The organism is Enterococcus italicus DSM 15952, from assembly GCF_000185365.1.
Taxonomy (GTDB): Bacteria; Bacillota; Bacilli; order Lactobacillales; family Enterococcaceae; genus Enterococcus_G; species Enterococcus_G italicus.
On the sequence record NZ_GL622241.1, the window covers coordinates 688,397 to 795,746 of the forward strand.

A 107,350-nucleotide genomic window follows, 5' to 3' on the forward strand; every position below is an offset into this window, starting at 1 on the left:
AGAAATTCAAGACAGCATCATTCAATCCCATGCAAAAAACCAGAAGATCCGCAAGCTGTTTCTCAAACTTTTGGTCTTTCTGGTTTCTTGCTTATAGCTAATGCTGTTATTCGGATGTAGTAGGGCGACTGCATGGTGCTCAAACCACCCACAGACACTCTTCTTAAATTAGGATGGCAACAGTTTGATATGGCATGAGCGTCATGTCTTTCATTACTTGCGTTTCTTGGTTGCTGATTAGGACCTGACCAGCTAAAAATTCATCAGGTAAAGCAATCGTTGCGTTTGTAGCTGATAAATTATTCATTACTACTAGTTTTTGATTGCCTAGTTCTCGGATAAATGAAAAAACTTGCGAATGATTTTTCTCATAGCCTTGATAGCTACCTTCTGCAATAATCGGATACATTTTGCGTAGCTGAATCAACCGCTGATAGAACCCAAAGATTTGCGGATTCTTTCGCTCCTGTTCGACAGAAATATTCGCATAATCGCCCGGCGCAAGCCACGGTGTTCCTGTTGTAAATCCACCGTTATTCGCTTGCCACTGCATAGGAATTCGTGCATTGTCCCGCGATTTACTTTGAACAATCGCCAGTGCTTCACTCGCTGATTTGCCCTTAGCTATGAGCATCTGATAGGCATTTTTTGATTCGATATCATCAAATGCATCAATCGTGTCATACGTCGGATTAAGCATGCCGATTTCTTCACCCATGTAGATAAATGGCGTGCCTCGATTCAGATGAATCATCGCCGCTAACACTTGGGCACCAGCCACGCGATATGTCTGCCAATCGACAAAGCGATTAAGCGCTCTAGGCTGATCGTGATTATTCCAAAACAACGCATTCCACCCGTCGTGCTCGCTCATCCCTTCGCCCCATTCATGGAGAATCTTGGTTAGTTGGTGGAAGTCAAACTTACTCGTCGTCCACTTTTCACCAGCTGCATAATCCACTTTCAAATGATGGAAGTTAAAAATCATCGATAGCTCGTGACGCGTTTCTTGTGTGTATAAAACACCATTTTCAATCGTCGTCGAGCTCATTTCACCCACTGTGATCGTACCTCGTGGGCCAAAGGTGGCTCGATTCATTTCATGAATGTAGTCGTGGGCAATGGGTCGGTCGGTATATTCGGCTTTGCCAATACCATCAGCCGTGTCTTTTATGTGCTCATCTTTGCCAATGACATTAATCACATCAAAGCGTAGGCCCTCCACACCTTTGTCCAACCAAAAATCCAATACCTTTTGTAGCTCTTTGCGTACATCAGGGTTACGCCAATTTAAGTCGGCTTGGGTCACATCGTATAGATGCAAGTACCACTTGCCCGTTTGGCCAAATGGCGCCCACGCACTACCGCCGAACTTGGATTGCCAATTCGTCGGCTCATCGCGTAACAAAAAGTAATCTTGGTACTTCTTCTCTCCGGCTAACGCTCGTTGGAACCATTCGTGCTCGGTCGAGACATGATTAAAGACCATATCCAACATAATACCAATACCATATGTTTTGGCTTGAGCGACCAACTGCTCAAAGATTGCCATCGTGCCAAATATAGGATCGATGGCTTGATAGTCGGCCACATCATAGCCATTGTCTTTTTGTGGGCTCGGGTAAATAGGACTTAGCCACAGCATCTCTACTCCTAAGTCAGCCAAGTAGGGTAATTTCTCAATGATACCTGCTAAATCTCCGAACCCATCACCATTGTGGTCATAAAAAGATTTCGGATAGATTTGATACACTACTTTCTGTTTAAAAGACATTTGAAAACTCCATTCTATGTTCTTAGTTGCGTGACTGCACATGCATGATTGCTTGTTCTTTCGCGACTGTGCCAGTTTCTAGTACTGGATCGACTTGATACTCTCCGGAATTGGTAATAATGACTGGTGTTTGAGTCTGATAGCCCGCTGCTTGAATTGCTTCTAAATCAAACGCCAATAATTTTTGGCCACGCGTCACATGGTCACCCTGCTTCACAAGTGCGGTAAAATGTGCACCATTTAAATTCACCGTGTCCATACCAACATGAATCAATATCTCTACTCCTTGGTCATCAATTAAACCAATGGCGTGCTTGCTTGGGAACAATAAGCTAATCACCCCTGTCACCGGTGCATACACACTGCCTTCAGTCGGCTCAATCACCATGCCTTGACCCATCGTTCCTTGTGAAAACACCGGATCAACTGCATGACTTAGGGGGAATAGTTGTCCATTTAAAGGTGCATAAATATCTTCATCTACTACTGTTACAGGCGCTACCGTTGGCTCTAAAGTTGCATCGATTGGGGAAATCGCTTCGCCTACGCGGTCAATTTTGTTAAATAAGCCTGTTCTTCTAAAAATCAACGTCAAGAGAAATGGTACGACAATGGCAATCATCATGCCAATGGCAAAAATCAGATAGTACTTCGGCATGATGGCTAAAATACCTGGTAGTCCACCGACACCGATTGAAAAAGCTCTTACTCCGAAAATCGTGACAAACATACCAGCTAGACCACTACCGATCATTGCCGCCACAAAAGGATACATGTATTTTAAGTTAATCCCAAACATTGCCGGTTCAGTTACACCTAACCAAGCAGAGATAACTGATGGCACTGAGACTTGTTCTTCTTTCTTGTTGCCACGGTGAGCAAAGACTACAGCTAAAACAGCCGCACCTTGTGCAATGTTCGATAGACAGATCATCGGCCATAAGTTTGTTGATTTAAAATCAGCAATTAATTGGGAATCAATGGCTAACGTTGTATGGTGTAACCCAGTAATAACGAGCGGCGCATACAGTGCACCAAAGACGGCACCAAACAACCAATTGACAGAAGAAGTTAAACCAGCATTTACAACGGTCGAAATTGCTGAGCCAATATGCCAGCCAATCGGTCCGAGAATCAAATGAGCTGCTAAAATCGTCGGAATCAATGAGAAGAACGGCACGAAAATCATCGAGACAGCTTCAGGAATATGCTTTCTGAAAAAACGTTCCAAGTAAACGAGCAAGAATCCAGCTAACATTGCCGGTATGACTTGTGCTTGGTAGCCAATTTTTTCCATTGTAAAGAACCCAAAGTCCCAGGTCCAATTCTGCGCAATCTCAGCCGCAGTCGTGCTATTTACCGCATATGCATTCAATAGCTGTGGTGAAACCAACGTAATCCCGAGGACAATCCCAAGAATTTCCGTTGTCTTCATCTTGCGAGTAATGCTCCACGTAATGCCGACTGGTAAGAAATGGAAAATGGCTTCACCTGGTAACCACAAAAAGCTATTGACTCCATTCCAAAAAACAGACGACTCCGTGATGGTTTTCCCATCAAGCCACCCCATCGGAACAGCCTCTAATACATTACGGAATCCTAAAATCAGCCCTCCAACAATAATGGCAGGTAATAATGGCGTGAATATTTCTGCTAAAACAGTAATCGCACGTTGGAAAAATTTTTGATTTTGCTTGGCAACTGCTTTTACATCTTCTTTACTACCACCTTCAATCCCAGCAAGACTTACAAATTCTTGATAAAAAGAAGGCACTTCATTTCCAATAATGACTTGAAATTGTCCAGCATTGGTAAAAATACCACGGACAGCATCTAACTCTTCAATAGCAGGCTGATTAGCTTTCTTCGGATCATTGAGTACAAACCGCATTCTCGTTGCACAATGTGTCACCGCTGCAATGTTGTCTTTTCCACCGACGAGGTCAATCAACGACTTTGCATCTTTTTCAAATTTACCCATAACCTTTCTCCTTTCACTTGTAGGTACAAGTTCTATATTTTTATCATACCTGTTAAACAGTTTGTTGTAAAACGTTTTCACCTTTTTGGACAAATAATTAATGAGAATAAAATGAGAGAAAAAACTATATTTGTATTCCTTAGCTACAAATAACTAAGGACTCTTGTCTGACTGATTCATACTTGTTTTATTAATAACAGTCAACTAACAAATAAACTGGTATTTAAATTAATTTTCTCTCATAAAACGTTTTCTTGAATTTTCACCGTATCTACCTTATACTTGTTTTAACAAATACGTACAAGTTGAGGTATCATAATGAAAGCTTATGAATCCATGTATCAATTACTCGAAAATCGCATTTTAAAAGAACAAGTCAAGCCCGGTGAGTACCTTCCGAGCGAGCATCATTTATGCCAACAATACAATGTGTCCCGCGATACCGTGCGCAAAGCACTTAGCCTTCTAATGGCCAATGGATACATTCAAAAAATCCAAGGGAAAGGCTCGCTGGTACTAAAGCGCGAGCAGTTACGCTTTCCCATCTCTGGTCTGACAAGCTACCAAGAATTGCAACACTCTTATGGTTATGATGGGCGCACCGTTGTTGAGAAGCTCGTCAAGCGTGTCGTAACTCCTGAGCTGGCGGAAAAGACTGGCTTTGTACTTGATAGCTCGGTATGGGAGCTAGTTCGTACGCGCGAGATCGACCATGCGAAAGTGATTTTAGATCGTGACTACTTACTATGCTCAGTCATTCCTTACCTTGATACGGAGATTGGTGAAGACTCCATCTATCGTTACTTCGAACAAGAGCTCCATCTACAAATTGCCTTTGCCGAAAAAGAAATTCGTATCGATCAATTACGAGATGAAGACCGTAGACTCTTAGATCTAAATCAAAATGATCATCACATTGCGGCTATTAATAGCCGCGTATTTCTAGCGAATGCGCAGCAATTTCAGTACACTGAAAGCCGTCACCGCATCGATAAATTCCGCTTTTATGACTTTGCTCGTCGCAATCCTTCGACCTACTAAAAAAGGGAGTGACAATCGTCATACTCCCTTTTTTTAGTAGCAAAAGCAGCTCTCTTGAAATAAGGCACAAATTCTCAAAAATTTGAAAAACAATTTTCGGAATTTCTGACTTATTTTTTAGAGCTAAACGCTTTTGTTTCAACCTTGCTAATCAGTTTACCAATGTTGCGATGATTTCTTTTAGCTGTGGTACGACCGTTTGTTCAAACCACGGATTTTTCTTTAACCAGCGACCATTTAACGGCGACGGATGAGGTAGTGGAAAGTACTGCGGTAAAAATGTTTGAAATTGCTGCACTGTCGTTGTCAAATTCGCCTTATTGTGCGGCAAATAATACGCCTGCGCATACCTTCCTACCAGAATTATCAGCTGAACATCGGGCATCAGCTTTAAGCAAAGCGGATGCCATTTCGCTGCGAATGCTTTGCGCGGAGGCAAATCCCCCGTTTTCCCTTTTCCAGGATAATAAAAATCCATCGGCAAAATGGCCAAGTCGTGCGACTGATAAAAGGTCTCATCAGATAGTCCTAGCCACGATCGCAATCGTTTCCCACTCTGATCGTGCCAGACTATCTGTGACGCTTGCGCTTTTTTCCCCGGGGCTTGTCCGATGATTACCACTTTGGCCTCAGGATGGATAGTGTACAGCGGATGAATGCCTTGCTTAGTGTATATCAGATTATCTTCATCTTGCTCAATTGCTACTCTTAACTGCTTGGCATCCATCCACAGCACCTCCTATAAAAACTCTTCAATTTTGTCTAAGACCGCTTGTTCGTTATTAGAACCAATTACTTGAGACGCCGCTTCTTTGACCGGCAACAACGCATTACCCATCGCATAAGAATGCGTCACTTCTCGAAACATTCCCACATCATTCATATTGTCGCCAAATACGGCAATTTCATCTTTATTAAGTTGAAATTTCTTTTGCAATTCGCGAATACCGACTTCTTTGCCGGCACTATTAGAAATAATATCCAGTGCTTGATGGCCACTTGTCACCACCGTTAATTCTTCACCGAAAACATCGTGTAGCTGTTGATTCGCATTGGCAAGCTGCTCAGCTGGAAAATTTAAAGCAAACTTAAAAATATCGTCAGGTATCGGCTGTTGCAAATCAATTTGGGTAATGTGGCGATAAAAAAACTTCACGTGCGCCACAAAATCTTGAGGCAATTGATGGTGAATATAGACCCCTTTTTTGCCCGATAAGACTAGGCGATGGTCAGGTAATTCGTCTTTCAAGTAGTTTAAAAGCGGGCGATGAAATTCTTTGGCGATGGTCTTGGCACGTACTTGCTCGCTATGGTAACGAATATCCGCACCATTGTCGGCAATATAAAACAATTGCTCACCTAAATCTGGAAAATAATCCACCAAGCGCCAGTACTGATTGCCTGAAGCAACCACAAAATGCATCTGCTGTTTTTCCATCTCTTGTTTGATTGCCAAAAATCGCTCGCGATCATATGTTTTCTCGTCATTTAGAAATGTGCCGTCCATGTCCACGACTACTGCTTTAATTGTCACACTCTTTCTTCCCTTCCTACTTACTCTTTCTAGTATAAACGATATCAAAAAAAAGAAAAAGAAAGGGTCTCCCCTTTCTATACGGACGCAATCGACAATTGTTCCCTTTCATATCGTTTCCTTAACGCCAATGCTTGCTCTGGATAATCTGTATGAAACCCATAGACATGACGCTCAAAACACATCCACATCTCCGGTTCACTATTGACCGTAAACGGGCACACGTCTTTATCTAAGTCTGCTAGTTCCAACTCAGATTGAATAAACCACGCAAAATTCGCATCGATTCGATTGATTACCGTAAAATAATTCGCGAATGCCACCGTCACGACCGAGCCAATGGTCACCCATGCTTTTGGTGTCACTGGATCTATTTCATGTAGTCGCTGCAAGGTCAATAAATTAAAGCTCGAATACGTCACGGTAAAGGGCCAATTTTTTGCATGTGTCAGTTGTACGACTTTTTCTTCAATCTGGGGGTAGTCTATCTGGTCGGTCTTTAATTCAATCGTCAAAATTTCTTGGTACTTTAACTCAGCCAATAAGTCCAAGACTTCAGCTAAAGTGGGTATTGGCTCATGCTCGTAATGAAGAGAAAACCAACCACCCGCATCTACAGCTTTTAATTCCCTCAGAGTCTGATCGATTACCCGCCCTTTTCCGTTCGTCGTTCGATTAATGGTTTCATCGTGAAGGACAACCACCTGACCATCTTTTGTGACCTGCACATCCAGCTCAATCCCATCAACATCAATACGGACACTTTCTGCAAAAGCAGCCAAAGTATTTTCGGGATGTGTCCCCTTGCTTCCTCGGTGAGCAAAAATTTTCGTCATTTTTTTCCTCCTACTAGCTACCTAGCATCCCATCACAAACTCGTTTCGAAAGCTACTTTCAGTTTAGCATGCGTATGTTAAGTTTCGTTTAGCTTTGTGTAAAATCTCTGCGCATCCTCTACTTGTGATCTACATTGTAATTTACAGTAAATTTCCAAGATATTTTCTTTGAACAATCACTAATCCTATGCTGTCTTTGGCCTTGGAAAATGAAAGGATGGATACACATGAGAAAGTATGCTGCTGAATTTATCGGAACATTTGCTTTAGTCTTATTTGGGACAGGAGCAGTTGTGATTGCTGGATCAGGAGATACTCCAAACAGCGCTTTAGGGATCGGCTTGGCTTTTGGTTTAACCGTGACTGTCATGGCATATGCTGTTGGTGGTATTTCAGGAGGACACTTTAACCCAGCCGTTACATTGGGAATGGTAATCATCAAACGAATCGAATCAAAAGATGCTATTTTTTATATTATTGCTCAATTTTTAGGTTCGTTAGTTGCTTCTGCGGTTTTAGGCGTCTTTATTAATGGATTAGGCCTAGCTAATGATAGCTATGGTCAAACAGACTTCGGTGGTAGCGTTGGCTTAGCCATCTTCACTGAAATCTTAACGACTTGCTTGTTTGTTTTTGTCATCTTGATGGTGACAAGCAAAAAATATGGTGTTGGCAATTTTGCACCATTTGCAATCGGGGTAACGTTGAGCTTGTTAATCGTCTTAGCACTAAACATCACTGGCGCTTCACTGAACCCTGCTCGTAGTTTTGGTCCTGCTATTTTTGCTGGCGGATCAGCTCTTACTCACTATTGGGTTTACCTTGTTTCACCATTAATTGGTGCGGCAATGGCTGCTTTTCTTTCAAAATACATGGGTAGCGAAGAAGCATAATTATAAAGCTGTGACAAAAAATTAGCTTCGTGCATGAGCACAGAAATTCCGAAAAGTGCGTAGAATGCATATATGAGCATGAAATATATCTAACATTTAGCTAATTGGCTGCAATTTAAAATCACGCTATACTTTACGAAATGAGATACATTTTACATGAATCACACGAAAGCCAACCCTATTGCGAGTAGGGTCGGCTTTTTGTTCGTTGCGACTGCGACTTAGTTATCGTCTTTCTCGTCTAACCAATGAGAAAGACGATAACTAGTGTTGGGATGTTATGGTTCAAAACGATGTATACTCCATTGTTTGACGGTAGGCCCATTTACTGTCACACCTTTGATTCCTTGATAGATTCACTTAAGGTCGCCCAGTGATTGGTCGGACCGTGGCCATGACCAACTGCGATGCCTTGCTCGATTGCCCCTTGAATGAATTGTTTACCAATCAAGATTGCTTCTTCTAATGGCGTGCCTTTCGCTAATTCTGCCGCAATACACGCTGAAAATGTATCGCCTGTCCCGTGCGTATTTTGCGTTTCAATTCTTGGGCCGCTTAACCACTTAGACTCACCTGAAGCAAACAATACATAATCGCGCGCCTGCTCTCCTACTTGGTGACCACCTTTAATAATGACGTGCTTGACTCCAAATTGTTGAATCATCTTGGCGGCCTTCATCATATCCGCCTCTGTATGTATCTCACAATCAGCTAGCACTTCTGCTTCTGGAATATTCGGCGTCACAATTGTCGCAAGCGGCAACAGCTCTGTCCGAATACTTGTAATCGCATCGGCTTCTAATAACGGATGCCCACCTTTGGCAATCATCACCGGGTCAACGACTAACGGTCCAAAATCGACCGCTTGTAAGTTCTTCACTACACACGCTACGTGTTCACGATCGGCTAGCATCCCAGTTTTAGCTGCACGGATCTGAAAATCAGCAGCCAGTGATGCGAACTGGGCATCAATAAAGGCTGGTGGGATGGGGTAACTCTCTTGTACCCCTAATGTATTTTGTGCGGTCAATGCTATGACGATATTCATCCCAAAGGCATGGCGTGCTTGAAATGTTTTCAAATCCGCCTGCATACCTGCACCACCACCTGAGTCTGAACCGGCAATCGTTACGACTTGTGGCGTCTCATTCATTTCCACTCCTCCAATATGCTACTTTCTTTTGAAGTGCCTGTACCTTTTCCTTCACGTCTATCGCTTTCATAATTTCACTGACAATCGCCACACCGGCAATCGGGATATCCTGAAATGATGCTAGGTTGTCTTCTTTTATCCCACCAATCGCTACGACCGGTATCTTAACTGCTTGAATCACAGCTTGCAGTGTCTCAAATGAAGTGACTGGTGTTTGTTTGGTCTGAGTTTCAAACATCGCACCAGTCCCTAAGTAATCGGCACCTTCTTGCTCTGCCTGCCGCGCCCGTGCTGTCGTTTTGGCCGACACACCTAAAATTTTAGTGGGACCAATCAAGCCTCGCACGACATGGACGGGTAATTCATCATCGCCAATATGGACACCCGTTGCATCGACAGCTAGACAAATATCCACTCGGTCATCAATAATTAGCGGAATGCCATAACGATCCGTGATTGCTTTGACCTTCAGTGCTTTTTGATAAATCGCCTGCGTCGTACCCGTCTTTTCTCTTAGTTGGACAATCGTCACGCCAGCTTGACAGGCTTCCTCTACAATTTGTAAAAAGGTCTGATCATCGTAATCGTAGCTACCTGTGACTAAATATAAACTGTAGTCTGCCATAAGCTACCTCCTCGAATATCTGCCGCCCAATCTACTTGATTCATCAATAAGGACAGCTGATTCAATGTCTCTTGACGGAAATTAGCCAAGCCAGTCGTGCGCTTCCGCGCTGCTTCTCCGCATAAATTAAAATAACTAACAGCGGTAATCGTCGCTACAAACACATCATTTCCGACACCAAGTAATGCGGCAATTAACGCACCCACAATGTCGCCCGTTCCTGTAAAGCGATCCAATTCCGCAACGCCATTTGCCAAAAAGGAGGCGTGGGTACTTGATACGACCAAATCTTTTTCACCCGTCGCTAAATAGACCGTCCCTGGATGTTGGTTCGCATCAGCTTGCATCGCCTTAGCTAATAACAACAACTGCTCCTCCTCTTGGTCTGCAGCACTAGCATCTACTCCCCGCGCACTGCTCTGTAAGCCACAATAGGCACGCATCTCTGAACTATTACCTTTAATGACAGTCGGTCGATAGGCAGCTAGCTGATGCGCCAACTCATACCGCAATTCGGTAGCAGCTACCCCAACAAGGTCAATCACAACAGGCGTCTGTGTTTGCTCAGCAAAACGAGCAGCCGCCAATAAATTCTGCTCTCGCTCCACTGATAAATGCCCGAGATTTAACAGTAAGCTATTGGTTTGATCAAATAATTCCGCAAATTCACGCGCATCGTCTGCCATAATCGGCTTAGCATCAATATAGAGCAACGCATTGGCCATTGACTCACAGGTGATTTCATTGGTAATGCATTGCACTAATGGTGACGTGGTGAGTGGAAAAACACCTTGTGTCAACCGACGAAACGAATCATTGCTATTAAACAGTACCATTGTTCATCCCTCCAAACAGTCGTTGTACTCGTCTAAATGGTTGTGTTTCTTTTAATTTCAACAATACGAAAAAGCCAATAATCGATCCCGAAATCGCTCCACCAAAGAAACGTGGCGTATATAAAAACCAATACATGCCTTGCTGGCTACCGGTGAACCAGACCATCACTGGATACGAAAGCAACGAACCAATCAAGCCAGTACCGATAATTTCACCAATCATCGCACCCCACACTTTGCCAGTATATTTATAGCCAACACCTGCTAAAAAGGCCCCAAATAATGCCCCCGTCAATGCTAATGGCGGAATACCTAATAATGTCATGCGAATAACGGCACAGACAAAAGCCATAATAGTCGCATAAAGCGGGCCAAGTAACGTCGCTGCAATGACATTCATCACACTCGACATCGGTGCCATCCCTTCAATTCGAAACAACGGTGACAACACAACATCTAGTGCAATCATCATGGCTAATAAACTAATTTTTTTGACATTTATCGTTTGCTTCATTTTCTTACCCCCTCATTCCTGCTGGCCATTTTTCCAATTGATAGGCCATCTCCCAAAATGCATATTCCATTTTTGCACTAATGACAAACGCAGTAACCATTTGTTCTTGTTGTTCTTGCGAACTTTCTTGATACAAGCGATTGAGCAAGGCGCATTCTTTGTCAATGGCACTCTCTTCGCCACCATACGTCTCAATCCACTGCTGGTAATAAGGATTTGGTGACTGAATGCCAGCTTGCATTAAGGTTTGACCAATCTCAGCATACAACCAAGAACACGGTAACAGACTCGCAGCGGTCACCCAATCATTGGCCTCTACTAATTGCCGATACATGTGTGACACATAATGATAGGCAGTTGGCGCAATCGCGGTCTCCTGCAGTTCTTTTTCATCAATCCCCAGTTGTTGAAAAAAATGCGCCCGTACTTGTAGTTCCCCTTCAGCTAAATGAGCCCCATTTTCCCGCATTTGCTCTGCTAACTCAGGAATCGCCGTCCGCTCAGCTACCAGTGCATACAGACGAGCAAAGTGCGTCAAATAATAGCAATCTTGAATCAAATAATAACGAAATTTCTCCATTGGCAATGTGCCAGCCTGTAACTCTGTCAGAAATGGATGCAGAAAGCTCCCTTCCCAATAAGGTTTTGTTTGCGCTCTAACAATCTCGGTAAATAACACGCTCATCTCACCACACTCTCTACTATTAATAAACCATTGCCCACAAGAATAAATACCATTGCCCAGATACTTGCAGACCGAGCTAGATGCCATTTTTCAAAATGAGTCCGCGTCCCATTCTCCATAAATCCCCGCGAATACATCGCCTCCGTATACCGATCACGCCAATTCATCGCTAAGAAAATCGTCTTCACATAATAATATGCTGACCATGGATAAAGCCGCTTTCCTCTTAAGAGACTCGCATCCCGCATATCGCTGACTTCGCGTCGTATCTCTGGTGCGGCATGCACGACGACTAAGATTCCGTAGACAAACGTCGGCGGTACTCGATATTGCTCCAACACCAATAAACATTCTTCAAAATCAACTCCTGCGACAAAAACAAGGCCCAATGCCGCAAATGCATACGTCCGAGTCAATAAGACCCACGCATCTGATAGACCATCTCCTTGAATCATCACCGACCAAAACGTCGTAATCGCTGGAATAAAAGGAAACAATAGTAAGACCCATATGAAGCCCCATTTTCTCGTCACAAAGAAATAACCCAACACGACAAGGAACAAATACACATTCAACCAAACCGAATACGTGAACGAGACTTCAATCGTAAAAAAGAACACCGCAAAGATAATTGCAGGTATCGCAGTGATTTTCTCTTCCATCAGTGCACCACCTCCTGTAATTTCTGCTCAGATAGATGCATATGATGCTCACTCACACCTACTAACGGTTCAAGACGATGAGAGACGATTAAAAAATTCGTCTGCTCTTTTTTTTGGGCAAGCCAGTCCACAAAGTACTGACACGCACGCGCATCCAAGCCAGTAAATGGTTCATCCAATAGTAAAAACTTGCGCTCTAAACTCAACATCGTAATCAGCTGGATCATCTTTTTTTGTCCTTCGCTTAGCTGATAGAGGCCCCGGTTCAGTAAATGCTGGATCCCCAGCTCTTCCATCGCTTGAAGTTGCCGCTGCTTAATCGCTTCACTCGGCTCTTTCGGAAATGCCAACTCTTGATCCACGTGTAACGTGACAAATTGCTGCTCCGCATGTTGCACCGCTAGTGTCATTTGCTCATACAACTTCTGTTTCCCAAAGCGACGGGATAGTTTCTTGTCTTCTAAAAACATCGCGCCGGTGTATGGATGCAGCTGCACCATCGCCCGCAATAAGGTCGATTTCCCGACGCCATTTTCACCGGTCAGCGTAGTAATTCCTTGCTTAAACGCCACAGTTTGAGGTGTTACTAATGGTTTCGTTCCTTGATGAAGTGCCACTTGTTGCAAGGTAAAAAGCGTCGTCTGTGACGCATTTGCTTGTGTGAGCTTGCCGAGCGGTTGCTGCGTTGCTAATTGCGACACAGATTGCTCTGTCAGCTGCCCACCTTCCATTCGGATAAAGCGATCGACGAAAGGAGCGTAGTCGGTCAACTCATGATCAGCAATCAAGATTAGTCTTCCTTGATTACGTAGATCGGCCAATTTTTTAATCAACCATTTTCTTGACAGCGGATCAACACTAGCGAATGGTTCATCTAGTAGTAAGATAGGGGCATTCATCGCTAACAACACCGTCAAGGCCGCTCGTTGCTTCTCCCCACCAGATAGTGTCACCAACTCTTGATACAGCAGGGACTCCATCTTCATTTCATGAATCGCCTTGTCCATCCGATCCTTTGCTTCTGCAATCGCAATGCCGCTATTCTCCATAGCAAACATCAGCTCTCTGCGGAGCGTCCGCATGGTGAATTGCTGACTAGGATTTTGAAACATCAACCCAATTTGTTGAGCTTTTTCTGTCATGGTTCGTTGCGCATTGTTTTGCCCGTTCACCAAGATTTCTCCCTGATAGGTCGATCCGTCAAACCCAGCCACCGTATGGAGCAATGTCGTCTTCCCGCAGCCGCTATCACCTGTCAACAGAACAAATGAGCCTGCCGAAAAGTCGGCTGATAATTGATTGATAATAGTAGTAGCTTCTTTTTGAACAACTAACTCGTTTATCTCGATGCCTTTCATTAATGCGACACACTCAATCCTTGTGCCTTGTGGAAAAGAGTCACAATTTGTTTCGTCAAAAAGATACCAAAGAAGCACACCGATGCAAAACGCACCACAAACAAGGCCACTACCATCCAAAAGCCATAAGTAGCATAACCGTATTTAAAGAATTCATAGATAAAGCTAAACACTGTCGTTCCAATCGCACCATAAAACAATGGCAGCGTATCATAGCGACGGTAACCAGTAGCCATAAATCCTACTTCTGTCCCCATTCCTTGAATAAACCCTGAGATTAATACACTCGCCCCAAAGTAAGAGCCATACAGCATTTCTGCTAACGCGGCGAAAACTTCACCTAATACTGCACTTCCCATTTTTGGGATTAACATACCTGCTACCGGTGCTGCCATGACCCACAGCCCAAATAAAATTTCATTTGCAAAAGGTGAGAAGCCAAATGGTGTCAATGCTGCTTCAAGTAACGCATAAAGTACGCCGGCCCCCATAAATACCGCCCCAAATAAAAATGCCAGTAAGGCTAAAAATACAACTTGTGGTAATGTCCACTTCGCTTTTTCCATCAAAAAAACCCCTTTTCTTTTTCCTAACTAACTAAAGGAACAAAAAGGGGCGAGAGCAAACCATCCAAAATACCCGTCAATGAACTAGTCACTAACGGGTACGATCTTATGATTTAAACGACATTTCCCTGCGACAGCATTAACTGCATCAGGTTCAATGGGTATAATCTCAGCTTTACGCACCCCAAATGTTTCTTTATTTAATTGTGAAGTTATTATACCATGTATTTTTCACAAAGACTAGAAAACCTTTCCAATTTTTTCTCAAAAAATATGCCAGCGTACTTTTAAGCTGGAATCCAGCAACGAAACAGTCTGACCGACAACAAAAAGCTCAGAAAATACCAAAGTTTGAGGAACAACTTTGGTATTTTCTGAGCTCTTAGCTTATAGTTAGTGCTATCTCAGCCTGTTAATCATTAAATTGCGGATTCTCCACGTTCCCCTGTACGAATGCGGACCGCTTCTTCTACTGGGTAGACAAAGATTTTGCCATCGCCAACGTTTCCAGTCTGGCATGTTTTGACGATTAAATCAATCATTTGTTCCACACATTTGTCTTCTAATACAAATCCCACTTTAATCTTCGGCACAAACGAAGTGATGACTTCTTGACCACGAACATAGTCTTTCAATCCTTTTTGATGCCCAAATCCTAATACTTGGGTCACCGTCATACCGATTGGATTTTCTTCAAATGTGTTTAGCATCGCGTCTTTTAAATCATCTAACGTTTCTTGTCGAATAATTGCCTCGATTTTTTTCATAGCGCTCCTCCTCGTTTATCTGATTTTAAGAATCTAGTCCCATAAATGTTGGGTAGGCACTTTCATCATGTTCACTGCGATCTAAGCCAAGCGCTTCATCTTTCGCTGATACACGAATCGGCATAATCAGTTTCACAATCGAAATGATAATAAAGCTAGCAACACCTACATAAACAATCGTGATGACTGTTGCTTCTAATTGAGCGACAAACAAATCAACACCACCATAGAGCAAGCCAGTGCTACCATTTACTGCTGGATCAGCGAAAATCCCTGTCACGATTGAACCAAAAATTCCACCCATACCATGACAACCAAATGCATCCAACGAATCATCGAAGCCTAATTTTTGTTTAATAATCGAAATGCTATAGTAACAAAACGGACTAACTAATAAGCCAATCACGATGGAAGACCAGATAGAGACAAAGCCAGCACCTGGTGTAATCGCAACTAATCCGACAACCCCACCGGTACATGCACCTACAAGTGTTGGTTTACCAGTAGAAAATCGTTCCACCGCCATCCAAGAAAGCATCGCTGCAGCTGCAGCAGTATTTGTTGTTAAGAAAGCTTGAATTGCAACGCCATCAGCTGCCAAAGCAGATCCGGCATTAAAAGCAAACCAACCAAACCATAAAAAGCCAGTTCCTAAAACGACGAAAGGAATATTATGTGGACGATATTCCGCTTGTTTAAACTCACGACGTTGACCTAATACTAAACACAAAATCAATCCAGATAAACCAGAGCTGATATGAACAACTGTCCCACCAGCGAAGTCAATGGCACCTAGCCCAGCGATAAAACCGCCGCCCCATACCATGTGGGCCATTGGTGCATAGACAACAACTAACCAAATTGCCAAGAATAAGAAAATTGCTGGGAATCTCATCCGACCAACAACCGAACCTGTAATAATAGCTGCCGTAATTAATGAAAACATCATTTGGAATATAGCGAATAAGCCATCCGGAATGCCGCTACCTTCTGTCATGGATACGCCTTGGAAAAAGATATTATGTAGATTCCCTACAAAAGTCCCATCTCCACTAAATGAAAGCGAATAGCCGACTGCTACCCAGATGATTGAAGCAAGCCCCATCGTTCCAATTGACATCATCATGGTGTTTAAAATATTTTTTCTTCGTTCTAATCCTCCGTAAAAAAATGCGAGTGCCGGTGTCATAATAAAGACCATTGCACTACAAATGAGAATAAATGCGATATTTCCTGTTTCCATAGACTTGACTCCCTTCAACGTTTCAATGATTGGTTTTTTTATCTTCCATGTTAGATATACTAACATCATTTATGAGGGAAAACTAGCTATTTTTTCATCAAACTTACAGAAAACAAGTTAAAATACAAATTGCGAACACTAAAACTAATAATATTCTGTATTTTGTCCATATAATTAAAAAAATTTAGGAGCAGCTAGTAGCTGTTCCTAAATATGATAGATTTCTTTACATTGAAATTCTTACAATCTAGTTACGACCTCGTCCACCACCGCCAAACGAATTAGTGGAAGCTGCTGAACCATCTTGTGAAACATTGGTGACAGTCGATGTTAAATCCAATGTCCCTAATTGCGTCCCACCTGAAACAATGCCATCTACTGAAAGACCGTTTGTCGCATCGCCACTAAGCGTTCCACCTTTCACCAAGACGTAGCTTTCATTCGTCGATAACTTCACTGTGGCAATAACCAAGTGTTGGAATTCTTTGGTCAGACTGACAGCAATAATCGTATTTCCTGTACTGTCTTTCAAGCTAATTAATGTATCGACACTTTGCGTACTATCAAAGTAAATACCAACTGACGTGACAGTCGACTTATCGCTGACATTTTCAGCCATATCTGTCGTACCTGACGCCACGAGCGTTCCACCCATTAACGTAAAGTCACCATTGTAGTCTAGCGCACCATTACCTCCTTGTGTCGGTCCATATACCGCCACCGTTCCACCAGACATTTTGATATTACCGTTACTATCTAAACCGTCACCTTCTGCATCGATCGTGATAGTACCGCCAGTGATTGTGATTTCTTTGCTGTCATCAGATGACTCACCTCCACCACCGAAGGAATCTTGACCAAATTGACCGCCACTTGATGAGTCACTGCCGCCAGCTGCATTAATCCCATCATCGCTTGCCGTAACTGAGACTGTGCCGCCACTAATGGCAACCACGCTACCTTCCAAGCCTTCATACGAATTTTGAATCGTCACAATACCGTCTGAAATCGTCGTTGTATCATCTGCATGGACACCGTCATCTCCTGATTGAGCCGTTACGATTGCACCAGATAGGGTCACATTGCCATTGGCGTGTACACTATCGCCAGCACTATTGATAGTAATTGTATCACTAACTAACTCGATATTGCCGCCAGCTTTTAATCCTTTGTAGCTTTCATCCACACTTACGGAAGAATCATCATAGCCATCTGCCGTCTGAATGGTGACTTTTACGGCTTCCGCAGTACTGGCTTTGTTATGAGAAACGGCACGCTGTATCGCGATACTGCTAATGGCGATACCGATGCACTCGTCATCGATAAAAACGGTGACTTCTCTATCGTCAATGAAGCAACGACCGACGCTTCAGAACTAACGGACGCCGAACAAATTCTATCATTTGGTCCTTCTTTGGTCGAAGATGGGGAGATCACTGTCAATGAGTCCTCCGAAGTGTCGCAATCGATGACGAGCAATCCGCGGACTGCAATTGGTCAAGTCGGTGAAAACCATTACGTCATCATCGTGTCAGAAGGTCGGACCGATTCCAGCGAAGGCCTTTCACTCTATGAATTAGCCGAAGAAATGAAAGAAGCCGGCGCCACGACCGCCTATAACCTTGATGGTGGCGGCTCATCGACACTATATTTTAATGGCAAAGTCGTCAACCAAACAGTCGGCGGTAGCCAAAATAGTAGCGAACGCGAAGTCAGCGACATCATATACTTTAAATAAAGGAGGGTAACAACAGTTAATCATAATGTATAAATATCTATAAAAATATCATTTAAAACATCAATATGTGGTATAATCATTTTGAGGTAAAGATTATGACTATGTATTCGATAGGTGAATTTGGAAAACAGATAGGTGTAACACCACAAACGTTGAGAAATTGGGATAAAAGAGGGGAATTAAAGCCCGCTCATGTTTCTCAAGGAGGTACTCGTTATTATTCTGAAGAACAACGAAATCAATTCTTAGGAATCGCTGGGAGAAAGAAACCAAAACGAATAACCATCGGTTATTGTAGAGTCAGTTCAAACAAGCAAAAAGACGATTTAGAACGTCAAATTGAGAACGTTAAGACTTACATGATTGCACGAGGATATCAATTTGACATTATTCAAGATATTGGTAGTGGAATTAATTACAATAAAAAAGGATTAAGTCAGTTAATAGACAAAATTACCAATGGCGAAATAGACAAGGTAGTTATTCTATACAAAGACCGTTTAATCCGTTTTGGTTATGAACTCATTGAAAAACTTTGTAATAAATATGGCACAGAAATAGAAATCATTGACAATACAGAAAAGACGGAAGAACAGGAATTAGTCGAGGACTTAATTCAGATTGTCACTGTTTTTAGTTGCCGATTACAAGGGAAACGAGCGAATAAAGCTAAGAAGATGATTAAGGAGTTGATGGAAGATGATACGAGCCAAGAAAGTAAGGTTGCGCCCGACTGAAGAACAAGAAAAGCAACTGTGGCAATCGGCTGGTACTGCACGTTGGATTTTCAACTGGACGTTACAAATGCAAGAAATGTACTATCGGTTCGGCAGAAAGTTCATCAGTAACAACGATTTAAGAAAGCACATCACAAAAATGAAGCAACGTCCTAAATACGCTTGGTTAAATCACGTATCAAACAATATAGCCAAGCAAGCTGTAAAAGATGCATGTGATGCCTACAAAAAGTGGTTTGATGGTATGACAGATAAAAGTCGTTTAAAGACTGAAAAGCCACATTTCAAGTCAAGAAAGAAATCAAAACCAGCTTTTTATAATGACAATATCAAATTGAAGGTAAAAACTAAATTGGTTTTGCTTGAAAAAGTTGGTTGGGTAAAAACAAGCGAACAGTTGCCAGTGAATACGAAGTATTCTAACCCACGAATCAGCTTTGATGGAAAGTATTGGTATGTTTCAGTTGGTATTGATGAAGAGCAACCAGTGCAGGACTTAACTGGTGAAACCCTTGGAATTGACCTTGGTATCAAAGATTTAGCGATTGTTTCTAATGGTAAAGTCTACAAGAACATTAATAAAACTGGAAAAGTAAGAAAGATTGAGAAGCGATTACGTCGGTTACAGCGTAAAGTCTCTCGAAAATACGATATGAATAAGGAGGGAAATCGATTTGTCAAAACATGTAACATCTATAAATTAGAAAAAGAAATTCGGCATACACATCGAAAACTAGCTAATATTCGTCAGAATCATTTGCATCAAACAACAACGGAGATAGTGAAAACCAAGCCATCAAGAATCGTTGTAGAAACCTTAAATGTAAAAGGCATGATGAAAAATAAGCACTTAGCAAAATCAGTCGCACAACAAAAGTTCTACGAGTTCAAAAGACAACTTCAATACAAATGTGAAGATTATAACATTGAATTAGTAGAAGCTGATAAGTTCTATCCAAGTTCTAAATTATGCCATGAGTGTGGACATAAAAAAGTAGACTTAAAACTGTCTGATCGCACCTATCACTGTGAAGAATGCGGGTATACAGCGGATAGAGATTATAATGCAAGTCTTAATTTAGCAAGTTACAGTGCTTAATCTACGAGCTTCTACTTAAACAGAAACGTAGATATGTAGGATTCGTTGTATCCGAATTAACGCCTGTGGAATGTTATAGCAAACGAGAGTAGCGAGCAAGTGGCAAAATCGGACACGTAGAAACAGGAAATAAACATAAATCTGACAACTTTTATAGTTGGTTAGGAATATTTATAGATTTTTGGCAACGGCTCCCGATGAAAAAAACAACCATCTTATTTTACCTTGGCAGTAGCGCGCTACTGTTTCTTTTCCAGTACATTTACCAGTACTTTGGTCACGGCGTATACTCTACTAGTCTCACCTACGTCTGGCTCATCCCATTGATAGGCAGTGGCTTGTTAGCAACACTTGCAAAGATTACCCCCGCCTATACGACGCGCCTCGTACGTAACTTGGGCAATAGCGCGCTGGCCATTTTTGTCTCGTGGGCTATCTTGAATGGCATCCTAGAAATCGCCGGCAGCGACTCTCCCTACCTCACTGCGTATCTCTATGCCGGTGTCGCCTGCACCATTCTCAGCTGTGCGGCTTACATCCGCCATCAATTAGCATAAAAAAGACCAGAGCATCTAGAAGTTCTCAAACTTCCAGATGCTCTGGTCTTCTTGTAGCTGAACAAGTCTGTCTCAGCCTCTTTTCATATGGATCGACGGTGTGCTGCTCTTACTAGTTATTCGCAGGTTTTCTTTTTAATCGTAAGGAAACAAGACCCGTCACAAACAAAATTACCCCCGCGATATAATAAGGTGATACTGGATTTACATCAAATAACGCACCCGCTACGATTGGCCCAAGAATATTTCCGACACTCGTAAACGTTGAATTCAACCCATTTACGACTCCTTGATTGTCACCCGCATTGTGTGACAAGTAAGACGTCACGGCCGGACGAAACAAATCGAACGCCAAAAAGACCACAAATGTCGACAAAATTACGAGCCAATGTTGCTTAGTCAGTGAAATAACGATGATAAAGATCGCGCTAATAAAGAATGTCCACTGAATCAAACGAATCTCGCCAATCGCTTCCACAATCCGATGAAAGAAAAAGAGCTGGGCGACTAAAGCAAAACTACCACTAAACATAATAATCAACGATATATCCGTCGTAGTGAACCCGAAATTCCAACTCGCCATAATGCTATAAATAGACTCAAACGCTTGTAACCCAAACGAAGAAATCAAAATGACGACGAAAAAGCCAAAGAACAACGGATGAAACAACACATTCAAAATTCCTTGCTCACCTTTTGCTTGTTCTTCCATCGTCCGTTCTACTTGTTCGTCTTTTGGTACTTCCTTCAAAAAGACCAACGTCACGACAAAACCTAAAAAAGCTACTACACCAGCAGCGAAAAACGGCACCCGAGTCCCAAACACCGCCAACAAGCCACCAATCCCAGGACCAATAATAAATCCACCACTAATCGCAGCCGACACATACCCCATCGCCTTCGAACGCTCTCTTAATGTAGTCAAGTCCGCCACATACGCTGTGACAGAAGGCATAATGCACGCCGCCGAAGCCCCGCCAATCAAACGCGAAACATAAAACCAAGACACCGATTGTGCCCATCCAAATAAAAACTCTGAGATAGAAAACAAACACAGGCCTAAGACAATCATCGGCTTTCTTCCCCATCTATCCGAAGCACGACCAGCAAACGGCGAAACGACCAACTGAGCAAACGCAAAAATTGCCACCATTAACCCCATTGTCGTCCCACTTAACTGCATCTCTGCTTTTAACAGTGGCAAGACCGGTATCACCAGCCCCACACCTAGAAAGACCAAAAATAAATTCGCATACGCTAATAAAAGCATTTTTTGTTTCAAGCAATCCCTCCTACTCTTACTTTATTTGATTAAAATCCATACTCATTCAGTTTACAAAAAAAAGACGAAAGTCAATCAAGCGCTGACCTCGTCGTTAGGTGCTTAACTATTCTTTTTGATAGAAATGAATGTTTTATCCTAATTAACCTATACCTTACTACGCTAATCCATTGTCTCCAATCGAAAACAAATCTCACGAATGCCAAAAAAATCATCCAGTATTTGGCTTGCTGCCAAGAAGACTTGTTCTGCTTTTTGTTGCTGATCTTTGACAAACAATGTACCTTGATTGCCTTTTATTTGATAACCGCCGAACTCTTCTTGCAAGGCTACCGTTGTCGTTCCTTTTGAAAATTGGATATACTCGTCATCAAAATCCATCACTAACTTTTGGCAAAACCCTTCCACCATCGCAACTTCTTTTACTAATGAGAGCGTATCTAGTTGATCTAATGAGCGCTCGAAGTCCTTATACTTTAGCGCATAAGTCGTACACTTCACCGTGGCGCACGCATTGCATCCCCCATCCACAAAATCATAACTGCTCTCAATCACCACTTCATTCATCCCTGTTCCTCCTCGTTTCTTCATGTGATAAAGATAACATGATTCCTATGAAATGACTAGCTTCTCCTGAAACTGTGTTGCATTGCGAAAAAATATGATAGAATACTTGTATCTTGCAATCTATACCCCAAAGGAGCGAGTTTCTTGTCTAAAAATAAACGCCCTATTCTTATTATTGCCAGTTTAGCGACCCTTTTTGTCCTATCGCCTTCAATCGTACAGGCTGATACATTCCTGGAAGTGGCTTCAATCACTGAGATTGGCAAAAATCTTATGTCTATATTTGCCATTAATTATGAGTTAATATTTGGTATTGGTAGCTTTTTAAACGGTATCTTGTTTTTACTCATCGCTTGGGCTCTTCCTGCATCGAAGGATTCGCAAGCAACTGAAAATGAAACAATTAGCTTAAAAAAACGCCAACAAATCCATCAATCCTCTAGATTTGTTTGGAAAAAGATTTTCGTATTAATCGGCCTAATCTTTTTATTAATCGGCATCTTATTGCTTTCCGTTTCAGCCTTAATGTAGCCTGACACTTGTTCCAAACAAAAGACCAGAAAATCCCAAAGTTTGAAAAATAACTTTGGATTTTCTGGTCTTTTTGCTTGTAGCTGAACAGATCTGTCGCGTTCGTTTATTTCACCACGTGGCGTTCAAATGGATCATCGCTAATCCCTTGTTCCAACACCAATTTGGCATATTCTTTTGCAGTGAATAGCGAGTGATCGCGGTAATTTCCGCAACTTTCAATGGATACTCCCTGGACATCTTCCCATTTCGTCTCGTTTGCAATGACTGTTAGGACATCTGTCAGTACCTTGGCTACTTCAGTCGCACTATGAGAACCCCAAGTAATCAAATGGAAGCCCGTACGGCAACCAAAAGGTGAAACATCAATAATACCGTCTAAGCGATCGCGCATTAAATCGGCAAATAAGTGTTCCAATGTATGCATACCGCTAGTTGGCATTTCCTTTTCATTTGGTTGGAGCAAGCGCAAATCAAAGTTTGCAATTACATCTCCTTTAGGTCCCTTTTCTTCCGCAATCAAGCGAACATATGGTGCTTTTACTTTTGTATGGTCCAGTGTAAAGCTTTCAACTTCTGCCATGTTACCTGCCTCCTCTTTCTACTATCGCCAGTGTAGTTCACCTTGGATTTGTTTGTCAATCAGAGTCCACCGATTGATTCGAAAAATCGTACGCAAAGCCATCAAATGTCTCACCATCGTAATACTTCAATAAATCCTCAACCGATAATAACGACGAGGTCATCTCCTCTGTCTTCTCTTCAGCAATGTGGTGGCTTTCCAAATATTCCTGATAGGCCTCCAGTAGTTGCCGATACATCTGTGCTTTTGATTGCCCTTCTCCGGTCAAAAAAGGCAGCTCTCGAATAAATCCTCGGTAGCAAATCACCCCATCAATCCATTCAATCGGTAACTCAACCACATTGAGGTTACGAGCAGCAAATTGCTCTTCCATAGCACACGCTCCTTACTTGCCAATATCAATAATACGTTCCACAAAGTCTTCGTAAAATTCTTGCTCATGGGAAACAACAATGACCGTTCCTGGATAGTTGGCGAGACTCTCTCGCAAGCTTTCTTTTGTTTCATGGTCAATGTGATTCGTTGGCTCATCCAAAATCAAAAAATTGCCTGGTATCATCGTCATCTCTGCTAGTTTTACTTTGGTCTGTTCACCCCCACTTAATAGTTGAAGTGGTTCTTGTGCCAATTGATTGACCAATCCTGCTTGTGACAAATGACGGCGCAATTCTTTGACTGATGCTTTTGGAAAGGCTCGGCCTAAATATTGTAACGGCGTCTCAAGCGGCGACTCCCAACTTAATTCTTGTGAGAAGTAATTCACTTTGGTATTCGCTGGAAATTGAAACGTACCCGCTAAGGCTGGTATTTCGCCAATCAGAGTTTTTAACAAGGTCGATTTTCCAATGCCATTAAAGCCTCGAATCGCAATCGTCTCGCCATAGCGAATGGTTAGTTGGATTGGCTCAAGCAACGGACGTTCATAGCCAATCACTAGTTGATCCGTCGCTAGCGCCAAGGTACTAACAATCGGCTGATACGGAAAATGAAACTGTGGCTTTGGTGCGTCAGACGGCGGCGTCAAGCGCTCGACTTTTGCCAGTTGCTTTTCCCGACTTTTCGCCATAGTCGAGCGAGAACCCGCTTTGTATTTGCGTATGTAGGCTTCTGTTTTAGCAATTTGTTTCTTTTGCGACTCGTATTGGCGCAAATATGTCTCACGATTGGCTTCCTTTTGTTTTAAAGCTTTGGTTAAATTGCCGGTATATTTCGTCAACTTGCCAAATTCAATGTCCGCAATGTGGGTCGTGATTGCATCCAAAAATGCACGATCATGGGAGATAACCAAAAATGTGCCGGTAAATTCTTGTAAAAAATTCGTCAGCCACTGCACATGAGTGTCATCTAAATGGTTCGTCGGTTCATCCAATACTAGCATATCTGGCTTCTCTAAAAGCAATTTTGCTAAAATGACTTTGGAGCGTTGGCCACCACTTAATTGACCAAGTGGGCTATCTAAGCCTAGCACTTGCAGCCCTAAACCACTCGCCATCTCTTGAATCAACGTATCCATTTGATAAAACGTGCCTTGATCCAATTGCGTTTGCAAACGACCAGCCTTTTCTAGCAGCCGATCATCCATTGATTCGGCATAATCGGTATAGCATTGTGTAATTTCCGCTTCAATGGCCAATTCTTTTTTGAAAGCCGTTTTCAAAAATTCAAAAATAGTCAGCTGTTCATCCACTTCTACGTATTGATCCAGATAGCCCAGATGACAATTTTTCGGCATACTGACTTGCCCTTCATCAGGTATCAATTCGCCTGTAATAATTTTAATTAACGTCGATTTACCGGCACCATTTTGACCAATCAACCCCACCTTTTCACCTTTATTAATTTGTAAATCCAATGATTCGTAAAGGATTTTATCACCGAATTGTTGTGTAATAGTTGTTAAGCTTAGCATAACTGCCCCTTTCATTGGTATTAACAAAATCGCTGCAGACAAACGTCTACAGCGATTGTTTCACCTTATCTACATCTAGTAAGATCCTCACGTTCAGTCTATCATGGAGTGAAAAAAAAGTCTAGTTTCCTGAAAATAGCTCTTGACGCTACCAATACACAATGAGACGATTAAAAGAAAAAAGTGAGGTTTTACAGTGGATTATCCTTTATTAAATCACCAAATGCCACCCCGGATTCAAGCCGTTTGGCGCAAAAGTCTCTTCACCACGATTGGTAGTTTCTTGTTCGTTGAAGTGATCCTTTTTCTTTTAGCGACTCGGTTAGGGGAGTGGTCGATGCTTGTTTGGCTTAGTTTTGCCGCTGGGATCGTCATTACCCTGATGATCGGTGTAGTTTTATACTTGCTCATCCCGTATCGTTACGCCTTTCATCGCTACGAAATTACCGAAGAGGATGTCGCATTACAAAAGGGCTATTTTTTCCGTACAACTACGTATGTCCCACTCAATCGCATCCAACATATCGAAACCAACCAAGGACCATTTTTACGACGTGAACAATTGATGGAATTGGTTATCCATACAGCCGCCACCGCCCACAAGCTATCTGGTCTTGATACCGTTCAAGCCCAAGCACTAAGAGAGCAACTCATCGCCTTAGTAAAGGTGGCGAAAGAAGATGTCTGAAGCCAAACACTTTCATCCGCTCGCTTTTTTCTTGCTCTTCTTCTCTCAAGTCAAAACATGGTGGTTCATCTTTTTGCCACTCCTTCCACGCATCGTTGCGGGCGAAAAATGGACGTGGTGGCTGATTCTGGGTCTATTGACATTAGCAAGCGGCCACGCTTTTCTTAGCTATTGGTTTGCTCGCTATCAATTAACCACGACCCATCTAGACATTATGCAAGGAATTTTTATAAAAAAACGACGCACCATTCCATACGAACGCATTCAATCAGTCCACCAAAGACAATGGTTTTTCCTTAGGCCTTTTGATTTGGTCCATTTAAAAGTCGATACAGCAAGTGGCGGGACCGCCGAAGCCGAAGCGAATTTACTCGCTGTGCCGACTTCCGTGTTCCAGCAATTAGAAGCATACCGTGTTCACGATGTCCCCTCTGACCAAGCAGTAGCGACACTAGACGAACCAGGCTATGCGGTCACGCAGCGAGAGATTTTTTTGTTTTCCGCCACTGACCTTGGTCTGATCCCATTATTTTTTGCGGCATTGTCCTTACTAGATCAGCTGATACCTTCTGATTGGTTAGAAAAAGCCTCAACGGAAGGTCAATTGCTTTTCCGTTCAGGCTGGATCGTAGCATCCGTGTTAGCTATCTTGCTTTTACTTTGTCTCGTTTTTGTCTCTTTTGCCAAACAATTTATCCTGTTTTACCAGTTCCAAGTTACTCGCACTTCCCAAGAGTTACATATTGAACGGGGCTTATTTGAAAGACGAACTACCATTGTCCCAATTGCCAAAATCCAGCAAGTCCAGCTCAAGCAACAATTATTCAGACAAGTATTAGGCTTAACGACGGTCCAAATTATTTTAGCTGGCGAGCAAGAAAAAGAAGATAGCGTCCTTGGAAAAATCTATCTCTTACCGATTATTTCGCAAAAAATTGTGTACAAAAAATTAGCAGAGCTACTACCGGAATTGCAGCTAACTAAGCCTGACTTACACTACGTAACGGCGAAAAATCACCACTTACTTTGGTACTTCTGGCGCTGGCCACTAGCATGTTTCGTCCCTGTAAGTTTGTTGGTTGCTTACTTTTTTCATTGGTTTGCTCTGATTCCTATCGCTTTCTTGCTCTTCTTTTTAGTTGCTGGTCTGTACAAGCGAGAAGTGCAAGCCTATGTCTACCATGATAAGCAGCTCGTCATCCAAACGGCTCACTTTTTAACCAAAGAACTTTCTTTTGTGGCCCATCGACGTGTCCAAAATTTTAAAACAACTACGAGTCGTTGGCTATACCCCAAACATCTAGGTCATGTTGCACTTGCTTCTTTAGCCGGCTCCTACTCCGAACAGTTGCACTTGCGATTTATCGCCCAACGAGACATCGACAAGCTGTACGCATTTTATGGTCAACACAGTCAGCGTCATGACATAACTGTCCATTCACAGCTTGATGACTAGTTTAAGAACACTGTGACAAAAATTTTGGCTGCTCCAACTAAATAGAATCAATCACAACAAAAAGCCGTAAAAACCAAAGTTATTTTCAAACTTTTGGTTTTTACGGTCTTTTTTTCAGCTGAACCATTCTGTCTCAGCCTCTTGCCTATGTTACGGTCGTTCAAAAGCAGCGCTCTTTGAAATAAGTCAAAACTTATCACTCATAGCTAACTACTTTTGACACGTCCTCATTGCTTATTGATTAAAACTCATGGTTGTTCAATGCATCTTCAACAGCCATTTGTGCTTCAATATCTGAAATACTATAAACATTTTCGCTAGCAACGGTTACTTCTTTTGGTTCCATGTTGCGGTAGCGAGCCATACCTGTACCAGCAGGAATGATTTTTCCGATAATAACATTTTCTTTCAATCCTAGTAATGGATCTTTTTTGCCTCGGATTGCAGCATCGGTCAAGACACGAGTTGTTTCTTGGAATGAAGCAGCAGATAAGAAACTATTTGTTTCCAATGATGCTTTTGTAATTCCAAGTAAGACTGGTCGCGCTGTGGCTGGAACACCACCAGAAACCAATGTTTTGTAGTTGCGGTCTTTGAAATCAGCAATATCTAATAATGTGCCTGGTAAAATATCTGTATCACCTGGATCCATCACACGTACTTTACGTAACATTTGACGAACCATTACTTCGATATGTTTGTCACCGATTTCTACCCCTTGCATACGGTATACACGTTGAACTTCTCGTAACAAGTAGTTTTCAACAGATAAGACATCGCGCACTTGTAATAAGTGTTTTGGTTCAATTGATCCTTCTGTAAGTGGTGCTCCACGATGAATCATGTCGCCTTCAGCCACTTTCATACGAGCTGTAAACGGTACGGTGTATGTCCGTGTATCAGTTTTACCTTTAATCGTGACTTCTTTCGTACGAGTCGCTGCATCTTCGGAGATATCAATGACATCCCCTGTTACTTCTGTAATGACAGCTTGCCCTTTCGGATTACGTGCTTCAAAAATTTCTTGAACCCGTGGTAACCCTTGTGTGATATCGTCTCCGGCTACCCCACCAGTATGGAATGTACGCATGGTTAACTGAGTACCAGGTTCACCGATTGATTGAGCCGCAATTGTTCCAACTGCTTCACCCACTTCAACTTCATTCCCTGTAGCAAGGTTACGTCCGTAACAATGTTTACATACACCATGTTTGGTATTACATGTAAAGACTGAGCGGATTGACACTTCTTCAATATCAGCATCAATAATTTGTTTAGCAATGTCTTCTGTAATCAAATCATTTTTACCAATGATTACTTCACCAGTAGCAGGATTTTTGACAGATTTATGTGTGTAACGACCAATCAAGCGTTCTTCAAGTGACTCGATCATTTCATTTCCTTCACGAATTGCTTTGATGTTTAGGCCACGATCGGTGCCACAATCATCTTCGCGGATAATCACATCTTGTGCTACGTCAACCAAACGACGAGTTAAGTAACCTGAATCGGCTGTCTTCAAGGCGGTATCGGTCATCCCTTTACGCGCACCATGGGTTGAGATAAACATTTCTAAGACGGTTAATCCTTCACGGAAGTTCGAGATGATCGGTAATTCCATGATACGGCCATTCGGAGCGGCCATCAATCCACGCATCCCAGCAAGCTGAGTAAAGTTGGAAATATTACCACGGGCTCCTGAATCAGACATCATGAAGATTGGGTTTTTCGCATCTAATGATTCCATTAATTTTTGTTGGATTTGATCTTTTGCATCGTTCCATACGCCGATTACTCGTTCGTATCGTTCGTCATCTGTAATCAAACCACGACGGAATTGTTTGGTAATCGTTTCGACTTGTTTATGTGAAGCATCGATAATATCATGTTTTTCGTGTAATACCATGATATCGGCAATCCCTACAGTAATACCCGCAGTCGTTGAATGCTTGTATCCTAAGTCTTTCATACGGTCTAGCATACGAGAAGTTTCCGTTACTTTAAAGCGTTTGAAGACTTCTGCGATAATGTTTCCTAAGTTTTTCTTCTTAAATGGATGCACCAATTTTTGCTCTTTAATAAAGGCAGGAATATCTTGACCATGCTCAACAAAGTATTTATCTGGTGTTTGTACCGTTAAGTTAAAGTCGGTTGGTTCATTTAAGTAAGGGAATTCTGGTGGCATAATTGAGTTGAAAATGATTTTCCCAACTGTTGTTACCATCAAACGACCTTTTTGTTCATCCGTAAATGGTTTTTCACCAAGTGTATTCGGATTAACGGCAATTCTTGAGTGCAAATGGACATAGCCATTGCGCCAAGCTGTAACAGCTTCATCCATATCACGGAAGATCATGCCTTCACCTTCGCGACCTTCTTCTTCCATCGTTAGGTAATAGTTACCTAAAACCATATCTTGGGAAGGGGTAACGACTGGTTTGCCGTCTTTTGGATTCAAGATGTTTTGAGCGGCAAGCATCAACATACGTGCTTCTGCTTGTGCTTCTTCATTTAATGGTACGTGAACGGCCATTTGGTCTCCATCAAAGTCGGCATTATACGCTTCACATACTAATGGATGCAAACGAATCGCGCGGCCTTCAACTAAGACTGGTTCAAATGCTTGGATACCTAGACGGTGAAGCGTAGGTGCCCGGTTTAATAGGACAGGGTGTTCTTTAATAACATCTTCTAATACATCCCATACGTCATCTTCTTGGCGTTCAATTTTACGTTTGGCATTTTTGATATTTGATGCCAATTCGCGTTTAACAAGCTCACGCATCACGAATGGTTTAAATAATTCAATAGCCATTTCTTTTGGTAGTCCACATTGATACATTTTCAAGAATGGTCCTACAACGATAACGGAACGACCAGAATAGTCAACCCGTTTTCCTAGTAAGTTTTGACGGAAACGACCTTGTTTCCCTTTCAACATATGAGAAAGTGATTTCAATGGACGATTTCCTGGGCCAGTCACTGGACGGCCACGGCGACCATTGTCGATTAATGCGTCAACTGCTTCTTGCAACATGCGTTTTTCATTTTGAACGATAATATTTGGTGCGTTCAAATCTAATAAACGTTTCAAACGGTTGTTACGGTTAATTACACGACGGTACAAATCATTCAAGTCAGATGTAGCGAAACGACCACCTTCTAATTGAACCATTGGACGCAAGTCTGGTGGAATAACAGGAATGACATCCATCACCATCCAGCTTGGCTTGTTACCTGACGCGCGGAATGCTTCTAAAATATCCAGACGACGGATTGCACGTGTCCGCTTTTGACCAGAAGCTGTTTTTAATTCTTCTTTTAATTCAAGAACTTCGCCATCTAAGTCAACATTATCTAATAACTGACGAATGGCTTCTGCACCCATTGCCGCATTAAATTCTTGGCCATATTGCGCACGTTTGTCGCGGTATTCGCGCTCTGTTAGTAATTGTTTGGCTTCTAAGCTCGTATTACCAGGCTCAATCACTACATATGAAGCAAAATAGATGATTTCTTCCAAAGCACGTGGGCTCATGTCTAACACTAGACCCATACGAGATGGAATACCTTTGAAATACCAGATATGCGATACTGGTGCTGCAAGTTCGATGTGACCCATACGTTCACGACGAACTTTTGAACGTGTGACTTCTACGCCACAACGGTCACAAACAATCCCTTTGTAACGGATACGTTTGTATTTTCCACAAGCACATTCCCAGTCTTTCGTTGGGCCGAAGATACGCTCGTCAAATAACCCTTCACGTTCAGGTTTTAAAGTACGATAGTTAATGGTCTCAGGTTTTTTTACTTCCCCGTAAGACCAGCTTCTAATTTTTTCTGGAGAAGCCAAACCTATTTGCATACTTTCGAATTTATTTACATCGATCAAAAGGGGTTCCCTCCATTTCATTTCATGGCTGTAGCAAAAGCAACTCGCCACCTAAATAGGTGACGGTCACTTCATTAATCTAAAGGATTTTCGACTGCTTCTTCGTCTTTCGGCGTAAAAGTAGGTTTTTGGCTTTGTGCATCACGTGCACTTTGTTGTTCTGCAAATTTCGTTAATGCATCAACAGTGATTAGATCATCATCTTCATCATCCATATCGCGTAATTCAATTTCTTGATCGTCGATATCTAGGACTCTCATGTCTAAACCAAGTGATTGTAATTCTTTTACTAATACGCGGAAAGATTCCGGAACACCTGGTTTTGGAATTGGTTCGCCTTTGACGATGGCTTCGTATGTTTTCACACGACCAACAACGTCATCTGATTTGTACGTTAAGATTTCTTGTAAAGTATAAGCAGCACCGTATGCTTCCAGTGCCCATACTTCCATTTCTCCGAAACGTTGTCCACCAAACTGAGCTTTTCCTCCAAGTGGTTGTTGTGTTACCAATGAGTATGGTCCAATTGAACGAGCATGCAATTTATCATCAACCATGTGGGCCAATTTAATCATATACATGACACCAACAGAAATACGTCCATCGAATGGTTCACCTGTACGGCCATCATAAAGAATGGTTTTCGCATCTTTGGCCATACCAGCTTCACGAACTGTTTCCCATACGTCTTCATCGGAAGCTCCATCGAAGACCGGTGTTGCTACGTGAATACCTAATTGACGGGCAGCCATTCCTAAGTGTAATTCCAATACTTGTCCAATGTTCATCCGAGAAGGTACCCCTAGTGGATTCAACATGATGTCGACTGGTGTGCCATCTGGTAAGAAAGGCATATCTTCTTCCGGCATAATGCGCGAAACGACCCCTTTGTTTCCGTGACGACCGGCCATTTTGTCACCTTCGTGAATTTTACGTTTTTGAACGATATAGACACGAACCAACATATTAACACCTGGAGATAATTCATCGCCTGCTTCACGAGTAAAGATTTTCACATCGTGGACGATCCCGCCACCGCCGTGAGGAACGCGTAATGATGTATCACGTACTTCACGTGCTTTCTCACCAAAGATTGCATGCAATAGACGCTCTTCAGCTGAAAGCTCGGTTACTCCTTTAGGTGTTACTTTCCCAACTAATAAGTCACCATCTTCAACTTCCGCACCGATGCGGATGATACCCATTTCATCAAGGTTCTTCAAGGCATCTTCACCGACGTTTGGAATTTCACGAGTGATTTCTTCAGGTCCTAATTTTGTATCACGTGCTTCTGATTCGTATTCTTCGATATGGACAGATGTATAGACATCATCTTTTACTAGACGACGGCTCATGATAACCGCATCTTCATAGTTGTATCCTTCCCAAGTCATGAAGGCTACTAATACGTTTTGACCTAAAGCCATTTCGCCGTTTTCCATTGATGGTCCATCGGCTAATGTATCGCCTTTTTCCACTTGCTCACCTAGGCCGACTAATGGGCGTTGGTTGTAGCTTGTACCTGAGTTTGAGCGACGGAATTTCGTAATTGCATACGTATCAAGTGTGCCGTTGTCACGACGAACGCGAATTTCTTTTGCGTCTACGTATTCAACAACACCATCTGCTTTACATAAAAGAGCTGCACCTGAGTCATGGGCTGATTTGTATTCCATACCCGTTCCTACCCAAGGTGATTTTGGATTAATTAACGGTACTGCTTGACGTTGCATGTTGGCACCCATCAAGGCACGGTTGGAGTCGTCGTTTTCCAAGAAAGGAATACAAGCGGTAGCGACTGCGACTACTTGTTTTGGCGATACATCCATGTAATCGACTTTATTTACATCGATTTCTAAGTTTTCACTTGTTGCACGCGCCATTACGACAGAGTTTTTGAATGTTCCATCTTCATTTAATGGGCTATTTGCTTGGGCAACAACATAATGGTCTTCTATGTCTGCTGTTAAGTAATCAATCGTATCTGTTACACGACCACTTTCACGATCAACACGACGATACGGTGTTTCAATAAAGCCATATTTGTTTACTTTCGCGTAAGAAGCCAAACTATTGATTAACCCGATATTCGGTCCTTCAGGTGTTTCAATCGGACACATACGACCATAGTGAGAGTAATGCACGTCACGCACTTCATAACCGGCACGGTCACGTGTTAATCCACCAGGTCCTAAGGCTGATAGACGACGTTTGTGCGTCAACTCACCTAGTGGGTTGGTTTGATCCATGAACTGTGACAACTGAGAAGAACCAAAGAATTCTTTGATACTTGCTACCACTGGACGAATATTGATTAATTGTTGTGGCGTTAGTGTTTCTGTATCTTGGATAGACATGCGTTCACGAACAACACGTTCCATCCGTGCTAAACCAATGCGGAATTGATTTTGTAATAACTCTCCGACTGAACGGATACGACGGTTACCTAAATGGTCGATATCGTCCACTTTGCCGATGCTTTCCATTAAGTTAAAGAAGTAGCTCATCGCTGAGATAATGTCCGCTGGGCGTACAGTACGTACTTCAGGTCCAGGGTAACCATTCCCAATCACATTGATTTCGCGTTCTGGATCAAGTGGTGAGAAGACTTTGATAACTTGAACTGTCATCGGGTCAGTCACAACACCGTCTTCAGATGGGTAATAAGTCACAGCGTTTAAGCCGTTTGTTAAGTATTCACCCAATGTTTCATCCATTACTTGATGCGTAATCACGGTACCTTTTTCAACAATGATTTCGCCTGTTTCTGGATCGACTAATGTTTCTGCTAATGTCAGATTCAATAGACGTGTGCGTAAATCTAGCTTTTTATTAACTTTGTAGCGACCTACAGACGCTAAATCGTAACGACGTGGATCGAAGAAGCGAGCATTCAGTAGATTTCTTGAACTATCTGCTGTTTTTGGTTCACCTGGACGTAGACGTTCGTATACATCCTTCAATCCTTCTTCCGTTCGAGAATCACTCGCATTTTTATGCAAGTCTTTTTCGATCGTGTTACGTAAAGATTTGCTTTCGCCAAAAATGTCAAAAATCGTATCATCTGAGCCAAAACCTAATGCCCGAACAAGTACGGTCAATGGAATTTTACGGGTACGGTCGATTCGAACGTACGAAATATCTTTGGCGTCAGTTTCCATTTCTAACCATGCGCCACGGTTAGGAATCACTGTTGAGCCAAAACCTTCTTTTCCGTTTTTGTCTACTTTTCCATGGAAATATACACCTGGAGAACGAACCAACTGAGAAACGATTACTCGTTCTGCCCCATTAATGATAAAGGTTCCTTGTTCTGTCATCAGTGGGAAATCACCAAAGAAGACTTCTTGCGCTTTAATTTCGCCTGTTTCGCGGTTGGTTAAACGCAATGTGACATGCAACGGTGCCGAATAGTTGGCATCATGTGCACGTGCTTCTTCCACCGTATATTTCGGTGTTTTCAATTCATAATCCACAAATTCTAGTGATAGGTTTCCATTAAAATCATCAATTGGCAAAATATCTTCAAACATTTCTCTTAATCCTTCATCTAAAAACCATTGATAAGAGTCCGTTTGAATCTCAATTAAATTCGGTAATTCCAATACTTCACTGATCCGTGCGAAACTTCTACGTTCGCGGTGCTTTCCGTATTTTACTACGTGTCCAGCCAAGCTCTTCACCCCTCTAAATTTTCTTTCAAGAATTGCATGCACAATTCTTTACAGTATTGTTACAAAAATTAAATTTTAGTGACAGCGAACATTTTTTGCGGGTTTAGGACAAAAAAAACCAAAAATAGAGACTCTTCAAAAAGGAAGCTTTCTACTTTTGTTTCTTATCCCGAAGCCGAAACGGACAATATTTCGTTTCTGCTCTTTGCACTTGCGATAGTTTTTGCATCTCTTAATTATATACACCTCTTCCTATTATGTCAAGGAATGTACCGCATCATTTCCTCATCCACCAAATAGACAGGCCATCGCGTGAAAGCTATACTAACTATATGAATAATTGCGAAAGGAGCATCTTTGTGTCGACAAAAGAAAAAGTTCTATCTGTACTAAAAAACGCGCCTACGACTATTTTTTCAGGGGTTGCTTTAGCCGATCAGCTGCACGTCTCCCGAACAGCCATTTGGAAAGCCATTCGCGAGTTGGAAAAAAGTGGCTACACCTTTGAGCATTTGCCGAATGGCTACCGCTACTTACCTAGCGACGTATTAGCTATCGACGAGCTAGGTTCTTCCTTTATCCCACAAGGCAATATCTCACTGAAGGAAGAAACCATCTCTACCATGATGGATGCACGTCAAGCCGCAGCTGCAGGTTGCCAAACGCCAGCTTTGTTTCTGGCAGAGACCCAGACTGGTGGTCACGGTAGATTTGGGCGGCCTTATTTTTCACCAAAGGGGCAAATCTATATGAGCCTACTGCTAGAGCCAAGTCAGACCTTCGCTGAATTGCCACAATACACGTTACTTGCCGCTGTCGCTGTCGCTAAAGCAATCGATGAAGTGACCAAAAAGACATCTGAAATCAAATGGGTGAACGATATTTATTTAGATGGCAAAAAAGTCTGCGGCATTCTCTCAGAAGCAACTAGTGACATCGAGATTGGTAAAATTAAGCATGTCGTTATCGGCATGGGTCTAAATGTATCGATCGATTCTGCGGCTTTTCCAGATGACATTAAAGAGCGTGCGACTTCCCTATTTGGTGGTAAGCGACCGCCTATCCTTCGTAATCAGTTGATTCAATTAATTTGGCAAAATTTCTTCCACCTCCTTCACGCATTGCCTGATCAAACATATATGGATTTATACCGTCAAAAATCATTTGTTATTGGAAAGCAAGTGAGCTTTACTCGCCAAGGTCATACCTACACGGGCATCGCCAAAGAAATCACGGCAACAGGTGAACTCGTTGTGCAGACTTCAACTGAATCCATTAGCCTTTCCTCAGGGGAAATTAGCTTAACAGCAATTGAGAAAAGCTAAAAAAACTGGACTACTAAGAACGAGCTGTTCTCAGGTAGTCCAGTTTTTTATTGGAAAAGGAGTTGCAAAACGAAAGTCGCTGCATAGACACTATTAAATAAAATCATATTTTTTATCGCATAGCCAAAGCTTTGGGGATGTGGCAAACTTTGACGATGTGCTCGTAAGTTTTGGCGAATCTTTGGAAATGTCAGTAACACCAATAACTGTGGCCAACCAAACACACCAAAAGGTAGACCAATTAAAATCATCAAATAGCAGGCAAACATCAAAAAGCGAAACAAAAAAATCCCTTGATCTCGACCGATATAATAAACAAGCGTGTAGCGATGATTTTTAATATCAGTCTCAATGTCCCGCAAATTATTCGCTAACATAATAGCCGCAATCGTAAACATAAGCGGGGAGGCCGCTAAGACAATCGCGGCTATTTGCCAGAGATGCCCAGTTAAGGCAAACGCGCCACTTTTCAAATCAAACTGCAAGAAAAAAACAGGTGCTGAGACGGTATTTATGTAGACCGTAATCACAAAGATACCTAGTCCCATCGTTACACCACTAAATAACTCACCCAGTGGCATGCGGGAAAGCGGGATGGGCCCAAAGGTATAAAATACTCCGATAAAGCAGACAATGCCACCTAGAACTAGCAACAGCCAACCAGTAAACCAACTAAGCAACAAGCCTATCACCGCAGTAAATGCAAGCATGCTGAGGATCATTGTCCGAATAGTCTTAGGACTTAGTTGCTCGCGACCAATCACATTTTCTTGATATTTGTATGTATCTGACTTGGCTTTTTCAAAATCCATGTAATTATTGATGGCCGTCGTGGTCATATCAAAAACAAGCATCGCAAGGAAAAAGAGTAACGTATACCCAAATTGAAATTGATGAAAATAACTCAACGAAAACAACATTCCAATTATAAATGGAAACACACTTGCAATTTTGGTGCGAATTTCTACGACTTCTAAAAATGTACGCATGGTTATCGGCTGCATCTTTTACTCTCCCATCATTTTAAATCATTTCGATCTCCCATAGTAAATCCTGAATCTTCACCTAGTTCAAAATTATCTTTTAGTCCATCAGTCACATAGACAACGCCTTCTCTAGTCACAAAGATGGCATCTGTTCCTTTTGGTGTTTCGTTCTCGATATACGCGAGTCCTTCTTTAACACCTTTGTCAAAAGCGACCGTCGTTAGCCCATCGCCATCAATCGATTTATCTGTCACGACCGAAACGCTGGCGATATCATTTTCATACGGATAACCCGTTTTTGAATCAAAGATGTGATGGTATTTTTTGCCATCTACTTCCAAATAGCGCTCATAAATACCTGATGTAACGACTGTTTTATTGGTTTCTTTGATTGTACCTAAAACATTGCCTCGCGCACTATTTGGATCTTGAATGCCAATCGTCCAAGGTTCGTCTGCACCTCTTGGACTATGCCCCATCACAAAAACATTGCCCCCTAAATCGACGATTGCTGTTGTAACCTTATTTTTTTTCAAAACTTTTACAACTTCATCGGTAATATACCCTTTCGCAATCGCACCTAAGTCAATAATCATGCCTTTTTCCTCTAAATACACGGTCTTCTCTTGATCATTAAACTGGACTTTTTTGTAATCAATATGTTTCAATGCTTCATCAATCTCTGATTGTGCCGGCTTCCTTGCATCATCGAAACCAATTCGCCACAATTGTGTAATCGCACCGATTGCCATGTTAAAACCACCATTGGATTTTTCGCTGTACATATAGGCTTCTTTTAGTAGGTAATACATGTCATCAGTAACTTTAACTGGTTTGATTCCCGCCTCTTCATTAATTTTGTCTATTTCGGAACCGCCTTGATTGATGGTAATTTCATCGCCCAATTTTTCAATTCGTGCAAAGGCTGGCTTTAAAGCAGCTTCTTTGCCTTCATCGTAAATTCGAATTCTAGTATACGTTCCTAATAAAAATTTTTCTTGTGCATACGGTTCTTTACGAATGGTGGTTGCTACATTTGAGGAAGTGCTCGTAGTTTTTGATTGTGCTGCGGATGAACCACAGGCAGATAACACGATTGTAATGGCTATCATAAATAAAAAGATGCTATGTTTTTTTTTCATTTTGTTCTCCTAACCTCATGCTGATTTCTCATCTATCATAGCGTATTTCCCTTACGACAAGCAATGCTCTTTTGATGGATGGTGGTGTTTTTCTTTTCCATCTTCTCTTAGTATTCACTCTGAAATCAGTCGTTCAAAAGAAAAAACCTGACGTTGTTTTTACGTCAAGTTTTTTCGCCATGTTAATAAAGTTGTTTGATTTTATTTTTCAACGTAGTTATCAACTTCAATTGTTTTTGTATCGCCTTTTTCTGCTGCATTGATTAATTGATCAGCATACAAAACGAATGAATGGAAGCTGTGTGTTGCACCTGTTACGACATCAATGTTTCCTGGAGTACCATCTTTTTTGGCCATTTCAGATACTAGTTCTTCATTGAATTTTTCAATGTATTCTTTTGGTGAAATACCTGATTTTGCCTTCATGTTTTTATTGTAATCCGCATCGTCTTTTTTCGATTTTCCATCTGCATTTAGGTAATCAAAATTCGATTCAGTAATCTTTCCATCTTTAACTACAATTGAGAAAACAGCATGGTAACCATTGCTATCATTTAATTCTTTTAATGTATACGTACCATCTTTTAATGTTGCTCCGTTGTCAATCTCAATTTCTTTTGTATCGCCACTTTGAGCTGCTTGAATAAGTTGTTGTGCATAATTTTGGAATGAATGGAAGCTATGCGTTGCCCCAGTCACTACTTCAATATTGCTTGGATTTTGTGTAGAAACTAATTCTTCATTGAATTTTTCAATGTATTCTTTTGGTGAAATACCTGATTTTGCTTTCATATTTTTGTTATAATCAGCATCATCTTTCTTTGATTTACCATCTGCATTCAGGTAATCGAAGTTTGATTCACTGATTTTTCCATCTTTGACTACAATTGAAAAATTAGCATGATAACCATTGTTATCGTTTAATTCTTTCAACTTGTATGTACCATCTTTCAGAGTCATTCCTGCACTTGCACTTGATTCCGTTGTTTTGCTTGTTGAGCTAGTTGTTGTTGAACTTGATGATGTTGTTGATTTTTCGTTGTCAGAAGAGCAACCTGCTAAGACAAGTCCCGAAAGTACCAACATTGTGATTCCTGTAACAATTTTCTTCTTTTTCATTTGTTCCCCCACCTTTTTTCTTTTCTCACAAATCTATTTGTGATTATATTAACATTGTAATCCGTTTACATAGCATTGTCAATCGTTTCCACAATTGATTTTCTATAATATGAAGCTTTTTATCTTTTTTAAGTGAAATTTCATTTTACTCTTTAATTTGTGAAATATTGGGAAAACTCATTAGACAAATCTTAAAAAAAACTTTATACTATAATGGATTATATCAATGGATTATATCGTAATCTATCGACTATTTTATTATAAGGAGAGATTTTCATGGCTAAGACGAACATTGTCGTTGTTGGGGCCGGCTATGCAGGTGTAGCTGCTACCAAGTTTATGGCGAAGAAGTTCAAAAAAGATTCAGATGTAGCAATTACGCTCATCGATCGTCATTCTTATCACACAATGATGACAGAATTACATGAAGTAGCTGGTGGCCGAGTAGAACCAACTGCTATCCAATATGATCTGCAACGATTATTTGCACGTCAAAAAAATGTCACTTTAATCACTGATACTGTGACAGGCATCGACAAGGATCAAAAATCTGTTAAAACAGTACGCGGCAACTATCCTTTTGATCACCTTATTTTAGGTATGGGTGGCGAACCAAATGATTTTGGCACACCAGGCGTAAAAGAAAATGGCTTTACATTGTGGTCTTTCCAAGATGCTGTACGCATTCGCGAACATATCGAGAAAACAGTCGCAAAAGCAGCCATTGAACCTGATGCAGCTGTGCGTCGTGCGATGTTGACGTTTGTTGTGTGTGGATCTGGCTTTACTGGGATTGAAATGGTCGGGGAATTAATCGATTGGAAAGATCGTTTAGCAACAGATTACAAATTAGACCCAAGTGAGTTCACATTAAAAGTAGTTGAAGCAATGCCTACGATCTTGAACATGTTAGACCGTAACGATGCCGCGAAAGCAGAACGTTACTTACACAAGAAAAATGTTGAGCTTGTTTTAAATGCACCCATCGTAGCGGTTGAAGCTGACCACATCAAGTTAAAAGATGGATCAACGATTCCGACTCATACATTGATTTGGACTGCTGGAGTGAAAGCAACTTCTGATGCTGCTGACTTTGGACTCGAAAAAGCACGCGGCAATCGCTTAGTAGCAAATGAATACATGCAAGCAAAAGGTTACGAAACACAAAATATTTATGTTATCGGTGATTTGGTTTATTACGAAGAAACAGCAAACAAACCAACACCACAAATCGTTCAAGCTGCTGAACAAACAGGCCATACTGCTGCTGTTAACATCGTTAGTACTGTCAAAGGTGGCGAAAAACATGCCTTTAAAGGAAATTATCAAGGCTTTATGGTTTCAGTTGGTGCCAAATGGGGCGTTGCCAATTTATTTGACAAAATTCATTTAAGTGGTTTTTTAGCAATCATTATGAAACATATCGTAAACCTAAAATATTTCTTTGATATTCGTTCTGGCTATTATATGTTCCAATATTTGATGCACGAATTATTCCATATTAAAGACAATCGTACCGTGACGTATGGTCATTCTTCTCGTTATGGCAATGTTCTTTGGAGTGTACCTTTACGTATTTTCTACGGATTGGTTTGGTTCATTGAAGCGTTCAAAAAAATTGTTGGCGATGGCAACTGGCTACAACCACATACTTGGTTTGGCGAAGGTTCTTGGTTCACTGGTTCAAGCGTTTTCCCTTGGACTTGGGATTATCAACAAGCAGCTGAAGCAACGAGTGCTGCTAGCGGTGTGGGGGCAGATGCGGCAGCGACGACAGCTGAAACAGCTACTCAAGCTGCACACTTTGGCTTGAGCTATGCATATGGTGAGCAACCAATGGCTGTCATTGAAAAATCACCTGATTGGTTCACAAGCATTATGAAAGTGATGATGCCAAACATGGAAGTAGCTATGTTCTTCCAAAAAATGATGGTTTTCGTTGAAATCGGAATTGCTTTAGCAATTATGGCTGGCTTATTTACTTGGTTGTTTAGTGCTTCGACAATTGTTTTAGTGTTAACATTCTGTATGTCAGGTATGTTCTATTGGGTAAACATTTGGTTTATTCCAGTTGCATTTGCATTAATGAATGGTTCTGGTCGTGCTGTAGGTTTAGATCGTTGGGTCATTCCTTGGTTGCAACGCACACTAGGCAAATGGTGGTACGGTACACCCAAATCCATATATGGACAAAAATAACCATCCTTAACTGAACAAGCTTACTTATCCGAACTGCGCTTGATTGATTGCTTTCATCCAATGTGATGAGACAATACCAGTCCTGCCAGTTCGGATAATTTATTGCTACTAAGAACAATGTCATCTCTGTTCCAAATATGATACACTACTATCAAAAACAAAGGAGCCCGCTCATGTCATTCAAACAATTTTTTCGCAATAGTCGTATGAAACCATGGGACGGTGTCATTATCTTACTATTAATTTTACTTTCCTTTCTCCCACTTATCATTTTCAGCTACCAGCAAACACCTACGACCGATACGAAGAAAACGACGGCTGTTTTACGAGTGGATGGCAAAGAAATCCGCACGTTTGCGCTGGCCAGTGATGGGAAAACTTATACATATCGCTACGAAGATGCAGATGGCGACTACAATATCATTGAAGTATCCGGGGATAAAATTCGGATTACTGATGCCAATTGTGGCGATCTTATCTGCGTACAACGAGGCTGGATTTCAAAAAAAGGGGAGAGCATCGTCTGCCTACCTCATAAATTAGTCATCGAAATCCAAACGACTACAGGAGGTGACGATGGCGAGTTAATTTATTGATGCTTGCCCTACCTATGCCTTCAACTCGTTTACGAAAACTCATTTTCATTTCACTACTCGTTGCTCAAGGTGTCATTATTGGCTTGATTGAAAATATGATCCCTTATCCATTTGGCTTTGCTCCTGGTGCCAAACTTGGTCTAGCCAATTTAATAACCATTATTGCTTTGTTTACCATGCCAAAAAAAGACAGCTTCACCTTAATTTGGCTACGATTGCTATTGACGACTCTTTTAGGGGGGACCCTATCTACCTTCTTATACAGCATGAGTGGCGCATTACTGAGCTACTTTGGTATGTTACTAGTTAAGCAATTAGGACCAAAGCGCGTCAGTATTGTCGGTATCAGTGCTGTCGGAGGATTTATGCACAATGTCGGACAATTAGTGACCGCATCTTTTATCGCCCAGTCTTGGACTGTGATGCTCTATTTGCCAATTTTGTCTTTTCTAGGTATTTTATCGGGAATTGCGATTGGGATTGCCGCCAATTACCTTTTACAGCGCGTCGAAACGTTACAAGCGTTTCGACGTGAATACGAACGTCAAACAAACCAAACGTGGTTTACAGAATAATCGAAAGAGGAATCTACTATGGAACTTCATCCCATGTGGCATGCCTATCCGACGTTAGAGACTGAGCTAGAAGAAACGTTGGTTTTAATGGAGGATGCCATTCATTTAAAAAACAAACCGGTCGAACAAGCCGTCTTACAAATGATTCACGCTGGTGGAAAAATGTTGCGCCCGGCTTATCAGTTATTATTTTCAAGCTTCGGACCAGAGAAAGATCGAAAAAAAGCTACCGCCATTGCTGCTGCAATCGAAATGCTGCATACCGCGACGTTAATCCATGATGATATTGTCGATGAAGCTGAATTGCGCCGTGGACTATCAAGTATTCGCTCGCAATTTGGTAATAGCGTAGCCGTCTATGCGGGTGATTACTTATTTGTCTCTTGTTTTAAGCTGATGGCTAATTATGCTTCTTCCATGAAAAGTCTCCAAATGCACTCCAAAAGTATGGAATCAATTTTAAATGGCGAGCTTGGGCAAATGGACAATCGCTTCAATATCGATCTATCGGTTGCTGACTATCTCGAGGCAATCTCAGGTAAGACCGCAGAGCTCTTTGCGCTGAGTTGTGCCATTGGTGCCTATGAAAGTGGCACGAGTCGGAAATTTGCCGAGCAAGCTGGAAAAATCGGCCTAGCAATCGGCATGGCATTTCAAATTATGGATGATATTTTAGACTATACACAAGACCAACAGAAGCTTGGCAAGCCTGTCTTAGAAGATGTGAAGCAAGGCGTCTATTCTTTGCCTCTGATTTTAGCCTTAGAAAGTGATGCGACACGTCTCAGACCTTTACTTGAAAAACGTGGGAACTTATCCCAGGCAGAACAACACCTGATTTTTGAATTGGTGCATGACTTGGGCGGCGTTACTCGGGCGCAAGATTTTGCCAAAGAGTATACTGACCAAGCGCTAAAGCTAATTAAAAAATTGCCAGCTACAGCCGAGCGCGATCAACTCGCTCAATTGACAGAGACGATCTTATCGCGACAATCATAAAATTTATGACAGACTAGCTACAAGAAAAAAGACCATACCATCCAGAAGTTGTTTCGCAACTGTTTGGATGGTATGGTCTTTATGCTTGTCCTCTTTCAAAATCAAGTAAGGCCTGCTTGCGTTGAATGCCTCCAGCATAGCCTGTTAGCTTACCATTTTTCCCAATCACACGATGGCAAGGAAGTAAGATAGCTACTGGATTATGACCGATTGCACCACCTACCGCGCGCGCCCAGTTCTTTGCATTCGACTGGTCTGTCAGCTTTTTAGCAATGTCTAGATAGCTCCAGACTTCACCGTATGGAATTTTTTTCAACACTTCTAAGACCGCTTGTCGAAAGGGTGTCACTTCTGGTGCAATGCGTAGCTGTTCGATTGATGGCTGATGTCCTGAAAAATACTCATCGAGCCACACACGCGTCTGGTCGATGATTTCATTCGTCCCTGTCGGAATCTCTTCAAAGGAATACGACGCAAAGAAGTATTTTTGATCAGAAAACCAAATACCAACAAGAGACTCTCCCTTAGCCAAAAGTGTTAACTGACCTACTGGAGATGCATAGTCGTTTTTTAGATACATCTTGTTCCCACCTTTCAATTTTTAGCGCATTGTCACAAATTCTTCTGCGCCAGTCGGGTGAATGGCTACAGTATTATCAAAATCAGCCTTGGTTGCGCCCATTTTGATTGCCACAGCAAAGCCTTGCAACATCTCATCAACTCCGCGACCAATCGCATGTAAGCCAATGATTTTTTCTTCTTTGCCAAGACAAATCAGTTTCATTTCGCATTTTTGGCGGTACTCATTCAAAGCAAAGTACATCGGCGTGAAGCGACTGCGATAGATGGTCAGCTCCTCTTCACCATACTGCTCTTTTGCTTGCTGTTCGGACAGTCCGATGGTCGCAATAGGTGGATGGGTAAAGACCACAGTCGGAATCAAATGGTAATCCAAAAATAATTCAGTTTGTTGATTAAATAATCGTTCAGACAAACGTCTGCCCGCTGCAATCGCGACAGGTGTTAACTCTACCGCACCCGTCACATCGCCGACAGCGTAAATGTTTTCACTTGTCGTCGTTTGAAATTTGTCAACTTGAATAAACCCTTGGTCATCCAATGTGACGTCGGTTTTTTCTAAGCCTAAATTCCCAGTGTTCGGTTGGCGACCACCGGCAAAAATGACGCACTCACTCACCACAGTACGACCATCTTCAAAAGTCGTTTGATACGTTGAACCGACTTTTTCGATTTTTTTCGCAACGGCATCTTGCCACATCCCAATACCCATCTCTTGATATAGCTCAACTAAATTGGTTGAAAGCATCTGATCAAACGTCCTTAGTGGCAATCCCTTGCGATACGCCCACGTCACTTGACTACCCAAGCCATGAATGACGCCACTTAACTCCGCCGCAATATAGCCGCCGCCAAGTACAAGTACCGCTTTTGGCAATTCTCTTAAGGCAAAGAAACCATCTGAGTCAATCACATACTCCCCACCTGGAATGGCCAATGGTTTTGGCCGTCCTCCCGTCGCAATCAAAATATGCTTGGCTTCAAACAATTGGTTATCCACAGAAATCGTATGGTTATCCACAAATTGTGCATAACCTCTACAAACTGTTACGTTATTTCCGTCTAATCCCTTTTGATACGCGCTATGAAGATAGGTAATGTATGCTTCACGGTTATCCACAAGCTCCGTGAAATCAACTTTGTCCACATGTGCATAAATCCCATAGCCGGAAGTGTCTCGGCGAACACTCTCCAGTAAATCACTTGCTTGCCACATAACTTTTTTGGGCACGCAGCCCACATTGACACACGTCCCACCTAGTTCATTTCCCTCTACTAATAACACCTTTGCTCCATGCATTCCCGCACGATTAGCAGAGGCGATCCCACCGCTACCTCCTCCGATCACAATATAATCATACGACTTCACTTGGCTCATCTCTTCACTCCTCATAGAATAACTTATCATTAAGCTACCACGCGTCTGACAGTCGGTCAAGACAAGTAACTTGTGGAAAAGGTGTCACATACTTTTTCGCTGATTTCAAATAAACCAGCGCGACCGAATTAGCAAGCAAACAACCAGAATACCCACAAAGTTTGCGAAACAACTTCTGGATTTTCTGGTTGCTTGAATCTATCTCGGCCTCTTCGTTCTTATTTCTTCTTCCGCATCATATCACCGACTTGAACGGGTTCAACGACGGGCATCGTTAGTATCATCATTGGATTCGGCGCACGATCAATGGCCTCGCCCTCTTCATTTTTCATCTCTAAGACAGTCTGTTCAAAGTGATAGCCTGGGCCATAAAATTCGATTTCATCGCCGACTGAAAAGTAGTTACGCTGACGAATGGTGGCTACTTTGGTTTGTTCATCGTAAGCCATTACTTCACCGATGAATTTGTATTCCGGAATTTTACGACGCTCACCGAATAATTGCTCATTTTCGGTAGGAACATGATAATAAAAACCCGTTGCTAACTCTCGTTGCGCTACTTTCCACAACTCATCAACCCATTCTTGCTTGCAGACGTAGTGTTCGGGATCAGCCATATAGCTGTCGACGGCTGCCTTGTATACATTGGCCACTGTCGATACATAATGAATCGACTTCATCCGCCCTTCAATTTTAAAACTATCGACGCCATTTTCGATCAAATCAGGAATATGTTCAATCATAGACATATCTACCGCGCTCATCGAAAACTCTTCTGCCACCGCTCCTTGATTGGTTAATGACCGGCGCTCAGAGCCAAATGGCATGTCGTATAAGTCGTATTTCCAACGACAAGACTGCGAACAGCCTCCACGATTGGCATCACGCATCGACATGTGATTGGACAAGGTGCAGCGGCCAGAATACGAAATACACATCGCACCGTGAATAAAGGCTTCAATCTCAATATCGGTCTTGGCACGAATAGCAGCAACTTCCTCCATTGACACTTCACGCGCCAATACGACGCGTTCCAAGCCTTCTTCTTTCCAAAATTCTAATGTCTCGACATTTGTGGCCGATGCTTGCGTCGATAAGTGCACTGGCAATCCTGGCGCTTCGGTAATACAGATCTCGATTAACGCTGGATCAGATACAATAACTGCTGAAATACCGACATCCCGTAGTTGGCGGAAAAATTCACCCGCCCCTTCTTGATTGCCTTCATGGGTAACCATATTTGCTGCCACATAGACTTTGGCTTGATGCGCTTTGGCGTACGCGACACCTTCTGCCATTTCTTCATAAGAAAAATTTCCCGCACGGCTACGTAATCCATATGCATTGCCGCCAATGTATACAGCATCCGCTCCATAATGAATCGCTGTTTTTAATTTTTCCAAGGTCCCAGCTGGCGCTAAAATCTCTGGACGTTTCAGTGGTTTTTTTACTTGCATGGTAAAAGAAACCCTCCTTGAGTTATTTTATTTTTGTTGGATCGAGATGGTAAAATCCTGTATCGAGTTTGCGTGACTGGGGATGAATTGCCGCCAGCTTAGCAAATAACGCTTGCCCTTGGTGCTCATCCCACGTACCAGCTAGTATGGCTTGGCGTGCTTGATGGTATAAGCTTGTGACTTCAACGAAGCTATCCCCCGGTGTGAAAAGACCATCTAGCTTCCACGTGCCGTAGCCAGTAGCCACTAGCTCAGCTAGCTCGTCAGTCAGACATAGGTCATTATTGGCAAAGATATGTGTGCCGTGACTATCTTCAAAAATGGAATAATGCGTATCGGGTTTTTTTGGTTCTGAAAGAAAGAGACCGCGCTCTTTGCTGGCCTGCTCTTTTTGCTTGGTGAAGTGATAGTAATTTTGTAACAATGGTCGCTTGGATTGATGAATACAGGTCGCTCCATAGACCAACACTTCAGTCGGAATTGTGACACTTTCCACAAGAGAGTGCATCTCTTCAAAGGGAACTTCACGTGCGAGTACGGCGCCGACTGCCCCTTTTTTCGCCCAAAAGTTGATCTGTCTGGCGCTCGTCACTAGCGTCTCACCATCATAAATAAAGGGAATCGCCAATTCCGGCTGATGCTTCATCACATAGATAATTCCTGGATCCCCAATCGCAATCTGATCTACTTTAATAGTCCGTAAAAAAGCTAAATACGCTGGAATTTCTGTCATTTTTTCTGTATGCATGATACCATTTACGGCAACGGTCACTTTTTTCCCTTTTTGATGTGCCAAAGCAACCAACTCGGCTTGCTGCTCTCTAGAAAACGAGTGCGGCAAGCGCAAACCAAATTGCTCTTCACCAAAATAGAGAGTATCCACGTACGAAAGCAAGGCCTCCGCTTGTGAAAGTGATTCAACTGTTGCAATCAATTCAATCATATTCTCTCCTCCTATCAACTTATTCATATTATCACAAACTATTTGTGAAATGAAGAACCTTTTCTTTTTTTCACGAAGAAAAAAGCTACCTAATCCGAGCACATATCGCTCATGATCAGATAGCTTTTATTAGACTTCTTGTAAGACTTTCTTTTCTTTTGGCTCACGCACAGATAGGGTGATGATTCCTTTCTTCGCGCCAATGGTTACTCGATCTCCTAGGTGCACTTGACCGGCAAGTAACGCTTCACTCAAGCGATCTTCCACTTCTTTTTGCAAGGCACGGCGGATTGGTCTCGCTCCGTATTCTGGATCAAAACCAACTTTGCCAATCACATCTAAAGCAGCTGGTGTGATTTTTAGTTGAATTTCTTGATCTTGCAAGCGTCGAACAATCGATTGACTCATGATTTTCACAATTTCATGAATTTCTTCTTGGTTTAACGCACGGAAGACGACTGTTTCATCAATCCGGTTTAAAAATTCAGGTCGATACGCTTTTTTCAGCTCTTGCATAATCCTTTTTTGCATTGATTGGTAATCTTTGCTGACATCAACGACATTAAAGCCAACATTTTTTTCTTCCCGAATTTGGGTTGCACCGATATTTGACGTCATAATCAAAATCGTATTTTTGAAGTCAACGTTACGCCCTTTTGAATCGGTCAAGCGACCATCGTCTAATACTTGTAGCAAAATATTAAAGACATCTGGATGTGCTTTTTCGACTTCATCAAGCAAGATAACAGAATATGGTTTGGCGCGTACTTTTTCTGTTAATTGACCACCTTCATCATAGCCCACATAGCCTGGAGGAGACCCTATCAAGCGTGAGGTGCTATATTTTTCCATGTACTCAGACATATCGACACGAATCAAGGCATCTTCACTACCAAACATCGCTTCAGCTAATGCTTTTGCTAATTCCGTCTTGCCGACACCAGTTGGTCCTAAGAACATAAATGAGCCAATCGGACGATTCGGATCTTTTAAGCCACTGCGCGCACGGCGAATGGCACGGGCCACTGCTTTGACTGCGTCATCTTGGCCGACTACGCGTTGATGTAAAATACTTTCTAGTTGCAACAAGCGTTCACTTTCTTTTTTCTCTAACTGATTCAAAGGAATGCCTGTCCATTGTGACACGACGCCTGCGACATCTTCTGCAGAGACTTCATCTTGATAATTAGCCACTTCATTTGCTTCTTTTAATGTCAACGCTGCTAATTCTTGGCTAACGACTTTTTCTTTTTGGCGAATCGCGGCTGCTTCATCAAATGCTTGGTCACGAATGGCCATTTCTTTTTGTTCCATCAAATGAACCAATTGATTTTGTAAAACGGTCGAGCGAGTCGCTTCATCCGCTTTATCCAACCGCACTTTCGCAGCACTTTCATCCATCAAGTCAATCGCTTTATCTGGCAATTGGCGTGAGTTAATGTAACGAATGGATAGTTGGACGGCCGCATGCAATGCATCGTCAGTAATTTCTACGCCATGGTGCTCTTCGTAGCGTGGACGGAGCCCTTTTAAGATTTCTTCTGCTTCTTCTGCTGTCGGTTCATCGACTTGCACACGCGCAAAACGTCGCTCTAAAGCAGAATCTTTTTCGATATATTTTTGGTATTCATCTAAAGTGGTCGCACCAATCGTCTGCAATTCCCCACGCGCTAAGGCTGGTTTCAGAATGTTCGAGGCATCGATTGCCCCTTCTGCTCCTCCTGCTCCAATTAAGGTATGCAATTCATCGATGAACAAAATGATTTGACCATCTTGGTAAATCTCATCAATAATTTTTTTCATGCGGTCTTCGAATTCCCCGCGGTATTTTGTCCCGGCTACTAAAGCACCCATATCTAGCATCATTAGGCGCTTTTGTTGCATATCGTCTGGGACTTCACCGTTGACGATTTTTTGGGCCAAGCCTTCTGCAATAGCTGTCTTACCGACACCTGGTTCGCCGACTAGGACCGGGTTATTTTTCGTACGACGACTTAAAATTTGAATCAAGCGCTTGACTTCTTTGGTCCGACCAACGACTGGATCCAAGCGGTTTTCGCGCGCCAATTTGGTTAAATCACGCGCCAAGGCATCCAATGTTGGGGTCCCGTCTGCTTGATTGTTCGAACGTGTTTGGCGCCGGCGATTACCAGCAGCTTTATTCTCAGAGACGCCCATTGTTTTTTTTAGTAATTGACGGACTTTGGCTAGGCTAAAGCCTAAGTTCAAGACGATGCGAGAGGCTAAAATCTCTTCATCACGCATCAATCCCAATAATAAATGCTCCGTGCCGATTTGTTGAGAGCCAAAGCGTTTGGCCTCATCACCAGCATAAGCAAAGATTTGTCTTGCTCGTGGTGAGTATGGTAAAAAACTACCTTCTGGATATACTTTTACCATGCCATAACCAGTCAAATGCTCAATTTCTTCGCGAACGTCATTTTCTTGGACATTCATTTCTCGTAAGACCTTACCTGCAATTCCTTCTTGTTCGATGATGAGTGCCAATAAGAGGTGCTCAGAACCGACCGATTGATGCTTGAAATATTTTGCTTCTTCTTGAGCAATTGCTAATACGGCTTTTGCTCTTGGTGTGAATAATTCATCCATACTAGTCACTTCCTATCTTCATAACTCAAACGTTCCAATATAGCACGCATTAGAGACGCACGAATTTGATCTTCTTCAGCAATAGTTAACACACTTTTGGCAATTGTCGTTAACAACAAATGCCCTTCTCGCTCTGTTATAATTTCTTCTTCATACAACTTTTGAATAATCGCAATGGCATCCTTTTCGGTCAACTCATCGCCAAACAATCGCTTGACATGCTCCAAAAACTGATGACAACTGCTCATGCGAACCTTCTCAATGCGAATGTAGCCACCGCCACCTCGCTTACTTTCGACACTATAGCCGCGGGTGATGGTAAAGCGAGTATTAATGACATAGTTAATTTGTGAGGGAACGCAATGAAACAAACTAGCCATCTCGGCCCGTCGGATTTCAATGATTTCACTCTCTTCTAAAATCTGCTTAATATAGGCTTCGATTAAATCAGAGGTATTTTGTTGCGCCATGAATTCGTTCCTCCCTTGACTAATACTGACCTTAATTATACCCAATTTTTTTCTCATTGGAAAGAAGAAGGCTTATCGCCTGTGAGAATTTGTTGTTTGTTCACTATACATCGATTTGTAAAAAGAAACAACTTTCTGCTTTGCCTCTTGTTGTAGAAAAAGACCAGAAGAGCCAAAAGTTTGAGAAACAACTTCTAGCTTTTCTGGTCTTATACTTGTAGCTGAACAAGTTATTTCAGCCTTTTATGGAATGGTAATTTGTTTTGCTTGATCGACTTGCTGGCTGACAACTTGCGTATTATTTCTCGTAATCGTGATTGTTGCTTTGTTATCACCACTAACGGTAATTGCAATCGCTTGAGTATAGTCATCAGAATCTTTGGTCAATGTCACTTCATTGACTTGACCAGTCGGATCGTCTGCCCCACTGATAGAGACTTTGATTACTTGCGTGTCCGCGCCATCTTTATCAAAAGCCGCAGTTAAATTAACAGTGAATGTCTTTTTCTCAGGCTCTTTGCCTTTAGATAAGACAACGGCGATTGCTGTTCCTTTTTTGACTTCTTGATTCGTCTGATCATTACTTATGACAGATCCTTCTTTGACAGTATCGCTGTATTCTTCTGTCGTCGTCATGGTCAGGCCAAGATCACTTAAAGCTTTGGTTGCTTCGGCTTTCGTTTTACCAGTTAGGTCAGGAACTGTCACTTTTTCAATCCCACTACTAACAACAAGTGTCACAGTTGTTTCTCCTGGGATGGCTTGTTGTCCACTATTTGGACTTTGAGCAATGACATCCCCTTTATCTTGATCACTGTATTGGTAGGTGATATCTGGACTGGTAATGCCGATATCCGCTAGTGATTGAACGGCTAGACTACTCGTCATACCGACAAGGTTAGGAACCGTCACCGGCTCTTTTCCTTTACTTACGACAAAGGCGATCTTCGCTTCACTTGGTACGACTTTGTCATCTGTTGCAGGTGTTTGCGAGATGATTTTGCCACTGTCTACCTCATCGCTATATTCTTCCGTAGATGTAATATTCGCTTCGACAAACCCGAGGGCAATGAGTGCTTTTTTCGCATCTGCAACGGTCTGATCCGTATAATCTTGCATGTCTACGGTATCTTTCCCAGTGGATATGTATAAGGTTACCCGGCTATTTTTTTTCACTTCTGTACCTATTTGCGGGTCAGTCCTTACAACGTTCCCTTTTTTTACTTCATCGCTAGAAACTTCTTTGGTTGTATTCCGAACATTTAAGCCTGCATTGGTCAGCTTTTCGACAGCAGCTGTTTGGCTAAGATTACTCACATCAGGTATGGTCACTTCTTGGCGCCCACTTGCATAGACCCAATACCCACCAGCTGTTAGCACAATCAATAAGACAATCAAAGGAAGAATCCACCAACGACGCTTGGGTTTCTTTTTGGTCGGCTGCTCCTCTACGACATCTTCGGGAACACTAGGTGCTTCTGGTACGACTTCTTCGATTGGTTCGATGGCGCGAGTTTCATCCAAAATCGGGACTGGTGACCATTTTGCTTCTTGGGCCCGATTGGCATCTAGTGACGTATACAAATCTGCTTGCATCTCTTCTGTCGTCTTGTAGCGATTGATTGGATCTTTCGCTGTCGCCTTTAACACAACATTCTCTAATGCTTGAGGGACTTGTTGACTATAAATATGAATATCTGGCAATTCATCCTGGAAATGCTTCAGCGCAATCGTAACTGCTGATTCACCATCAAATGGTACCCGTCCGGTAATCATCTCATAAAGAATGATTCCCATCGCATAAATATCTGATTGATTGGTCGCCATGCTTCCACGTGCTTGTTCAGGTGAAAGATAATGCACCGAGCCTAGCATCGAGTTCGTCTGGGTAATCGACGTCTCAGAGAGCGCAATGGCAATCCCAAAATCAGTGATTTTAACGACGCCTTCTTCGTTAATCAAAATATTTTGTGGCTTTAAATCACGATGGATAATGCGATGATGATGGGCTAAGGACATCGCTGATAAAATCTGATCCATAATATCGACAACTTTGTCATAGGCAATCGGATACTGTGTTTGGATATACCGTTTTAGATCCATTCCTTTGACGTATTCCATCACCAAATATTGTTGGCCGTCTTCTTCTCCAACATCATATACAGAGACGATATTCGGATGGACGAGCTCAGTAGCAGCCAGCGCTTCACGCTGAAAGCGGCGAATGGCTGCTTGATCATTTTGGAAGTCATAGCGTAAGACTTTGACCGCTACTTCGCGATCCAAAATCAAGTCGCGGGCTAAAAAGACATTTGCCATCCCACCACTACCGATATTGCCAATAATTAAGTAGCGGTCATTAATTTTTTTACCGATATCAAGCAATGACTTCACCTCCATAATGCAATAAGAGTGCCGTGATATTGTCTAGGCCACCGTATTCATTGGCACGGTCAATTAAGGCTTGCAACGCCGCGGGCATTGAGGGGCTTTCTTCAATAATCTGCGCCATTTCACCTTCTGTCACCATGTTTGTTAACCCATCTGAACACAACAATAAATAATCATCTTCTTGATAAAAATGGTTGGCCACATCAACCTCTAAGGTATTGGGCATGCCAATCGAGCGTGTCAGAACATTTTTACGTGGGTGGTTTACGGCCATCTCAGGTGAGATTTCTCCTGATTTGACTAGCTCATTCACTAGAGAGTGATCTTCTGTCAACTGAATCAATTGTCCTTCGCGCAACAAATAAATACGACTATCACCTACATAGGCAATAATAAATTGATCAGCTATACTTACGACAGCTACAATCGTTGTTCCCATGCCATTTAATTCGGCCCGTGACTCACCCAATTCTTTGATGACTTGATTCTCATCTTGGATGGTCTGAATTAACCATTTTGCAACTTCTTCACCGGTATCTACTTCTGCTTCTTGCCATTTTTTGCCAATGTCTTCGACTGTTTGCATACTTGCGACATCTCCGGCTTGGTGTCCACCCATCCCATCTGCCAATAATGCTAAAAGATAGCCTTGACGATTGTAATAGACTTGAGCGTAATCTTGGTTCGTATGCCGCTTTTGGCCAACATCACTTAAAAAACAGACTTCCATTCTTGTCACCTCGTTACTTCTTTTGTAAACAACTAATAAAGAATCCATCCGTATGGAATGCTTGCGGATAAATCGTTAACATATGATCTTTGATTGCTCCACGCACACTCTCTGATACGACGGGTTCGACCAATTCAAATTCTGGATGCTTCGCTAAGAAAGCAGCCACTACTTGCTCATTCTCTTCTTCCATGATTGTACACGTACTATAGACCATTCGTCCACCTGATTTCAAAGTGGGCGCAACACTTTCAAGGATACTTAATTGAATCTTAGGTAAATTGGTAAAATCTTGTGGTGTTTTCTGGTATTTGATATCTGGTTTGCGTCGAATTAAGCCAATACCCGAGCAAGGGGCATCGACTAAAATACGGTCGAATGTCTCCGGGGCAAATACTTCAGACACCTTGCGAGCATCTAATTGCTGCGCATGAACGACCGTTTCGACATGCAAGCGCATAGCATTTTCTTCAATCAAGGCTACTTTATGTGGATGAATATCTAAGGCACGTACTTCGCCACCCTTTTCAGCATCTAAGTAAGTCGCTATATGGGTCGTCTTGCCTCCCGGAGCAGCACAGGCATCTAAGACTTTATCTCCTGGTTCGATCGCTAGCATGGGAGCCACTAGCATAGAGCTTTCATCTTGGATTGTTAGCTGGCCGCGTGTAAATAATTCGCTACCGGCTAAAAAGCCTTTTTCTCCAACTAGACCAACTGGTGAAATCGCACTTGGCTGTGCCGTAATGCCTTCTGCAGCTAATGAGTCGAGCGCTTCTTGCATGGTGCAAACACGCGTATCGACACGCGCACTGACATGGCTTGGCTTCATCAAGGACGCGCCTAGCTCTGCTGTCGCTTCTAGGCCAATTTGTTTGACCAACGCTTGTACAAGCCACATCGGCAAACTATACGTGATGGATACACGTTCCATTGGCTCAGCAATTTGCTCCACATCTCGCACGCCGACTCGTTGCAATTGACGTAAGACACCATTTACAAATTGACCGACACCTACATTGCCGCGGTATTTGGCAATTTCTACTGCTTCATTAAAAATCGCATGACTAGGGACTTTATCCAGAAAATGCAGCTGATAGACCGACATACGCAATAAGACCTTGACCCATCTGTCGACTTTCTTCGCCTTTTTTAAAAACGGTGCTAAGTAATAATCCAAGCGCAACTGGTTACCGATTGTCCCATAGACGAGCTCTGTCAACAAGCGTGCGTCTTTTTCATTTAATTGTGTCGTGGCAATCGCCTCTTTAATGGCTAGATTGGAATACGCTCCACCTTTATCGACTCGTTCCAATAGGGTGAAAGCGATATAACGTACGGTCTTAGTGACTGTTTTACTCACCTAATCGTTCACCTACCTGTACACTTTGGCCACTGCCATTCAAGAAGCTAGCAATTGTTTGTTCGCCTTTACCTGCTGGTTTTAAGCGTAATAGATGAAGCACCGTGCCCTCGCCACAAGCAATCGCCAAAATGGTTTTGGTTTTTTCGATAATTGTTCCCGGCGTTGCCGTTGTTTTTTTCACTTGTGGTTGCACGTCTACAATTTTCCAGCGCGCTCCTTCGTACGTCGTAAAGGCGACTGGCCATGGACGCATGCCCCGCACTTGGCAGTCAATTTGATGGGCTGTTTTTTGCCAATCAATCGCCTCTTGTTCGCGAGTAATATTTGGTGAAAAAGTCACTTCTTCCTCATTTTGAGGGATTGGTTGCAATGCACCAGATAATAATGTTGGCAAGGTGCGTAACAACAACTCTTTGCCCAATAAACTTAATTTATCAAACATCGTGCCGACATCATCGGTTGAGGTAATTGGTAAGCTTTCTTGTGCGTAGATTCCACCAGCATCCATCTTTTTGATCATTTCCATGATGGTGACACCCGTTTCTTGTTCACCTTCAATAATGGCATAATGAACCGGTGCACCACCGCGATATTTGGGTAGCAATGACGCATGGACGTTGATGGCGCCGTGGGTAGGAGCTTGTAGCAAGCGCTCTGGTAAAAATTGCCCATAAGCGGCCGTCACCAACAAATCAGGCGCCAGCGCAATCAGCTGCTCGAGTTCTTGTGAGCCGGAGAGTTTTTCTGGTTGCAAGACCGGAATACCTAGCTTAAGTGCGGCTTCCTTGACTGGTGTCGGTTGCACGATTTTCTTGCGGCCAACTGGTCGGTCAGGTTGGGTCACTACTGCTACTATTTCGGAACCTTGTTCACTTAATCCTTCTAAAATAGGGACTGAAAACGCCGGTGTGCCCATAAAGATTAGTTTAGTCATGTTCATGCTCCTCATAATAGTTTTCAAGTTCTTCTTCTGGAATGGCTTCTAGTACTTTATCTGTAAACAATACCCCATTCAAATGATCAATCTCATGTTGGATGGCACGGGCTAAATACCCATAAGCCGTCACTTCCATCTCATCGCCTTCACGGTCATAATAACGCACCGTAATTTCTTCTGCTCGTTCTACTGTACCAAAGACGTGCGGAATACTTAAGCAGCCTTCTACAAAGACACTCTTGCCTTTGCGATCAATAATTTGAGGATTAATTAAGTCAAACCGATCATTTTCATCGACCTCAACCACCGCCATCTGCAAATTTTTGCCAATCTGCGGTGCTGCTATTCCCACACCATCATGGGCCAGCATCGTCTCATACATATCATCTAATAAGTAAACTAACTCATCGGTCAGCTCTTGAATTTCTTGGTTTGGCTTTCTCAGTTGTTCATCTGGTTGAATAATAATTGGGTATCGCATGGTGCGCTCCTTTTTTAAATAAACGAAAGTGGTTCTTTATCAATCGAAAGAAACAATCCATTTCTTTGGTCGACTTGGCTACGTTCCAATAATTCTTTCAGATAGCTAGCCAGCTGAGGCTCTCGTTTGTATTTGATGATAATTTGATAGTAGTAGCGGTTTTTGATGCGCATAATCGCATGTGGTGTAGGGCCGAGAATTTTGGCTTGTGGACTAAGCACCTGCTCGACTTCTCGAAAGACCTGGTACATCTTGCGTGCTGCTGGTTCTTCTTGTTCATGACTGGCGACAATCTTGACTGTAAAATAATACGGCGGATAGTCACTCTGATGACGAAGATGCATCTCTTTTTGATAAAATGCTTCATAATTTTGCTGCTGCGATAAGACAATCGCGTGATGCTCAGGGTTAAACGTCTGGATAATTACTTCTCCTGGCTTTTGCGCTCTTCCCGCACGACCACTGACTTGGGTCAATAGCTGAAACGTCCGCTCACTTGCACGAAAATCAGGTAAATTCAACGATGTATCGGCATTTAATACGCCGACTAGCGTAATATCTGGAAAGTCCAATCCTTTGGCAATCATTTGCGTACCTAATAAAATCGAAGCTTTCTTTTCCGAAAACGCTCGTAAAATTCGCTCGTGCGCGCCTTTTTTCCGCGTCGTATCGACATCCATTCTTAAAACAGAGGCCTCGGGGAATAATTGGAGTAGCTCTTCTTGTACTTTTTGTGTACCGGTCCCGTAGTAGCGTATCTTGTCACTGCCACAGCTAGGGCATTGATGCGGGATGCGCTCTTCATGCCCACAGTAATGGCAACGCATTGTTTTGGTATCCATATGCAAAGTTAACGAGATGTCACAGTTTGGACAAGGTAAGACAAAGCCACAATCACGACACATAACAAACGATGAATACCCTCTACGATTTAGCATCAAGACGACTTGTTCTTCTTTCTCGAGACGGTCGTGAATCTTTTCTTGTAAGACGCGTGAGAAAGTGGTCGTATCTTTGCGTATGATTTCTTGTTTCATATCTATAATGGCGACACTTGGTAGGAGTGCGTTGGGATTGCCTCGTTGACTTAATTGTAAAAAGTGATAGACATCTTTTTGCGCACGGGCCCGTGACTCTAAAGACGGCGTAGCACTTCCTAAGATGACTGGACAGTGATGGTACTTGCTGCGCCAAAGAGCCAAATCTCGCGCATGGTAGCGCGGTGTTTCTTCTTGCTTGTAGCTAGACTCATGCTCTTCATCGACAACAATCAAGCCGATATCTTCTAATGGCGCAAACACCGCCGATCTAGCACCGACGACGACTTGGGCTTCTTTGCGTTCGATTTTGCGCCACTCGTCATACTTTTCTCCTTGCGAGAGACCGCTATGTAAGACTGCAACAGCTTCGCCAAAACGACCTTTGAAGCGCTCGACCATTTGAGGTGTCAAGGCAATTTCGGGTACGAGCATCATCGCCGTTTTGCCTTTTTTTAAGACACTGGCGATCGCTTGCAAATACACTTCTGTTTTCCCGCTACCTGTAATGCCTTCAAGTAAAAACGTTTGACTCTGACCTTCCGCTTGCTCGCACGCTTTGAGCGCAGCTTCTTGCTCAGCATTTAATTGTAAAGGGGAAGAGGGCGCAAATGAACGATTGGCATAAGGATCACGGTAGCGCTCTTCTTCCTCTATTCGTAACCACCCCTCTTTGGCTGCCTGATTGATCACAGCACGAGAGATTCCTTCATCTAGATACTCTTGCAACTTACGCTTAGGCACTTGCGTCAAGCGCTCCAGTAGCTGCACTTTTCGGGTGGCACCTTTACGAATAGACTGGACAAATTGTTGGTAATTCTCTGCCGTAACGGTCGAATACACCATCTTTATGGCTTGTACGCGGTTTTGTTTTTTAACCAAATACTGGATATCAAGTATGCCGGCTTGTCGTAATTTTTGGATGGCCGCGATGCCCATTTGTTGGATGGCTTCTTCATACGGCACCACTCCTTGCGCAAAGAACTCTTGCCACTCTTTTGGCAATGCACTAGGCACAAGCACTTGGATTTGCTTGTCGTATTTAGCCTTTAGCACACTCGGTAACATGGTCTGTAGACAAGTAATTTTAAATGAAAATGTCTCTTCTTTCATATAATCAGCTAGCGCCAATAATTCTTGGTTCAAGACTGGTGTGACGTCAAGGGGTCGGATGAGTTCTTTTAATTCATGTTCTGACTCTTGTAGCTGAGTGAGCTCGACCACAAAGCCTTGGATATGTCGATTGCCATTGCCAAACGGTACTTCGACCCGCATGCCTGGCTCAATCACCGTAAGCATTTCTTCTGGAATCAAATAAGAAAACGGCTGATCGGTTTGCATTGTTGGTACATCGACAATGACTTGCGCAATATTCATTTCCTTATCCCTCCTTGCTTACTCGCAGCTTTATTTTACTAGAAAATACTCAGTTTGTCTGTAACACAACCCAAGGACACGATGCGACAAAAAAAGAATGGACAGAGTATGATTGCTCACTCTGCCCCCACCTGTTATAGTTTTTGTTCTTGTTTGATGCGCTTTTCTAAGTCTTTTTGCTCTAGCTCTTTTTTGGCTTTTTGTTCTTCAGCTTCTAATTTCAAGCGTGCTCGTTTAACTTCTGGATGAGGATCAACGACAACTGTCTCTGCATCAATCTCTTCTAGTGCTTGCCCGACACTTTTTACAGAATCAAATTTTTCTAAGGTCGCTTGGGCGCCAGCATCTAATTCATGCGCGCGCTTGCTCGCTAAGATAACTAATGAATACTTTGAGTTCACTTGATTTAACAGTGAATCAATGGAAGGTTTTAACATCATACTCTTACAACTCCTCTAACATTTTTCTATATTTACCAATGACTCGATTGACCCGAAAATGCTCTGTGGCGATGATTTCTTTCACACGCTTCACAGCTTTAGGGACTTCATCATTTACAACCGCATAATCATACAACGCCATCATTTCAATCTCTTCTCGTGCCACACGCATGCGCTCATCAATGACTTCCATCGCATCTGTTCCACGTCCAACAATCCGTGAGCGTAACTCGCTCAAGTCTGGGGGTGTTAAAAAGATAAAGACACCATCTGGCACTTTTTCTTTTACTTGCTTTGCACCTTGGACTTCAATCTCTAAAAAGACGTCCTTGCCTTCATCTAGCGTCTTTTGTACATAAGACAAAGGAGTACCGTAATAATTACCGACATACTCTGCATACTCTAGCATCTCACCTGTGGCAATCAATTCCTCAAACTCTTCTCGTGAGCGGAAATAATAATCGACACCTTCCGTTTCGCCATCCCGCATCTTACGCGTTGTCATCGAAATCGAATATTGAAAATCATTGTCCTCGCTATCAAAGATGGCCTTTCTTACTGTACCTTTGCCAACTCCTGATGGTCCAGACAAAACAATTAATAACCCTCGTTCAGTCATAACGACGCCCTCTCAATAAAAAAATCTACTTAACGTCTATTGTGCACTTTTTTTGTGAAAGTTTCAAGTTTATCTTGAAAATAGCATTAAAAAGAACAATTTTTTCTTTATTCCTGCGTTGGATCAGCCACGCCTTATTCGACATTTTGGACTTGCTCGCGCATCTTTTCAATAATGGTTTTTAATTGGACGACAGCATTTTTAATCACCATCGCTGTCGATTTTGAGCCAATGGTATTGACTTCTCGGTTCATTTCTTGAATCAAAAAGTCTAGTTCACGTCCCACCGGCTCGGTCTTCTCTAGTAATTGCTCTAGCTTCACAAGATGCACCGTAAGCCGGTCCAATTCTTCATGAATGTCCCCACGCTCAATCAATACGGCAATTTCTGTCAGTAAGCGTGCTTCATCGACTTCATTCAGATAGTCGCTGATTTTTTTCCTCAAGCGCTCTTGATACTCTTGCTCATACGTCTGATAAAACCCTTTTAACTCGGCTAATGTCGCATTCAGTGCAACCTGTTGTTCTGATAAAACATTCTTTAATAGTTGTCCTTCTTGCAAGCGACTAGCTACGACTGCTTGTAAAGCCTGCTCAAAAGTCGCTAACACATCGGGCACAAAACCAGACAATGCTTGCTCTTGCAACGTAAAAAATTGCTCCTGCACCAAAAGTGATTGGATTAATGGCTCTTTGGCAAGCACTACGCTAAAACGTATTTGACTCTCAGCTTCTACTTCATTGACAATTGCTGTAATTGTATCCCAGTCTATCCGCACTTCTTTGGCTCTTGGCACAAGATCAGTGAGCGTCACAAAGACTTCCACACGCCCTCTTGTCAGGTAGGTAGTCAGTACTTTTCTTAGCAAATGCTCTGATTCATTCAGTACTCGTGGCATGCGAAATTGCGTATCTAAAAAACGTTGATTGACTGTCTTTATTTCAATATCAATCTGCACTTGGCCCGTCTGTACTTGTGCTTTGCCAAATCCGGTCATACTTTTCATGATTCACCCTCATTACATAGTTGTGAGTATTTTTTTCAGTTCTGCTAATTCTTCATTGGCTAGTGTGATGCCTTTGCCCATCTTTTCATGGTTCGGGGCCCAATCACGTAAATCAAACTTCGGCGGCCGACCATTCCAACTGACCAAATTCAATTCCTTTTGCCATCCTTTTGCGTTGGTTGACACCACGCCGATTTCTTCTACAATTTCATAACGAAATTCATCTGCCATTTTGCTCACTCCCACTCATTTGATTAATACGTTTTTTGCGCCATTTCAAAAGCAGCTAACATGTCTTTCGTTGCGTCAGCGATCGCAGTCGTTGCTTCTAATTCACCTTGGACGACAATGCGCGTCTCACCCGTCAACTCTCCACAAGTAATCAATGTGACAATCTTTTTATTCGGAACGTCATCAAGGACTTCGACTTGTGTTGGTTGAATCCGAGCCTTTCGATAGACTCGATAGGTATAGATTGTTTTCAAATCCGTTAAGTAAACGACTGCACCTGTCTCTACTTGATCCAATGAGGTGAATAATAAGTCTTGGCGATCCGTCCGATGACTAGCCAACGCATAATTCCCCTCACCCATTTGCTGTGACGGACTAAACGTGCCCGCTCCATAGAGAAGCGCTTCATTGGAGACACCTTTAAAAATTGGTAAATCAATCGAGACACTCGGAATCGCCACGCCTCCAATGACGGGCAAGGCTTTATTCGATAGCTGTGCCTCTAAGACCGCTTGCGTGCTGATGGGTTGGACCGCATCAAAATCAAAGGAAGCCTCTTTTTTTTCGTTCTTTTCAATGGTCGCTTGGGAAACGTTAGTCAACTCATACTGAGCAGTACGTTGCGCCATAAAAAACGAGCGAATTTGATTATTAAATACTAATGCTAAACCGATGAGCAGTAACAAAAGCAATGCTAGATTCACCAGCCAATTTTTGATGCGCCCCAGTTTCATAATCAGTCACCTCTTGTTCATGATACCATGCTTATGACAAAAAAGTAAGATTACAAAGATTGCTGAAACAAGTGAACTGTTGTAACCTAATTTTAACGAACAAACTGAGGATTTTGTTGTAAAATAAACTAAGGATAGTACGCAATGAAAGGGGAAGACGAATGGATCAAACAGTATATGTTCACATTGATACAACCAGTAACGTCGTGGTTACACGTGGCATCAATGCAAAAGATTTCCACTTAGGTGTCGTCCACCCCCCAAAGAACTTATTACTGCTTAATCCTGCAACGGAATACGGCGATTATGAGACACATACTGGCCTGAAGATTATTCGCGGTGCCGGTGCGGTCGATCGTTACGCGCGATTGGTTACCAAAGGGCGCATGAATGAGGAAAATAAATGGATTGATTTCACTGACGTATCCATGCTAAAAGAGCTGTCTCCTCTTGAAATTTCGGAGCTGCTTTATTTTGGCCACATGCGCAATCACCTCCACTCACCTTTTTTCTATAAATTGCAAAATAATTTTGTTTACTTCGATTTGCCACACGACGTCGCTCGGGTGTATTACCGTTATTTGGATGAGTTTTATCATATTTTAGCCGGTCGCATCAAGCAGTTAGCCATCGCGCGCATGAATGAGAAGCGTTCATTCTTTAAGCGCGCGACAACTCTGGATAATTTGCCTGTTGATTTATTAAAGAATTTAAGAGAGCCGATGAAAGAGGGGATGATTTTTTGTTTTCATCAGCTCACACAAGATTCGAAAGTATTGTGCATCCCCCTTTTCATTGCTGAAGAAGAGCTTGCAGCCTCGCCCACCATTGCAAGCGACATGACTATTGGTAGATTATGCTATCATTTTGACACGCATACTTGGTCATTGGATTTAGAAGAAGAGAACTTATTATTCATTTAAAAAAAACCAGAACGTCCAAAAGTTTGAGATACAACTTTTGGACGTTCTGGTTTTTTTACTTATCTGATGAGGAAAGCACACTGTTTGTCTGCTCTGTCAGAGCTTCAATCAAGGTTTGCCCCTCTTCAAACGTTGTATTTTCTTTCGTCAAGATAGCAATCAAATACGACTCGTCATCGCCTAATTCGACCTTCCCGATGCTATTAACCATCCAGCCGTCCTCATCTTGTAACCAACCATTCTTCAAATAATAATTGGTCGCTCCTTGACTAATACACCAAGCTTGATCTGCCGAGATAGTATTCATTAATGACTGCAAATAGTCTTGGCTATTCGTCGTTAAGTAGTCCGCTGTCCCAAAAATTGTCGACAGAAGCTTAATTTGATCTTCGGCTGTGGTCTGTGTGTAGCCCCAGGCATCTGCATTGGCCGTTGTGTCATTCATATCTAATGCTTGATACGTTGACGATAGACTACTATAGCCGCCCAAATCATTGGTTAATAACGATGTGGCTGCATCGTTGTCACTATTTTCAATCATAGCCGTCAGCAAATTAGCTTGTGTCGTCGATAGCGTTGTTTGCGTAGTGCCATTATTATGTAAGAGTTGCGCTGCAATACTGACTTTAACAATACTTGCCGTAGAAAAGGTACTGTCAGTCGTCGTATAAGAAACCTCTTGTCCATCAGCATTTAAGATGGCAATTGAATATTGACTCGTATACTCTTGGCCCACAGACTGCCATGCTGCTAGTAATTGTTTCTTAAGAGCAGCTTTTTTGGCTGCTTTTTTTTTTCTGCTGCTGATCCACTAGTTGTTGTCGTTTCATTGTTCGTAAATAAATCAGACAGTGTCGAAGAAACCACCGTCGTGCTCTTGACTGTCACACCGATCAAGCTAAGAAGCAATCCTAGGAAAAAGATATGTCGCAAACGCTTCTTTGACTGCTTCCATAAAAACCAACTAATCATTGCTAACACTAGTAAGACAGGAATCAGCCAGTGCTGTGTATCACTAGTTGTAAAAATCGACCCCAGCAAAACTTCTCCTATCTTATTCATTCGTATCCCTCACTTCCATGGCTATTCTAGCCGTTTCATTTTACAGAGATTCTCATGGTCATCTACTAACCCGACAGCTTGCATGAAAGCATAAACTGTTTTGGCACCAACAAATTGAAATCCCTTTGCTTTTAACTCTTGGCTAATCACGTTTGACAGCTCCGTCTCAGCTGGAATCGCTCGTGCATCCTCAATATCATGGATGATTGGTGTTTGCTTTACAAATGACCAAATATACTGATCAAACGAACCGTAACTAGCTTGAATGGCTAATACCAATCGAGCATTATGACGGATGGCTTCTATTTTTTTACGATAGCGAATCACCGCTGGATCGTGCATCATTTTCTGTATATCTGCCAGTTGCATCAAAGCAACTTTTTCTATCCGCCAGTCAAAGAAACTCGTCGTTAAGGCCGCTCTTTTTTTAAGTACGATGGCCCAGCTCAAGCCAGCTTGAAAGATTTCAAGTGATAAGGCCTCAAATAATTTTTGATCCTCGTGTACCGGTCTTCCCCATTCTTCATCATGATAGGCCCGTAGTTGTTCTGACCCTTGTGCCCATTTGCAACAATCCATTATCCTCGCTCCCTTCATTTTTGAAAGGATACCAGACAATCACTTATAGGTGAATTAAAAGCTTTTTTTCTTAAATAAACCATAAAAAGACCATCCGAAAGTTGAAAAAATAACTTCCAAATGGTCTGGTCTTTTTAAGCTGAAGACTTCTTTCTCAGCCTCTTCTATCTTATTTATCCGTGATATCAAATATTTTACCTGGATTTAGGCGATTTTGTGGATCCAACGCTTGCTTAAGTTGGCGCATGACTTGTAATTTAACAGGGTCGATTGCCTCTTTAAAGTACGGCTTTTTCAATAAACCAATCCCGTGCTCAGCAGAAGGAAGCCCTCCTCGCTTGGCCACTTCTTGATAAATTTGGTGTAAAACCACCGCCAAGCGCTCTTCCCATTCTTCTTGGGGTAAGCCTTCTCGTAACAAACAAATGTGAATGTTGCCATCGCCTGCATGACCAAAGAAGACTGCCCGTAAATTGGACTGCAGGCATACAACTCTTAGACGTTTAATTGTAGCAGTAATTTGATTAATCGGCACGACCACATCCAATGGCTCTTGCTGAGTCACATGCTCGATACCGGCACCGATTGCACCACGCAAACGCCAGATGCGCTGTGCTTGCTCTTCTCTTAATGGTTGAAACGATTGCTTCTTCATTTTCGCACTCGCATCACTTAGTTGCGTCAATTGTTGCGCGACACTTTCTTCATCTGAGCCATCAAGTGTCAACAATAAGAAACACTCGCCCTCAATTTCAAGAAAGTCTTCGGCTAGAAATCGTTCCGCATATCGAATGGCCTCTCGATCAAAAAACTCCAATGCTGCTGGCTGCAAAGAAGAACCTAGAATTTGATAAACAACTGGTGCCAAATCATCCAACTGTTCAAAGCCAATGACGACACTCACCTTGGCTGCTGGTTTTGGTCGCAATTTTAGTCCTAATTCAGTAATGACTCCTAGTGTACCTTCCGAGCCAATAAATAAATCCTTCAAGTCATAACCAGAACTATCTTTGTTGTTTAGACTGCCGACTGCTAGCTTGCTGCCATCTGCAAGAAAAACCACCATGCTCCGAATATTCTCACGCGTGACACCATACTTCACGGCACGCATCCCGCCAGCATTAGTCGCTGCTGTCCCACCAATTGTGGCTTGCTTGGATCCAGGGTCGGGCGCATAAAAATAAGGCGTTGGCTCAAGATAGTCTTGAATCTCGGCCAAGGTCACACCCGACTGGACATGTAGCGTCAGCGTCTCTTCATCTAATGCCAAGATGTTGCGATAGTGTTCAAGTGACAACAACCATTCACCTGTCTGCGGGAAGGTCGCACCCGTCAACCCAGTAGAAGCACCGACTGTAATGACGGATTGTTTTTGAGCAGCTGCTTGCTTTAAATAGTCAGCAATCGCTGCTTCCGTCTCAGGGAAGGCAATCTTTGCCGCTCTTCCTTTTTCACCAGTCACACGATGCGTAATATATTTTTCTGGCACAGTATGTGTATCATTCATACCGAATCTATCTCCTTATTTGGTAAAATAGCGAGCAATCCAATCGCCCAACCATTGAATAATCTGAACAATAATCACTAAAATAATAATAACCACAACTAAGACCATCGTCTCGTATCGATTGTAACCATATTGGATAGCCAAATCACCAATCCCACCTGCACCAATCGTACCGACCATCGCCGAATACCCAAGTAAACTAACAATCGTCAAGACAATGCCGCGTACCAAAGATGGCAAACTTTCTGGGATGATGACATTGGTAATAATCAACCAAGTAGACGCACCTTGTGCCACACTCGCTTCTAAGACACCATGGTCGATTTCTGCAAAGGAGCTCTCTGCCACCCTAGCAAAAAAAGGAATCGCCGCAATCGACAGCGCAACCGCTCCGCCCATTGGTGTATAGGGATCCCCCAAAAGCAACGCCAACAAAGGCAACAAGGTCACCAATAAAATCAAAAATGGCAATGACCGCAAAGCGTTGACCAAAAAGCCGACAACTTTATGCAACCACTCATGCTTATGAAACAAGGCATTGTTGGCTAAAAAAAGAATCAAGCCGACTAACCCGCCCAATACAACCCCGATGATTGTCGAAATACTCACCATCTTAAACGTATCCCACAAAGCTTGCGGTAAATACTGCTGCAAAATTTCTGTCGTTGAATCCATCTCTACCCCTCCTTCACCACGCGCAATGAGGAAACTTGTTCTTGCATCGAATGAATCGCTTCTTGAACGGCTCCTGGCGTTCCTGTGACATAGACAAGCAAAATACCAATCGCTTGTTCTTTAATGTATTCGATTTTGCCATGAATAATGCCAATCGACACAGGATAGTTTTTTGAAATGGTCGAAATCAATGGATCTAACGTATGATTGCCTTGATAGCGTAACTCCACAATTATTCCTTTTGAAAGAGAGTGACTTAATTCATCAGGAATCGCTAAGTCAAAGTAACGGCCAACTAAACGCTTCGTGACAGATTCTTTTGGATTGGCAAACACGTCATAGGTAAGCCCTTCTTCAACGACGCGGCCATCTTCCATTACGGCCATCCGATCAAACAAGCGATGCGCGACTTCTAGCTCATGCGTGATAAAGACAATCGTAATGCCCAGCTCACGGTTGATTTTGGCTAATAACTTCAAAATTTCTTCCGTCGTCTCGACGTCCAATGCACTCGTTGCTTCATCGCACAGCAAAATTTCCGGATTGTTAATGATTGCTCTGGCAATACCGACCCGCTGCTTTTGGCCGCCTGACAAGTTATTAGGATAGTCATGGTACTTATCTTGTAAATCGACCAGTTGCAAGACTTCCTTCACTCGCGCTTCTCGCTGCTCTTTTGGGTAGTTGGCAGCTTTTAAGGCAAATGTCAGGTTTTGTGCGATGGTTCGATTACTAATCAAATTAAAATGCTGAAAAATCATCCCGACTTTCTTACGAACATCGCGAATAGCCGCTCCTTTTAGGCTAGTAATATCTTGCCCATCAATCAAGATACGACCCGCTGTCGGACGTTGCAATAAGTTCAACGTCCGAATCAGCGTACTCTTCCCTGCACCGCTTAAACCTACAATGCCGTAAATTTCACCGGCTTCAATCGTTAGCGTGACATCTTGGACTGCAGCAATTTCTTTTTTTTGCTTTTTAAATGCGACCGACACCGCTTGTAATTCAATTTTTGCTTGGTTTGTCATTCTTATTCACTCCAAAAGGCTGGTTTGTCAAAATCTTTAAAGTCTGATTTTGCAATGGCATCCTTAAATTCTTGGCTTTCTAATACTTCTTTGACCGCTTTGGCGAAATCAGAGTCGATTTCATCTGTTTGAACGACAAAGACGTTTTTGTAGTTTTCTTTTAATTTTTCTAGAGCTAGTGCATCAGCTGGATCTAAATCGGCAGCCCATGAATAATTTCCTGGGACTAAAGCAATGTCTACCGTATCCATTGAACGAACCAATTGTGCAGCATCCAAGGTTTTAAACGTTAGGTTTTTTGGATTTGTCGCGATGTCATCAACTGTTGCTTTGGTTTCATCAATATCGCCTTTCAAAGTAATCAAGTTGTTCGCAGCTAATAACTGCAAAGTACGAGCTAGATTTGATGCGTCATTGGCAATGGCAACTGTCGCACCATCTTCTAAATCATCTAAGCTTTTTAATTTCTTCGAATAAATCCCCATCCCTAGTGTTGGGACTTCTTCAACGACTGATAATTTCAAGTCATTATCTGCAGCGAATTTTTCCAAATACGATGTATGTTGGAATAAGTCGGCATCAATTTGTCCACTCGCCAAGGCTTTATTTGGTTGAACATAATCATTAAATAATTTGGTTGTTAATTTAAAGCCTTTTTTCTCTAATAGTGGGCTGATAACTTTTGTTGCCATGTCGCCATAAGGTCCAGGTGCCACACCGACCACTTTTGTCACTACTTTGTCTGAGTCACTCGTACTCGTTGCTTCTTTGCTTCCTCCACATGCAGCTAACGTCACCGTTGCTGCTAATCCTAAAGCGATTGCTCCCAATTTCTTAAACCGTTTCATTTCCAAAAACCCCTCTCTTTTTTCAATAAAAAAAGCCCCCATCCTTTTTCTCCATTCATCTGAAGAAAAAGGACGAGAGCGTTATGCTTCGTGTGACCACCTTTGTTCGTCGAATCCTTACGAACTCAACCTCTACCAGTACCATCATACTGTGTTGCGCTAACGAGCAACGACCGTTGAATGCTTGCTGTGCTCACATCCAAATGCTTCAAGACCATCTTCCAATTAGTTCAGCTATCTCTTTTCACCAAAACGAGACTCTCTAAAAACCAAAAAAATTGTACTCTTCTTTTCACCGCATTTTTTTATTGATTGATTGTAAATATAGCCACATTTGCGACATTTGTCAAGAAAGAATGAAAAAATTTTCTGATAATTCGTCACCGCCATCCCATCTGAAAATTCATTATCCTCTTGTGAAAAGATGGTCATTTGCTAGAAGCTGTGCTACACTTCAAATAACGAGTTTTTTTTAAGGGAGTTTTTGCTATGCGTTTTGAAAAACTAGAGGGAATCTTCTATCTTTTATTTGCTTGTGCACTGTTTTTGCCATCGGTCGTCTTTATCATTCATCATCTAGCTCAGCATGCATGGTCGAGTCTGCTTTTGCCAATTTTTTTCGTGTTTTTAGCGGTGACACTAGCTTGCTATGCCGCCTCACGATGGCTACATGTCCGACAAAAAAAGACCTATACCAAAATCTATCGAGCCTATCTTTTAGTACAGCTAGGGACATTTAGTTATTTGGTAGCGGTGGGGATCTATTTTTCAATCCATCATCTGCATTTTTTGGCAACTGTAAGTGTTGGCATTGGCAGTATTGCCTCGCTCTTTTCTTTGATTGCTCTATACTTTTTAAAAAAAGATATGAAACAAACGACCGCCTATTATCTGAATAGATAATAAACGGTCGTTTTTATTTATTGAAATAGTTTCTTCGCTGCTTTAGCCAAGGTCTTCAAGTCTTTGTCATAGCGCGGATTTTTTACTAATTTAGACATTGGAATCCCCGCAAAATGGAAGGCCGCAATTTCACCTGAGCGCACAGCACTTTGTTCCGTGAAAATCATTTGATACGGTTGTTCAACAAATTCTCCTGTAAAGGCTAAATTGGTCGAATGTGCAGGAATCACTGTTGGTCGATCGGATTTGGCACGATTATTAAACAACGCGGAAGCATAAGGCATATAGACTGGAATATTGTTAATCACACTGTCCATGATTGCTTCTGCTTTTTCGCGAATATTGACCGGACCTGGATCCACTTTAGCTAATTGTCCAAGGAGTTCTTCTAACATTTCCTTGCCGGTCATTTCAATATAGGGTTTGTCGACAAATTCTCCTCTTCTACGTGGATACAAAAAATAGCCCCAGATAACTGTTTCATTTGGTTTTTGTGTCGTAAAGTGCGGTTGGTGATGCACCACGATCGACATCGTGACATCTTTTTGATTTAACGGCGTGATTGGGGTGGTCGAGACAAAGGAATTCAAGGCATTGCCTGGTTCTTGTGTCGTAATGCGGGTAATTTCATTTAGAAGCAAATGATTTTTTGTCGTTAGAGTAAAGCTGACCCATTCGCTTGCATCGCGGTCGGCAAAGAATTTATCCGGATTTCCTAGATTGTAAAACCGTTCCGTCGCCTTTTTCCATAAGCCAGAAGCTGCACCATAGTCCATATTTTCTGCAGCAGGCGTGTCAAAATCACCCAATGTAGCTGAGTCAGTAATTGAACCATTAGTAAAAATGACGGCTGTATCTTGATCGACAGGTACATACTCTTTTTCTTCCGTATCTGTATGAATCATATGCAGGCCAGTAACGGTAATTTCATCTTGCATCGGTGTGTCTTTGAATGTCCAATCAACCACCCGACGATTTAGTACAATCTGACAGCCTTGTTGCTTTAAGTACTGAATTAATGGCAACATTATGCTTTCGTATTGATTGTAGCGCGTACGATTGACACCAACTAAATGCTCGATTTGAGTAAATTCATAAATCATTTGATGCATATATCTTCTTAACTCTTGGGCGGAACTCTTTGTCCGAAATGCAAAGGTTGTTTCCCACATAAACCAAAAGTTCGATTCAAAAAAAGCAGTACTATCAGCAAAATATTCAGCAATTGTCACGTTATCTAGTTTTTCTTCTTCTGAATCAGGCATCATAATTAGTTTGGTCAAACGCATCCGACTCTTTGTATCCAAGCCCAAATGACCACCATCAATGATTCCTTTGCCTCCTTCCATCAGACGAGCCTTATCAAAGGTCGGGTGTTTGCTATCAAAGTCACGCGTATCTTCGGCTGCAGTCATGCCTGGTTCTGTGACAGAAGGGATGCGATCAAGCAAGTCCATTAAATCGACGTACGTCCGATAATTAAGCATTCTTCCACCACGAGCCAGATAGCCTTTTTGATTGTCCATGGGATGATTTTTATTCCAATATTCATCGGTCACAGTTTCAGTGGGTGCTCCGTCGTTTGAACCATGATCATCTAAAGAATAAAAGGTGATATCTTTCCCTTGCCAATGACCTTCTTGAATCAAGTATACTGCGGCAGCCATATTGGCTAGACCTGCTCCAATCATGATTGCTTTTTTCTTTTGCATCTTCTTTTCCTCCTCTTAGTCAAATTAGCGTGTTGAATCAAAGGCATCGTACAAGTGAGCATCATCTTCAAAAAAGCCAGTCTTTTTAGCTAAATAAAATGTGCCTATCGCTATTAGAGCGACACCTAGCGCAAGACAGTTCGTTCCTTTTTTCATCATTGTCACTTCCTTTTTTTATCAGTTTTACTACCTCCATACTATTCTTCAATTCCCTTTTGTTCAAATAATTGTCGACTACTTTTGAATTTTTTTAGACAGTTTACTAAAAATGTCCAAAAAAAGAACCGTCAAAAACGATTACTTCGTTCTTGATGGTTCCCTTTATGGCTTAACCTTTTAAAGGCAATTTTGATTCGAAAAGTGGACTTACTGGCTTGTTCTCATGAATTCGCTTGATTGCCTCTGCTACTAATTCACCGACGCTTACTTCGTCAATTTTGGCAATTTTACGATCTTCTGGCAGATTGATAGAGTCTGTAACAACTAAGCGCTCAATTGCTGAATCTGAAATTCGTTGCAAGGCTGGTCCTGATAATACTGGATGCGTACAAGATGCATACACAGTCTTAGCACCCGCTTCTTTCAAGGCATTCGCAGCAAGGGTAATCGTACCCGCTGTATCGATAATGTCATCAATTAGCACACAGATTTTGCCATCAACGCGACCGATGATATTCATCACTTCTGCCACGTTTGCTTTTGGACGACGCTTGTCGATAATCGCAATTGGGGCTTTTAGAAATTCAGCTAACTTACGTGCGCGTGTCACACCACCGTGGTCTGGTGATACAACGACAACATCATCGCCTTTAATGTCGTGTTCTAAGAAGTAGTTGGCAATTAATGGCGCACCCATCAAATGGTCAACTGGAATATCAAAGAATCCTTGAATTTGAGCCGCATGTAGATCCAATGTTACCATCCTAGTAGCACCAGCTTTTTGAATCATATTGGCTACTAATTTTGCAGTAATTGGTTCACGAGACCGAGCTTTACGGTCTTGTCGCGCGTATCCGTAATAAGGCATCACAACATTGATTGTCTTCGCACTTGCACGTTTCAACGCATCAATCATAATTAACAACTCCATTAAGTTGTCATTTACGGGGCTACTTGTCGATTGAATGATGTATACATGCGCGCCGCGAATACTTTCTTCAATATTTACTTGGATTTCGCCATCACTAAACTGCTTCACCGAACATTTTCCTAACTCAACACCGACAGCTGCTGCAATTTTTTCCGCTAGGGGACGATTGGAATTTAAGGCAAAAATCTTTAACCTTGGATCAAAATACTGATTTGACATGAGAACCTCCACTTTCTATCTCTTCAACTAGAACAACTAGCACTATCTTACTAACAAATAGTAGACATTTTTTGTTCATAAATCAAGTGCTTTCGCCTATCTTATTGGTTAAAAGGCAATTTTGATGCAAATTGTTCTTTATTCACTTGACGAGCACGGGCAATGCCCATCGCATCATCCGGAATATCTTCCGTTATGGTCGATCCAGCTGCAACGACTGCATTTTTCCCTAGATTTACTGGACCAATTAAATTAGCCGCTGAGCCGATAAACGCATGATCAGCTACGGTAGTATGATGTTTTTGCTTGCCGTCGTAATTCACGAAGACCACGCCGCATCCGACATTGATGTCTTCGCCTAATGTCGCGTCACCGACATAGGTTAAGTGACCGACTTTGGTTCGTTTCCCAATCGTCGCTTTTTTCACTTCGACAAAGTTTCCTATATGGGCTTGCTCTTTGATCTCCGCGTGCGGGCGCAAGTGTGCAAATGGCCCAATATCGACTTGGTCATGCACGATGCTTTCCTCAATCACTGAAGAAGTGATTGTGACCTGTGAACCAATGGTACTATCGACGATTTGTGTCTGACCAAGTAGCTGACAGCCTTCACCGATTGTGGTCTTACCTTTTAGATAGACACCAGGCTCAATGACTGTCTCTGCCCCAATCGTAACGTCTGCATCGATATAAGTCGCCTTTGGATTAACCAAAGTCACGCCATTTCTCATATGCGTCGTATTGATTCGTTCACGCATGATTTGATTGGCCTCAGCCAGCGCCACGCGATCATTTACTCCTAATGATTCAGTAAAATCTGCTGTTTGAAAGGCTGCTACTACATCTCCTGCATCTTTTAATATCTCCATAATGTCCGTTAAGTAGTACTCGCCTTGTGCATTGTTTGTATCAATATTGGCTAACGCATCAAACAACAACGCATTGTCAAAACAATACGTCCCAGTATTGATTTCTTTCACTTGTGCTTCGCTTGGTGTTGCGTCTTTTTGTTCGACAATCTTTAACACCGTGCCTGCTTCATCACGAATGATTCTTCCATAGCCAGTCGGGTCACTTGCATGTGCTGTTAGGACCGTCGCAGCTGCTTTTTTGTCTTCATGGTACTCAAATAAAGCTTGGAGTGTTTCACTTGTTAAAAGCGGCGTATCGCCACTGATGACGAGCGTTGTTCCTTTTTTTCCTTGTAAAAAAGATGCCGCTTGTAATACCGCATGGCCTGTTCCTAATTGCTCGGCTTGCAGTGCGTAGTGCGTCCGTTCTCCTAGTTGCTCTTGCACGCGTTTTGCACCATGTCCGACAATGGTTACAATCTCGGTTGGTTGAATCTCTTGGACGCGATTCATGATGTGTTCGACCATGGGTTTCCCACAGACTGGATGCAATACTTTGTATAAAGCTGACTTCATGCGAGTTCCTTTTCCAGCAGCTAAAATAATGGCAAATCGTTCTTTCACTCTCGACACTCCTCTTTATTGATAGGGATAGGTTTATTCTGAAAAGTAATTACCAGGCACGACCGAAATCGTCTTGGTCTGTGTATTGACATCTTCGACAAATAACAATGATGTGTAATCAGTGACTGCGCGCTTGCCTTTAAATTTTGCTTCCGCGAAGACAGTCACGCCGACCAATTCAGCTTCAAATTCTTCGATTAACCCTTCCATACCGTTAATCGTTCCGCCGCCCTTCATAAAGTCATCCACGACTAATACGCGAGAGCCACGCTTTAAGCTTCGTTTGGACAACTCCATCTTTTCAATTCGTTCGGAAGACCCTGATACGTAGTTTACGCTCACCGTCGATCCTTCTGTAATTTTAGAATCCCGGCGCACAATCACGAATGGCACGTTCAAATAATAAGAAACGGCTTGGGCGATAGGCACACCCTTGGTAGCAACTGTCATCACGGCATCCACTCTTTTGCCAAGATATTTTGCTGCGATGATACGACCGACTTGTTTCAATAGCTCTGGCTCACCTAATAAATCAGACAAATAGACATAGCCACCAGGCAATAGTCGGTCTTGCTCAGATAATCGTGCAGCCAAATCTTCAATGTAGTTTCTCGCATCTTCAGGACGAATTGTTGGCACAAAAATCACGCCTCCAGCTGCACCAGGTAGTGTATCTAAAATACCTGTTCCTCTCTGTTGGAAAGTCTTCTTCACAATTGCTAAGTCTTCACTAATCGATGACTTTGCAGATTCATAACGCTTGGCAAAGAACGTCAAAGAAATTAGCTCATGTGGGTGTTCCAATAAATAATGCGTCATATCAATTAATCGTTCACTTCGACGAGTTTTCACGCATATCACTCCTTTAAGTTTTTTCTCATTATATAGCTTTTTTCCGGCTTTTTCGAGTTTTATTCTTATTCTACCAGAAAATCGTTCGTCATTTATGAGAAGAGCCTAAAAAAATAGCGAGAAACTTTCGCTTCTCACTATCGCTTATAAGAACTATCTAGAAAGATTTTCTTTGTCGCTTCTTTCTTTGCCATTGAATGACGAACGTTCGGGTAAGTTGGACCAACAAGAAAATAGCAATAAAGACCAACGTAATCATCGCGCCCGGTGGTGTACTTAGATAAAATGAGCCTACCAAACCACTCGTCATACCGACTAAACCAACCACGACACTCATCGCGATGACTGCCGTAAAGCTTTTGCCTAGTCGCATACTAATCGCCGCTGGTAAGACCATGATCGCCGAAATCAACAATGCACCCGCAATGGGAATCATGACAGCAATCGCAATCCCGGTCAAAATATTAAAGCACATCGACATCAATCGCACGGGCAGTCCGTCTACTTCAGCCGTATCCTCATCAAATGTCAACACATACATCGGTCGTCTAAAGAAGAAAAACAATAAGACGATGATACCAAATAAGATCCCTAAAAAATATAATTGCTCAGTCGTGATCGTCACGATGGAACCAAATAAATACGACTGCACACTAAGCGATGAATTGCCACCATTCAAATTCATCAAGACCAACGCTAACGCCAAGCCTCCTGCCATCAAGATGGCAATGGATATTTCAGAATACGTCCGATAAATAGTCCGCAAATATTCTAAAATGATGGCAGCTAAGACGACAATCATCATCGTCGTCAGGTTGGGATTAATATTTAAGACAAAACCTAGAGCAACGCCTGCAAGTGACACGTGTGACAAAGTATCCGCCATCAATGACTGTCTCCGTAGCACTAAAAACACCCCTAACATTGGAGCAATCCCCGCGATAAAGAGGGCAGCTAAAAATGCTCTTCTCATGAATTCAAGTGAAAGCAACGCCATGGTGTCCCCTCCTTTCGTACCAAATGAATATGACGATCAGCGAAAGCTTGAATGTCTTCATGATCATGGGTAATCATCAAAATCGACTTTTGATGTTCATGCGCACTGTGTCGCAATAATTGATAAAATTCCATACGCGATTGATCATCCATTCCCGTCGTCGGCTCATCTAAAATAAATAAATCTGGATCAGTCGCAAACATCCGCGCCAAACTAATGCGTTGCTTTTGTCCTCCTGAGAGTTCGCCGATGCGCTTGTGCCGCATCTCCCACATACCTACAGCATCAAGGGCTTTTTTGACATGTTCGTGATCGATTTTAGTCAGACGTTTAAACCACCGTTGTCTCGGATAGCGTCCTGATTGCACCAATTCCAAAACGGTACTTGGAAAGCCCGCATTATACGAAGCAATTTGTTGCGGAATATAGCCAATGCTTAATGGCTTGCCTAAGACGTTGGTTTTGGCAATCGTCACTTCCCCAGTCGCAGGCTTTAATAGACCCAACGTTGCTCGTACTAAGGTGGTTTTGGCCGCTCCATTTTCACCAGTTAAAATAACGAATTCTCCACTATTTACTTCATAGCTAATATCTGATAATACCGGCTCTTCATCGTAATAAAAAGTCAGGTTTTTCACACCTATATACTGCACAGTCATCCCTCCTAGCGAATGCTTTCTTTCAATGCTTGTAAATTTTGTTCCATCACCGAAAGATACGACTCGCCATTTTCTTGTTGCTCTTTCGTTAAACTTTCTAATGTATTCAATACTGCTAACGAGACGTTGGTTTCTTGCGCCAAGGTCTCCGCTACTTTCGATGAAGCATTGCCTTCCATATAGATGACTTGTACATCATGCTTTTGCACATAGGCATTTAGCTCTGCCAGCTTGCTTGGTGATGGTTCTTGATCTGAGGACACTCCCGAGATAGCCGCTTGCGTCAAACCATAGCGTTTTGCCAGATAACCAAACGCCGCATGTTGCACAACAAAGGTCTTATTTTTTGCTGAAGCAAAGGCTTGCTCGTATGACTGGTGAAGCTGATCTAGTTTTTGAGTATAGGCGGCCGCATTGCTCATAAAAACAGCCTTTTTGGCAGGATACTTTTTACTCAATTGTTCCGCAATCGTCACTACTTCCTGCTTGGCTAATACTGGATCAAGCCAGACGTGCGGATCTTTGACATGGTCATGAGTGTCAAGGCCCTCTTCCTCCTCTTCATCTAATAAGGTAATCCCCTTAGCCGCTTGGATGACAGCTGTCTTTTTCGTATCGATATTGTCCGAAACTTGATCCACCCATGATTCAAGAGCATCACTATTGTATACAAAGGCATCAGCTTGCACAATTTTAGCCATATCTTTGGCGCTCGGCTCATAATCATGTGGCTCGGTCCCGGCCGGTATTAATAGCGAGACAGTGCCTTCTGAGCCGACAACTTGCTTGGTAAATTCATACATTGGGTAAAAGGTCGTGACAACAGTCAATGACCTGTCTGACGTTGTATCTGTGGTTTGTTTGCCACACGCGCCGATAAAAAAGACACTCATAGCCAACACAACCAATTGAATTCTTTTTTTCATCGATTGACTCCATTCTGCGTTCTAACAAATCGTAATTTTTACGATTTATCACCTTAGCTACTTTATCAAAGTGCTCCCCATTCGTCAATCAAAAACGACTTCGAAAAAAGAGGAGCAGAAAAAAGTACTCCTCGCTAGTGTGGCTGATTGGTAAGAAAATTGCTTTAGAAAGACGATCTTCATGCATCAGAGCTTGGAAGCATCATTTTAAGCTCAAGACAAACTGAGCGCCGATAAAAAAAGAACATCCAAAAGTTTATGAACCAACTTTCAGATGTTCTGATTTTTTATCTAGTAGCTAAACAACTCTGTCTCAGCCGCTTTACTAACGAATCGTACGTACCAAGTAGACTTCATCGCAAAAACCTTTTAGGCCATTAACGATTCGTTGTGCGCGTGAATATTTTTGACACAAGGCAAAAACAGTCGGCCCACTGCCGCTCATTAGTGCAATATCTGCTCCATACTTCATCATGCGATCTTTGATTTGTTGGACGATGGGATAACGTGGAATGGTAATACTCTCTAAGCTATTGCCCATCTCCTGAATCATTTTTTGGTAGTCACCTTCAGTAATTGCGGTCCGTAACGCAGCCATATCCGGATGATGCAATTTTTCAAGATCGACTTGTTGGAATATTTTTCGTGTCGAGACACTAATTTTGGGCTTAACCAATACAACCCAGCACGCAGGCATCGCTGGTATGGGTTGCACGATTTCTCCTTTGCCCAAAATATGAGCTGTCGAACCACTCAAACAAAATGGAACATCTGTCCCGATTTCCACACCAATTTGAATTAACTCTTCCATCGATAAATCTAATGACCACAAACGATTCAAGCCACGTAGCGTAGCCGCACAGTCTGAGCTGCCTCCGCCCAGTCCAGCTGAGACCGGAATGGATTTATCCAATGTAATTTTAACCCCTTCTTTGATGTGGTAGCGACGTTTGAGTTTTTCTGCTGCTTGGTAGACATTGTTTCGCTTGTCCAATGGCAAAAAAGCCTTGTTTGATTCTAAAACAATTTTATTTTCAGCCAATCGTTCAAACGTTAAGCGGTCTGCTAAATCGACACTGGCCATCACCATTTCTAACTCATGGTAGCCATCTTCTCGTTTGTATAAGACATCCAGTCCAAGATTAATTTTGGCTGGTGCTTTTTCGAAAATCTCCATATCCTCACCCTAAAATTTTCTTCTATTTTTTCTATCATATCAGATTTCAGCAATAGTTGAACACTTTGACTACGAAAACAATGATTTCTCGTTTCTTTTTTGGGCATTTTTCCCGGTTGAATTCTCTATTCTCTCACAGTATAATGAAGTTACCTGTCTAGACAAGTTTTTTTAAATAAGTCGTTTATCCGTTTACCATAAAGGAGGTTCTCATGAATAAATTTCGGGAAATTTTTTTAGATTTGGAACAAAAAATTCTATCTAATGAATACCCTCCCCACACTTTTTTACCGAGCGAAAATCAATTAATCCACATGTATGCCGTATCGAGAGAGACGGTCCGTAAAGCTTTGCAGCTGCTACAAAATGGCGGATACATCCAAAAAAAACAAGGCAAAGGTTCACTTGTTTTGGATATGAATCGTGTGGATTTTCCAATTTCAGGGCTAGCGAGTTACAAGGAATTACAAGATGCCCAAAGCATTCCTAGTGAGACCTCTGTCGTTGAAATCTCACTGAAACCTATTTCCAAACGAATCCACGAAGCGACCAACTGGCCAATGGATTCCTATGTCTGGAAATTAGTACGCCAACGCCGCATTAACAATGAAGTGGTCATCTTAGACAAAGATTACTTGCTCTATAGCATCATCCCTGAATTACCGGAAGACCAAGCAGAACATTCCATCTATGATTATTTTGAAAATGACTTGGCGTTGTCGATTGCCTTTGCGAGGCGCGAAATCACCGTCGACCCTGTCAGTAAAGAATGTCGAGAGTTAATGAGCCTTAGACCTGAAGACCAAAATGTGATTACCATCCGAAGCTTGGTCTATCTCGATGACAATCGTTGCTTTGAATACACTGAATCAATCCATCGACTCGATCGCTTTAAATTTATTAACTATGTCTATCGAGAAAAAGACGAAACCCAAAAATAAGTACTTGAGATACAAATTGCTACTAAGTGCGAATGAAACGGCGTAGCAACTACAATAAAAGACCAGAACATCCAAAAGTTGTTTCGCAAACTTTTGGATGTTCTGGTTTTTTTACTTGTAGCTAAATCATGCTATTTCAGCCACTTATTTTGCGTAGTCAGTCGCACGAGTCTCACGAATGACCGTCACTTTGATATGACCTGGGTAATCCAAGTCATCTTCAATTTTTTTGCGAATATCGCGTACCAATCGTACGGCATCTAAATCAGAAATCTCTTCTGGTTTCACCATCACGCGCACTTCACGTCCTGCTTGTACTGCAAAACTTGATGCCACGCCAGCGAAGCTATTGGAAATATTTTCAAGATTTTCGAGGCGACGAATGTAATTTTCGAGTGATTCACTTCTGGCACCTGGGCGAGCAGCGGATAATGCATCGGCTGCGGCCACTAAGACGGCAATCACCGATGTCGCTTCGACGTCACCATGATGAGAAGCAATGGCATTGATGACAACGGCATTCTCTTTGTATTTCGCTGCTAATTCAGCACCAATCTCGACGTGTGACCCTTCAATTTCGTGATCCAAGGCCTTACCAATATCATGCAAGAAGCCAGCTCGTTTTGCTAACTGGATATCCTCGCCTAGTTCGGCAGCCATCACGCCCGTCAAACGAGCCACTTCAATCGAATGATCCAATACATTTTGACCATAGCTCGTACGGAAATGCAAACGACCCATAATTTTTATTAAATCAGGATGTAGCGTATGTGCTCCTACTTCAAAGGCTGCTTGTTCCCCATAATCACGAATCCGTTCGTCCATCTCTTTGCGAGATTTCTCAACCATTTCTTCAATCCGAGCTGGATGGATGCGCCCATCTTGGATTAATTTTTCCAATGTCATGCGTGCAATCTCACGACGAATCGGATCAAATCCAGATAATACGACCGCTTCAGGAGTATCATCAATGATTAAATCAATCCCCGTCAACGTCTCTAAGGTACGAATATTGCGGCCTTCTCGACCAATAATCCGACCTTTCATTTCATCATTTGGCAACGTCACAACGGAGACCGTCGTTTCTGATACTTGATCGGCTGCACAACGTTGTAGGGCTAGAGAAAGAATGTTTTTCGCTTTGCGATCAGCTTCTTCTTTTGCGCGTTGTTCAGATTCTTTGACCATAACAGCTAAATCATGATTCAATTCTTCTTCAGTGGTCTTCATGATGATTGTTTTAGCGTCTTCTTTCGATAACGCCGCCACTCGTTCTAATTCTGTTTGTTGTTGCGTAATTAATTGTTCAACTTCTTTTTCTCGCTCATCAATTTGGGATTGTCTTTCACTCACACGGTGTTCTTTTGTTTCAAGTGAGTGCTCTCTTTTTTCCAAAGAATCGTCTTTTCGATCAAGCAATTGTTCTCTTTGTAGTAAGCGATTTTCTTGCGATTTTAATTCAAGTTTGCTTTCCTTCAACTCTCTTTCAACTTCTGATCGATGCTGCTGACTTTCTTCTTTAGCTTCTAAAAGTGCTTCTTTTTTTACGGTTTCTGCTTCCTTTTTAGCGGTTGAAAGGATAGCCGAAGCAGATTGTTGCGCTTCTGCCAATTCCTTTTCTCTGCGTTCGTTTGAACGACGCATAAGCAATAACCCTATACCAAGACCGACAAATAAACCGATAGCGATGGAAAGAATAACCAGTGCTCCAGTGGGCATTGAATCACCTCCATACTATCATTTTTTTATTTTGTAGTTTTTTTGATAAACTATTCATCTTCATTCTTATCAATATGCCTACTTGCATATGTGTATACCACACAGTTTCATTCTAATGTTTACATCACAGAGTGTCAACTTAAAGTCATAGAAGTTTTGCTTGGTGGATACAGTAAAAAAACCATTGGCTACGCGTTTGCATAACCAATGATTTGCTGTTATTCATCGTCTAATTGGAGTTCTTCTTGCGCGTCTTCGGCAATTGTTTCACCTGAACCAATGCCATATGCATCTCGGACACGAGCGGAGACTTCTGCTACCATCTCAGGATGTTCTTTCATATAAGACTTCACATTTTCCCGACCTTGGCCAATCCGATCGCCTTTATAAGAATACCAAGCACCACTCTTATCAATGATATCCATCTCAGCTGCCATATCTAGCAATTCACCGACTTGTGAGATTCCTTCCCCGTACATGATATCGACTTCAGCTATACGGAATGGTGGCGCAACTTTGTTTTTAACTACTTTAATTTTAGTACGGTTACCGATAATATCCGTCCCTGATTTTAGTTGTTCTGCGCGTCGTACTTCTAAACGAATGGTAGCGTAGAACTTCAATGCACGTCCACCTGGTGTGATCTCTGGATTCCCAAACATCACGCCGACTTTTTCACGAATTTGGTTAATGAAAATGGCGATAGTCTTCGTTTTATTGATAGAACCTGATAGTTTACGCAAGGCTTGTGACATCAAACGAGCTTGTAACCCAACGTGAGTATCGCCCATCTCACCGTCAATTTCTGCTCGTGGTACTAAAGCAGCCACTGAGTCAATCACGACAATATCAACAGCACCACTTGATACAAGGGCATCGGCAATCTCTAACCCTTGCTCACCTGTGTCAGGCTGAGAAAGTAATAAATCATCAATGTTTACTCCTAGATTTTGCGCATATTGAGGATCCAATGCATGCTCTGCATCGATAAATGCCGCGGTACCGCCATTTTTTTGTACTTCTGCAATGGCATGGAGTGCAACAGTCGTCTTACCTGAACTCTCAGGTCCATAGACTTCCACAATCCGCCCTCTAGGATAGCCACCGACACCTAAAGCTACATCTAATGCTAATGACCCACTAGGGATAGTCGATATCTTTTGATCAACCTTTTCTCCTAGCTTCATGACAGCACCTTTACCAAAATTCTTTTCAATTCGTTTTAACGCAGCATCTAGCGCTGCTTTTCGATCATCTGCCACTAGACAATCCTCCTTTTTCTACTACTTAGCTATTCTTATCATAGCGGTTCTCTTAAAAAATTGCAAGAAAAAGCGAACAAATATTCGCCTTTTATAAAGTTCCATGTTTTAGTAACGCTTTTCTTACTATATTTAATCCATCCATCACAGCATTTCTCCGTATGGCTGCGCGATCTCTTGGGATGACTTTACGGATCGAATACGTTCCTTCTTTGCTCGCTAAGGCAATCCAGACAGTCCCGACTTCTTGTCCTTCTATCTCTTCCGGTCCCGCCACACCGCTAAAAGCTACCGCATAGTCTGTTTGTGCGCGTTGCCGAGCTTGTTGCGCCATCGCTTCGACACATTCCTTTGAGACTGTACCATAAGTGTGCAGTAGTTCTTCATCGATGCCTAACAACGCTTGCTTCATTTCCTTTGAATAGGTAACAAATCCGCCCGGAAAAACAGCCGAAACACCCGGTACATCACCCAACGTTGCTTGGAATAATCCAGCAGTCAAGCTTTCCGCAGCAGTGATGGTTTTTTGCTGTTGTTTTAATAAATCTACGACGACATTGGCCAATGAATTGGTCTCACCATAGCCGTAGAAAAACTCACCCACGCGATTCATGATTACTTGTTCCAATTCATCCAATTGTTGTTGCCCTATCGCTTCTATTTTACATTTAACAGTTAGACGTAGCGTCACTTCATTGGGTTTGGCATATGGAGCGACTGTCGGATTGGTTTGCTCTTCAATCAACTCCTTCAGCTCTGTAACTAAACGAGATTCACCAATGCCATAAAAGCGTAGCACCCGAGAAATCAGCTGCTCTTCTTGAATAAATTGCTCTTTTAATAAAGGAACGGCTTGTTCGTAGACCATTGGCTTCAGCTCATTAGGCGGCCCAGGTAAAAGCAAATAATTCACACTAGGTGCTTGATAAAAAATCCCAACTGCTAAACCAGTCCGATTGGCTAATGCTTGCCCACCATCAATAATTAGAGCTTGTAGCAAATTATTTTCAGTCATTGGTTGTTCCCGCTTGGCAAAAAAAGCTTGTAATTTTTGATAGCCCGCTTCGTCACGAATTAATTCTTTGCCCACATGCTTGGCTACCACTTGCTTTGTCAAATCATCTTCGGTCGGACCTAACCCTCCGCACAATACGACCAACTCACTACGCGAATCGGCTAAGTCAAGGACAGTCTCTAGCCGCTCAGGGTTGTCTCCAACTACTGTATGGTAATACACTTCAAATCCTAAGCCTGCTAATTCCTCTGATAAAAATGTAGCATTGGAATTAACCACTTGTCCTAGTAATAATTCTGTACCAACTGCAATAATTTCTGCTTTCATTTTTTCCGCTCCTAACTATACATACGCATAATCGTAGTATAAAACAAATTTAAAAAAAAGAACCGCAAAAGGCGGCAGTCAATCCGTCATAAAACTAGATTCACACCTCTCTTGCGGTTGGGTAAGTATTTACATTGATCCTTTAAATACAGCTGTATTTTTGGCAAAATAGTCGACTCCAGAGTAAATCGTAAAGATTAAGCAGACATACAACATAATTTGGGCAAACGGAATGCCTAACCAATAAAAAGGAACATTATTAAGCAATAAGAAAATAATCGCAATCATTTGCGTCGCTGTTTTAATTTTTCCTGGCCAAGCAGCCGCCATCACTTCGCCACCTTCAACCAATAATAGACGCAGACCCGTCACAGCTAACTCACGACAGACAATCAAAGCGATCACCCACCCTGGTGCCTTATCTAATGACACAAGTAAGATAAAGGCCGTCATGACCAGCATCTTGTCTGCTAAAGGGTCAGCAAACTTGCCAAAATTCGTCACCAATCCTTGCGCGCGGGCGATATGACCATCTAACCAATCCGTGAAGCTTGCTACTGCAAAGACAATCGCTGCTACCAAATGCGTCACCGGTAATTGAAAAGAGTCTGCACCTAGCATTCCCCAATCTAACGGTAAAGCGACTAATAAAATAAAAATCGGAATCATAATAATGCGTAATACAGTTAACTTATTCGGTAAATTCACTTTTCTTCTCCTTTCACTTCTTAATTCAAATAAGAGATTGACAAGACCACATTCTTTTTCAATAATGAGTATTGTGGATCATCAAAATCAATGGTTTTACTATTCGCCTTGATATCAATATAAGCACTCGCTCCTAGGACAATCGTCGCATTCGTCGTTCCTTCAGGTAGCGTAAAACTAGCTGTTGCACCTGACTCAAATGTATTTTGGTAAACGTAGGCATTATTGACCAATACCCCTACCCAACAACGGCCATCTTTCCCTGTAAATGACAACTCAATAGGATTCGTTGCATTAGTCACTGTCATCGTTGCTTGACTTTGCGTTGATTGCGTCCGTTCAATTTTCATCTCTTGTTTCTTTTCCGAAGAAGAGGTTGTAGTCGAAGTCTGGGTCGTGCTCTCTTGGCTAGAAGATGATACTGAACTTACTTGATTATTGACTGATATAGAAGATTCATTTTGCGTAATCATCGGCTTAGACGTGCGATTACTCCAAGACATGTAAAAGACGACACTGAGTACCGTTAACGCAATCAATGCCAATAAAATAACTGGCAAATAATCAATCCATACTTTCTGTTGCTTTTCGGCGACATGCTGCGCTTTTCTGGAACCTTGGACGTGCTCTGGTTGAGGTCGTTTAGGCAGAGTTGGACCAAAGTCAGCTTTCCCATCAAAAATCGACACCAACTTATCACCATCAAGCTCTACAACCGTTGCATATTGGCGAATAAAAGACCGCACATAATACGTCCCCGGAAGTCGGTCAAATGCCCCTTCTTCAAGCGCTTCTAAATATCGTTTTTGGATTTTTGTTTTTTGCTGCAATTCATCAATGGTAATATTTTTATTTAAACGGGCTTCCCGCAATTGTGCGCCAATCAATATTTCATTGCTCACTCGTTCATCTACTCCAGTCTAACTACTTTCTGTTTTGTTTACTTCCTTTTAAAGATACCACAAATCACATCAATCTGACGGATAAACTAGCTAGTTTACAAATTTTTTAAATGGTTTCTTTCTCGGCTAACGGCAACACTGAAAAGCGACTAACTGCTTTTGGTCTTAAGAACAATCTTCCCGCCTCAAGAACATCCGTCAGCTGAATGGCTTGAATGACTTCTGGCAAGTCAAAGAGTGTCACATCTTCAGATAATTCTTGGGTAAATTGGTTCGCGATATATTCTAGGGAATTTAGCGATTGGAAATACTTACCGAGCATTTTTTTCTTCAATAGCGTCAAATTCTCCTCATTGACATCACGATTGTCTTCAAAGCCTAACAACAATTCGGTCATGGCTCCATAGAATGCGTCCGGTTGATCGGTGTCAGTCGAAAAATCAGCCATATGAAACTCACGCTCCATCGTAAATTCAAAGCCAAATGTATCATCGATGATGCCACGATTATACAAATCTAAATACGCCGTTGATGTTGACCCTACTAATAATTGCAACAAGAGCTGGATAGCAGTCTTAAAGGTTACTTGTGCGCGCGTCGACTCTGGCAAGTGTTGCGCCAAACCTTTGACTCCAAGCACTGCTTTTTGTCGCGTCACAGGCAAGTGAATTTCAGCGAAGGGCTTGATTTCATCATACGTTTGCTCAGGAAAGTGACGGACAATTTTTTTAGCCGCTGGAAAGGTCTTTTGCGCTTGGTTTTCTTTAATCAATCCCAGCATCTCAGCAGGATCAAAATCCCCTACGACAAACAATGTCATGTTGCTTGGGTGATAAAAGGTCTGGTAGCACTCATACAAATCTTCCGCTGTAATCGTCGCGATGCTCTCGATTGAGCCGGCAATATCTACATGTAATGGGTGATTCGGATACAAATTACCCAAAATACCAAAAAATTGACGCCAATTAGGATCATCTTGATACATTTGAATTTCTTGGCCGATGATGCCTTTTTCCTTGTCCACAGTTTCTTTCGTAAAATACGGTTCTTGCACAAAGTTCAACAATGTGACTAAGTTCTCCTCAACATGATTACTCGTAGAAAACAAATAACTCGTCCGGGTAAAGCTCGTAAAAGCATTGGCCGATGCACCTAATTTGCTAAAAGTTTGGAAGATATCGCCCTCTTCTTTTTCAAATAACTTGTGCTCTAAAAAATGGGCAATCCCATCTGGTACAGTCCGTAATGCTTCCCCTTCATACCCAAATTCATTATCAATCGAGCCATAATTCGTACTAAATAAGGCATATGTCTTTTGATATCCCGCTTTTGGCAGCAAAAAAACTTTTAAGCCATTGGGTAGTACTTCTTTAAACAATGTTTCTTGAATTTGCGTATACTCAAGCTTCTCCATGCTCGTCCTCCCCTTCTAAAAAGAATATCGCCTGCAAGGAAAGTCTTTGCGCTACTTGCTGAATCGATTCTTTCGTCACTGCTGCTAATGCTTGCAGCCATTGTTCTTCTGTCTTTTTCGTTTTTGGCAGCCATTGCTCATAGTAGGCTTTCTCAATTAAATTTTGAGCATAATCTTGGCCCAAATAGTATTGTGTCTTGATACGTTCTTTGGTCTGCTGTAACTCTAAATCAGTGATATCACCTGTTTTTAGCGCTTCAAGTTGCTCATGAATCAGCTGCAGTACTCGATTGCGGTTGGTACTATCGATACCAGTTTGCACAGTGACCATGCCACGAAACAGATCTAGACTACTTGATGCATAGTAAGCCAGACTTTCTTTTTCGCGCACATTTAAGAAGAGTTTTGAGTGTGAAAAACCGCCAAATAACCCATTAAATACCATCGCCGGAAAGCGTAGTGTACTTTCATAAGTCACATCTAAGTGATAGGCTATGTTTAGTTTGGATTGACTGACTGGCTCAGTCACCTGTTTTTCACGGATGATATTGCTCGTCTGAAAGTCCGTAACTATCTCTGGATGCACACGACTGGTTTTAGGCCAGTCCCACGCTGCAAAGCCTGCCTCTACTTCAGCGGCTGAAATATCACCTACGACAAACATATCGATTTGGTCTTCATTCATCATTGATTCATAGGTTTTTACGACTGATTCCGCCGTACACGCTTTGACACCTGAGACGGTCCCAAAACTTGGTACTTTTTGATCTTGGTCTTGTTCAAAAAACAATTCTTGTAATTGCAATGATGCCCACATCTGCTTGTCTTCTTCTATACTTGCTAAATACGCCATCAAGTTTTCTTTTTCTAGCGTAAATGTTGGTGTGTCAAATTGCCCATTTTGTTGATTTGGTGAAAACAAAATTTCCTGCAAAAAGGACAGCGCCTGTACGAACACTTGCTTATCCCCTACGTACTCACCATTCACAACATCCATTGCCACGTTTACTTGGTGGGTATTGCCTTTTTTCGCCACATTGATACCAAAGCTTGCACCATATAGCGCTGCTAGCTCTTTACTGAGTGCTGTTTGCGTTGGAAAATGCAGACTATTGGTCTCCAGTAGACTGGTTAATAACGTCCGCGCCGAAGCTGCCTTGGCTGTGTGACGAGCAGTAAAGCGAATAAGAATACGAATGGTCTTAAATTTTTTGGTCGAAATCGTTGTAACATTGATTCCAGGTTGAATTTGCTTTGTCATTTAGTTGACTCCTTTATCGCTTGTCTTATTGAAAATTATAACACACCCCTCTATTCATAGTAATCCTGGCACGTCTGAGTATTTTATTTTAAAAAATCAGTAACTTTCGCTATACTGTTTTGTGAAAACAAAGGGAGGTGAAAGAAAATGAAAAAAATGCTTGGAGAATTTAGAGAGTTCATTATGAAAGGTGACGTACTAGACCTAGCTGTCGGTGTTGTTATTGGTAGTGCATTTACTGCAATCGTCAAACAAGTTGTTGATGGATTAATTACACCACTTGTTGGTTTAGTTATTTCACTGATTCCAGGAACTACAAATGGCAATCTAGAAGATACATTAAATATTCTAGATGTTAAATTCCGTGGGGTTACCTTCCAATTTGGTGATGTGATTAGTGCAATTATTACATTTATTATTACTGGTTTTGTTTTATTCCTAGTCGTTCGTGCTGCTAACCGTGCGAAAAACCTACGTGAAAAACCAGTTGTGGTGGTGGAAAAAACACCTACTTCAGAAGATTACTTGGCTGAGATTCGTGATTTATTAAAAGCGCAAGCCAACGAAAAAAACTAATACTATTAAACCACTGTGACAGAATTGTTCCGTCACATACAAAAAAGACCAGACCATCCTGAAGTTATGTCATAAACTTTGGGATGGTCTGGTCTTTTTCGTAGTAGCCAATTCTGTCAAAATTTCATTTATTTCTATTCTTACTAGTGATTAGTGAAAGACACCAAATCCACCTGTCCAGCTAATTTTTTCTGCGGCTGCTAATGAGATTTGTAAGAATCCTAATGCTTCCAATTCACGGGCACGCTTCAAGCTACCTGCATCTAGCACAGCTAAGTCACTACCGTTTAAGGCATTCGTTACAGCTTCTTTTGCTTCTTGATCGTCAGAAGCCAATAAGACAGTCGTTTAATGTTCGCCAGCTACTTTTTTCGTTGCTAAGGTTGCCGGGAAGGTTGTATTAAAGCCTTTGACTACTTTTGAGTCAGACGCTGCTTTAGCAATGACAGCCGCAGCTGAGCTATCCGCTGGTACTACTAAATCATCAAACGTGTCAAAGTCGACTGGATTGGTAATGTCCACAATTATTTTTCCTTTTAATTCTTCTTCATAGTCAGCTAAAATACTTGATACCGCAGGATACGGTACAGCTAATACAACAATTTCTCCTACAGTTACTTCACCTTTTACAGTTTCTGAACCGATGTACGCGACAGTATTTCCTGCATCCTCGAAGTTTTTACCAATTGCTTGTCCCATACTTCCTTTACCAAAAATTGTTACGTTTGCCATGTTGTCTTCCTCCTTTAAAGTTTGTTTCTTATCTATGAACCTATCGTACACCTTGAAAAAAAGAATGCCCACTAAAAATACTTACTTTTTGTAACTATTTTTAACACGTTTTTCTACACAAAAAAACCACCAAACAGTAGCTGTTCAGCGGCGTTTTTCATATGTAGGATGATTTTATCATCTTTTTTCAATTTGTTAGATTGCTTCGCTTAAAAATTCAATTTCCACGGTCTTTGTTAGTATATCTGAGTAACTATAGGACACACGTTCGAATGAATTTTCTTCTGGATCTAAATCCACAACAAAAACAGATGGATAGGTTTCTGCTAAAATTCCTTTTCGTTCGGTTTGACGTTTACGGCCAGTTTGAGCAACCAGCATCAATTCACACCCAATTTTACATTCCATGTCTTTTTTTATCGTCGCTAACGTTGTTGGCATCGCATTCACCTCTAACTTAAGTGTACCACACAATACCAAAAAATTCAACTTTATCATAAAATTCAAAAGGTTTCAATTATTTTTTTTCATCTAAGAAAATATTTTAAAGAATTTCTTGGCGTATTTTGCGTAATGCTCGATGAAATGCACTTCCAACCGATCGAGGATGCATGTGCATGATTTCCGCAATTTCGGCAATTTCATTCCCTTGGAGGAACAAATTCAGCACACGCCTTTCCATTGGCGCACAAAAGGTCGGATACTCTGAAAGGACATCTTTGACAATCAAGCGACTGATTGGATCATCCATTTCACAGCCTAAAGCAGCATCGAAAAATTCCGCACCATACGTTTGCGTGAGACTCTCATAAGAGCTGGCATTGACCTCAGCTTGCCTCTTCACTGCTTTTTGTTTGCGTAACAGGCTGAAAATATGATTTTGGAGAGCTTGCTTATAAAAAGAGCCAAACGTACTACCAAATGCTTCGTCATACGCCGTCCAACACTTGTAAAAAATAATACGCCCCTCTTGTATCCAATCATCCTCTAACATATCTCGAACATAATACTGCGCCTGCAAACTTAATACGACTGGCTGATACTTTTGAAACAACGCTTCTAACTCTTCATCGCTATTGAATAATGGCATCTTTTTCACTCCTCTCATTCAGTGAGAAGAGCCTACCATATTCATTATTCCTTTTTTCTCATTTTCTTGGTCAGTTTTTCTTTTTTTTGACTCAGTTCTTTGAGCTTCTCACCAAGCGAAGAGAGCTGTTGCTCGTTCCATGGTGAATTGCGTCGGTACTGCTCAAAGTGAAGTTCTTTTTGATGCTGACGAATATCTTTTTCTGTTTTTTTGACGGATTTGTAGAGTTCGCGAGCCGATGTTCGCAATGCGCCTTGTGAAAAGATGACCCATTGCTCAGCTAAATCACTTGTCGCAACGGTGACTTGGGTCAATATGGTGTTCATTTCACCGGCGATGCGTTCGATGTAGCTATCAGCTGTCTCTCCTTCTTCAGTAAAGATGACCTCTAGCTGATATTTTTGGTAACTTTTCGTCACACCGGGTACGAATTGGGCGTCAAAAACGACGATGATTTCCAGTCCTTCGTATTTTGCCATATTGGACAGCCGTGTTAATAAATCTTCGCGTGCTTCTTCCATGCGATCTTGATTTTTTAACACGGCCAACTCTGGCCAAGCGCCAATCATATTGTAGCCATCGACAATTAATAGATTTTTTTTCATAGGCTAGTGCCGGTATCTGAGCGTTGCATAAAGGCTTCATACATCAATAAGCCCGCTGCTACGCTCGCATTTAAGCTCTGTACGTGTCCTACCATTGGAATAGTCAATAATTCATCGACTGATTTTTTTAATCCTTCACTCATGCCACGGCCTTCATTGCCGATAATTAAGGCAATCGCACCTTGGGTATTCCATGAACGATAGTTGGTCCCTTCCATCGCTGTACCAAATGTCCAAAATCCACGCTCTTTTAGCGTTTGGACCGCTTGAGATAGATTGGTTACTCTAGCGATAGGTACGTGCTCGACCGCCCCAGTCGACGTTTTAACGACTACTGGTGTAATGCCTACCGCTCGATGCTTAGGAATGATAATGCCATCCACACCACTTGCGTCAGCAGTCCGTAAAATAGAACCAAAGTTATGCGGATCTTCTAAATTGTCTAAAATAATAAAAAATGGTTTTTCTGGACTCTTTGCTAACAATTCATCCAAGCTCAAGTATTCGTAAGGGGTAATCGCCAAGACCATCCCTTGATGCACACCTTGTTGGCTATATTGTTCTAGTTTTTGTTTGGGTACCCATTTCACTGGTACCGACTGCTCTTTGCTTAGCTCTTTGACTTCATCAATGCGCTCACCACGTGCATCCTCAAGTAAAAATAATTTGTTGCCGCGGCCTTTTTTTAAGGCTTCAACTACGGCATGGTGTCCAAATACAAAATTCTCTGCTAATTCTTCTGCCGTCATTTCTTTGTCTTTACGCACAGTTTGCTTGCGGGTATCTTTTTTATTGCCAACGTTTCTTGACTCTTTCTTATAGTTTCTAGCCATTTTCTTCACCTACTTTTTCAATGCACCACTGCACCAATTCTTCCAATCGTTCTTTTTGGCCTGTCAAATGTAAATAGCCCATCAAGGCTTCAAATCCTGTCGAAATGCGATACGTAATAATATCGGCATTTTTGGCACTTGTGTAGCTTTTACTATTTCTACCACGACGAAAAATATCTTGCTCTTCTTCTGTCAGTAATGCTTGTTCGTTCATTTGTTGAATAAGCTTGGCTTGTGCTTTTGCTGAGACATAGTGAGTCGCTGTCTTATGCAATTGATTCGGGCGCGTCAAGCCGCTTTGGATTAAGTAATCCCGAACGTAGACTTCATAGATGGCATCACCAACATACGCCAATGCCAATCCATTTAATTGTCGATAATCTCTCATTATTCTCTTCTCCATCGTGTTCCTTGTGCGGTATCTTCTAATACGATTCCTTGTTCTTTTAATTGGTCGCGAATTTCATCGCTTCGTGCAAAATCACGGTCTTTTCGTGCTTGGTTGCGTTGTTCAATCAACTGTTCGATGTCTGCGTCGACTAATTCATTCGTAAACTCGATACCAAATATTTCTAGCCAGCTTGTTAATTGGGACAATCCTTGTGCCAAGACAGCTTGTGAGACATCTGATTGTTCTAGGTAAATATTTAACCATTTAGCTAATTCATATGTCACAGTAATACCGTTTGCGGCATTAAAATCATCATCCATTTCCGTGATAAATTGTTCTTCTAATTTGGCCAAATCAGTAAGCTTGTCCGCATCGCTTGCTAGTTGAGCGACTGCTTTTTCTTGACGAAATACCACATTATCGACCGTGTTTTTCAAGCGCTGCAAATTAGTCGCCGCTTCTTTTAAGGTTGTTTGAGAATAGCGGATTGGTCGCCGGTATTGCGTCGTTGCTAAAAAGAAGCGCAATACTTTCGGATCTACTTCTTTGACTAATTCATGGACCGTCACAAAATTTCCGAGCGATTTGCTCATTTTTTGATCATCTTCACCAATCGTCACGTAGCCATTATGCATCCAGTAGTTGGCGAATGGTTTGCCAGTGTTGGCCTCACTTTGCGCAATTTCATTTTCATGATGCGGGAATTCTAGGTCTTGCCCTCCACCATGAATATCAATCGTTTCGCCCAAATGCTTCGTCGCCATCACCGAACATTCGATGTGCCACCCAGGACGACCTGCTCCCCATGGTGAAGACCAAGAAATTTCATCTGCTTTGGCTGCTTTCCATAACGCAAAGTCTAATGGGTCTTCTTTGATTTGTTGCTCTTGACCTGTGCGTTGGCTAGCACCAATTTCTAATTCATCGATTGATTGATCACTTAATTGGCCATATTTTGTAAATTTGCGTGTGCGATAGTAGACATCCCCTTGCGCTTCATACGCATATCCTTTATTGATTAGCACGGAAATAAAGTCAATAATGTCTGGAATATGATCCATCACACGCGGATTGATGTCCGCCTTTTTAACGTGCAGTGCTTCTGTATCTTCATAGAAAGCAGCGATGAATCGATTCGCTACTTCTAAGGCTGTCTCATTTGCTTCTTTGGCCGCATGGATAATTTTGTCATCTACATCGGTAAAATTCGATACATAGGTCACATCGTATCCTCGGTATTCAAAGTACCGGCGAATTGTATCAAAAGACACCGTGCTGCGTCCATTGCCAATGTGGATATAATTATAGACAGTTGGGCCACAGACGTACATCTTTACCTTGCCTTCTTCTATTGGCTGGAAGACTTCTTTTTTACGAGTTAAGGTATTATAAATTTGGATCATCTACTAGTTTCTCTCCTTTCAAACGCACCACTTTTGCTGCGACGCCGACAGCCGTCGCATCAGCTGGAATATCATGAATAACCACAGAACCAGCACCAATCTTGGCACGTTCGCCAATGGTCACTGGGCCTAGGACCTGTGCATGACAGGAAATCACAGCATTTTTCTTTACTGTGGGATGGCGCTTGCCGGTATGTTTGCCGGTACCGCCTAAGGTCACACCATGGAATAATACGACCCCTTCTTCTATCTCAGTCGTTTCACCTATTACTACACCCATTCCATGATCAATAAAGACACCAGGAGCAATCTGCGCCCCAGGATGAATTTCAATTCCGGTCATAAAACGCCAAAATTGTGAATGGATACGAGCTAGTAAAAACAAGTGATGGCGGTACAAAAAATGAGACAGTCGATGCCAAAATAACGCATGGACTCCTGGGTATGTCAGCAAAATTTCGAGTGTCGTTCTAGCTGCGGGATCATTTTCCTTGGCTGCCTGCACTGCTCGCTTAAACCAATTCATTCATTCACCTTCTTTGTTTTTTCGTCTATTAAAAAAGCGTCTTTTGCACAAGAAATTCTTATGCAAAAGACGCAACTATCGCGTGGTTCCACTTTTTTTTACAGAGTAACTCTGCCTCAAATAGTTAACGGTCTATCGCCGTTTTTGACTTGCGCCAAAACCACTCCCAGGTGCATTTCCTTATCTTCTCTAATTGCTTTCAGCTAACGCAATCTCTCTGTAAGAAAAGAAGTCGTACTTCGTCTGTTCTCAGTGTTTGATTATAAGACTTGATTTAAATGAGCGAGGGCTTTTTCTTTGCCTAGTAATTCGATAGTATTTGGTAGTTCTGGTCCATGCATTTGACCCGACACTGCTACGCGAATCGGCATAAAGAGATTTTTGCCTTTTACTCCTGTTTCTTTTTGGACAGCTTTGATAGCTGCTTTCACAGTCGGTGCATCGACCGTATTCATTTGTTCTAGTTGTTCTTTAAAGGCTGCTAGGACGGTCGGTACTGTTTCACCAGCTAGGACTTCCTTCGCTGCATCATCCAATGTCGGATGCTCTTCGAAGAATAGTTGTGATAGTGAAACAATTTCTTGTGCGTAGCTCATTTGTGGTTGATACAAGGCGACAATTTTTTCTAACCATTGTTTCTTCTCTTCTGTGATAGGCTCTGACAATTCATTGGCTTTGACAAGGTATGGCAAGCACATATCCGTAAGTGTCGCCACATCCATCTTCTTCATGTACGTATTGTTGACCCATTCTAACTTTTTACCATCAAACGCAGCGGGTGATTTGCTTAATCGTTCGTAGTCAAATAATTTAATCAGCTCTTCTTTAGAGAAAATCTCTTCTTCTCCTACTGGCGACCAACCTAGTAAGGCAATAAAGTTAAACATAGCTTCTGGTAAGTAGCCTAACTCGCGGTATTGTTCGATAAATTGAAGAATCGACTCATCACGCTTGCTTAATTTTTTCCCTGTTTCTGCGTTGATAATCAACGTCATGTGGCCAAATTCTGGTGGTGTCCAACCAAATGCTTCATAAATCATCAATTGTTTTGGTGTGTTGGCAATATGATCATCCCCGCGCAAGACGTGCGTAATTTTCATCATATGATCATCTACTGCTACCGCAAAATTATACGTCGGCATGCCATCACGTTTTTGAATAACAAAGTCGCCACCGACATTTTCTGCTTCAAAGACGATTTCGCCTTTGACCATGTCATGGAAGCGGTATTCGTTGCCTTTTGGTACGCGGAAACGAATGACAGGCTCTAAGCCAGCCGCTTCTTTAGCTGCTTGTTGTTCTGGTGAAAGGTTCGCACACTTTCCACCATAGTGAGGCATTTCGCCATGCGCGCGCTGTGCATCACGTTCAGCTTCTAATTCTTCTTCTGTACAGTAGCACTTGTAAGCCAAATTACTTGCTAAAAGTTGGTCAATTAAAGGTTGATAAATTTCTTTGCGTTCTGATTGACGGTACGGACCATAATTCCCTGGTGTTTGCGGTGACTCATCCCAGTCCATCCCCAACCATGCTAAGTTCTCTAATTGACTCTTTTCACCATCAGCGATATTGCGTTTTTGATCGGTATCTTCAATCCTAATGATAAACTCTCCATCATTGTGGCGGGCAAATAGATAGTTGAATAATGCAGTCCGAGCATTGCCAATATGCAAATGACCGGTTGGACTTGGTGCGTAACGTACGCGTACTTTTGTCATGTCGTTCCTCTTCCTTTAACTCATTTTTTCATTTATCTTTCTTGATAAACAAAACAATCACTTTGAAAAAAGCTGTTCAATTGAATTGTACATTCATTAGCCTGAATAGTAAAGTCAACTGAACAACCTTCCTTGGTTTTCTACTTTTTATTTGGTTTATGATTGCTTTTTTCTTCTGAATTACTGATGCCTCTTGTGGCATGGTCTGGTTTTGCAAAAATCATCCGGCCAGCAGCTGTTTGAAGCGCGCTGGTCACGACAACTTGAATGCGTTCATTCATAAAGTGTTGTCCATCTTCGACGACTACCATCGTACCGTCATCCAAATAAGCGACCCCTTGTTGGCGCTCTGTCCCAGCTTTGACCACCAAGACTTGCATGGTTTCACCTGGAATCACGACCGGCTTGACGGCATTGGCTAAGGCATTGATGTTTAAGATTGGAACATTTTGAAACGATGCGACTTTATTTAAGTTAAAGTCATTGGTCACAACGACGCCATCAAGTAATTTAGCTAACTTCAATAGCTTGCTATCTACTTCTGCAATATCGTCAAAATCCCCTTCATACATCTCTACTTCAATGCCATCTTCTTCTTGTAACGCATTTAAAATATCTAAGCCGCGACGGCCACGCACGCGTTTAAGGCTGTCACCTGAATCAGCAATGTATTGCAACTCATATAAGACAAAGTTTGGAATCAAAATCACGCCTTCAATGAAGCCTGTCTTGGCAATATCATAAATTCGCCCATCTATAATGACGCTCGTATCTAATATTTTGTACTTGCGAAAGTGTTCGTTGCTTTTGCGATCCAAAAGTTGCGCATCTGTGTCTTCGGTTTTCTTTGGCTTGGTAATGAAAATTTTCCGCCATTCATCGATCCGTGTCGTCCCCATGCGAAAGCCTAAGTACCCCAGGACACTCATTAACACGACCGGAACCACACTATTTACAAAAGGAACATTCCAATTAAAAAAAGGAATCGAAACAATAACTCCGATTAATAAACCAATAATAACTCCTGTGGCGCCAAAAAGAATATAGGGCAAGCTAAATTCACTCAGCTTTTCTTCCGTTCTTCGAATAATACGCAGCACATAATCTGCCACTAACAAAGAGAATAAATAAAAAATAAGTCCACCGATAATACTATTTGTAATATTGTTGTTTAACCATTGATTTTGCGCGACACCGATTGCTCTCCAAGCTAACGGTAAAATAGATAAGCCTAAACTCACACCAGCGAGGGCCATGAATATATTGACTACTCGTTTTTTCACGTGCTTCCCTCCATTCTTTTTATTTTAAGAAAAAACTTTCCTTAATGCTTCTGACAAGGTTGCTACGCCGACAATTTCTATCGAGGTCGGTGGCTCCCAGTTTTGCAAATTATTTTTTGGTAAATAGACTTTTTTAAACCCTAGTTTTTCTACTTCTTTGACACGTTGTTCGATTGCGTTGACGCGACGAATTTCACCTGTTAAGCCGATTTCACCGATGAAACACTCGGTCGGATTGGTTCCTTTTTCTTTGTAGCTTGACGCGATGCTCATCGCAATTGCTAAATCAATGGCTGGTTCATTTAATTTTACACCACCAGCCGCTTTTAGATAAGCATCTTGGTTTTGTAACAGTAACCCTGTGCGTTTTTCCAGCACCGCCATAATCAACGACACCCGATTAAAGTCCAAACCTGTAGTCGTCCGCTTGGCATTGCCAAACATCGTCGGTGTGATCAAGGCTTGAATCTCGACTAAGATTGGACGACTTCCTTCCATCGCGACCACTATCGCAGATCCCGTCGCACCCGCTAGCCGTTCTTCCAAAAAGACTTGTGAAGGATTCGCCACTTCGCGTAGTCCACCTCCTACCATTTCGAAAATACCAATTTCATTGGTCGAGCCAAAGCGATTTTTGACCGCCCGCAAAATACGGAAGCTCTGATGTTGCTCCCCTTCAAAATACAACACTGTATCTACCATGTGCTCAAGCATTCGCGGGCCAGCAATCGAGCCTTCTTTGGTCACATGACCAACAATAAAGATAGCAATGCCGTTTGTTTTAGCAATTTTCAATAGTTCGGCGGTGGTTTCACGGACTTGGCTGACGCTGCCTGCCACACTGGTGATGTCTGGTTGAGTCATGGTTTGGATGGAGTCAATAATCACATATTGTGGCGCCAAGTCCTCGATTGCTTTACGAATATCAGACATATCTGTCTCAGCATACAAATAAAATTCATCATTAATGACACCCAAACGTTGAGCCCGTAGCTTGATTTGCTCGGCACTCTCTTCTCCCGAAACGTACAATACTGTGCCACCTGTCGCAGCAAGCTGCTGAGAAACTTGTAACAATAACGTTGACTTTCCAATTCCTGGATCACCGCCAAGTAAAATTAATGATCCGGGCACGACACCACCGCCCAAGACCCGATTCAGCTCGGCCAAATCAGTTTGCACCCTAGGCTCTTTTTTAGGCACTACATCGGCGAGGCGTGTCGGCTTCATTTTTTGACCGGTGATGGTCGTTCGAGCACGGCGGTCAGAGGTGTCTTGTACTTTTTCCTCTACCATCGAATTCCAGCTATGACACTGCGGACACTTCCCTAAGTATCTAGGAGAAATGTAGCCACAATGTTGGCATTCAAATTGAGTCTTTGCTTTTTTTGCCATCTATTCCTCCTTATTTACCCGATGAGCCAAAACCACCCGTGCGTTCTTGCAGTGCTTGATCATTGTCTGCCTTTAAGAATGGCAAAAATATACCTTGGCCAATTCGCTCACCCTTTTTGATGACCACATCCGTGAATCCGATATTTAAAAATTGGAACATAATATGGCCTTCATTTGCATCATTGCCATAGTAATCCGCGTCAATCACACCAATGCCATTGCCTAGTAACAAAAAGCGCTTCAAAGGATTGCTTGATCGATTCGCTAGTTGCAAATACTCATCAGCTCCCATATAGGCTTTGATGCCAGTCGCAACCAACGTTGGCTTGATGCCTTTTTGTGTTTTGTCAGCTAATTTATAATGAAGCACATGTTTGATTAAGCTTGGGATAACGACATCCTCCGCTGCTTCAAAATCATAGCCTGCTGCTTGTTTCGTTGCGCGCGTGGGCAACTGAATATCTTTATTTTTGTAAGTGGAAATCACTTCAAATCCGCGTTTTTTTTCCAATCTACTTGGTCCTCCTACTAAACGATTGGTCTTATTCTATCATAAATAAGCCCTCTATTTTTTCAATCATGATTCTCTTCTTATTGTACACTCTCTCCTCATAATACGGGGAAAAATGCAAAAAAAAACATCTGACTTTCAATTTACAATTTTTTTAAGAAAACCTACATGACGAATCGACTTTTTTTAGGTAAAATGAGAAAAATACTAGAAAAATGAGAATTTGAGGTGCACCCATGCGTCACACGTTAAAAGATGCCAAACGCATTGTCGTAAAAATTGGCACAAGTTCCCTTATGTATCCCAATGGCAATATCAACCTAGCCGGCATTGATGAGCTCGCTTTTGTCCTGAGTGATTTACGCAATCAAGGGAAAGAAATTATCTTAGTCTCTTCCGGCGCGATTGGCGTTGGTATGAACAAGCTGCATATGCAAAAACGTCCCTCAGCTATCCCCGAACAGCAAGCCGTTGCCGCGGTTGGCCAAGCTGCCTTGATGGATATCTACAACCAACGCTTTTTGACATATAGCCAACAAACAGCCCAACTGTTGCTCACACGTGACATTGTTGAATTTCCTACTAGTCGCCAAAATGTGATGAACACGTTGGAACAGCTCGTTCAAATGAATATTATCCCAATCATCAATGAAAATGATACCGTAGCCGTTGAAGAACTCGATCATCAAACAAAATTTGGCGACAACGATCAGTTGTCAGCCATTGTCGCTGAATTAGTGGAAGCAGATTTATTAATCATGCTTTCTGATATTGATGGTTTTTACTCTGATAATCCTTTGACCAACCCAGATGCCACACTTTACCCGCATATATCAACAATTACTACTGAATTGTTGGAAAAAGCGACAGGAAAAGGTAGCCGCTATGGTACAGGTGGCATGACGAGTAAACTAAAAGCAGCGCAACGCGTCTTAGCAACGAACAGCGCGATGGTCTTAGCAAATGGCAAACACCCCAAAGTGATTTTTGCCATTTTAGACGGACAGGCAGTTGGCACATTATTTAAGGAGGAATGACCATGACAGATTTACAAACACTCGGTAAACAAGCAAAAGCGAGCGCTCATCAGCTAGGATTAATGGAAACAACGAAGAAAAATGAGCTACTACACAAGATGGCTGACGCGCTCGAACAACGATCCGCCGACATTTTAAAAGCCAACGAGCTAGACCTAGAAAATACCCAAGTGCGTGAAGTGATGAAAGACCGACTACGCCTTACACCTGAGCGCATCGCAGCGATGGCAGATGGCATGCGTCAAGTAGCCCAGCTACCAGACCCCATCGGCAACGTCGACAAAATGTGGAAAAATGAAGATGGGTTACTTATCGGTCAACAACGTGTCCCACTAGGCGTAATTGGGATCATTTATGAATCACGACCAAATGTCACGACGGATGCAGCTAGTCTTTGCTTTAAATCTGGGAATGCGGTTATTTTACGAGGAGGAAAAGAAGCCTTCCACTCTAATCAACAACTAGTTCAAATTCTGCAAGATGTCCTAGTGGCTGAGCAAGTCGTCCCTCATGCCATTCAATTTGTAGAAGATACGTCACACGAGACGGCTAAAGGGCTCATGCAACTAACCGATTACTTAGATGTCCTCATTCCTCGAGGCGGTGCAGGTCTCATTCGCAGAGTCAAACAAACAGCGACCGTGCCCGTCATCGAAACGGGTACTGGGAACAATCATGTATACGTCGATCGCGATGCCCAACTAGAGATGGCCATCCCAATCATCATCAATGCCAAGGTTCAACGACCATCCGTCTGTAACGCAATGGAAACCTTAGTGATTCACCGCCAAGTAGCCGCAGCCTTTTTACCAAAAATTGAAGCCGCATTGGTGGAAAAGCAAGTCGAGATTCACGCAGACGAACAAGCAATGGCTTATTTAAAAACTGCGACACTTGCCACCGAAGAAGACTGGTCGACGGAATATTTAGACTATATTTTAGCTATCAAAGTCGTCGATACATTAGAAGATGCCATTGTACATATCAACAAGTACAATACCAAACATTCTGAAGCGATTATTACCGATAATTATGCTGCATCGCAAACATTTCTCAAAGAAGTTGATGCTGCCGCAGTCTATGTCAACGCTTCTACCCGCTTTACCGATGGCTATGTATTTGGTTTTGGTGCAGAAATCGGCATTTCCACGCAAAAAATTCACGCTCGAGGACCAATGGGCTTACACGAATTGACGTCAATTAAATACATTATTTATGGTGAGGGCCAAATTCGCCATTAATCCTACGCTGAGTGAAAGAGACAATTTGTTTTCCTTCACTCAGCTTTTTTTCATTATTTGTTAGCCTTTACAGAAAAGTGTAAAACGTTTACACTAATTGTATTGGGGAATGAATAGAAAAAAATTGAAAAAGATAGGAGAAATCATGTATCAAGTACGTTTTATTGACTTATATACCAAACATTTTGTTGATAGTGAAATTGACGATATCCCAAGAACGGGTGACATGCTAAAACTAACCGGTCGTGGCAAGCACTACGTCGTTCGTGGCGTTGCACGTGATATTGATGAAGAAGAAGGAAAAACCGACAAAATTGTGATTTACCTTGAAAATAGCAATCAAACCTATTGGATGAACAGTTTAGCATCAGATAAAAAGTAAAACTGTGACAAATCAGGGGATTTCCTTGAAAGTTTTGACTACGACCGCTATAATCTTATAAGACTGCGGTCAAATATAGATAAAGCGAGGAAATGCGTTGATTACAGTAAGTGATGTGAGTTTGCACTTTTCAGATCGCAAACTTTTTGATGATGTAAATATTAAATTTACGCCCGGAAATTGTTATGGATTAATTGGTGCAAATGGTGCAGGAAAATCAACCTTCTTAAAAATTTTAGCAGGTGATATTCAACCGTCAACAGGGAATGTTTCATTAGGACCTGATGAACGTTTGGCCGTATTGCGACAAAATCATTTTGATTTTGAAGAATATCCTGTAATTGAGACAGTTATCATGGGGCACAAGCGTCTATATGACGTCATGAAAGAAAAAGATGCCATTTATATGAAAGAAGATTTTAGTGATGAAGATGGCATTCGTGCCGCTGAGCTAGAAGGCGAATTTGCCGAATTAGATGGCTGGGAAGCAGAGCCTGAAGCAGCAGTCATGTTGCAAGGATTAAATATCCCCGAAGAATTGCATTCCGTAAAAATGAAAGAATTAACAGCCGGCCAAAAAGTAAAAGTTTTGCTCGCACAAGCCCTATTTGGCAAGCCAGATGTTCTCTTACTTGATGAGCCTACCAATGGACTAGATATCCAATCCATTAATTGGTTGGAAGAATTTTTGATTAACTTCGATAATACGGTTATCGTTGTGTCACATGACCGCCACTTTTTAAACAAAGTATGTACGCATATGGCCGATCTAGATTTTGGCAAGATCAAACTATACGTCGGTAACTACGATTTTTGGTTAGAATCTAGCCAATTAGCTACCAAGCTACAAGCCAATGCCAATGCGAAAAAAGAAGAGCAAATCAAAGAGTTGCAAGAATTTATCGCGCGCTTCAGTGCCAATGCATCGAAGTCAAAACAAGCAACATCTCGGAAAAAAATGCTCGACAAAATTACCTTAGATGATATTCAGCCTTCTTCTCGTCGCTATCCTTTTGTTGGTTTTAAGCCAGAACGTGAAATCGGCAATGACTTATTACAAGTCGAAAATGTCAGCGTGACGATTGATGGCAAAAAAATCTTAGACAACATTTCATTTACCTTGAATAAAGATGACAAAGTCGCTTTCGTTGCCAAAGATGACATCACAACAACGACACTCTTTAAAGTCATTATGGGTGATTTGACTCCTGATACTGGCTCTGTTCGTTGGGGTGTAACGACTAGTCAGGCTTACTTAGCGAAAGACACAAGTAGTGAATTTGCTAGCAATCTGACCATTCTTGATTGGTTACGCCAATACGCAAGCAAAGAAGAAGACGACAATACATTCTTAAGAAGCTTCTTAGGAAGAATGCTTTTTTCTGGTGATGAAGTATTAAAATCGGTCAATGTTCTTTCGGGGGGCGAAAAAGTTCGCTGTATGCTATCAAAAATGATGCTCTCTAAAGCCAATGTCTTGGTATTAGATGATCCGACAAACCATTTAGACCTAGAATCCATTACCGCTTTAAACGATGGCTTAATGTCCTTTACTGGCTCATTGCTATTCGCTTCACACGACCACCAATTTATTCAAACGTTAGCAAACCGTATTATTGCAGTATCTGATAAAGGTGTTGTTGACCGTGCGGAAACGACGTATGATGAATTTTTAGAAAATCCAGACGTACAGAGCCGTGTCGCTCAATTGTACGCATAACAAAAAGCCATACAATCCAGAAGAAATACTGGATTGATGGCTTTTTACTTACAATTCTTTCGACAGTCAGACATTCTCAAAAAAGGTGTCTGAACCTATCTAGAGCTAACCGTTTTTTATGCGATTATTTTCTTCCTAAGAAGAATGACACAACAGCGACGACAATCACAGCACCAATAATTGATGGGATGACAGCCATTCCAGCTAGTGAAGGTCCCCAACTACCAAAGATTGCTTGACCGACTGCAGAACCAACTAAACCAGCTACAATATTCGCGATCCAGCCCATTGATTCTCCTTTATTTGTAATCGCACCAGCAATCACACCAATAATAGCACCTACAATTAATGACCAAATGAGTCCCATAATCTATACTCCCTTTCCTCGAGGATATTCTTTCCTCGTTACTATAGACATAGTATAACAAGAAAAGCGATGAAATGAACTGGATTTGCTTTTCGACAATAACTTCTGTTTTAAAAAAACAAAGTACTTTACTTTTTTACGAACTACTAGATGAAAAAAAGCATCGAACGCCACAAAAATCATCCTTTTTTGACTTCATTTGCTTCATTTTCATCCTAGAAAGCATTTCTTATCAAAAATAATTATTGGTTTTATTTTTTTGCATATTTCATTCTTTCTTCGGTGGTATCCATACTTTTGTTTCGCTTGATGTTGAATAGTAGTAGCCATTCGGGATACATTGTAGCTCAATTAAGCCTCCCCATGGTGCCGTGACGTACACACTAGCATTACCTGGCGTATCTTCATATCGGGAATTTCCATGAATTTCTGAAAGGGCTGTTGCGCCAGCTTTGACGGCTTGTTCTAGTGCAGGCTCAATCTCACTAACAGAAATGGATAGATGATTGATGCCATAATCTGAAAGGCCAACCGGCTGGCGTTGGGGCTCGGCTTTGATTTCAAATAGCTCAATGCCTGGACCAGTGCCGATGACAATCATCCGTTGACGGACAATCTTTCCCCCTTGAGGAATCCCTAGTTGTCTTTCGACCGTCTCCCCTTCGCGCGGTTCGTCCGCTAGTGTTAAGCCATCATATGCAATCTTAGCACCGAATGCTTCCTTGAAAAATTTCGTCGCCTCATCCATATCAGGTACAGTCATACCTAAATGATTGACTCCTAAAATAAACTTTGTCCTATACTCACTCCCTTTCTTTTACTATAAAGAAACAGTTGAAAAAAGAAACAGAAGAGGCACTCACTTCTCCATCTAATCAGAATAGTTGATAGAGAGGTGAAAAATGGACTTGATACATTTGTTGCCATGGCAAGACAGCATGAACGAAAAAAAAAGAAAAGCCAAAAGTTTAAGAATCAACTTCCGGATTTTCTAGTCTTTACGCTTATATTTGCGACCAAACGCTTTCTAAAATATTCGTTTGCGTCCGATCTGGTCCAACAGAGAACGTCGAAATGCGTACACCAACTAATTCCGATACGCGACGGACATAGTTGCGCGCATTTTCCGGTAAGTCAGCTAATGTCTTACAACTTGTAATATCTTCTGACCAACCAGGTAATTCTTCATAGACTGGCTTGCAGCGTTGCAATTCTTTCAAGCTTGCTGGGTAATGGTAGATTAATTGACCATCTAGCTCATACGCTGTACAAATTTTCACTGTTTCTAACCCACTTAAGACGTCGATTGAATTCAGTGATAAGTTAGTAATACCTGACACGCGATGAGAGTGACGCATAACAACGGAATCAAACCAACCAATTCTACGTGGGCGGCCAGTTGTCGTGCCATATTCACGGCCGACTTCACGAATCTGACTACCAATTTCATCAAATAACTCAGTAGGGAAGGGACCATCGCCGACACGTGAAGTGTAAGCCTTACAAACACCTACCACTTTGTTAATTTTTGAAGGACCTACACCGCTACCGATTGTTACACCACCGGCTACAGGATTAGAAGAAGTCACAAATGGATACGTTCCTTGGTCAATATCCAGCATAACGCCTTGAGCACCTTCAAATAAAACTCGTTTGCCTTCATCGAGAGCATCATTTAAAATCACCGAAGTATCGGTTACATATTTTTTAATTTGTTGGCCGTATTCGTAGTATTCTTCAAAAATATCTTCGAATGCTAAAGCTTCAGAATCAAACATACGCTCAAATTGACGATTTTTATCTTCTAAATTCGCACGTAGTCGTTCTTCAAAGATTTCCTTGTCTAATAAGTCAGCAATCCGAATACCTACACGTGCAGCTTTGTCCATGTAAGCCGGGCCGATTCCTTTATTAGTCGTACCGATTTTATTGACGCCTTTTGCCTCTTCTTGCAATTGATCTAATTTTATATGATAAGGTAAAATGACATGTGCGCGATCAGAAATTCGTAAATTGTCAGTGTCGACATGATGTTCTGCTAAATAAGCAAGCTCTTTCACTAGCGATTTAGGATTGACTACGACCCCATTACCAATGACACTAATTTTTTCTTTGTAAAAAATACCAGAAGGAATCAGATGCAATTTATACGTCACGCCATCGAATTTAATGGTATGTCCTGCATTGTCCCCACCTTGATAACGAGCAATCACTTCTGCATTTTCGCTAAGAAAATCCGTGATCTTCCCTTTTCCTTCGTCGCCCCATTGCGTTCCAACTACTACTACTGATGACATATGAATACCTCTTTCTTTGTTTGTTGTATTCCCAAAACATTGTAGCAAGTTTTTGTATAAAATTCAAACAATAATCGAATGTTGAAACATATGAATTACAAAAATACACCAAAAAACGAACATTAATGAATTAGCACCTAATTGTGG

Annotated in this window: 101 protein-coding genes, 2 pseudogenes, 1 riboswitch and 2 other annotated features; of the genes and pseudogenes, 22 read left to right on the top strand and 81 right to left on the bottom strand. The window is 42.0% G+C overall.

All coding sequences use genetic code 11. The features are described from left to right. Nucleotides 1-163 precede the first annotated feature (163 nt). Both HMPREF9088_RS03225 and treP read right to left on the bottom strand, forming a co-directional pair. The gene (locus tag HMPREF9088_RS03225; RefSeq protein WP_040366298.1) at nucleotides 164-1,774 is read right to left on the bottom strand and encodes an alpha,alpha-phosphotrehalase; all 1,611 of its coding nucleotides are present in this window, start codon (nucleotides 1,772-1,774) and stop codon (nucleotides 164-166) included. Nucleotides 1,775-1,796: 22 nt separating this feature from the next. Continuing rightward, a complete protein-coding gene (gene treP, locus HMPREF9088_RS03230; protein ID WP_040366299.1) occupies nucleotides 1,797-3,755 on the bottom strand; it encodes a PTS system trehalose-specific EIIBC component in 1,959 nt (652 codons plus the stop codon). Nucleotides 3,756-4,073: 318 nt separating this feature from the next. On the opposite strand from treP, the gene treR (HMPREF9088_RS03235) reads away from it, so the two are divergent. Next, entirely contained in the window at nucleotides 4,074-4,796 is a 723-nt protein-coding gene (gene treR, locus HMPREF9088_RS03235) for a trehalose operon repressor (RefSeq protein WP_007207702.1), read from the top strand. 151 nt (nucleotides 4,797-4,947) lie between these two features. Here the strand turns inward: treR (HMPREF9088_RS03235) and HMPREF9088_RS03240 are convergent, their stop codons facing one another. The 3 genes from HMPREF9088_RS03240 to HMPREF9088_RS03250 form a co-directional block, all read right to left on the bottom strand. Then, nucleotides 4,948-5,523 carry a uracil-DNA glycosylase family protein gene (locus HMPREF9088_RS03240; RefSeq protein ID WP_007207703.1) on the bottom strand — a complete coding sequence of 192 codons (576 nt, stop codon included), beginning with the start codon at nucleotides 5,521-5,523 and terminating at the stop codon, nucleotides 4,948-4,950. 12 nt (nucleotides 5,524-5,535) lie between these two features. After that, nucleotides 5,536-6,330 (bottom strand): Cof-type HAD-IIB family hydrolase, encoded by a 795-nt coding sequence (locus tag HMPREF9088_RS03245; protein ID WP_007207704.1) that lies wholly within the window; start codon nucleotides 6,328-6,330, stop codon nucleotides 5,536-5,538. 77 nt (nucleotides 6,331-6,407) lie between these two features. Further along, nucleotides 6,408-7,166: a glycerophosphodiester phosphodiesterase family protein gene (locus HMPREF9088_RS03250; protein WP_007207705.1), complete on the bottom strand. Its 759-nt coding sequence runs from the start codon at nucleotides 7,164-7,166 to the stop codon at nucleotides 6,408-6,410. A gap of 227 nt (nucleotides 7,167-7,393) precedes the next feature. Here HMPREF9088_RS03250 and HMPREF9088_RS03255 point away from each other — a divergent pair, with 227 nt between their 5' ends. Further along, nucleotides 7,394-8,059 (top strand): MIP/aquaporin family protein, encoded by a 666-nt coding sequence (locus HMPREF9088_RS03255; protein ID WP_143139655.1) that lies wholly within the window; start codon nucleotides 7,394-7,396, stop codon nucleotides 8,057-8,059. 331 nt (nucleotides 8,060-8,390) lie between these two features. On the opposite strand, the gene thiD is transcribed toward HMPREF9088_RS03255, so the two are convergent. The 11 genes from thiD to HMPREF9088_RS03310 form a co-directional block, all read right to left on the bottom strand. Continuing rightward, entirely contained in the window at nucleotides 8,391-9,218 is an 828-nt protein-coding gene (gene thiD, locus HMPREF9088_RS03260) for a bifunctional hydroxymethylpyrimidine kinase/phosphomethylpyrimidine kinase (RefSeq protein WP_211205537.1), read from the bottom strand. Next, on the bottom strand, nucleotides 9,205-9,837 hold the full coding sequence (thiE, locus tag HMPREF9088_RS03265; protein ID WP_007207708.1) for a thiamine phosphate synthase: 633 nt from the start codon (nucleotides 9,835-9,837) through the stop codon (nucleotides 9,205-9,207). Before thiE ends, thiD begins: the two co-directional genes overlap by 14 nt. Continuing rightward, complete coding sequence (gene thiM / locus HMPREF9088_RS03270) at nucleotides 9,813-10,673, bottom strand: hydroxyethylthiazole kinase (RefSeq protein ID WP_007207709.1); 861 nt, start codon at nucleotides 10,671-10,673, stop codon at nucleotides 9,813-9,815. The genes thiE and thiM overlap by 25 nt, the downstream gene beginning before the upstream one ends. Beyond that, nucleotides 10,660-11,187, bottom strand: coding sequence for an energy coupling factor transporter S component ThiW (gene thiW / locus HMPREF9088_RS03275; protein WP_007207710.1), 528 nt, complete (start codon nucleotides 11,185-11,187; stop codon nucleotides 10,660-10,662). The genes thiM and thiW overlap by 14 nt, the downstream gene beginning before the upstream one ends. Nucleotides 11,188-11,191: 4 nt before the next feature. Next, a complete protein-coding gene (tenA, locus tag HMPREF9088_RS03280) occupies nucleotides 11,192-11,866 on the bottom strand; it encodes a thiaminase II (RefSeq protein WP_211205548.1) in 675 nt (224 codons plus the stop codon). Between the two features lie 2 nt (nucleotides 11,867-11,868). Then, nucleotides 11,869-12,534 carry an energy-coupling factor transporter transmembrane component T family protein gene (locus HMPREF9088_RS03285; RefSeq protein ID WP_007207712.1) on the bottom strand — a complete coding sequence of 222 codons (666 nt, stop codon included), beginning with the start codon at nucleotides 12,532-12,534 and terminating at the stop codon, nucleotides 11,869-11,871. Next, nucleotides 12,534-13,892 carry an ATP-binding cassette domain-containing protein gene (locus HMPREF9088_RS03290; protein WP_007207713.1) on the bottom strand — a complete coding sequence of 453 codons (1,359 nt, stop codon included), beginning with the start codon at nucleotides 13,890-13,892 and terminating at the stop codon, nucleotides 12,534-12,536. The genes HMPREF9088_RS03285 and HMPREF9088_RS03290 overlap by 1 nt, the downstream gene beginning before the upstream one ends. Continuing rightward, entirely contained in the window at nucleotides 13,892-14,458 is a 567-nt protein-coding gene (locus HMPREF9088_RS03295; RefSeq protein WP_007207714.1) for an ECF transporter S component, read from the bottom strand. The genes HMPREF9088_RS03290 and HMPREF9088_RS03295 overlap by 1 nt, the downstream gene beginning before the upstream one ends. Nucleotides 14,459-14,566: 108 nt before the next feature. Then, nucleotides 14,567-14,655, bottom strand: a riboswitch (TPP riboswitch). Nucleotides 14,656-14,877: 222 nt separating this feature from the next. Further along, nucleotides 14,878-15,225 (bottom strand): P-II family nitrogen regulator, encoded by a 348-nt coding sequence (locus HMPREF9088_RS03300; RefSeq protein WP_007207716.1) that lies wholly within the window; start codon nucleotides 15,223-15,225, stop codon nucleotides 14,878-14,880. A 25-nt stretch (nucleotides 15,226-15,250) separates the two neighbouring features. Then, nucleotides 15,251-16,468, bottom strand: a complete 1,218-nt coding sequence (locus tag HMPREF9088_RS03305) for an ammonium transporter (protein WP_040366303.1) — start codon at nucleotides 16,466-16,468, stop codon at nucleotides 15,251-15,253. Nucleotides 16,469-16,715: 247 nt separating this feature from the next. Continuing rightward, nucleotides 16,716-17,756, bottom strand: coding sequence for a carbohydrate-binding domain-containing protein (locus tag HMPREF9088_RS03310; RefSeq protein ID WP_345908486.1), 1,041 nt, complete (start codon nucleotides 17,754-17,756; stop codon nucleotides 16,716-16,718). Here HMPREF9088_RS03310 and HMPREF9088_RS03315 point away from each other — a divergent pair. The 4 genes and pseudogenes from HMPREF9088_RS03315 to HMPREF9088_RS11880 form a co-directional block, all read left to right on the top strand. Beyond that, a pseudogene (locus HMPREF9088_RS03315) lies at nucleotides 17,676-18,206 on the top strand (phosphodiester glycosidase family protein); the annotation flags it as partial. The gene HMPREF9088_RS03310 and the pseudogene HMPREF9088_RS03315 sit on opposite strands and share 81 nt — an antisense overlap. A gap of 95 nt (nucleotides 18,207-18,301) precedes the next feature. Beyond that, nucleotides 18,302-18,943, top strand: a complete 642-nt coding sequence (locus tag HMPREF9088_RS03320) for an IS607 family transposase (RefSeq protein ID WP_040366306.1) — start codon at nucleotides 18,302-18,304, stop codon at nucleotides 18,941-18,943. Further along, nucleotides 18,906-20,042, top strand: a complete 1,137-nt coding sequence (locus HMPREF9088_RS03325; protein ID WP_007207721.1) for an RNA-guided endonuclease InsQ/TnpB family protein — start codon at nucleotides 18,906-18,908, stop codon at nucleotides 20,040-20,042. The genes HMPREF9088_RS03320 and HMPREF9088_RS03325 overlap by 38 nt, the downstream gene beginning before the upstream one ends. A 197-nt stretch (nucleotides 20,043-20,239) precedes the next feature. Further along, nucleotides 20,240-20,599, top strand: a complete 360-nt coding sequence (locus HMPREF9088_RS11880; protein ID WP_071859023.1) for a hypothetical protein — start codon at nucleotides 20,240-20,242, stop codon at nucleotides 20,597-20,599. 112 nt (nucleotides 20,600-20,711) lie between these two features. On the opposite strand, the gene HMPREF9088_RS03330 is transcribed toward HMPREF9088_RS11880, so the two are convergent. After that, nucleotides 20,712-21,869 carry an MFS transporter gene (locus tag HMPREF9088_RS03330; protein WP_143139657.1) on the bottom strand — a complete coding sequence of 386 codons (1,158 nt, stop codon included), beginning with the start codon at nucleotides 21,867-21,869 and terminating at the stop codon, nucleotides 20,712-20,714. Between the two features lie 174 nt (nucleotides 21,870-22,043). Beyond that, nucleotides 22,044-22,448, bottom strand: coding sequence for a DUF4809 family protein (locus tag HMPREF9088_RS11395; RefSeq protein WP_052607474.1), 405 nt, complete (start codon nucleotides 22,446-22,448; stop codon nucleotides 22,044-22,046). Nucleotides 22,449-22,592: 144 nt separating this feature from the next. Here HMPREF9088_RS11395 and HMPREF9088_RS03340 point away from each other — a divergent pair, with 144 nt between their 5' ends. Further along, a complete protein-coding gene (locus tag HMPREF9088_RS03340; RefSeq protein WP_007207724.1) occupies nucleotides 22,593-22,979 on the top strand; it encodes a hypothetical protein in 387 nt (128 codons plus the stop codon). Between the two features lie 106 nt (nucleotides 22,980-23,085). Here HMPREF9088_RS03340 and HMPREF9088_RS03345 read toward each other — a convergent pair whose 3' ends face one another. From HMPREF9088_RS03345 to HMPREF9088_RS03355, 3 genes are read right to left on the bottom strand one after another with little or no spacing between them, the layout of a single operon-like run. Then, on the bottom strand, nucleotides 23,086-23,562 hold the full coding sequence (locus HMPREF9088_RS03345; RefSeq protein ID WP_007207725.1) for an S-ribosylhomocysteine lyase: 477 nt from the start codon (nucleotides 23,560-23,562) through the stop codon (nucleotides 23,086-23,088). Between the two features lie 55 nt (nucleotides 23,563-23,617). Further along, a complete protein-coding gene (locus HMPREF9088_RS03350; RefSeq protein ID WP_007207726.1) occupies nucleotides 23,618-23,935 on the bottom strand; it encodes a hypothetical protein in 318 nt (105 codons plus the stop codon). 12 nt (nucleotides 23,936-23,947) lie between these two features. Then, on the bottom strand, nucleotides 23,948-25,471 hold the full coding sequence (locus HMPREF9088_RS03355; protein ID WP_040366311.1) for an ABC-F family ATP-binding cassette domain-containing protein: 1,524 nt from the start codon (nucleotides 25,469-25,471) through the stop codon (nucleotides 23,948-23,950). 196 nt (nucleotides 25,472-25,667) lie between these two features. Here HMPREF9088_RS03355 and HMPREF9088_RS03360 point away from each other — a divergent pair, with 196 nt between their 5' ends. Together HMPREF9088_RS03360 and HMPREF9088_RS03365 are read left to right on the top strand one after the other, a co-directional pair. Beyond that, the gene (locus HMPREF9088_RS03360; RefSeq protein ID WP_007207728.1) at nucleotides 25,668-26,159 is read left to right on the top strand and encodes a PH domain-containing protein; all 492 of its coding nucleotides are present in this window, start codon (nucleotides 25,668-25,670) and stop codon (nucleotides 26,157-26,159) included. Beyond that, nucleotides 26,152-27,615 (top strand): PH domain-containing protein, encoded by a 1,464-nt coding sequence (locus tag HMPREF9088_RS03365; protein WP_007207729.1) that lies wholly within the window; start codon nucleotides 26,152-26,154, stop codon nucleotides 27,613-27,615. The genes HMPREF9088_RS03360 and HMPREF9088_RS03365 overlap by 8 nt, the downstream gene beginning before the upstream one ends. A gap of 241 nt (nucleotides 27,616-27,856) precedes the next feature. On the opposite strand, the gene rpoC is transcribed toward HMPREF9088_RS03365, so the two are convergent. Together rpoC and rpoB are read right to left on the bottom strand one after the other, a co-directional pair. Further along, the gene (gene rpoC, locus HMPREF9088_RS03370; protein ID WP_040366314.1) at nucleotides 27,857-31,510 is read right to left on the bottom strand and encodes a DNA-directed RNA polymerase subunit beta'; all 3,654 of its coding nucleotides are present in this window, start codon (nucleotides 31,508-31,510) and stop codon (nucleotides 27,857-27,859) included. A 74-nt stretch (nucleotides 31,511-31,584) separates the two neighbouring features. Beyond that, nucleotides 31,585-35,184, bottom strand: a complete 3,600-nt coding sequence (gene rpoB, locus HMPREF9088_RS03375; RefSeq protein WP_040366316.1) for a DNA-directed RNA polymerase subunit beta — start codon at nucleotides 35,182-35,184, stop codon at nucleotides 31,585-31,587. 359 nt (nucleotides 35,185-35,543) lie between these two features. Between rpoB and HMPREF9088_RS03380 the strand changes: the two genes are divergently transcribed. Next, nucleotides 35,544-36,509 carry a biotin--[acetyl-CoA-carboxylase] ligase gene (locus tag HMPREF9088_RS03380; RefSeq protein WP_040366325.1) on the top strand — a complete coding sequence of 322 codons (966 nt, stop codon included), beginning with the start codon at nucleotides 35,544-35,546 and terminating at the stop codon, nucleotides 36,507-36,509. 47 nt (nucleotides 36,510-36,556) lie between these two features. Here the strand turns inward: HMPREF9088_RS03380 and menA are convergent, their stop codons facing one another. The 3 genes from menA to pplA all read right to left on the bottom strand — a co-directional run bounded on the left by menA (nucleotide 36,557) and on the right by pplA (nucleotide 39,756). Continuing rightward, nucleotides 36,557-37,504, bottom strand: a complete 948-nt coding sequence (gene menA, locus HMPREF9088_RS03385; protein ID WP_040367197.1) for a 1,4-dihydroxy-2-naphthoate polyprenyltransferase — start codon at nucleotides 37,502-37,504, stop codon at nucleotides 36,557-36,559. Between the two features lie 23 nt (nucleotides 37,505-37,527). Further along, entirely contained in the window at nucleotides 37,528-38,637 is a 1,110-nt protein-coding gene (locus HMPREF9088_RS03390) for an FAD:protein FMN transferase (protein ID WP_007207734.1), read from the bottom strand. A 201-nt stretch (nucleotides 38,638-38,838) separates the two neighbouring features. Next, the gene (pplA, locus tag HMPREF9088_RS03395) at nucleotides 38,839-39,756 is read right to left on the bottom strand and encodes an extracellular electron transfer flavoprotein PplA (RefSeq protein ID WP_040366327.1); all 918 of its coding nucleotides are present in this window, start codon (nucleotides 39,754-39,756) and stop codon (nucleotides 38,839-38,841) included. A 276-nt stretch (nucleotides 39,757-40,032) separates the two neighbouring features. On the opposite strand from pplA, the gene HMPREF9088_RS03400 reads away from it, so the two are divergent. From HMPREF9088_RS03400 to HMPREF9088_RS03415, 4 genes are all read left to right on the top strand, one after another. Further along, complete coding sequence (locus HMPREF9088_RS03400) at nucleotides 40,033-41,955, top strand: NAD(P)/FAD-dependent oxidoreductase (RefSeq protein ID WP_007207736.1); 1,923 nt, start codon at nucleotides 40,033-40,035, stop codon at nucleotides 41,953-41,955. A 173-nt stretch (nucleotides 41,956-42,128) separates the two neighbouring features. Continuing rightward, a complete protein-coding gene (locus HMPREF9088_RS03405; RefSeq protein WP_040366329.1) occupies nucleotides 42,129-42,551 on the top strand; it encodes a NusG domain II-containing protein in 423 nt (140 codons plus the stop codon). Beyond that, nucleotides 42,551-43,126: a Gx transporter family protein gene (locus tag HMPREF9088_RS03410; protein WP_007207738.1), complete on the top strand. Its 576-nt coding sequence runs from the start codon at nucleotides 42,551-42,553 to the stop codon at nucleotides 43,124-43,126. Before HMPREF9088_RS03405 ends, HMPREF9088_RS03410 begins: the two co-directional genes overlap by 1 nt. 18 nt (nucleotides 43,127-43,144) lie before the next feature. Continuing rightward, nucleotides 43,145-44,125 (top strand): polyprenyl synthetase family protein, encoded by a 981-nt coding sequence (locus HMPREF9088_RS03415; RefSeq protein ID WP_007207739.1) that lies wholly within the window; start codon nucleotides 43,145-43,147, stop codon nucleotides 44,123-44,125. 79 nt (nucleotides 44,126-44,204) lie between these two features. Here the strand turns inward: HMPREF9088_RS03415 and HMPREF9088_RS12520 are convergent, their stop codons facing one another. The 17 genes from HMPREF9088_RS12520 to HMPREF9088_RS03500 all read right to left on the bottom strand — a co-directional run bounded on the left by HMPREF9088_RS12520 (nucleotide 44,205) and on the right by HMPREF9088_RS03500 (nucleotide 62,912). Beyond that, complete coding sequence (locus HMPREF9088_RS12520; protein ID WP_007207740.1) at nucleotides 44,205-44,705, bottom strand: methylated-DNA--[protein]-cysteine S-methyltransferase; 501 nt, start codon at nucleotides 44,703-44,705, stop codon at nucleotides 44,205-44,207. A 21-nt stretch (nucleotides 44,706-44,726) separates the two neighbouring features. Beyond that, complete coding sequence (gene gor, locus HMPREF9088_RS03425; RefSeq protein ID WP_040367201.1) at nucleotides 44,727-46,073, bottom strand: glutathione-disulfide reductase; 1,347 nt, start codon at nucleotides 46,071-46,073, stop codon at nucleotides 44,727-44,729. Nucleotides 46,074-46,300: 227 nt separating this feature from the next. After that, nucleotides 46,301-47,539 (bottom strand): peptidase U32 family protein, encoded by a 1,239-nt coding sequence (locus HMPREF9088_RS03430; protein ID WP_007207742.1) that lies wholly within the window; start codon nucleotides 47,537-47,539, stop codon nucleotides 46,301-46,303. 22 nt (nucleotides 47,540-47,561) lie between these two features. Beyond that, complete coding sequence (locus HMPREF9088_RS03435; protein WP_040366330.1) at nucleotides 47,562-48,482, bottom strand: peptidase U32 family protein; 921 nt, start codon at nucleotides 48,480-48,482, stop codon at nucleotides 47,562-47,564. Between the two features lie 129 nt (nucleotides 48,483-48,611). After that, on the bottom strand, nucleotides 48,612-51,092 hold the full coding sequence (locus HMPREF9088_RS03440) for an ATP-dependent Clp protease ATP-binding subunit (RefSeq protein ID WP_007207744.1): 2,481 nt from the start codon (nucleotides 51,090-51,092) through the stop codon (nucleotides 48,612-48,614). A gap of 5 nt (nucleotides 51,093-51,097) precedes the next feature. Continuing rightward, complete coding sequence (locus HMPREF9088_RS03445; RefSeq protein WP_040366332.1) at nucleotides 51,098-51,562, bottom strand: CtsR family transcriptional regulator; 465 nt, start codon at nucleotides 51,560-51,562, stop codon at nucleotides 51,098-51,100. A gap of 243 nt (nucleotides 51,563-51,805) precedes the next feature. Beyond that, nucleotides 51,806-53,947, bottom strand: coding sequence for a Stk1 family PASTA domain-containing Ser/Thr kinase (gene pknB, locus HMPREF9088_RS03450; protein ID WP_040366335.1), 2,142 nt, complete (start codon nucleotides 53,945-53,947; stop codon nucleotides 51,806-51,808). After that, entirely contained in the window at nucleotides 53,940-54,683 is a 744-nt protein-coding gene (locus HMPREF9088_RS03455; RefSeq protein WP_040366336.1) for a Stp1/IreP family PP2C-type Ser/Thr phosphatase, read from the bottom strand. Before HMPREF9088_RS03455 ends, pknB begins: the two co-directional genes overlap by 8 nt. A 13-nt stretch (nucleotides 54,684-54,696) precedes the next feature. Continuing rightward, nucleotides 54,697-56,046 (bottom strand): 16S rRNA (cytosine(967)-C(5))-methyltransferase RsmB, encoded by a 1,350-nt coding sequence (rsmB, locus tag HMPREF9088_RS03460; protein ID WP_007207748.1) that lies wholly within the window; start codon nucleotides 56,044-56,046, stop codon nucleotides 54,697-54,699. After that, entirely contained in the window at nucleotides 56,039-56,983 is a 945-nt protein-coding gene (gene fmt / locus HMPREF9088_RS03465) for a methionyl-tRNA formyltransferase (protein ID WP_040366339.1), read from the bottom strand. The genes rsmB and fmt overlap by 8 nt, the downstream gene beginning before the upstream one ends. After that, nucleotides 56,976-57,467 carry a peptide deformylase gene (gene def / locus HMPREF9088_RS03470; protein ID WP_007207750.1) on the bottom strand — a complete coding sequence of 164 codons (492 nt, stop codon included), beginning with the start codon at nucleotides 57,465-57,467 and terminating at the stop codon, nucleotides 56,976-56,978. Before def ends, fmt begins: the two co-directional genes overlap by 8 nt. Nucleotides 57,468-57,481: 14 nt before the next feature. Continuing rightward, nucleotides 57,482-59,881 (bottom strand): primosomal protein N', encoded by a 2,400-nt coding sequence (priA, locus tag HMPREF9088_RS03475; RefSeq protein ID WP_007207751.1) that lies wholly within the window; start codon nucleotides 59,879-59,881, stop codon nucleotides 57,482-57,484. 134 nt (nucleotides 59,882-60,015) lie between these two features. Further along, nucleotides 60,016-60,321 (bottom strand): DNA-directed RNA polymerase subunit omega, encoded by a 306-nt coding sequence (gene rpoZ, locus HMPREF9088_RS03480; RefSeq protein ID WP_007207752.1) that lies wholly within the window; start codon nucleotides 60,319-60,321, stop codon nucleotides 60,016-60,018. Between the two features lie 4 nt (nucleotides 60,322-60,325). Continuing rightward, on the bottom strand, nucleotides 60,326-60,940 hold the full coding sequence (gene gmk / locus HMPREF9088_RS03485) for a guanylate kinase (protein WP_007207753.1): 615 nt from the start codon (nucleotides 60,938-60,940) through the stop codon (nucleotides 60,326-60,328). A 134-nt stretch (nucleotides 60,941-61,074) separates the two neighbouring features. Then, entirely contained in the window at nucleotides 61,075-61,947 is an 873-nt protein-coding gene (locus HMPREF9088_RS03490) for a YicC/YloC family endoribonuclease (protein ID WP_007207755.1), read from the bottom strand. Nucleotides 61,948-61,959: 12 nt separating this feature from the next. Next, nucleotides 61,960-62,178, bottom strand: a complete 219-nt coding sequence (locus HMPREF9088_RS03495) for a YdbC family protein (protein WP_040366341.1) — start codon at nucleotides 62,176-62,178, stop codon at nucleotides 61,960-61,962. 23 nt (nucleotides 62,179-62,201) lie between these two features. After that, nucleotides 62,202-62,912, bottom strand: coding sequence for a class A sortase (locus HMPREF9088_RS03500; protein WP_007207757.1), 711 nt, complete (start codon nucleotides 62,910-62,912; stop codon nucleotides 62,202-62,204). A gap of 161 nt (nucleotides 62,913-63,073) precedes the next feature. Between HMPREF9088_RS03500 and HMPREF9088_RS03505 the strand changes: the two genes are divergently transcribed. Further along, nucleotides 63,074-63,835: a hypothetical protein gene (locus HMPREF9088_RS03505; protein WP_007207758.1), complete on the top strand. Its 762-nt coding sequence runs from the start codon at nucleotides 63,074-63,076 to the stop codon at nucleotides 63,833-63,835. Nucleotides 63,836-63,890: 55 nt separating this feature from the next. Here HMPREF9088_RS03505 and HMPREF9088_RS03510 read toward each other — a convergent pair whose 3' ends face one another. From HMPREF9088_RS03510 to HMPREF9088_RS03535, 7 genes are all read right to left on the bottom strand, one after another. After that, a complete protein-coding gene (locus HMPREF9088_RS03510; protein ID WP_007207759.1) occupies nucleotides 63,891-64,571 on the bottom strand; it encodes a serine hydrolase in 681 nt (226 codons plus the stop codon). Between the two features lie 14 nt (nucleotides 64,572-64,585). Further along, nucleotides 64,586-64,897 (bottom strand): hypothetical protein, encoded by a 312-nt coding sequence (locus tag HMPREF9088_RS11400; protein WP_007207760.1) that lies wholly within the window; start codon nucleotides 64,895-64,897, stop codon nucleotides 64,586-64,588. Nucleotides 64,898-64,918: 21 nt separating this feature from the next. Beyond that, nucleotides 64,919-65,476, bottom strand: coding sequence for a DNA-3-methyladenine glycosylase I (locus HMPREF9088_RS03515; RefSeq protein WP_040366343.1), 558 nt, complete (start codon nucleotides 65,474-65,476; stop codon nucleotides 64,919-64,921). 169 nt (nucleotides 65,477-65,645) lie between these two features. Beyond that, entirely contained in the window at nucleotides 65,646-66,983 is a 1,338-nt protein-coding gene (locus tag HMPREF9088_RS03520) for an FAD-binding oxidoreductase (RefSeq protein ID WP_007207762.1), read from the bottom strand. A gap of 15 nt (nucleotides 66,984-66,998) precedes the next feature. Continuing rightward, nucleotides 66,999-67,658 carry a methionine ABC transporter permease gene (locus HMPREF9088_RS03525; RefSeq protein WP_007207763.1) on the bottom strand — a complete coding sequence of 220 codons (660 nt, stop codon included), beginning with the start codon at nucleotides 67,656-67,658 and terminating at the stop codon, nucleotides 66,999-67,001. A gap of 2 nt (nucleotides 67,659-67,660) precedes the next feature. After that, the gene (locus HMPREF9088_RS03530; RefSeq protein ID WP_007207764.1) at nucleotides 67,661-68,689 is read right to left on the bottom strand and encodes a methionine ABC transporter ATP-binding protein; all 1,029 of its coding nucleotides are present in this window, start codon (nucleotides 68,687-68,689) and stop codon (nucleotides 67,661-67,663) included. Nucleotides 68,690-68,691: 2 nt separating this feature from the next. Further along, nucleotides 68,692-69,537: a MetQ/NlpA family ABC transporter substrate-binding protein gene (locus HMPREF9088_RS03535; RefSeq protein ID WP_040367204.1), complete on the bottom strand. Its 846-nt coding sequence runs from the start codon at nucleotides 69,535-69,537 to the stop codon at nucleotides 68,692-68,694. Nucleotides 69,538-69,602: 65 nt separating this feature from the next. After that, nucleotides 69,603-69,842: a binding site (T-box leader), on the bottom strand. Nucleotides 69,843-70,026: 184 nt separating this feature from the next. Between HMPREF9088_RS03535 and HMPREF9088_RS03540 the strand changes: the two genes are divergently transcribed. Beyond that, nucleotides 70,027-70,440, top strand: a complete 414-nt coding sequence (locus tag HMPREF9088_RS03540) for a hypothetical protein (RefSeq protein ID WP_007207767.1) — start codon at nucleotides 70,027-70,029, stop codon at nucleotides 70,438-70,440. Between the two features lie 17 nt (nucleotides 70,441-70,457). Here HMPREF9088_RS03540 and HMPREF9088_RS03545 read toward each other — a convergent pair whose 3' ends face one another. The 9 genes from HMPREF9088_RS03545 to ispE all read right to left on the bottom strand — a co-directional run bounded on the left by HMPREF9088_RS03545 (nucleotide 70,458) and on the right by ispE (nucleotide 79,547). Further along, nucleotides 70,458-72,152, bottom strand: a complete 1,695-nt coding sequence (locus HMPREF9088_RS03545; RefSeq protein WP_007207768.1) for an oleate hydratase — start codon at nucleotides 72,150-72,152, stop codon at nucleotides 70,458-70,460. A gap of 24 nt (nucleotides 72,153-72,176) precedes the next feature. Beyond that, entirely contained in the window at nucleotides 72,177-72,308 is a 132-nt protein-coding gene (locus HMPREF9088_RS03550) for a methanol dehydrogenase (RefSeq protein ID WP_081457059.1), read from the bottom strand. 172 nt (nucleotides 72,309-72,480) lie between these two features. After that, entirely contained in the window at nucleotides 72,481-73,461 is a 981-nt protein-coding gene (locus HMPREF9088_RS03555) for a ribose-phosphate diphosphokinase (protein ID WP_007207770.1), read from the bottom strand. Between the two features lie 101 nt (nucleotides 73,462-73,562). Next, entirely contained in the window at nucleotides 73,563-74,936 is a 1,374-nt protein-coding gene (gene glmU / locus HMPREF9088_RS03560) for a bifunctional UDP-N-acetylglucosamine diphosphorylase/glucosamine-1-phosphate N-acetyltransferase GlmU (protein ID WP_007207771.1), read from the bottom strand. A gap of 33 nt (nucleotides 74,937-74,969) precedes the next feature. Next, on the bottom strand, nucleotides 74,970-75,788 hold the full coding sequence (gene purR, locus HMPREF9088_RS03565; RefSeq protein ID WP_007207772.1) for a pur operon repressor: 819 nt from the start codon (nucleotides 75,786-75,788) through the stop codon (nucleotides 74,970-74,972). A gap of 157 nt (nucleotides 75,789-75,945) precedes the next feature. Continuing rightward, entirely contained in the window at nucleotides 75,946-76,785 is an 840-nt protein-coding gene (locus HMPREF9088_RS03570; protein WP_007207773.1) for a metal ABC transporter permease, read from the bottom strand. After that, a complete protein-coding gene (locus HMPREF9088_RS03575) occupies nucleotides 76,758-77,438 on the bottom strand; it encodes a metal ABC transporter ATP-binding protein (protein ID WP_040366345.1) in 681 nt (226 codons plus the stop codon). Before HMPREF9088_RS03575 ends, HMPREF9088_RS03570 begins: the two co-directional genes overlap by 28 nt. 11 nt (nucleotides 77,439-77,449) lie before the next feature. Further along, nucleotides 77,450-78,370: a metal ABC transporter substrate-binding protein gene (locus tag HMPREF9088_RS03580; protein ID WP_007207775.1), complete on the bottom strand. Its 921-nt coding sequence runs from the start codon at nucleotides 78,368-78,370 to the stop codon at nucleotides 77,450-77,452. A gap of 325 nt (nucleotides 78,371-78,695) precedes the next feature. Further along, nucleotides 78,696-79,547 carry a 4-(cytidine 5'-diphospho)-2-C-methyl-D-erythritol kinase gene (ispE, locus tag HMPREF9088_RS03585; RefSeq protein ID WP_007207776.1) on the bottom strand — a complete coding sequence of 284 codons (852 nt, stop codon included), beginning with the start codon at nucleotides 79,545-79,547 and terminating at the stop codon, nucleotides 78,696-78,698. A gap of 212 nt (nucleotides 79,548-79,759) precedes the next feature. Between ispE and treR (HMPREF9088_RS03590) the strand changes: the two genes are divergently transcribed. Then, nucleotides 79,760-80,488 carry a trehalose operon repressor gene (gene treR, locus HMPREF9088_RS03590; RefSeq protein WP_007207777.1) on the top strand — a complete coding sequence of 243 codons (729 nt, stop codon included), beginning with the start codon at nucleotides 79,760-79,762 and terminating at the stop codon, nucleotides 80,486-80,488. Between the two features lie 144 nt (nucleotides 80,489-80,632). On the opposite strand, the gene rny is transcribed toward treR (HMPREF9088_RS03590), so the two are convergent. From rny to yfmF, 7 genes are all read right to left on the bottom strand, one after another. Continuing rightward, complete coding sequence (gene rny / locus HMPREF9088_RS03595) at nucleotides 80,633-82,207, bottom strand: ribonuclease Y (protein WP_007207778.1); 1,575 nt, start codon at nucleotides 82,205-82,207, stop codon at nucleotides 80,633-80,635. 218 nt (nucleotides 82,208-82,425) lie between these two features. Next, on the bottom strand, nucleotides 82,426-83,469 hold the full coding sequence (gene recA, locus HMPREF9088_RS03600; protein WP_007207779.1) for a recombinase RecA: 1,044 nt from the start codon (nucleotides 83,467-83,469) through the stop codon (nucleotides 82,426-82,428). Nucleotides 83,470-83,560: 91 nt separating this feature from the next. Next, nucleotides 83,561-84,811 carry a competence/damage-inducible protein A gene (locus tag HMPREF9088_RS03605; protein WP_007207780.1) on the bottom strand — a complete coding sequence of 417 codons (1,251 nt, stop codon included), beginning with the start codon at nucleotides 84,809-84,811 and terminating at the stop codon, nucleotides 83,561-83,563. A 129-nt stretch (nucleotides 84,812-84,940) separates the two neighbouring features. Then, nucleotides 84,941-85,519, bottom strand: a complete 579-nt coding sequence (pgsA, locus tag HMPREF9088_RS03610; protein WP_007207781.1) for a CDP-diacylglycerol--glycerol-3-phosphate 3-phosphatidyltransferase — start codon at nucleotides 85,517-85,519, stop codon at nucleotides 84,941-84,943. 20 nt (nucleotides 85,520-85,539) lie between these two features. Beyond that, entirely contained in the window at nucleotides 85,540-86,421 is an 882-nt protein-coding gene (locus tag HMPREF9088_RS03615; RefSeq protein WP_007207782.1) for a helix-turn-helix domain-containing protein, read from the bottom strand. 106 nt (nucleotides 86,422-86,527) lie between these two features. Next, a complete protein-coding gene (gene yfmH, locus HMPREF9088_RS03620) occupies nucleotides 86,528-87,835 on the bottom strand; it encodes an EF-P 5-aminopentanol modification-associated protein YfmH (protein WP_007207783.1) in 1,308 nt (435 codons plus the stop codon). Beyond that, nucleotides 87,822-89,096: an EF-P 5-aminopentanol modification-associated protein YfmF gene (gene yfmF, locus HMPREF9088_RS03625; protein WP_007207784.1), complete on the bottom strand. Its 1,275-nt coding sequence runs from the start codon at nucleotides 89,094-89,096 to the stop codon at nucleotides 87,822-87,824. Before yfmF ends, yfmH begins: the two co-directional genes overlap by 14 nt. 156 nt (nucleotides 89,097-89,252) lie before the next feature. Between yfmF and mscL the strand changes: the two genes are divergently transcribed. Next, nucleotides 89,253-89,672, top strand: a complete 420-nt coding sequence (mscL, locus tag HMPREF9088_RS03630; protein ID WP_211205549.1) for a large conductance mechanosensitive channel protein MscL — start codon at nucleotides 89,253-89,255, stop codon at nucleotides 89,670-89,672. A 150-nt stretch (nucleotides 89,673-89,822) separates the two neighbouring features. On the opposite strand, the pseudogene HMPREF9088_RS03635 reads toward mscL, so the two are convergent. The 12 genes and pseudogenes from HMPREF9088_RS03635 to HMPREF9088_RS03690 all read right to left on the bottom strand — a co-directional run bounded on the left by HMPREF9088_RS03635 (nucleotide 89,823) and on the right by HMPREF9088_RS03690 (nucleotide 100,159). Further along, nucleotides 89,823-90,404: pseudogene (locus HMPREF9088_RS03635) on the bottom strand (NADPH-dependent F420 reductase). A 195-nt stretch (nucleotides 90,405-90,599) separates the two neighbouring features. Continuing rightward, on the bottom strand, nucleotides 90,600-90,845 hold the full coding sequence (locus tag HMPREF9088_RS03640; RefSeq protein WP_040366349.1) for a Veg family protein: 246 nt from the start codon (nucleotides 90,843-90,845) through the stop codon (nucleotides 90,600-90,602). A gap of 103 nt (nucleotides 90,846-90,948) precedes the next feature. Next, complete coding sequence (locus HMPREF9088_RS03645) at nucleotides 90,949-91,494, bottom strand: sigma-70 family RNA polymerase sigma factor (RefSeq protein WP_052607475.1); 546 nt, start codon at nucleotides 91,492-91,494, stop codon at nucleotides 90,949-90,951. A gap of 44 nt (nucleotides 91,495-91,538) precedes the next feature. Next, entirely contained in the window at nucleotides 91,539-92,099 is a 561-nt protein-coding gene (locus HMPREF9088_RS03650) for an NYN domain-containing protein (protein WP_007207790.1), read from the bottom strand. Further along, nucleotides 92,096-92,932 carry a 23S rRNA (guanosine(2251)-2'-O)-methyltransferase RlmB gene (gene rlmB, locus HMPREF9088_RS03655; RefSeq protein WP_007207791.1) on the bottom strand — a complete coding sequence of 279 codons (837 nt, stop codon included), beginning with the start codon at nucleotides 92,930-92,932 and terminating at the stop codon, nucleotides 92,096-92,098. Before rlmB ends, HMPREF9088_RS03650 begins: the two co-directional genes overlap by 4 nt. Next, a complete protein-coding gene (locus HMPREF9088_RS03660) occupies nucleotides 92,925-93,320 on the bottom strand; it encodes a Mini-ribonuclease 3 (protein ID WP_040366350.1) in 396 nt (131 codons plus the stop codon). Before HMPREF9088_RS03660 ends, rlmB begins: the two co-directional genes overlap by 8 nt. After that, nucleotides 93,320-94,726, bottom strand: coding sequence for a cysteine--tRNA ligase (cysS, locus tag HMPREF9088_RS03665; RefSeq protein ID WP_007207793.1), 1,407 nt, complete (start codon nucleotides 94,724-94,726; stop codon nucleotides 93,320-93,322). The genes HMPREF9088_RS03660 and cysS overlap by 1 nt, the downstream gene beginning before the upstream one ends. Beyond that, complete coding sequence (gene epsC / locus HMPREF9088_RS03670; protein WP_007207794.1) at nucleotides 94,710-95,252, bottom strand: serine O-acetyltransferase EpsC; 543 nt, start codon at nucleotides 95,250-95,252, stop codon at nucleotides 94,710-94,712. The genes cysS and epsC overlap by 17 nt, the downstream gene beginning before the upstream one ends. Before the next feature lie 62 nt (nucleotides 95,253-95,314). Further along, nucleotides 95,315-95,512, bottom strand: a binding site (T-box leader). Next, nucleotides 95,513-96,970: a glutamate--tRNA ligase gene (gene gltX / locus HMPREF9088_RS03675; RefSeq protein WP_007207795.1), complete on the bottom strand. Its 1,458-nt coding sequence runs from the start codon at nucleotides 96,968-96,970 to the stop codon at nucleotides 95,513-95,515. A gap of 140 nt (nucleotides 96,971-97,110) precedes the next feature. After that, a complete protein-coding gene (locus tag HMPREF9088_RS03680; RefSeq protein WP_007207796.1) occupies nucleotides 97,111-98,253 on the bottom strand; it encodes a PIN/TRAM domain-containing protein in 1,143 nt (380 codons plus the stop codon). A 24-nt stretch (nucleotides 98,254-98,277) separates the two neighbouring features. Continuing rightward, nucleotides 98,278-99,648, bottom strand: a complete 1,371-nt coding sequence (gene radA, locus HMPREF9088_RS03685; protein ID WP_007207797.1) for a DNA repair protein RadA — start codon at nucleotides 99,646-99,648, stop codon at nucleotides 98,278-98,280. Nucleotides 99,649-99,658: 10 nt separating this feature from the next. Then, nucleotides 99,659-100,159: a dCTP deaminase/dUTPase family protein gene (locus tag HMPREF9088_RS03690; protein ID WP_007207798.1), complete on the bottom strand. Its 501-nt coding sequence runs from the start codon at nucleotides 100,157-100,159 to the stop codon at nucleotides 99,659-99,661. Nucleotides 100,160-100,395: 236 nt separating this feature from the next. Here HMPREF9088_RS03690 and proB point away from each other — a divergent pair, with 236 nt between their 5' ends. The 4 genes from proB (at nucleotide 100,396) to HMPREF9088_RS03710 (ending at nucleotide 104,539) form a co-directional block, all read left to right on the top strand. After that, a complete protein-coding gene (gene proB, locus HMPREF9088_RS03695; protein WP_007207799.1) occupies nucleotides 100,396-101,196 on the top strand; it encodes a glutamate 5-kinase in 801 nt (266 codons plus the stop codon). Continuing rightward, nucleotides 101,193-102,437 (top strand): glutamate-5-semialdehyde dehydrogenase, encoded by a 1,245-nt coding sequence (locus HMPREF9088_RS03700; RefSeq protein WP_007207800.1) that lies wholly within the window; start codon nucleotides 101,193-101,195, stop codon nucleotides 102,435-102,437. The genes proB and HMPREF9088_RS03700 overlap by 4 nt, the downstream gene beginning before the upstream one ends. Before the next feature lie 145 nt (nucleotides 102,438-102,582). Continuing rightward, nucleotides 102,583-102,819: a hypothetical protein gene (locus tag HMPREF9088_RS03705; protein ID WP_040366352.1), complete on the top strand. Its 237-nt coding sequence runs from the start codon at nucleotides 102,583-102,585 to the stop codon at nucleotides 102,817-102,819. A 97-nt stretch (nucleotides 102,820-102,916) separates the two neighbouring features. Further along, nucleotides 102,917-104,539: an ABC-F family ATP-binding cassette domain-containing protein gene (locus HMPREF9088_RS03710; RefSeq protein ID WP_007207802.1), complete on the top strand. Its 1,623-nt coding sequence runs from the start codon at nucleotides 102,917-102,919 to the stop codon at nucleotides 104,537-104,539. Nucleotides 104,540-104,663: 124 nt separating this feature from the next. On the opposite strand, the gene HMPREF9088_RS03715 is transcribed toward HMPREF9088_RS03710, so the two are convergent. The 3 genes from HMPREF9088_RS03715 to HMPREF9088_RS03725 form a co-directional block, all read right to left on the bottom strand. Next, nucleotides 104,664-104,906 carry a GlsB/YeaQ/YmgE family stress response membrane protein gene (locus tag HMPREF9088_RS03715; RefSeq protein ID WP_007207803.1) on the bottom strand — a complete coding sequence of 81 codons (243 nt, stop codon included), beginning with the start codon at nucleotides 104,904-104,906 and terminating at the stop codon, nucleotides 104,664-104,666. 268 nt (nucleotides 104,907-105,174) lie between these two features. Beyond that, nucleotides 105,175-105,693, bottom strand: a complete 519-nt coding sequence (locus HMPREF9088_RS03720; RefSeq protein ID WP_276326763.1) for a VOC family protein — start codon at nucleotides 105,691-105,693, stop codon at nucleotides 105,175-105,177. Between the two features lie 217 nt (nucleotides 105,694-105,910). Continuing rightward, entirely contained in the window at nucleotides 105,911-107,203 is a 1,293-nt protein-coding gene (locus HMPREF9088_RS03725) for an adenylosuccinate synthase (RefSeq protein ID WP_007207806.1), read from the bottom strand. Nucleotides 107,204-107,350: the final 147 nt, after the last annotated feature.

Coding starts and splice junctions, on each gene's coding strand:
- HMPREF9088_RS03320 (WP_040366306.1), top strand. CDS start 18,302: ATGACTATGTATTCGATAGGTGAATTTGGAAAACAGATAGGTGTAACA.
- HMPREF9088_RS03645 (WP_052607475.1), bottom strand. CDS start 91,494: ATGCCATTATTCAATAGCGATGAAGAGTTAGAAGCGTTGTTTCAAAAG.
- HMPREF9088_RS03515 (WP_040366343.1), bottom strand. CDS start 65,476: ATGGATTGTTGCAAATGGGCACAAGGGTCAGAACAACTACGGGCCTAT.
- HMPREF9088_RS03705 (WP_040366352.1), top strand. CDS start 102,583: ATGTATCAAGTACGTTTTATTGACTTATATACCAAACATTTTGTTGAT.
- HMPREF9088_RS03325 (WP_007207721.1), top strand. CDS start 18,906: ATGATACGAGCCAAGAAAGTAAGGTTGCGCCCGACTGAAGAACAAGAA.
- HMPREF9088_RS03390 (WP_007207734.1), bottom strand. CDS start 38,637: ATGAAAAAAAAACATAGCATCTTTTTATTTATGATAGCCATTACAATC.
- HMPREF9088_RS03700 (WP_007207800.1), top strand. CDS start 101,193: ATGACCATGACAGATTTACAAACACTCGGTAAACAAGCAAAAGCGAGC.
- pplA (WP_040366327.1), bottom strand. CDS start 39,756: ATGAAAAAGAAGAAAATTGTTACAGGAATCACAATGTTGGTACTTTCG.
- HMPREF9088_RS03505 (WP_007207758.1), top strand. CDS start 63,074: ATGGATCAAACAGTATATGTTCACATTGATACAACCAGTAACGTCGTG.
- HMPREF9088_RS03540 (WP_007207767.1), top strand. CDS start 70,027: ATGCGTTTTGAAAAACTAGAGGGAATCTTCTATCTTTTATTTGCTTGT.
- rlmB (WP_007207791.1), bottom strand. CDS start 92,932: ATGGCTAGAAACTATAAGAAAGAGTCAAGAAACGTTGGCAATAAAAAA.
- radA (WP_007207797.1), bottom strand. CDS start 99,648: ATGGCAAAAAAAGCAAAGACTCAATTTGAATGCCAACATTGTGGCTAC.
- HMPREF9088_RS03435 (WP_040366330.1), bottom strand. CDS start 48,482: ATGATTGAATTGATTGCAACAGTTGAATCACTTTCACAAGCGGAGGCC.
- HMPREF9088_RS03500 (WP_007207757.1), bottom strand. CDS start 62,912: ATGAAACTGGGGCGCATCAAAAATTGGCTGGTGAATCTAGCATTGCTT.
- HMPREF9088_RS03580 (WP_007207775.1), bottom strand. CDS start 78,370: ATGAAAAAAAGAATTCAATTGGTTGTGTTGGCTATGAGTGTCTTTTTT.
- cysS (WP_007207793.1), bottom strand. CDS start 94,726: ATGATCCAAATTTATAATACCTTAACTCGTAAAAAAGAAGTCTTCCAG.
- HMPREF9088_RS03570 (WP_007207773.1), bottom strand. CDS start 76,785: ATGGCGTTGCTTTCACTTGAATTCATGAGAAGAGCATTTTTAGCTGCC.
- treR (WP_007207702.1), top strand. CDS start 4,074: ATGAAAGCTTATGAATCCATGTATCAATTACTCGAAAATCGCATTTTA.
- HMPREF9088_RS03285 (WP_007207712.1), bottom strand. CDS start 12,534: ATGGAAGAGAAAATCACTGCGATACCTGCAATTATCTTTGCGGTGTTC.
- HMPREF9088_RS03660 (WP_040366350.1), bottom strand. CDS start 93,320: ATGAGAGATTATCGACAATTAAATGGATTGGCATTGGCGTATGTTGGT.
- def (WP_007207750.1), bottom strand. CDS start 57,467: ATGCGATACCCAATTATTATTCAACCAGATGAACAACTGAGAAAGCCA.
- yfmH (WP_007207783.1), bottom strand. CDS start 87,835: ATGGAGAAGCTTGAGTATACGCAAATTCAAGAAACATTGTTTAAAGAA.
- gltX (WP_007207795.1), bottom strand. CDS start 96,970: ATGACAAAAGTACGCGTACGTTACGCACCAAGTCCAACCGGTCATTTG.
- HMPREF9088_RS11400 (WP_007207760.1), bottom strand. CDS start 64,897: ATGAATAAGATAGGAGAAGTTTTGCTGGGGTCGATTTTTACAACTAGT.
- fmt (WP_040366339.1), bottom strand. CDS start 56,983: ATGACTAAACTAATCTTTATGGGCACACCGGCGTTTTCAGTCCCTATT.
- HMPREF9088_RS03330 (WP_143139657.1), bottom strand. CDS start 21,869: ATGCTTTTATTAGCGTATGCGAATTTATTTTTGGTCTTTCTAGGTGTG.
- HMPREF9088_RS03545 (WP_007207768.1), bottom strand. CDS start 72,152: ATGCAAAAGAAAAAAGCAATCATGATTGGAGCAGGTCTAGCCAATATG.
- epsC (WP_007207794.1), bottom strand. CDS start 95,252: ATGAATTGGTTTAAGCGAGCAGTGCAGGCAGCCAAGGAAAATGATCCC.
- HMPREF9088_RS03305 (WP_040366303.1), bottom strand. CDS start 16,468: ATGGAAACAGGAAATATCGCATTTATTCTCATTTGTAGTGCAATGGTC.
- HMPREF9088_RS03250 (WP_007207705.1), bottom strand. CDS start 7,166: ATGACGAAAATTTTTGCTCACCGAGGAAGCAAGGGGACACATCCCGAA.
- thiW (WP_007207710.1), bottom strand. CDS start 11,187: ATGAAGCAAACGATAAATGTCAAAAAAATTAGTTTATTAGCCATGATG.
- gmk (WP_007207753.1), bottom strand. CDS start 60,940: ATGACTGAACGAGGGTTATTAATTGTTTTGTCTGGACCATCAGGAGTT.
- HMPREF9088_RS03440 (WP_007207744.1), bottom strand. CDS start 51,092: ATGGATGAATTATTCACACCAAGAGCAAAAGCCGTATTAGCAATTGCT.
- HMPREF9088_RS03355 (WP_040366311.1), bottom strand. CDS start 25,471: ATGCTAAGCTTAACAACTATTACACAACAATTCGGTGATAAAATCCTT.
- HMPREF9088_RS03550 (WP_081457059.1), bottom strand. CDS start 72,308: ATGAAAAAAGGAACGAACTGTCTTGCGCTAGGTGTCGCTCTAATAGCG.
- HMPREF9088_RS11395 (WP_052607474.1), bottom strand. CDS start 22,448: ATGAATGAAGTGGTGATTGAGAGCAGTTATGATTTTGTGGATGGGGGA.
- HMPREF9088_RS12520 (WP_007207740.1), bottom strand. CDS start 44,705: ATGTATCTAAAAAACGACTATGCATCTCCAGTAGGTCAGTTAACACTT.
- HMPREF9088_RS03650 (WP_007207790.1), bottom strand. CDS start 92,099: ATGAAAAAAAATCTATTAATTGTCGATGGCTACAATATGATTGGCGCT.
- HMPREF9088_RS03445 (WP_040366332.1), bottom strand. CDS start 51,562: ATGGCGCAACAAAATACCTCTGATTTAATCGAAGCCTATATTAAGCAG.
- HMPREF9088_RS03535 (WP_040367204.1), bottom strand. CDS start 69,537: ATGAAACGGTTTAAGAAATTGGGAGCAATCGCTTTAGGATTAGCAGCA.
- HMPREF9088_RS03240 (WP_007207703.1), bottom strand. CDS start 5,523: ATGGATGCCAAGCAGTTAAGAGTAGCAATTGAGCAAGATGAAGATAAT.
- HMPREF9088_RS03290 (WP_007207713.1), bottom strand. CDS start 13,892: ATGAAAGGCATCGAGATAAACGAGTTAGTTGTTCAAAAAGAAGCTACT.
- HMPREF9088_RS03345 (WP_007207725.1), bottom strand. CDS start 23,562: ATGGCAGAAGTTGAAAGCTTTACACTGGACCATACAAAAGTAAAAGCA.
- HMPREF9088_RS03365 (WP_007207729.1), top strand. CDS start 26,152: ATGTCTGAAGCCAAACACTTTCATCCGCTCGCTTTTTTCTTGCTCTTC.
- yfmF (WP_007207784.1), bottom strand. CDS start 89,096: ATGACAAAGCAAATTCAACCTGGAATCAATGTTACAACGATTTCGACC.
- HMPREF9088_RS03400 (WP_007207736.1), top strand. CDS start 40,033: ATGGCTAAGACGAACATTGTCGTTGTTGGGGCCGGCTATGCAGGTGTA.
- HMPREF9088_RS03255 (WP_143139655.1), top strand. CDS start 7,394: ATGAGAAAGTATGCTGCTGAATTTATCGGAACATTTGCTTTAGTCTTA.
- HMPREF9088_RS03495 (WP_040366341.1), bottom strand. CDS start 62,178: ATGGCAGATGAATTTCGTTATGAAATTGTAGAAGAAATCGGCGTGGTG.
- ispE (WP_007207776.1), bottom strand. CDS start 79,547: ATGGAGATTTTCGAAAAAGCACCAGCCAAAATTAATCTTGGACTGGAT.
- HMPREF9088_RS03640 (WP_040366349.1), bottom strand. CDS start 90,845: ATGCCAACAACGTTAGCGACGATAAAAAAAGACATGGAATGTAAAATT.
- HMPREF9088_RS03225 (WP_040366298.1), bottom strand. CDS start 1,774: ATGTCTTTTAAACAGAAAGTAGTGTATCAAATCTATCCGAAATCTTTT.
- HMPREF9088_RS03300 (WP_007207716.1), bottom strand. CDS start 15,225: ATGAAAAAAATCGAGGCAATTATTCGACAAGAAACGTTAGATGATTTA.
- HMPREF9088_RS03715 (WP_007207803.1), bottom strand. CDS start 104,906: ATGGGACTCATTTGGTCATTAATTGTAGGTGCTATTATTGGTGTGATT.
- HMPREF9088_RS03410 (WP_007207738.1), top strand. CDS start 42,551: ATGCTTGCCCTACCTATGCCTTCAACTCGTTTACGAAAACTCATTTTC.
- HMPREF9088_RS03605 (WP_007207780.1), bottom strand. CDS start 84,811: ATGAAAGCAGAAATTATTGCAGTTGGTACAGAATTATTACTAGGACAA.
- HMPREF9088_RS03455 (WP_040366336.1), bottom strand. CDS start 54,683: ATGGAAGTCTGTTTTTTAAGTGATGTTGGCCAAAAGCGGCATACGAAC.
- HMPREF9088_RS03525 (WP_007207763.1), bottom strand. CDS start 67,658: ATGGATTCAACGACAGAAATTTTGCAGCAGTATTTACCGCAAGCTTTG.
- priA (WP_007207751.1), bottom strand. CDS start 59,881: ATGAATATTGCGCAAGTCATTGTCGATGTACCAACAATGCAAACCGAT.
- rny (WP_007207778.1), bottom strand. CDS start 82,207: ATGCCCACTGGAGCACTGGTTATTCTTTCCATCGCTATCGGTTTATTT.
- HMPREF9088_RS03430 (WP_007207742.1), bottom strand. CDS start 47,539: ATGCAAGTAAAAAAACCACTGAAACGTCCAGAGATTTTAGCGCCAGCT.
- rpoZ (WP_007207752.1), bottom strand. CDS start 60,321: ATGATGTTAAAACCTTCCATTGATTCACTGTTAAATCAAGTGAACTCA.
- HMPREF9088_RS03530 (WP_007207764.1), bottom strand. CDS start 68,689: ATGACAAACCAAGCAAAAATTGAATTACAAGCGGTGTCGGTCGCATTT.
- thiE (WP_007207708.1), bottom strand. CDS start 9,837: ATGGCAGACTACAGTTTATATTTAGTCACAGGTAGCTACGATTACGAT.
- HMPREF9088_RS03295 (WP_007207714.1), bottom strand. CDS start 14,458: ATGGAAAAAGCGAAGTGGACATTACCACAAGTTGTATTTTTAGCCTTA.
- HMPREF9088_RS03490 (WP_007207755.1), bottom strand. CDS start 61,947: ATGAAAAGTATGACCGGATTTGGCAAAGCACAAGTACAGACGGGCCAA.
- HMPREF9088_RS11880 (WP_071859023.1), top strand. CDS start 20,240: ATGAAAAAAACAACCATCTTATTTTACCTTGGCAGTAGCGCGCTACTG.
- HMPREF9088_RS03555 (WP_007207770.1), bottom strand. CDS start 73,461: ATGTCAAATCAGTATTTTGATCCAAGGTTAAAGATTTTTGCCTTAAAT.
- HMPREF9088_RS03415 (WP_007207739.1), top strand. CDS start 43,145: ATGGAACTTCATCCCATGTGGCATGCCTATCCGACGTTAGAGACTGAG.
- mscL (WP_211205549.1), top strand. CDS start 89,253: ATGCTTGGAGAATTTAGAGAGTTCATTATGAAAGGTGACGTACTAGAC.
- treP (WP_040366299.1), bottom strand. CDS start 3,755: ATGGGTAAATTTGAAAAAGATGCAAAGTCGTTGATTGACCTCGTCGGT.
- HMPREF9088_RS03350 (WP_007207726.1), bottom strand. CDS start 23,935: ATGGAAGAGCAATTTGCTGCTCGTAACCTCAATGTGGTTGAGTTACCG.
- treR (WP_007207777.1), top strand. CDS start 79,760: ATGAATAAATTTCGGGAAATTTTTTTAGATTTGGAACAAAAAATTCTA.
- HMPREF9088_RS03725 (WP_007207806.1), bottom strand. CDS start 107,203: ATGTCATCAGTAGTAGTAGTTGGAACGCAATGGGGCGACGAAGGAAAA.
- HMPREF9088_RS03405 (WP_040366329.1), top strand. CDS start 42,129: ATGTCATTCAAACAATTTTTTCGCAATAGTCGTATGAAACCATGGGAC.
- thiM (WP_007207709.1), bottom strand. CDS start 10,673: ATGGTACTGTTTAATAGCAATGATTCGTTTCGTCGGTTGACACAAGGT.
- HMPREF9088_RS03520 (WP_007207762.1), bottom strand. CDS start 66,983: ATGAATGATACACATACTGTGCCAGAAAAATATATTACGCATCGTGTG.
- proB (WP_007207799.1), top strand. CDS start 100,396: ATGCGTCACACGTTAAAAGATGCCAAACGCATTGTCGTAAAAATTGGC.